The sequence below is a fragment of the Clostridium coskatii genome (assembly GCF_001675205.1).
Classification (GTDB): domain Bacteria; phylum Bacillota; class Clostridia; order Clostridiales; family Clostridiaceae; genus Clostridium_B; species Clostridium_B ljungdahlii.
Window position 1 is genome coordinate 1 of record NZ_LROR01000057.1, and the last position, 115,343, is coordinate 115,343.

General features: G+C 32.0%; 100 protein-coding genes, 6 tRNA genes, 3 riboswitches and 1 other annotated feature (1 of these 110 running past the window's edge). Of the genes, 85 read left to right on the forward strand and 21 right to left on the reverse strand.

Annotation, left to right across the window (positions count from 1 at the left end; all coding sequences use genetic code 11):
• Nucleotides 1-410 precede the first annotated feature (410 nt).
• From CLCOS_RS14260 to CLCOS_RS14285, 6 genes are all read left to right on the forward strand, one after another.
• Nucleotides 411-1,148 (forward strand): YwmB family TATA-box binding protein, encoded by a 738-nt coding sequence (locus CLCOS_RS14260; RefSeq protein WP_063600990.1) that lies wholly within the window; start codon nt 411-413, stop codon nt 1,146-1,148.
• 94 nt (nt 1,149-1,242) lie between these two features.
• Complete coding sequence (gene murA / locus CLCOS_RS14265; RefSeq protein WP_063600989.1) at nt 1,243-2,502, forward strand: UDP-N-acetylglucosamine 1-carboxyvinyltransferase; 1,260 nt, start codon at nt 1,243-1,245, stop codon at nt 2,500-2,502.
• Between the two features lie 183 nt (nt 2,503-2,685).
• A complete protein-coding gene (spoIID, locus tag CLCOS_RS14270) occupies nt 2,686-3,732 on the forward strand; it encodes a stage II sporulation protein D (RefSeq protein ID WP_063600988.1) in 1,047 nt (348 codons plus the stop codon).
• Between the two features lie 151 nt (nt 3,733-3,883).
• The gene (locus CLCOS_RS14275; protein WP_063600987.1) at nt 3,884-4,600 is read left to right on the forward strand and encodes a M23 family metallopeptidase; all 717 of its coding nucleotides are present in this window, start codon (nt 3,884-3,886) and stop codon (nt 4,598-4,600) included.
• A 220-nt stretch (nt 4,601-4,820) separates the two neighbouring features.
• Nucleotides 4,821-5,075: a sporulation transcriptional regulator SpoIIID gene (spoIIID, locus tag CLCOS_RS14280; RefSeq protein ID WP_013236939.1), complete on the forward strand. Its 255-nt coding sequence runs from the start codon at nt 4,821-4,823 to the stop codon at nt 5,073-5,075.
• A gap of 97 nt (nt 5,076-5,172) precedes the next feature.
• Nucleotides 5,173-6,204, forward strand: a complete 1,032-nt coding sequence (locus CLCOS_RS14285; protein ID WP_013236940.1) for a rod shape-determining protein — start codon at nt 5,173-5,175, stop codon at nt 6,202-6,204.
• 92 nt (nt 6,205-6,296) lie between these two features.
• On the opposite strand, the gene yyaC is transcribed toward CLCOS_RS14285, so the two are convergent.
• Nucleotides 6,297-6,845: a spore protease YyaC gene (gene yyaC, locus CLCOS_RS14290; RefSeq protein ID WP_063600986.1), complete on the reverse strand. Its 549-nt coding sequence runs from the start codon at nt 6,843-6,845 to the stop codon at nt 6,297-6,299.
• Nucleotides 6,846-7,094: 249 nt separating this feature from the next.
• Between yyaC and CLCOS_RS14295 the strand changes: the two genes are divergently transcribed.
• The 14 genes from CLCOS_RS14295 (at nt 7,095) to gdhA (ending at nt 20,685) form a co-directional block, all read left to right on the forward strand.
• Nucleotides 7,095-7,170 (forward strand) — tRNA-Thr (locus CLCOS_RS14295).
• A 5-nt stretch (nt 7,171-7,175) separates the two neighbouring features.
• A tRNA-Tyr gene (locus CLCOS_RS14300) sits at nt 7,176-7,260 on the forward strand.
• Between the two features lie 9 nt (nt 7,261-7,269).
• Nucleotides 7,270-7,345 (forward strand) — tRNA-Val (locus CLCOS_RS14305).
• A gap of 21 nt (nt 7,346-7,366) precedes the next feature.
• Nucleotides 7,367-7,442: transfer RNA gene (locus tag CLCOS_RS14310), tRNA-Thr, on the forward strand.
• Between the two features lie 5 nt (nt 7,443-7,447).
• Nucleotides 7,448-7,532: transfer RNA gene (locus CLCOS_RS14315), tRNA-Tyr, on the forward strand.
• Nucleotides 7,533-7,610: 78 nt separating this feature from the next.
• Nucleotides 7,611-7,710: riboswitch (SAM riboswitch) on the forward strand.
• A gap of 166 nt (nt 7,711-7,876) precedes the next feature.
• Complete coding sequence (gene metK, locus CLCOS_RS14320) at nt 7,877-9,052, forward strand: methionine adenosyltransferase (RefSeq protein WP_063600985.1); 1,176 nt, start codon at nt 7,877-7,879, stop codon at nt 9,050-9,052.
• Between the two features lie 130 nt (nt 9,053-9,182).
• Entirely contained in the window at nt 9,183-11,420 is a 2,238-nt protein-coding gene (gene recD2, locus CLCOS_RS14325; RefSeq protein WP_063600984.1) for an SF1B family DNA helicase RecD2, read from the forward strand.
• Nucleotides 11,404-12,426: a hypothetical protein gene (locus CLCOS_RS14330; RefSeq protein ID WP_063555573.1), complete on the forward strand. Its 1,023-nt coding sequence runs from the start codon at nt 11,404-11,406 to the stop codon at nt 12,424-12,426. Before recD2 ends, CLCOS_RS14330 begins: the two co-directional genes overlap by 17 nt.
• The gene (locus CLCOS_RS14335; RefSeq protein ID WP_063555574.1) at nt 12,399-13,079 is read left to right on the forward strand and encodes a ComF family protein; all 681 of its coding nucleotides are present in this window, start codon (nt 12,399-12,401) and stop codon (nt 13,077-13,079) included. Before CLCOS_RS14330 ends, CLCOS_RS14335 begins: the two co-directional genes overlap by 28 nt.
• Nucleotides 13,080-13,511: 432 nt before the next feature.
• Nucleotides 13,512-14,039 (forward strand): ribosome hibernation-promoting factor, HPF/YfiA family, encoded by a 528-nt coding sequence (hpf, locus tag CLCOS_RS14340; protein WP_013236947.1) that lies wholly within the window; start codon nt 13,512-13,514, stop codon nt 14,037-14,039.
• 180 nt (nt 14,040-14,219) lie between these two features.
• Entirely contained in the window at nt 14,220-16,733 is a 2,514-nt protein-coding gene (gene secA, locus CLCOS_RS14345) for a preprotein translocase subunit SecA (RefSeq protein ID WP_063600983.1), read from the forward strand.
• 20 nt (nt 16,734-16,753) lie between these two features.
• Nucleotides 16,754-17,861, forward strand: a protein-coding gene (gene prfB / locus CLCOS_RS14350; protein ID WP_099047006.1) for a peptide chain release factor 2 whose coding sequence is annotated in 2 segments (ribosomal slippage) — nt 16,754-16,831 and nt 16,833-17,861 — 1,107 coding nt in all. Because the reading frame shifts where the segments join, the coding sequence is not laid out codon by codon here.
• A gap of 79 nt (nt 17,862-17,940) precedes the next feature.
• Entirely contained in the window at nt 17,941-19,179 is a 1,239-nt protein-coding gene (locus tag CLCOS_RS14355) for an MFS transporter (protein ID WP_063600982.1), read from the forward strand.
• Nucleotides 19,180-19,338: 159 nt separating this feature from the next.
• The gene (gene gdhA, locus CLCOS_RS14360) at nt 19,339-20,685 is read left to right on the forward strand and encodes an NADP-specific glutamate dehydrogenase (RefSeq protein ID WP_063600981.1); all 1,347 of its coding nucleotides are present in this window, start codon (nt 19,339-19,341) and stop codon (nt 20,683-20,685) included.
• Between the two features lie 92 nt (nt 20,686-20,777).
• On the opposite strand, the gene CLCOS_RS14365 is transcribed toward gdhA, so the two are convergent.
• The gene (locus CLCOS_RS14365) at nt 20,778-22,118 is read right to left on the reverse strand and encodes a M28 family metallopeptidase (RefSeq protein ID WP_063600980.1); all 1,341 of its coding nucleotides are present in this window, start codon (nt 22,116-22,118) and stop codon (nt 20,778-20,780) included.
• A 161-nt stretch (nt 22,119-22,279) separates the two neighbouring features.
• On the opposite strand from CLCOS_RS14365, the gene CLCOS_RS14370 reads away from it, so the two are divergent.
• From CLCOS_RS14370 to CLCOS_RS14390, 5 genes are all read left to right on the forward strand, one after another.
• Nucleotides 22,280-24,433 (forward strand): Tex family protein, encoded by a 2,154-nt coding sequence (locus tag CLCOS_RS14370; protein ID WP_063600979.1) that lies wholly within the window; start codon nt 22,280-22,282, stop codon nt 24,431-24,433.
• 109 nt (nt 24,434-24,542) lie between these two features.
• Nucleotides 24,543-24,659: riboswitch (FMN riboswitch) on the forward strand.
• A gap of 87 nt (nt 24,660-24,746) precedes the next feature.
• Nucleotides 24,747-25,373, forward strand: a complete 627-nt coding sequence (locus tag CLCOS_RS14375; protein WP_013236954.1) for an ECF transporter S component — start codon at nt 24,747-24,749, stop codon at nt 25,371-25,373.
• 108 nt (nt 25,374-25,481) lie between these two features.
• A complete protein-coding gene (locus CLCOS_RS14380) occupies nt 25,482-27,326 on the forward strand; it encodes a hypothetical protein (protein WP_242866911.1) in 1,845 nt (614 codons plus the stop codon).
• 74 nt (nt 27,327-27,400) lie between these two features.
• The gene (locus CLCOS_RS14385) at nt 27,401-27,667 is read left to right on the forward strand and encodes an EscU/YscU/HrcU family type III secretion system export apparatus switch protein (protein WP_013236956.1); all 267 of its coding nucleotides are present in this window, start codon (nt 27,401-27,403) and stop codon (nt 27,665-27,667) included.
• Between the two features lie 4 nt (nt 27,668-27,671).
• Complete coding sequence (locus CLCOS_RS14390; protein WP_063600977.1) at nt 27,672-28,358, forward strand: metallophosphoesterase; 687 nt, start codon at nt 27,672-27,674, stop codon at nt 28,356-28,358.
• Between the two features lie 43 nt (nt 28,359-28,401).
• Here CLCOS_RS14390 and CLCOS_RS14395 read toward each other — a convergent pair whose 3' ends face one another.
• The gene (locus CLCOS_RS14395) at nt 28,402-29,211 is read right to left on the reverse strand and encodes a DUF2225 domain-containing protein (RefSeq protein ID WP_063600976.1); all 810 of its coding nucleotides are present in this window, start codon (nt 29,209-29,211) and stop codon (nt 28,402-28,404) included.
• A gap of 187 nt (nt 29,212-29,398) precedes the next feature.
• Between CLCOS_RS14395 and CLCOS_RS14400 the strand changes: the two genes are divergently transcribed.
• Complete coding sequence (locus CLCOS_RS14400; protein ID WP_063600975.1) at nt 29,399-30,187, forward strand: GTP pyrophosphokinase; 789 nt, start codon at nt 29,399-29,401, stop codon at nt 30,185-30,187.
• Between the two features lie 78 nt (nt 30,188-30,265).
• On the opposite strand, the gene leuS is transcribed toward CLCOS_RS14400, so the two are convergent.
• From leuS to CLCOS_RS14445, 9 genes are all read right to left on the reverse strand, one after another.
• A complete protein-coding gene (leuS, locus tag CLCOS_RS14405; protein ID WP_063600974.1) occupies nt 30,266-32,698 on the reverse strand; it encodes a leucine--tRNA ligase in 2,433 nt (810 codons plus the stop codon).
• Nucleotides 32,699-32,820: 122 nt separating this feature from the next.
• Nucleotides 32,821-33,027 (reverse strand) — a binding site (T-box leader).
• A 101-nt stretch (nt 33,028-33,128) separates the two neighbouring features.
• Nucleotides 33,129-33,203 (reverse strand) — tRNA-Gln (locus tag CLCOS_RS14410).
• A 76-nt stretch (nt 33,204-33,279) separates the two neighbouring features.
• Nucleotides 33,280-33,798, reverse strand: a complete 519-nt coding sequence (locus tag CLCOS_RS14415) for a hypothetical protein (protein ID WP_063600973.1) — start codon at nt 33,796-33,798, stop codon at nt 33,280-33,282.
• 31 nt (nt 33,799-33,829) lie between these two features.
• Entirely contained in the window at nt 33,830-34,411 is a 582-nt protein-coding gene (locus CLCOS_RS14420; protein WP_013236962.1) for a J domain-containing protein, read from the reverse strand.
• The gene (locus CLCOS_RS14425) at nt 34,395-35,273 is read right to left on the reverse strand and encodes a DUF5685 family protein (protein WP_063600972.1); all 879 of its coding nucleotides are present in this window, start codon (nt 35,271-35,273) and stop codon (nt 34,395-34,397) included. Before CLCOS_RS14425 ends, CLCOS_RS14420 begins: the two co-directional genes overlap by 17 nt.
• 8 nt (nt 35,274-35,281) lie before the next feature.
• Entirely contained in the window at nt 35,282-35,812 is a 531-nt protein-coding gene (locus CLCOS_RS14430; protein ID WP_063600971.1) for a class IV adenylate cyclase, read from the reverse strand.
• 127 nt (nt 35,813-35,939) lie between these two features.
• A complete protein-coding gene (gene fba, locus CLCOS_RS14435; RefSeq protein WP_063600970.1) occupies nt 35,940-36,872 on the reverse strand; it encodes a class II fructose-1,6-bisphosphate aldolase in 933 nt (310 codons plus the stop codon).
• A gap of 339 nt (nt 36,873-37,211) precedes the next feature.
• Nucleotides 37,212-37,592, reverse strand: a complete 381-nt coding sequence (locus CLCOS_RS14440; RefSeq protein ID WP_063600969.1) for a DUF4363 family protein — start codon at nt 37,590-37,592, stop codon at nt 37,212-37,214.
• The gene (locus CLCOS_RS14445; RefSeq protein WP_013236967.1) at nt 37,589-38,284 is read right to left on the reverse strand and encodes a DUF421 domain-containing protein; all 696 of its coding nucleotides are present in this window, start codon (nt 38,282-38,284) and stop codon (nt 37,589-37,591) included. Before CLCOS_RS14445 ends, CLCOS_RS14440 begins: the two co-directional genes overlap by 4 nt.
• Before the next feature lie 173 nt (nt 38,285-38,457).
• Here CLCOS_RS14445 and CLCOS_RS14450 point away from each other — a divergent pair, with 173 nt between their 5' ends.
• The gene (locus CLCOS_RS14450; protein WP_063600968.1) at nt 38,458-40,173 is read left to right on the forward strand and encodes a nucleoside kinase; all 1,716 of its coding nucleotides are present in this window, start codon (nt 38,458-38,460) and stop codon (nt 40,171-40,173) included.
• 175 nt (nt 40,174-40,348) lie between these two features.
• A complete protein-coding gene (larB, locus tag CLCOS_RS14455) occupies nt 40,349-41,095 on the forward strand; it encodes a nickel pincer cofactor biosynthesis protein LarB (protein ID WP_063600967.1) in 747 nt (248 codons plus the stop codon).
• An 81-nt stretch (nt 41,096-41,176) separates the two neighbouring features.
• Here larB and CLCOS_RS14460 read toward each other — a convergent pair whose 3' ends face one another.
• The 4 genes from CLCOS_RS14460 to CLCOS_RS14475 form a co-directional block, all read right to left on the reverse strand.
• Complete coding sequence (locus CLCOS_RS14460; protein ID WP_063600966.1) at nt 41,177-41,461, reverse strand: STAS domain-containing protein; 285 nt, start codon at nt 41,459-41,461, stop codon at nt 41,177-41,179.
• Between the two features lie 11 nt (nt 41,462-41,472).
• Nucleotides 41,473-43,461 (reverse strand): methyl-accepting chemotaxis protein, encoded by a 1,989-nt coding sequence (locus CLCOS_RS14465; protein WP_063600965.1) that lies wholly within the window; start codon nt 43,459-43,461, stop codon nt 41,473-41,475.
• Nucleotides 43,462-43,597: 136 nt separating this feature from the next.
• A complete protein-coding gene (locus tag CLCOS_RS14470) occupies nt 43,598-43,981 on the reverse strand; it encodes an ATP-binding protein (RefSeq protein ID WP_013236972.1) in 384 nt (127 codons plus the stop codon).
• A gap of 16 nt (nt 43,982-43,997) precedes the next feature.
• Nucleotides 43,998-45,506, reverse strand: a complete 1,509-nt coding sequence (locus CLCOS_RS14475; protein ID WP_023162592.1) for a PAS domain S-box protein — start codon at nt 45,504-45,506, stop codon at nt 43,998-44,000.
• 422 nt (nt 45,507-45,928) lie between these two features.
• Between CLCOS_RS14475 and CLCOS_RS14480 the strand changes: the two genes are divergently transcribed.
• Nucleotides 45,929-46,297 carry a hypothetical protein gene (locus CLCOS_RS14480; RefSeq protein WP_013236974.1) on the forward strand — a complete coding sequence of 123 codons (369 nt, stop codon included), beginning with the start codon at nt 45,929-45,931 and terminating at the stop codon, nt 46,295-46,297.
• A gap of 53 nt (nt 46,298-46,350) precedes the next feature.
• Here CLCOS_RS14480 and pssA read toward each other — a convergent pair whose 3' ends face one another.
• A complete protein-coding gene (gene pssA / locus CLCOS_RS14485) occupies nt 46,351-46,872 on the reverse strand; it encodes a CDP-diacylglycerol--serine O-phosphatidyltransferase (RefSeq protein WP_153042940.1) in 522 nt (173 codons plus the stop codon).
• A gap of 487 nt (nt 46,873-47,359) precedes the next feature.
• Between pssA and CLCOS_RS14490 the strand changes: the two genes are divergently transcribed.
• The 4 genes from CLCOS_RS14490 (at nt 47,360) to CLCOS_RS14505 (ending at nt 50,286) form a co-directional block, all read left to right on the forward strand.
• Complete coding sequence (locus CLCOS_RS14490; RefSeq protein ID WP_174377505.1) at nt 47,360-47,920, forward strand: TVP38/TMEM64 family protein; 561 nt, start codon at nt 47,360-47,362, stop codon at nt 47,918-47,920.
• 123 nt (nt 47,921-48,043) lie between these two features.
• On the forward strand, nt 48,044-48,472 hold the full coding sequence (locus tag CLCOS_RS14495; protein ID WP_013236977.1) for a CBS domain-containing protein: 429 nt from the start codon (nt 48,044-48,046) through the stop codon (nt 48,470-48,472).
• 137 nt (nt 48,473-48,609) lie between these two features.
• Complete coding sequence (locus CLCOS_RS14500) at nt 48,610-49,506, forward strand: YegS/Rv2252/BmrU family lipid kinase (protein WP_013236978.1); 897 nt, start codon at nt 48,610-48,612, stop codon at nt 49,504-49,506.
• A gap of 78 nt (nt 49,507-49,584) precedes the next feature.
• On the forward strand, nt 49,585-50,286 hold the full coding sequence (locus CLCOS_RS14505; protein ID WP_063600964.1) for a hypothetical protein: 702 nt from the start codon (nt 49,585-49,587) through the stop codon (nt 50,284-50,286).
• A 512-nt stretch (nt 50,287-50,798) separates the two neighbouring features.
• Here CLCOS_RS14505 and CLCOS_RS14510 read toward each other — a convergent pair.
• Nucleotides 50,799-52,643, reverse strand: coding sequence for a YgiQ family radical SAM protein (locus tag CLCOS_RS14510; RefSeq protein ID WP_063600963.1), 1,845 nt, complete (start codon nt 52,641-52,643; stop codon nt 50,799-50,801).
• A 420-nt stretch (nt 52,644-53,063) separates the two neighbouring features.
• Nucleotides 53,064-53,230: riboswitch (M-box (ykoK) riboswitch) on the forward strand.
• Between the two features lie 238 nt (nt 53,231-53,468).
• Between CLCOS_RS14510 and CLCOS_RS14515 the strand changes: the two genes are divergently transcribed.
• From CLCOS_RS14515 to CLCOS_RS14735, 45 genes are all read left to right on the forward strand, one after another.
• Nucleotides 53,469-54,731 (forward strand): magnesium transporter, encoded by a 1,263-nt coding sequence (locus CLCOS_RS14515; protein WP_013236981.1) that lies wholly within the window; start codon nt 53,469-53,471, stop codon nt 54,729-54,731.
• A 118-nt stretch (nt 54,732-54,849) separates the two neighbouring features.
• Nucleotides 54,850-55,539 (forward strand): spore cortex-lytic enzyme, encoded by a 690-nt coding sequence (gene sleB / locus CLCOS_RS14520; protein ID WP_013236982.1) that lies wholly within the window; start codon nt 54,850-54,852, stop codon nt 55,537-55,539.
• Nucleotides 55,540-55,775: 236 nt separating this feature from the next.
• Nucleotides 55,776-56,126, forward strand: a complete 351-nt coding sequence (locus CLCOS_RS14525; RefSeq protein WP_063600962.1) for a DUF6514 family protein — start codon at nt 55,776-55,778, stop codon at nt 56,124-56,126.
• 126 nt (nt 56,127-56,252) lie between these two features.
• Nucleotides 56,253-56,657, forward strand: a complete 405-nt coding sequence (gene acpS, locus CLCOS_RS14530; protein WP_013236984.1) for a holo-ACP synthase — start codon at nt 56,253-56,255, stop codon at nt 56,655-56,657.
• On the forward strand, nt 56,629-58,128 hold the full coding sequence (locus CLCOS_RS14535) for a bifunctional ADP-dependent NAD(P)H-hydrate dehydratase/NAD(P)H-hydrate epimerase (RefSeq protein WP_063600961.1): 1,500 nt from the start codon (nt 56,629-56,631) through the stop codon (nt 58,126-58,128). Before acpS ends, CLCOS_RS14535 begins: the two co-directional genes overlap by 29 nt.
• A gap of 95 nt (nt 58,129-58,223) precedes the next feature.
• A complete protein-coding gene (locus CLCOS_RS14540) occupies nt 58,224-58,832 on the forward strand; it encodes a germination lipoprotein GerS-related protein (RefSeq protein WP_023162598.1) in 609 nt (202 codons plus the stop codon).
• Between the two features lie 1,010 nt (nt 58,833-59,842).
• Nucleotides 59,843-60,163, forward strand: a complete 321-nt coding sequence (locus tag CLCOS_RS14545) for a CopG family ribbon-helix-helix protein (RefSeq protein WP_029170139.1) — start codon at nt 59,843-59,845, stop codon at nt 60,161-60,163.
• Entirely contained in the window at nt 60,123-60,473 is a 351-nt protein-coding gene (locus CLCOS_RS14550; protein WP_013236988.1) for a type II toxin-antitoxin system PemK/MazF family toxin, read from the forward strand. Before CLCOS_RS14545 ends, CLCOS_RS14550 begins: the two co-directional genes overlap by 41 nt.
• 175 nt (nt 60,474-60,648) lie before the next feature.
• Nucleotides 60,649-61,473 carry a transketolase gene (locus CLCOS_RS14555; RefSeq protein WP_063600960.1) on the forward strand — a complete coding sequence of 275 codons (825 nt, stop codon included), beginning with the start codon at nt 60,649-60,651 and terminating at the stop codon, nt 61,471-61,473.
• Entirely contained in the window at nt 61,473-62,414 is a 942-nt protein-coding gene (locus tag CLCOS_RS14560; protein WP_013236990.1) for a transketolase family protein, read from the forward strand. The genes CLCOS_RS14555 and CLCOS_RS14560 overlap by 1 nt, the downstream gene beginning before the upstream one ends.
• A gap of 186 nt (nt 62,415-62,600) precedes the next feature.
• Complete coding sequence (gene ftsE / locus CLCOS_RS14565) at nt 62,601-63,287, forward strand: cell division ATP-binding protein FtsE (RefSeq protein ID WP_013236991.1); 687 nt, start codon at nt 62,601-62,603, stop codon at nt 63,285-63,287.
• Complete coding sequence (ftsX, locus tag CLCOS_RS14570; protein WP_013236992.1) at nt 63,277-64,167, forward strand: permease-like cell division protein FtsX; 891 nt, start codon at nt 63,277-63,279, stop codon at nt 64,165-64,167. The genes ftsE and ftsX overlap by 11 nt, the downstream gene beginning before the upstream one ends.
• Before the next feature lie 173 nt (nt 64,168-64,340).
• On the forward strand, nt 64,341-65,516 hold the full coding sequence (locus tag CLCOS_RS14575; protein WP_063600959.1) for a S41 family peptidase: 1,176 nt from the start codon (nt 64,341-64,343) through the stop codon (nt 65,514-65,516).
• A 103-nt stretch (nt 65,517-65,619) separates the two neighbouring features.
• Nucleotides 65,620-66,921, forward strand: coding sequence for a PDZ domain-containing protein (locus CLCOS_RS14580; protein WP_063600958.1), 1,302 nt, complete (start codon nt 65,620-65,622; stop codon nt 66,919-66,921).
• A 3-nt stretch (nt 66,922-66,924) separates the two neighbouring features.
• Entirely contained in the window at nt 66,925-68,907 is a 1,983-nt protein-coding gene (gene uvrB, locus CLCOS_RS14585) for an excinuclease ABC subunit UvrB (RefSeq protein WP_063600957.1), read from the forward strand.
• Nucleotides 68,908-68,944: 37 nt separating this feature from the next.
• Nucleotides 68,945-71,767: an excinuclease ABC subunit UvrA gene (uvrA, locus tag CLCOS_RS14590; RefSeq protein WP_063600956.1), complete on the forward strand. Its 2,823-nt coding sequence runs from the start codon at nt 68,945-68,947 to the stop codon at nt 71,765-71,767.
• A 69-nt stretch (nt 71,768-71,836) separates the two neighbouring features.
• Nucleotides 71,837-72,277, forward strand: coding sequence for an FHA domain-containing protein (locus tag CLCOS_RS14595; RefSeq protein ID WP_013236997.1), 441 nt, complete (start codon nt 71,837-71,839; stop codon nt 72,275-72,277).
• Between the two features lie 52 nt (nt 72,278-72,329).
• Nucleotides 72,330-73,532 (forward strand): FtsW/RodA/SpoVE family cell cycle protein, encoded by a 1,203-nt coding sequence (locus CLCOS_RS14600; RefSeq protein ID WP_013236998.1) that lies wholly within the window; start codon nt 72,330-72,332, stop codon nt 73,530-73,532.
• Between the two features lie 4 nt (nt 73,533-73,536).
• The gene (locus CLCOS_RS14605; RefSeq protein WP_013236999.1) at nt 73,537-74,964 is read left to right on the forward strand and encodes a peptidoglycan D,D-transpeptidase FtsI family protein; all 1,428 of its coding nucleotides are present in this window, start codon (nt 73,537-73,539) and stop codon (nt 74,962-74,964) included.
• A 142-nt stretch (nt 74,965-75,106) separates the two neighbouring features.
• Nucleotides 75,107-75,715 carry a metal-dependent hydrolase gene (locus tag CLCOS_RS14610; RefSeq protein WP_013237000.1) on the forward strand — a complete coding sequence of 203 codons (609 nt, stop codon included), beginning with the start codon at nt 75,107-75,109 and terminating at the stop codon, nt 75,713-75,715.
• A 17-nt stretch (nt 75,716-75,732) separates the two neighbouring features.
• Nucleotides 75,733-77,601, forward strand: a complete 1,869-nt coding sequence (uvrC, locus tag CLCOS_RS14615; RefSeq protein WP_063600955.1) for an excinuclease ABC subunit UvrC — start codon at nt 75,733-75,735, stop codon at nt 77,599-77,601.
• A gap of 204 nt (nt 77,602-77,805) precedes the next feature.
• Nucleotides 77,806-78,720, forward strand: coding sequence for a UDP-N-acetylmuramate dehydrogenase (gene murB, locus CLCOS_RS14620; RefSeq protein WP_013237002.1), 915 nt, complete (start codon nt 77,806-77,808; stop codon nt 78,718-78,720).
• A gap of 121 nt (nt 78,721-78,841) precedes the next feature.
• The gene (rapZ, locus tag CLCOS_RS14625) at nt 78,842-79,726 is read left to right on the forward strand and encodes an RNase adapter RapZ (protein ID WP_013237003.1); all 885 of its coding nucleotides are present in this window, start codon (nt 78,842-78,844) and stop codon (nt 79,724-79,726) included.
• Nucleotides 79,723-81,051 carry a gluconeogenesis factor YvcK family protein gene (locus tag CLCOS_RS14630; protein WP_013237004.1) on the forward strand — a complete coding sequence of 443 codons (1,329 nt, stop codon included), beginning with the start codon at nt 79,723-79,725 and terminating at the stop codon, nt 81,049-81,051. Before rapZ ends, CLCOS_RS14630 begins: the two co-directional genes overlap by 4 nt.
• Before the next feature lie 13 nt (nt 81,052-81,064).
• A complete protein-coding gene (whiA, locus tag CLCOS_RS14635) occupies nt 81,065-82,015 on the forward strand; it encodes a DNA-binding protein WhiA (protein ID WP_013237005.1) in 951 nt (316 codons plus the stop codon).
• 11 nt (nt 82,016-82,026) lie between these two features.
• Complete coding sequence (locus tag CLCOS_RS14640; RefSeq protein WP_063600954.1) at nt 82,027-83,331, forward strand: DRTGG domain-containing protein; 1,305 nt, start codon at nt 82,027-82,029, stop codon at nt 83,329-83,331.
• A 6-nt stretch (nt 83,332-83,337) separates the two neighbouring features.
• Entirely contained in the window at nt 83,338-86,814 is a 3,477-nt protein-coding gene (locus tag CLCOS_RS14645; RefSeq protein WP_063600953.1) for a DNA polymerase III subunit alpha, read from the forward strand.
• A 215-nt stretch (nt 86,815-87,029) separates the two neighbouring features.
• Nucleotides 87,030-87,986: a 6-phosphofructokinase gene (pfkA, locus tag CLCOS_RS14650; protein WP_013237007.1), complete on the forward strand. Its 957-nt coding sequence runs from the start codon at nt 87,030-87,032 to the stop codon at nt 87,984-87,986.
• A 30-nt stretch (nt 87,987-88,016) separates the two neighbouring features.
• Nucleotides 88,017-89,774, forward strand: coding sequence for a pyruvate kinase (gene pyk / locus CLCOS_RS14655; protein ID WP_063600952.1), 1,758 nt, complete (start codon nt 88,017-88,019; stop codon nt 89,772-89,774).
• Nucleotides 89,775-90,005: 231 nt separating this feature from the next.
• A complete protein-coding gene (gene rlmD, locus CLCOS_RS14660) occupies nt 90,006-91,436 on the forward strand; it encodes a 23S rRNA (uracil(1939)-C(5))-methyltransferase RlmD (RefSeq protein ID WP_063600951.1) in 1,431 nt (476 codons plus the stop codon).
• 597 nt (nt 91,437-92,033) lie between these two features.
• Nucleotides 92,034-92,177, forward strand: coding sequence for a DUF961 family protein (locus CLCOS_RS23185; RefSeq protein WP_430392616.1), 144 nt, complete (start codon nt 92,034-92,036; stop codon nt 92,175-92,177).
• 117 nt (nt 92,178-92,294) lie between these two features.
• The gene (locus CLCOS_RS14670; protein WP_063600950.1) at nt 92,295-93,056 is read left to right on the forward strand and encodes an ABC-three component system protein; all 762 of its coding nucleotides are present in this window, start codon (nt 92,295-92,297) and stop codon (nt 93,054-93,056) included.
• Entirely contained in the window at nt 93,053-93,292 is a 240-nt protein-coding gene (locus CLCOS_RS14675) for an ABC-three component system middle component 7 (protein WP_063600949.1), read from the forward strand. The genes CLCOS_RS14670 and CLCOS_RS14675 overlap by 4 nt, the downstream gene beginning before the upstream one ends.
• Nucleotides 93,293-93,299: 7 nt before the next feature.
• The gene (locus CLCOS_RS14680) at nt 93,300-94,886 is read left to right on the forward strand and encodes a DUF2326 domain-containing protein (protein ID WP_242866910.1); all 1,587 of its coding nucleotides are present in this window, start codon (nt 93,300-93,302) and stop codon (nt 94,884-94,886) included.
• A 386-nt stretch (nt 94,887-95,272) separates the two neighbouring features.
• Nucleotides 95,273-95,587, forward strand: a complete 315-nt coding sequence (locus CLCOS_RS14685; protein ID WP_063600947.1) for a YdcP family protein — start codon at nt 95,273-95,275, stop codon at nt 95,585-95,587.
• Between the two features lie 19 nt (nt 95,588-95,606).
• The gene (locus CLCOS_RS14690; protein WP_063600946.1) at nt 95,607-95,990 is read left to right on the forward strand and encodes a YdcP family protein; all 384 of its coding nucleotides are present in this window, start codon (nt 95,607-95,609) and stop codon (nt 95,988-95,990) included.
• A gap of 30 nt (nt 95,991-96,020) precedes the next feature.
• A complete protein-coding gene (locus tag CLCOS_RS14695; RefSeq protein ID WP_063600945.1) occupies nt 96,021-97,421 on the forward strand; it encodes a hypothetical protein in 1,401 nt (466 codons plus the stop codon).
• Between the two features lie 188 nt (nt 97,422-97,609).
• A complete protein-coding gene (gene mobT, locus CLCOS_RS14700; RefSeq protein ID WP_063600944.1) occupies nt 97,610-98,803 on the forward strand; it encodes a MobT family relaxase in 1,194 nt (397 codons plus the stop codon).
• A 55-nt stretch (nt 98,804-98,858) separates the two neighbouring features.
• Complete coding sequence (locus CLCOS_RS14705; RefSeq protein ID WP_063600943.1) at nt 98,859-99,080, forward strand: hypothetical protein; 222 nt, start codon at nt 98,859-98,861, stop codon at nt 99,078-99,080.
• A 13-nt stretch (nt 99,081-99,093) separates the two neighbouring features.
• Complete coding sequence (locus CLCOS_RS14710) at nt 99,094-99,594, forward strand: antirestriction protein ArdA (RefSeq protein ID WP_063600942.1); 501 nt, start codon at nt 99,094-99,096, stop codon at nt 99,592-99,594.
• Between the two features lie 105 nt (nt 99,595-99,699).
• Nucleotides 99,700-100,092 (forward strand): conjugal transfer protein, encoded by a 393-nt coding sequence (locus CLCOS_RS14715; protein WP_063600992.1) that lies wholly within the window; start codon nt 99,700-99,702, stop codon nt 100,090-100,092.
• Nucleotides 100,076-102,526, forward strand: coding sequence for an ATP-binding protein (locus CLCOS_RS14720; RefSeq protein WP_063600941.1), 2,451 nt, complete (start codon nt 100,076-100,078; stop codon nt 102,524-102,526). The genes CLCOS_RS14715 and CLCOS_RS14720 overlap by 17 nt, the downstream gene beginning before the upstream one ends.
• A complete protein-coding gene (locus tag CLCOS_RS14725) occupies nt 102,527-104,752 on the forward strand; it encodes a CD3337/EF1877 family mobilome membrane protein (RefSeq protein WP_082853532.1) in 2,226 nt (741 codons plus the stop codon).
• The gene (locus CLCOS_RS14730; protein ID WP_063600940.1) at nt 104,749-105,750 is read left to right on the forward strand and encodes a lysozyme family protein; all 1,002 of its coding nucleotides are present in this window, start codon (nt 104,749-104,751) and stop codon (nt 105,748-105,750) included. The genes CLCOS_RS14725 and CLCOS_RS14730 overlap by 4 nt, the downstream gene beginning before the upstream one ends.
• 104 nt (nt 105,751-105,854) lie before the next feature.
• The gene (locus CLCOS_RS14735) at nt 105,855-106,664 is read left to right on the forward strand and encodes a conjugal transfer protein (RefSeq protein WP_430392617.1); all 810 of its coding nucleotides are present in this window, start codon (nt 105,855-105,857) and stop codon (nt 106,662-106,664) included.
• Between the two features lie 152 nt (nt 106,665-106,816).
• Here CLCOS_RS14735 and CLCOS_RS14740 read toward each other — a convergent pair whose 3' ends face one another.
• On the reverse strand, nt 106,817-107,062 hold the full coding sequence (locus CLCOS_RS14740) for a helix-turn-helix domain-containing protein (RefSeq protein ID WP_063600938.1): 246 nt from the start codon (nt 107,060-107,062) through the stop codon (nt 106,817-106,819).
• A gap of 105 nt (nt 107,063-107,167) precedes the next feature.
• Between CLCOS_RS14740 and CLCOS_RS21545 the strand changes: the two genes are divergently transcribed.
• Nucleotides 107,168-107,344: a Spo0E family sporulation regulatory protein-aspartic acid phosphatase gene (locus tag CLCOS_RS21545; RefSeq protein ID WP_082853531.1), complete on the forward strand. Its 177-nt coding sequence runs from the start codon at nt 107,168-107,170 to the stop codon at nt 107,342-107,344.
• A gap of 1,268 nt (nt 107,345-108,612) precedes the next feature.
• Here the strand turns inward: CLCOS_RS21545 and CLCOS_RS14745 are convergent.
• On the reverse strand, nt 108,613-110,748 hold the full coding sequence (locus CLCOS_RS14745; RefSeq protein WP_063600937.1) for a heavy metal translocating P-type ATPase: 2,136 nt from the start codon (nt 110,746-110,748) through the stop codon (nt 108,613-108,615).
• A gap of 29 nt (nt 110,749-110,777) precedes the next feature.
• Nucleotides 110,778-111,146, reverse strand: a complete 369-nt coding sequence (locus CLCOS_RS14750) for an ArsR/SmtB family transcription factor (RefSeq protein ID WP_242866909.1) — start codon at nt 111,144-111,146, stop codon at nt 110,778-110,780.
• 344 nt (nt 111,147-111,490) lie between these two features.
• Between CLCOS_RS14750 and CLCOS_RS23095 the strand changes: the two genes are divergently transcribed.
• The 6 genes from CLCOS_RS23095 to CLCOS_RS14780 all read left to right on the forward strand — a co-directional run.
• Nucleotides 111,491-111,700: a GNAT family N-acetyltransferase gene (locus tag CLCOS_RS23095; protein WP_337955828.1), complete on the forward strand. Its 210-nt coding sequence runs from the start codon at nt 111,491-111,493 to the stop codon at nt 111,698-111,700.
• A 590-nt stretch (nt 111,701-112,290) separates the two neighbouring features.
• Nucleotides 112,291-112,764, forward strand: coding sequence for an arsenate reductase ArsC (locus CLCOS_RS14760; protein ID WP_063600935.1), 474 nt, complete (start codon nt 112,291-112,293; stop codon nt 112,762-112,764).
• Between the two features lie 489 nt (nt 112,765-113,253).
• Entirely contained in the window at nt 113,254-113,712 is a 459-nt protein-coding gene (locus CLCOS_RS14765) for a MarR family winged helix-turn-helix transcriptional regulator (protein ID WP_063600934.1), read from the forward strand.
• Between the two features lie 13 nt (nt 113,713-113,725).
• Complete coding sequence (locus CLCOS_RS14770) at nt 113,726-114,619, forward strand: permease (protein ID WP_063600933.1); 894 nt, start codon at nt 113,726-113,728, stop codon at nt 114,617-114,619.
• Nucleotides 114,620-114,669: 50 nt separating this feature from the next.
• Complete coding sequence (locus tag CLCOS_RS14775) at nt 114,670-114,852, forward strand: hypothetical protein (RefSeq protein WP_063600932.1); 183 nt, start codon at nt 114,670-114,672, stop codon at nt 114,850-114,852.
• Between the two features lie 260 nt (nt 114,853-115,112).
• On the forward strand, nt 115,113-115,343 hold the 5' portion of the coding sequence (locus CLCOS_RS14780) for an ArsR/SmtB family transcription factor (RefSeq protein ID WP_063600931.1). It continues 108 nt past the right edge of the window; 231 of the gene's 339 nt are visible here — the first part of the coding sequence; its start codon is at nt 115,113-115,115; its stop codon lies beyond the right edge, outside the window.

Below are 115,343 nucleotides of genomic sequence, written 5' to 3' on the forward strand. Positions count from 1 at the left end.
GAATAACCACCTTCACCACGCTGATAAGCTTCAATTACTTTCTTTTTAAATTCAAAACTATATTTTGCCAATAAAAAACCAACCTCCAATCGTTAGATTTTAGGTCTAACTTTTGGGGGTCGGTTCAAAATAATGATTTTGGATAGTGCTTTTTTTTATATCTAAAAATATTCACATTTTGTTATTTAAATTTATATACTAATATAGGTCCCTCCTATGGAATCTTTATTTTTTGAAATACTAATAGTCAGTTTTCTAGTACAAAGAAAAAAGACTATCAAATAAAATTTAGCAGCTTAAACTAAGTAGGAATTTATTGAATATTAAAAGGGAAAGTTGTCCATAATTTTTAAAGAGAAATAGAAGGGGGTGAAAATGTCCTGCTTAATTTTGTGCAGAACTAAATATATATGAAAAAACTAAAAATGTTAAGCTGTTTATTGGTTCTTGTATTTTCTTTTCAATATTATGTTTGTGCTTCAGGAGATAATTTGGGTGTAAGATCTACCTTATTCCAAAAATCTGTTTCTAATGTAAAGGAAACAGATATGTTTAAAAACATATTAGAAAAGACTAACAGTACCCCAGTGGAGTGTGGAATTATGGCTACTTTTAATACTTTTACTGATAAGGAAAAGGTTGTAGATGAAATATTTAAGGTATTAATGAGATATAGTGAGTGTAACAAAAAAGTGTGGAGAAATAATAAAATTTATTGTATAGAATTTAATGGATATTATGAAGAGGGCTATGTAGAAGGTGTAGAAAATGAAAATTATAATATCATTACAGTTAACATTACAAGAAAATCCAGTCAGTATAAATTACAGGATTTGAAAAGTATGATAGATAGGTCTCTAGGTGATAGAAAAGAAAAGTGTAAGTATTTTGAATATGTAAAGGCAAAAACTCAGAAACAAGACGTAAGTAGTGTGAATAGTAAAGTTAAAAATATTTTAAAATGCTATGGTACATCTGACATTAAAACTATAGCTTTAGAGGAAGGATACAGTTCTACTGCTTATACCCATAAGTATGAGCCAATACAAAGTGTCACAGGTTTAATAGATTTTAACTATGCTGTTGTAAAATATGATACGGGCACTTATATAATTATGGGAACTCCAGAAATAATGGTGACATATTAGGAATCATATAATATGGATGTTTTTGTTAAATGTAACTTATAAGGCGGTACAAAAATTAAGTAACATATTAGCAATTATAGAATGGAGGAACATTATGAGTAAAATAGTAGTTAAGGGAGGAAATAAACTGCATGGGGAAGTAAATATTAGTACTGCTAAAAATTCTGTATTGCCTATTATAGCAGCTTGCATTTTAAGTGGAGATAAATGCGTAATAGAAAAAGTACCAATGCTTGAAGATGTTTTTGTAATAAGTGACATATTGAGGAGCATATCTGCAGATATAAATATAGACAAAGATACAAATAAAGTCATAATAGATTCATCTAATATAAAAGATTGCAATCCATGCAGCGAATTGGTAAAAAAAATGAGGGCGTCATTTTTAATAATGGGTCCTATGATAGCTAGGTTTGGAAAGTTCAGATTATGTCTTCCAGGGGGATGTAATATTGGAACTAGACCTATAGATCTTCACTTGAAGGGCTTAAGTGCCTTGGGAGCAGAGGTGAATGTAGGTCATGGATATGTAGAAGCAAGTGCTAAGAAATTGATAGGAGATAAAATATATCTAGATTTTCCTTCAGTGGGGGCTACAGAAAATATAATGATGGCATCAGTAATGGCAGAAGGAGAAACTATAATAGAGAATGCAGCAGAAGAACCCGAAATAAGGGATCTGGCAAAATTTTTAAATAGCATGGGGGCAAATATTATTGGTGCAGGGTCAGGTACTATTAGAATATTAGGAGTAAAAAGCTTAAAGGGAAGTACTCATAGACCAATATTTGATAGGATAGAATCTGGTACTTTTATGGTGGCAGCTGCTATAACTAGAAGCAAGATTAAAATAAATGGTGCTAATGAAGAATACTTAAAACCTATAATCGCCAAGTTAACTGAAGTTGGAGTTCATATAAGCTCACAAGGAAGTAGCTTGATTGTAGATGGAAGAGATGAATTAAGACCTGTAGATATTAAAACTATGCCTTATCCTGGATTCCCAACTGATATGCAGTCACAGATGACAGGACTTTTATGTACCGTTATGGGTACAAGTATAATAACAGAAACTATTTTTGAAAATAGATTTATGCACGTAGCAGAAATGAAAAGAATGGGGGCAAACATAAAGATAGATGGAAGAAGTGCCGTTATAGAAGGTGTAAAAAAACTTACTGGAGCAGAAGTTAAAGCAACGGACTTAAGAGCTGGTGCAAGCCTTATACTTTGTGGGCTAGTAGCAGAAGGTGAAACAGAAATTGCAGATATATACCATGTAGATAGGGGTTATGTAGATATTGAAAAAAAATTAAAAGCACTAGGAGCTGATATTGAGAGGATAAATGAATAATACTCCTATTATATATATTATTAGACAAAGAGAAGATTAGAACAAAATTTTTTCTTTGTTTTTTTATTGGAATATTTTATAAGATACGGCAATAAAAATATAATATTGTAGTTCAAAATATATATAAGGCATTTCAAAGAAATCACTTGTTACTTTCTTTGAAACGCCTAACAGGAGAAAAATATGAAGGGTGATATATTAGACTTTTTAAAAAAATTTATTATTTTAGTGTTTATGGGTACATTATTTGTAATTGTACTCTCTTTATTTATGGTGGGAATGGGAAACCAAAAATATGATAACTTACCTCAATTCCTAATAAAGTCAAAAAATATAATACTAAAAAAACAGGATACCAAGTCAGAAAAAATAAAGGTGTACATAACTAAAGAAAATACAGTAAAAGAAATGGATTTAGAGCAATATGTAACAGGAGTAGTAGCTGCTGAAATGCCTGCCGAATTTTCAGAAGAAGCGCTTAAAGCACAGGCTGTGGCGTCTAGAACTTTTGCAACTGCACACATGGAAGTGTATGGAGGCAAAAAATACAATAGCAATACAGGTGCAGATGTATGTGATACAGTCAAGTGCCAGGTGTTTGTTAATAAAGAAGATAGAATGAAAAACTGGCCTAAGAGAGATGGGGATAAGTATTGGAGCAAAATTGTAGATGCAGTACAAGCTACTTCAGGACAGGTACTGACTTACAAAAATAAATTGGTGATGGAGCCCTACTATTTTGCAGTAAGTGCAGGAAAAACTGAAAATTCAGAAGATGTATTTGGAGAAGCAGAGGGATATTTAAAGAGCGTAGAAAGTCCAGGAGAAGAAAGTGCACGAAAATATAAAACTTCAGTGAAAATGTCATATGTAGAGTTCATAAATAAGGTAAACTCAAGTTATGCTAATTCAGGGTTATCTTCTGAAAACTTACCCAACCAGATAGTTATAAAAAGTAAAAATGAAAGTGGCTCTGTAAAAGAAATTAAACTTGGTGCTGTTACTATATCTGGTACGAAATTTAGAACTATTATGGGATTGAATTCGGCAAACTTTAGTATAGATTTTAAAGATGGTGTGTATATTCAATGCACTGGATATGGACATGGAGTTGGAATGAGCCAGTGGGGAGCTAATTATATGGGCAAAAGTGGCAAAAGCTATAAGAATATATTGTCTCATTATTATGAGGGAACTAGTCTAGAAAATGTAAACTTATTTAAAAAATAATAATTATATCAGCTAATTGTATGTTACTAGAATACATTAAATAGATATTAAGTAAAAAAGAGGGAAAATTCCTCTTTTTTTTGTAAAAAAATTTCATAAAATATGTATTTTTTTCTATTCTCTGGACAAACTACAAAAAGGAGGTGTTATTATGAACAAAAAATCTTTTAACAAAGCATTCAACTTTTTAAAAAAGGAGAGCTTTTATGTAATACTGTTTATATGTTTATGCATTGCAGTAACAGCGGCAGTAATAACAGCAAGAAATAATAAAAATCAAAGTGCACAGCTTCAAAAAAGTCAGGCTGTAGAGCAGAAAAAAATTAGGGAAACAGCAAAGGCAAATGAAAAGCCTTCTTCCAATTATAACAATGCTCTTCAAGTAAAAAAGGATAATAAGGCAAAATCCAATGTATCTAATAATGAAGCATCGAAGGGAGTATCTAACTCAGTAAGCACTTCCTTTCAAAAGCCAGTAGAGGGTAATATTGCAAGAGGTTATTCAGAGAATCCAGTATATTGGGATTCTACAGCAACTTATAGGCCAAACTTAGGATATGATATACAAACTCCACTTGGCAAACCCGTGTTCGCAGCTATGGATGGAAAGGTAGAATCAGTAAATACAGCAACACAGGATGGAGTAGAAGTCATTATAGATCATCAAAATGGATTAAAAACAGTTTATTCTAACTTAGATCCAAGTGTGAAAGTTAGTAAAGGTCAAACTATAAAAAAAGGAGCCGTTATTGGAGTAGTTGGGAAAAGCACATTGAGATCAGCTTATGAAAAATATGGAGATCACTTACACTTTGCTGTTTTGAAAGGAAAAGAATTTGTTGACCCAGGTAAATATATAAAATACTAATATTTGGCCATTTCTTAGAATTTTATGGAGAAATGGCCCATACACAATGAATTTTAAAATATTAACCAGCATATTTATAAATATATAGGAACAAGTAATTAGCAGAGATTATTTAGTTTAATGATAAATACGAGTAAATACGTTTATGGATATATAATGTAAAGTTTCATCATCAATTGTTGATTGTAAAACGGTAACTGTAAAAAGGAGTTGAATAAAATTGAAAGATTATATTGAAGAAAGGGTTTTGGAAGTTGCCAAATATATAATAGGATCTAAGGCCACAATAAGGAAAACGGCTAAGGTTTTTGGAGTAAGTAAAAGTACTATACACAAGGATATGACAGAAAGGTTACCTAAGATAAATCCTCAAATTGCTCAGGAAGCTAAGAGCATATTAGATTATAATAAGGCAGAGCGACATATAAGAGGTGGTAAGGCTACCAAAATGAAATATAAAGCTATTGAAGGCTAAAAACATTCCTATTATAATTAGAATATGATATGATAATAAAGGTAAATAAATTTACCTTTTAGTTTGAAAAGCAGAGGAGATTAGGAGTGAAAAGGGAATGTTTTTTAGTATAGGAACTGATATGGGAATAGATCTAGGTACAGCAACCGTACTTGTTTATATTAAAGGCAGGGGGGTAATTTTAAAGGAACCTTCAGTTGTTGCCATAGATAAGATAAAAAATAGAGTACTAGCTGTAGGAGAAGAAGCATGGCAGATGATAGGTAGAACGCCTGGTAATATCGTTGCCATTCGTCCATTAAAAGATGGAGTTATATCTGATTATGATGTAACGGAAAAAATGTTGAAGTATTTTATAAGCAAGGCTTGTGGTAAAAATAGAATATCTTCACCAAGAATAGTTGTTTGCGTTCCATGTGAAGCTACTGAAGTTGAAAAAAGAGCTGTAATTGATGCGGCTAAAAATGCAGGTGCAAAAAAGGTGTTTTTAATTGAAGAACCACTAGCAGCAGCTATAGGAGCTGGTATTGATATAACTAAGGCAAGTGGAAATATGGTAATAGATATAGGTGGAGGCACAACTGATGTAGCAGTAATTTCACTTGGAGGAATAGTTGTAAGGTCTTCCATTAAAGTTGCAGGTGATAAGTTCGATGAAGCCATAATGAAATATGTAAGAAAAGAACATAAGTTGATGATTGGTGAAAGAACTTCGGAAGATTTAAAAATAAAAATAGGATCTGCTTTTGATAGAGATGAAGAAGTAAGTATGGAAATAAGAGGTCGTGATTTAATTACAGGGCTTCCTAAAAATATAACGGTATCTTCTGCGGAAATGAGAATAGCACTAAAAGAAACTGTAAATTCTATAGCAGATACAACTCGTGCAGTACTGGAAAAAACACCACCAGAATTATCAGCTGATATAGCTGATAAAGGTATTTTTATGACTGGTGGAGGTGCACTTTTAAATGGATTGAGTAATTTAATACAAAAAGTAACTAATGTACCCGTTTATGTTGCAGAAGAACCAGTATCATGTGTAGCACTAGGTACAGGCAAAGTACTTGAATATTTAGACAAAATGGAAGTAGTTTTTAGTGGCGATGATATAACATTAATAGATTAAAACAAAGAACAAAATCTAACTTATTTAGTATTATGTATTTTTTAATAAGTTAGATTTTAATTTTCTTGTAGACACTAAAATGTTAGATATAGTTAAATATCAATAAAAATATTGTTGTAATATAGGTAATATGAATGAATTAATGAATAAAGTATTACTTCAGCCATACTTAAAACTAAATTAAGACGTATATTACTGCTAGTATTATTAAATAAGTCTTCATTGCTATTTGAATCAACTATACCTATTATTGATGAATTTCCTACATCTGGGAGAGATTTCCCTACACCTTTGCCAGGATGAACGGGAAAGTCTCTTACTTGAATATCGCCTATAGTTTCTAGATCACCTAAACAAGCATCTATTCCTATAATATTTTTATGCGGGTGAAGTAAATTTATTTTATTCAGTTTGCTTTCAATGTTTAAAGCATGTATAGGATCTGAAATTGTACCGTAGACAGGTAGAGGAAAATGCTTGCATTTTAAAAGTGTACCTACTAGGGGACCCAGGCAATCCCCTATATATCTATCGGTACCAATACATACAATTATGGTATCGTTATTAATGTAATTTTTTAAAAAATAGGCAAGTTTGTAATATGCTAAGGGATCTTTATAATTAGTTTTTGCTTTATTCAATATATTCACCTTCTTTTATGTATGTACTTGCGAAGAACACTATATATAATTTATATGATGAGTTTATATAAATTATTAAAGCTAAATTAAGTGAATATGATTTTGAAAGAAATATAGAGAAATATGGAGAAAGAGATATGTAATATTAAAATTTAATCATATATTAAATTTGATAATAAGTGAATAAAACTGTATACTAATTTACGTTGAGTGCGTTCTTGTTTTAAGGAACGTAGGATAATAAAATAAGCTGGCATGGCTCAGCAGGTAGAGCAACTGACTTGTAATCAGTAGGTCGTGGGTTCGATTCCTACTGCCAGCACCAAACATGGAGGAATTCCCGAGTGGCCAAAGGGGGCAGACTGTAAATCTGTTGTCAGTGACTTCGATGGTTCGAATCCATCTTCCTCCACCATAAATATAAGGGCGCATAGCTCAGCTGGGAGAGCATCTGCCTTACAAGCAGAGGGTCATAGGTTCGAGCCCTATTGTGCCCACCATTTAGAATAATAATAGAATAAGCTGGCATGGCTCAGCAGGTAGAGCAACTGACTTGTAATCAGTAGGTCGTGGGTTCGATTCCTACTGCCAGCACCAAATGCGGAGGAATTCCCGAGTGGCCAAAGGGGGCAGACTGTAAATCTGTTGTCAGTGACTTCGATGGTTCGAATCCATCTTCCTCCACCATAAATATAAAGACACTTTTAGGTGTTTTTTGTTTTATAAAGATTGTATAATCTTAACAAATGAAAAATTATATTATAGCTCTTATCAAGAGAGGCGGAGGGAACAAGGCCCTATGAAACCCGGCAACCAGTGAAAGTCACCAAGGTGCCAATTCCTGCAGGTTTCTGCAAGATAAGAGAGTAGTTAAGTTATTTAACCTCTTCTTATCGAAGAGGTTTTTTTATTGAAATGCCACTTTTGGCATTTCAGTTTTGTATTGTGAATATAGGATTTGAATTCGAATTTAATGTAAGAGTAATTCATTTACTGTAAGAAAAATATTTTTTACATGGGAGGTATAGAAAATGAGAAAACTATTTACATCTGAATCGGTTACAGAAGGTCATCCAGATAAAATGTGTGATCAGATTTCAGATGCTATCTTAGATGCCATACTAGAACAAGATCCTTATGGAAGAGTAGCGTGTGAAACTGCAACTACTACAGGTATGGTTTTGGTTATGGGTGAGATATCAACCAATTGTTATATTGACATTTCAAAAATAGTTAGAAATACTGTAAGAGAAATAGGATATACTAGAGCTAAATATGGATTTGACTGCGATACTTGTTCAGTAATAAGTTCAATTGATGAACAATCATCGGATATAGCTATGGGGGTTGATAAAGCCTTAGAAGCCAAGGAAGGTGCAATGGAAGCCATAGAAGCTATAGGTGCTGGAGATCAGGGTATGATGTTCGGATTTGCTACAAATGAAACTCCAGAATATATGCCTATGCCAATAAGTCTTGCTCACAAACTTGCAAAGAGATTAGCACAAGTTAGAAAAGATAAAGTTTTAGATTATCTAAGACCAGATGGAAAAACTCAAGTTACTATAGAATATGAAGACAATAAACCAGTTAGAGTTGATACCATAGTAGTATCTACTCAGCATGACGAAATGGTAACTAGAAAACAAATTGAAACAGACATAATAAACAATGTAATAAGACCTGTTGTACCACGAGAGTTTTTAGATTATAAAACTAAGTATTTCATAAATCCAACAGGAAGGTTTGTTGTTGGAGGTCCTCAGGGAGATTCTGGACTTACAGGAAGAAAGATAATAGTAGATACCTACGGTGGTTATGGAAGACATGGCGGTGGTGCTTTTTCTGGTAAAGACCCAACCAAGGTTGATAGATCTGCTGCTTATGCTGCAAGATGGGTAGCAAAAAATTTAGTGGCTGCAGGTATTGCAGATAAGTTGGAAATACAACTTGCTTATGCTATTGGTGTAGCAAAGCCTGTATCTATAACTGTAGATACTTTTGGTACAGGAAATATACCAGAAGAAAAAATAGTAGATATAGTAAATAAGGTATTTGATTTGAGACCAGCTGCTATAATAAAAGATTTAAATCTTAGAAGACCTATATACAGGCAAGTTGCGGCCTATGGACATTTTGGAAGAACTGATATTGATGTACCTTGGGAAAGATTAGATAAAGTTGAAGAAATAAAAAAATATATGTAAATAATGAAAAGCTCTATATTGTAACATGATATAGAGCTTTTTTAGTATGTTGGATTAAGACAAAGTTTAATGTGGTATAATTATTTATAAATATATGATTTTGTTTGCAAATAAGGGTAGGAGAGATTCTATGCAAGAATTACAAGGAATTGTAGAGAGCATAATATTTCAAAATAAAGATAATGGGTATGTAGTTGCTAAAATAAGAGAAAATAAAGATGTAGTAACTATAGTAGGATGTATACCTAATATAATTGAAGGACAAAATTTGAAGGCTGTAGGGGAATGGGTTCTTCATCCTCAGTTTGGAAATCAATTTAAGGTTCAGACTTTTGAAGAGATAATACCTAATACTACTATTGGCATAGAGAGATATTTGGCCTCTGGAATAATATCGGGAATAGGTCCTGTAACAGCAAAGAAAATAGTAGAGAAGTTTGGTGAAAGTACCCTTCAAATATTGGATAATAATATAGGAAGACTAAAAGAAATAGAAGGTATAGGAGCAAAAAAAATAGCTTTAATAGAGGAGTCCTATTCTAAACAAAATGAAGTGAGAAATATAATGATATTTCTGCAAACTTATGGAATAACTCCTAGTCAGTGTGTTAAAATACATAAAAAATTTGGAGCAGATTCTATAAGTATTGTGAAAGAAAATCCATATACCCTTACAGAAGAAATAAGTGGTATAGGTTTTAAAACGGCAGATAAGATAGCAAGAAGCCTTGGAATAGAGAATAATTCTCCATTTAGGATACAAAGTGGAATAAGGTATTTGGTGAATAAGTTTTGCAGCTTGGGAAATACGTATATGCCTATAGATAACCTTATAAAAGAAGGTGTTGACATACTCCATATAACTCAAAAAGAACTGGAAGAAAACATATATGAAAGTTCTGTAAATGGAAAAATAAAATTGGAGAAGTGGGAAGATAAAGTATGTGTATTTTCTATGACCTATTATTATTGCGAATTGAGTGTAACTAGAAAAATATTGATGTTAGCTTTTACTAAATATAAGGATATGGATTTTAATATAGATAAAGAGATAGAAGATTTTGAGAAGGAAAATAATATGAATTTTGCTGTTTCTCAAAAAGAAGCTATTAGAGGGGCAATTGAAAATGGAGTGGAGATAATAACAGGAGGTCCTGGAACAGGTAAAACTACAATAATTAATTGCATAATTAGATTATTTGAAAAGGCAAAGCTTAAAGTTTTAATGGGTGCTCCCACGGGAAGAGCAGCAAAGAGAATGTCAGAATCTACAAAACGAGAATCAAAGACCATACATAGGCTTCTTGAAATGGGAGTGGGAAGCGATGAAGAAGCTTTATTTTTTTCAAGAGGAGAGCAATCACCACTACAATGCGATGTGGTTATTATAGATGAGGCTTCTATGATAGATATAGTGCTCATGAATAACTTATTGAAGGCTGTCTCTATGGGAACTAGGTTAATAATAGTAGGGGATGCAGAGCAGCTTCCATCTGTAGGACCTGGAAATGTGCTAAGAGACTTTATAGACAGCAAATGTATTAAAGTAGTTAGATTAAAAGAGATATTTAGGCAATCAAAAGAGAGTATGATTATAGTTAATGCTCATAAGATAAATTCTGGAGAGATGCCTATTTTAAATAAAAAGAATAAAGATTTTTATTTTATAAAGTGTCAGGATCCTTCGGATATATTAGATACATTGGTAGGATTAATAGATAAAAGGTTGCCAAGTTTTAATAGTAGTTGGAATAAAATAGAGGATATTCAAATACTATCTCCTATGAGAAAGGGAGTTTTAGGAGTATCAAATTTAAATAGAAAACTTCAGCAAGTTCTAAATCCTAAAAGTCCCAATAAGAGAGAAAAAAAGTTTAGAGACATGACTTTTAGGGTAGGAGATAAAGTGATGCAGATTAAAAATAATTATACTTTAAAATGGCAAGGCATTTCAGAAGAAAACAAGGAAAGCGGTATGGGTGTTTTTAATGGCGATTTTGGATATATAGAAGACATAGATGAAGAAAAAAATAGAGTGGTAGTTGTGTTTGATGAAGAAAAAAGAGTTGTATATGATAGTATGTACTTAGATGAGCTGGATTTATCTTATGCAATAACCATACATAAAAGTCAAGGTAGTGAATTCCCAGTAATTATTATACCTATGTTTATGGGTCCGCCGCTGCTTATGAATAGAAATTTATTGTATACAGCTATAACTAGAGCAAAACAGATGGTAATACTTGTTGGGAGTTTGAAAGCTTTGAACTTTATGATAAATAATAATAAAAGCTTTGAAAGGTATTCGTTATTAAAATATAGAATAATGGATATAATGGAGAGTGAAACAAATGCTACTGTGGAATGAATCATGTCTTATTAATGAGAGAAAAAAAATAAGTGAGAATATAGTAAAATGGAGCGGTACTAAAGATATTTTTTTAAACTGTATCTCAGTTCCTTATAATTCTACTGAGATTTTCCTGGAGATTATTGAAAAATACATAAGACAAAATGAAAATATTATTTATATTACTAATGAAAAAATGGGTAATGTGGATATAATAAAAAATATAAAAAAGTATACGCATTTTACGGATTATTGCTATGTGAAAGGATGTAAAAGTAATTCAAATTGTAAATTACAGATATGTAATTTTGAAAATGCATCAAAGTTGGAAGATAAGTTTGAATTAGTCATATATGATGATATAAGTAGTTTTTCATTATACAATAAGTACGAGATATGCAAATTAATTAGCAAATTAACTCATGAGGATAGTAAAGTTATAATATATTCTATAGAAAGTATAGTTGAAAATAGTAAAAAGGTATTTTTGCCTGCTAAAAATGAAGGATTAATAATTGAACCGAGGAGTATACTTACTAGACTGAATATGAATAAAGAAATGCCTTTTTTGGTATACGATTATTTAAAATGGTCAATAAGTATAGGCAAGAAGACAATAATATATGTACCTAGCAAATATAAAATAGATAAGGTAGCTTTATATATGCATAAATATTGTAAAAGTTTAGCACAGGATGTGGTATGTTTTGCTAAAGGGGAATCGAATAAGAAATTGATCTATAAGTTTTTACAGACAAAAAACTCAATATTAATAACTAACTGTTTTGAAGAAACTGCATTAAATGCAAAAAATTCAGAATTAATAGTATATTTTGCAGATGATGTTAACTTTACTTATAAAGAATTTGTTTACTTGTGTGGAAGTGTTGGAAGAGGTGAAAAAGATTTAAAAGAGGAGGTTATACTGGTTTCCAATATAGAGACAGAAGAGATTGAGAAAGCAAAGAGTATAACTAGCAATTTTAATAGGGAAGCATGGAACATGGGATTACTAAAAATTTAAAATTTTTATTAGATTGTGTACTAGGGCTTATATATTGTGGAGATGAAAGATGTATACTATGTAAAAAAGATATATATAATGATAGAAACATATGTGAAGCTTGTGAAAGCAATATAAAAGTTTGTAAAGACAGTTTTGAGATTGGATATGATGATAAAAAAATTCAATGCTATAGTAGTGCTTATTATTCTGGAGCGATGATGGAACTTATAATAAAATTAAAGTATAAGAGTTCTTTTAAAGCTGGAGATGTTATAGCAAAGTGTATGAGAAATATTATAGCTAATAATCACATTGATTTCGATGTTTTTACATACGTACCTATGACTAAGAAAGCATTGAAAAAGAGAGGATATAATCAAGCTGAATATTTGGCGAACAGTTTGGGGAATTATACTAATAAGCCTGTTATATGCTGTCTAGACAAAATAAAGGAAACAAAGGATCAAATAGGATTGGATAAAACAGAGAGATGGAGTAATATGTCAGAAAGCTTTCAGGTATGCAATAAAAAAATTATAAAAAATAAAAAAATTTTGTTAATAGACGACGTTTTAACTACTGGTGCTACAGCTTTTGGATGCTGTTCAGAACTTTTGAAAAATGGAGCAAAAAAAATTAACGTATTGACTGGAGCAAAAAGTAGAGTATAATTTTATTAGTCAAGTTAGGTTTGTGGTTGAAAGTCGATGCCAGTCGCAGGCAAAACGATCCACGTAAGTTAGATAAAATATTTAATGAGCATGGTGCGGCTTAGAAGTAAGTCCTGCCGTAAAATACGAGAGGATTAGTAGTGAGAGGTTAATTCCCGGTAGCGAAAGTTCCAGCAGGCGAGTGTGGGGGCAAAGACCAGGTCAGCTAACTTGCAAATGCACTAACAGTGCAATATAGCAGCCTTTTTTAAGGCTGCTATATTAATTTTAAAAGATTATTTATTATTAGTTTTTGGTATTAATAAAAAAGTAGTATAAATGTGTCATTAATAGCTATTGTAATTTATGATAAACAGTATTAAAATATAACTAACAAAACATAGATTAATCCTTTACATATGTTTAGGATTACAATAGGAAGGGGCTGGAAATATGAAAATAACTGTAAAAGGGAAAAATATCGTGGTAACTGATGCATTGAAAAATGCGGTGGAGAAGAAGCTATGTAAGCTAGAAAAATATTTCAACCCTGATGTAGTAGCGCATGCTACATTAAGCGTACAAAAAACTAGACAAATAATTGAAGTCACTATTCCTTTTGGAGGAGTTATACTAAGAGGAGAAGAAGGAAATTCAGATATGTATGCTTCAATTGATTTAGTTGTGGATAAATTAGAGAGACAGATAAGAAAGCAAAAGACAAAGTTGTTAAGAAGAAACAATTCGGAATCTTTGAGATTTCAATGCATACCAGATGAGTCAGAAAAAGACGAACAAGAACAAAAAATAGTTAGAACCAAGAAATTTGCAATAAAACCAATGTCATCTGAAGAAGCAGTTCTTCAAATGGAACTTTTAGGTCATAGTTTCTTTGTATATCAGGATGCTGAAAATGGAGAAGTAAATGTAGTATATAAGAGGCGGGATGGAAATTACGGATTAATAGAGCCTGAATTTTAAAAGTTAGATGCAATAAAGGGGGAGCATAAAGCTTCCTCTTTTTATACTTTAAAAATAGACAGCATATTATTAAACTAAAGTAAACTATTATTTAATAAGTTGAACACCTAATAATTAGATGATATAATTTATAAGGTGTATACTTTTGTAAACAAATTTAACATGGTGAGGATGAAAATAATGAAACTTTTTCAGAAAATATTCGGTTCATATAGTGAACGGGAAGTAAAAAGAGTTATCCCTATAGTAGATAAAATAGATAGTTTAGATTCAAAAATGCAGGGATTGACGAGTGGAGAACTTAGAGCAAAGACAGATGAATTTAAAGATAGACTTTCTAAGGGTGAATCTTTAGATGAAATATTACCTGAAGCTTTTGCTGTTGTTAGAGAGGTAGGATATAGAACTATAGGCTTAAAGCAATATAGGGAGCAGTTAATAGGTGGAGTAGTGCTCCATCAAGGAAGAATATCAGAGATGAAAACTGGTGAAGGTAAAACACTTGTTGCTACCGCACCTGCATATTTAAATGCACTTACAGGAAAAGGAGTTCATATAGTTACAGTAAATGACTATCTGGCAAAAAGAGATAGAGATACCATGGCACCTATATATGAAGCTCTAGGACTTAAAGTAGGTGTAATACTACATGATTTAGATCAAACCCAGAGACAAGAAGCGTACAATTGTGATATAACTTACGGTACTAATAGTGAATTTGGATTTGACTATTTGAGAGATAATATGGTTATTTACAAAGAAGAAAGAGTACAAAGAGGGCTTAACTTTGTTATAGTGGATGAGGTTGACTCTATTTTAATCGATGAAGCAAGAACACCTCTTATTATTTCAGGTGAAGGAGAAAAATCAACTGAATTTTATAATATTGCGGATAGCTTTGCAAAATCCTTACAAAAAGAGGATTATGATGTAGATGAAAAGGCAAATTCGGTAATACTTACAGATACAGGTGTAAAAAAGGCTGAAAACTTCTTTCAATTGGCAAACTATGCGGATCCAGAGAATATGGAGATACAGCATTATGTAGTTCAATCTTTGAAGGCTAACTATATAATGAGAAGAGATAAAGATTATATGGTGAAAAATGGAGAAGTGCTCATTGTAGATGAATTTACAGGAAGAATGATGGAAGGCAGAAGATACAGCGATGGGTTACATCAAGCTATAGAAGCTAAGGAAAATGTAAAAGTAGAGAGAGAATCAAAGACACTTGCAACTATTACTTATCAAAATTATTTTAGGATGTTTAATAAATTATCAGGTATGACAGGTACTGCACTGACAGAGGAAAATGAATTTAGAGAAATATACGGACTTGATGTAATAGTAATACCTACCCATAAGCCTATAGCAAGAACAGATTACCCTGATGTAGTTTATAAAAGTGCAAAAGGAAAATTTAAAGCTATAGCAGATGAAATATATGAAACCTATAAAAAAGGTCAGCCTGTACTTGTAGGTACAGTAAGTATAGAAAAATCTGAGTTACTTTCAGATATGTTAAAGAAAAGAGGAGTACCTCATCAAGTTTTAAATGCTAAGTTTCATGAAATGGAAGCAGAAATAATTTCTCATGCAGGAGAAAAGGGAACAATTACTATAGCAACTAATATGGCAGGTCGTGGTACTGATATAAAGCTAGGAAAGGATGTAGTTGCTCTTGGCGGACTTAAAATAATAGGAACTGAAAGACATGAGTCAAGGAGAATTGATAACCAACTTAGAGGGCGTTCAGGACGTCAAGGAGATCCTGGTACGTCAAGATTTTATGTATCACTAGAAGATGATCTGATGAGAATATTTGGTTCAGATAGACTTCAGGGAATAGTTGAAAAATTAGGTCTCAAAGAAGATGAGGCCATAGAAAGTAGAATGGTTACAAATGCTATAGAAGGTGCGCAGAAGAAAGTAGAAGGAAATAACTTTGATATAAGAAAAACTTTACTTCAATATGACGATGTAATAAATAAACAGAGGGAAATTATATACAAACAGAGATCACAAGTGCTTGAAGGTGAAGATCTTAGAGAATACATGGTTGATATGATAAAGAGTTTAGTATCTTCTATTGTAGATTCTCATATATCCGGTATAGAAGAAGATTTTGAAGATGAAGTAGAAAAGCTAATAAAATATATGGAAGAAGTTTATGTACAAAAAGATTCCATAAAGAAAGAGGATATTATAAATCTTTCCAATGAGGAAATTAAGCAGAAATATATAGATATAGGTCAAAAAATTTATGAAGAAAAAGAAGAAGAGTGTACTCCAGAGCAGATGAGAGAAATTGAGAGAGTTATCTTACTTAGAGTTGTTGATACAAAATGGATGGATCATATAGATGATATGGAGCACTTAAAGAGAGCTATTGGACTTAGAGCCTACAGGCAGCAGGAACCAGCGCAAGCATATCAGTTTGAAGGCAGCGAAATGTTTGAGGAAATGATATATAATATTAAATTGGATACTGTTAAATATCTTCTTCATGTACAAATCGAAAAAGCACCTGAGAGAGAAAGGGTAGCTAAGAATGTAGTTACTAATCAAGGTGAAGAAACTGCAATGAAGAAAAAGCCTATAAAGAAAGAAAAAACTGTAGGAAGAAATGATCCTTGTCCTTGTGGCAGCGGTAAAAAGTATAAAAATTGTTGTGGAAGACTTGCAAATAACTAAGATGACATTGAGGTGGTTATATGATAATTGATTTGGAAGAATCCCTATCAAAATTGAGCATATTAAAAAAAACATTAAATAAAATAAAGGAGTCTCTTTGACCTAGGTAACTATAAGAATAGGATAGAAGAATTGCAGATGAAAATGCAGGAGCCTAATTTCTGGGATCACTTGGAAAGGGCACAGGAAGTAACTTCTGAGGAAAAGTTTTTAAATGAAAAGCTGGATATGTATAATAAGTTGGAGAGTAGAATAAATGATGCAGAAATTCTAGCTCATATTGCGGAAGAAGAGGAAGACGTTTCTGACTGCAAAGATATATTATCTGAAGTGGAAGATATCGAAAATATAATTGATAAACTTAAAATAGAAATACTTTTATCAGGAGAATATGATAAAAACAATGCCATATTGAATTTACATGTGGGAGTAGGTGGCACAGATGCCCAGGACTGGACGGAGATGCTTTTGAGGATGTATACCAGATGGGCAGAAAAGTCTGGGTATAAAGTTGAGACTTTAGATATTCTTCCTGCAGATGATGCTGGAATAAAAAGTGTATCATTAAGGATAATAGGGGAATTTGCTTATGGATATTTGAAAGCCGAAAAGGGTATTCATAGATTGGTTAGAATATCACCTTTTAATGCTAATGGGAAAAGGCAGACTTCTTTTGCATCTGTAGAGGTTTTGCCGGAACTTACCAAAGACCAAGACATAGATATAAGGCCAGAAGATTTAAGGGTAGATACCTATAGGTCTTCTGGTGCAGGCGGACAGCACGTAAATAAAACGGAATCTGCAGTCAGGATAACTCATATACCTACGGGTATAGTTGTACAGTGCCAGAATGAAAGAAGTCAGCATTATAATAGAGAGACTGCAATGCTCATGTTAAAATCAAAACTTGTGGAACTTAAAGAAAGAGCACATAAGGAAAAGATAGAAGATCTTGCAGGAGAACTTAAGGACATGGGATGGGGAAGCCAGATAAGATCCTATGTATTCCATCCATATACTCTTGTAAAAGATCATAGAACTGGAGTAGAGAATGGGAATGTGTCTTCAGTAATGGATGGAGAAATTGATAATTTTATATTAGCTTATTTAAGACAGCAGGCAAAGTAAATAAAGTGCTATCAGGCGTATAATCTGATAGCATTTATTTGCATGTATTTTTAACGTATAATTGAAAGAAGGATTTAGCTTGAGTTTTAAAAGTACAGTAGGGGATGTCTTTTCATCCCTAAAACATAGAGATTTTAGATATTTTTTGTCAGGACAGCTTTTGTCACTAATGGGAACTATGATTCAAAATACCGCACTCAGTTGGTATGTGTATAAGATAACTAATTCTCCTTTTCTTCTTGGACTTATATCAGTATTTCAATATGCACCAGTACTTTTGATTACACTTATTGCAGGTGTTATAGCAGAAAGATATCCCAAAAGAAAGATTATTTTAATGACTCAGTTTTCTTATATGATACAGTCCTTTATATTGACTTTCGTTATTTATATTGGATATAGTAAGTATTGGATATTAGCTACATTAGCTGTTATTAATGGGATTATAACAAGTTTGGACATGCCTACAAGGCAGTCCTTCTTTATTGAACTTGTAGGAAAAAAGGATCTTCCAAATGCTATATCTTTAAACTCAACTGTTTTTAATATATCACGTATAGTTGGACCTGCATTTGCAGGAATAATAATGAACAAATTAGGAGTATTTCAATGCTTTCTTGTCAATACAATTAGTTTTATACCTGTTATCTATGGTGTGTTTCAAATAAAGGCCAAAGGTAATCCAACATTAAGAACCAAAAATTTCAATCTAATTCAGGATTTAAAAGGTGGGATTATGTATACTATAAATAAGAAAATACTTCTATCTGTAATGTTTATGATGGCTATAGTATGTACTTTTGCATTTAATAGCAATGTAATTATACCTGTATTTGCAAAGCAAGTCATGAATGGAGGAGCGAAAGAGTATAGTATTTTTTTAAGTCTTTCAGGTGCGGGGTCATTTTTAGGAGCTATTTTTATGGCAGGGATAGGCAGGGGACTTAGAAGTAAGCATTTCCTCATTATAAATTCATTTATATTGGCTATTTTACAAATAGTAACTTTATTTACAAGTAGTTATTTATTGGTAGGGATGCTATTTGTATGTATAGGATTCTTTGGGCTTACTTTTTTAAATAAAGCAAATGCTACACTGCAGTTTAATACAGAAGATGAATATAGGGGGAGGGTAATGAGTATATATGCCCTTTTAAATATTGGAAGCACCCCTTTCGGTAGTGCTTTCGTGGGTGCAGTTATGGAAAAATTCGGTGGTAAATTTGGATTCTTTAGCTGTGGATTAATGATGTTTCTATTTACGATTATCACTGTATTTTTTGTTGAATTAAAAAACAGGAAACCTAGATATAATTGATTATGTTACATATATTAGATAATATGGATGAATAGTGATTCAAGCTCGTACAGGATTTCTAGAAGATAATAGAATATGTTTTTGAATTATGTTAATTTTGGTATAATTATAAGTAAAGTAGTAAAGATAACTACAATTATTTTATGAAGGAGTAATAATATGGATGGCAAAGAGTATGTTCAAAAAGTTTTAAGTACTGTACAAAAAAGAAATTCAGGCGAAGAAGAATTTCTTGATGCGGTAAAAGAAGTTTTAGCTTCTTTAGTACCTGTATTTGATAGAAGACCTGATTTTATTAAAGCAGGATTACTTGAAAGATTAACTGAACCAGAAAGAGCTATAAGTTTTAGAGTCCCATGGGTTGATGATAATGGAGAGGTTCAAGTAAACAGAGGTTTTAGAATTCAATTTAATTCGGCTATAGGACCGTATAAGGGTGGGTTAAGATTTCATCCATCTGTAAATCAAAGTATCGTAAAATTTCTAGGATTTGAGCAAATATTTAAGAACTCCTTAACAGGGTTACCTATCGGAGGAGCAAAAGGTGGTTCAGATTTTGATCCAAAAGGCAAATCTGATAACGAAGTTATGAGATTTTGTCAAGCTTTTATGTCTGAGCTGTACAAGTACATAGGTTCTAATAGAGATGTACCTGCAGGAGATATAGGTGTCGGTGGAAGAGAAATTGGATATCTATATGGCTATTATAATAAACTTAAAGGTGTAAGTGAACAGGGTACTTTGACAGGCAAGGGACTGACTTATGGAGGAAGTCTTGCCAGAACAGAAGCAACAGGATATGGATTAGTTTATTTTACTGAAGAAATGCTAAAGGATCATAATTTGAGTTTCAAAGATAAAAAAGTAGTAGTCTCAGGTTCGGGAAATGTGGCTATTTATGCTATTGAAAAAGCAACTGAACTTGGAGCTAAAGTTATTACTTGTTCTGATTCTAATGGATATATTTTAGATGAAAATGGAATTAATCTAGATGTAGTAAAAGAAATTAAAGAAGTTAGAAGGGGAAGAATAAAAGAATATCTAAAAAGTGTGCCTACTGCTAAGTATGTACCAGATTTTAGAGAGATTTGGAATGTTAAGTGTGACATAGCTCTTCCTTGTGCAACTCAAGGTGAAATAAATGAGAAATCTGCTAAGGCTCTTGTAGAAAATGGTGTTATAGCTGTATCAGAAGGAGCAAATATGCCTTCAACTTTAGATGCAATAAATGTATTTTTAAGTAATAAAATTCTTTTTGGACCTTCTAAGGCAGCTAATGCAGGAGGAGTTGCATGTTCTGCTATTGAAATGTCTCAGAATAGTATAAGGTATTCATGGACATTTGAAGAGGTAAATAATAAGATCAAAAATATAATGATTAATATTTATAATAATTCTAAAAACGCAGCAAAAGAATATGGAAATGAAGGAAATATAGTTGTAGGAGCCAATATTGCTGGATTTTTAAAAGTTGCTGAGGCTATGATGGCCCAAGGCATAATTTAAGTTTACAAAGAAACTTGGAAGTTATGGAGGATTTTTTTAAGGAAAAATCCTCCTTCAACTGTCTATTGTCAATTATCAACTTTTAAGCAGATTTATTTATAAAATTGATGCAAATATAAATTAACCATTATAAGTATTCCACAAAACGATATGGCTAATAAATATTTAGAGTATAAAATAAAAGGATTATTATTAAAGGCATAGCTGTCAATTTCTTTTGAAACTACATTGAAACACCTATCTATGGATTTTGTATTTATATATTGAGATTTGTCCATAGGTGTGTGTATTTTTGATGTATCTGCATCTGATAAAGTTAAGGCATCTATGTTATAAGCTCTAAAATATTGATGATCACTGGAATTTTCAAAAGTATACTTAAAGTTTACTTTGCTATTAGTACATAATTGTGCTATTTCTTTTACAAAAGGTGAATTTTTTGAATCCCATTTTCCAGCCATTATAGAAAGAGGAACGTTTTTATCACTGCCTAACATGTCAAAATTTATAACTTTTCCCCCTCTTAGGGTGTCTTTATATTGCTGTGCAAAATTTTTTGACCCTAGGCACCCAAATTCTTCTGCATTAAAAGCTGCAATTACTATATTTCTTTCCGGTTTCCCAATAGAATTTATGTATTTTATAAGACCAAGTAAAAAAGATGTACCAGAAGCATTGTCTAAGGCACCGCTATACACTGTGTCAGAAAGGTCAGAGCCAAGGTGATCAAAATGGGCAGATAGAACAAGTGGAGGTAGAGCAGGGTTTTTACCTTTTATGTATCCTATTACGTTGTAAGCAGACGTTAATTTGTTATGAAAAGGTATAAAACAGCTTATTTCACAACCTAAATTTAAATAATTTTTTATTTCTTTGGCAGTTTGTTCTTTTATCATAATGTACATACTTCCCCGAGAATTTGAAATAAAGGAACTTCTAAAGTCTAAGTTATCATTTTTGGGAGTGTAAAATAAAAAATATTGGTTTGATGTCTGCACTTGAAAGCTGTTTTTTGATAGTGAAATAACATCATCTTTTTTAAAAGATACACTGCTATTTTTAAAGTTTAGCATATCTTCCTTATAATCTGCAGCATACTTATACTGTTTTACTATAAAGCCGTTTTTATCCTTTACTATGAGATATGGAGCAGCATCTATTTTTTCAGGGTAAATTACATTAAAAGATTGAAAATAATCCTTATTGTAAGAACTTAAATTTTCTAATTTAAAATAATGTTTTATAAAAGCTGCTGTTTCATAATTTTCCAAGGTCCCAGTAAGCCTTCCTTTAAAATTATCTGAAGATAAATAGGAAATAGTATTTTTAACTTTTGAAGAATTTAGTGGATGTATAAAATAGTAATATTGAAAGCTCAATGAACAAATAATACAAAATATAGTTAATGGTAATATAAGCATAAATTTTCTCATTAATAATAACCTCTAAAATAATGTGTTTCTAAATATATATTAATTTGCCAAAGTGTATATAACTGTTGTAATATATTTTTAGCTGATTTACTTTTTCAATATGTTTAATCCTGCTTTTAACTTAGAGATTTATCATAAATAAAATTAACCAGGAGGTAAAAATGAATAATATAATAGATACATTAGCTGAAGAGCTTAGTGTAAATAAAAAATATATAAATAGTGTAATCGAACTTTTAGATTCAGGTAATACAGTGCCTTTTATAGCCAGATATAGAAAAGAACTTACAGGAAGCATGAGTGATGTAACTTTAAGAAAACTGGCAGAAAGACTTACATATCTTAGAAATCTTAAATCTAGAAAAGAAGATGTAATAAGAATAATAGAAGAACAGGGAAAACTTACGGAAGAATTAAAGAATTCTATAGAACACAGCAGTACTTTAACAGAAGTAGAAGACATATATAGACCATATAAACCAAAGAAAAGAACCAGAGCAACTATTGCACAGGAAAAGGGACTTAAGCCTATCTCAGAAGCTATTTTAGCTGGGAAGTTCCAAGATGATATAGAAAAGTATGCAGAAAAATTTATAAATGAAGAAAAGGGCGTTGAGTCTGTAGAAGATGCACTAGCAGGTGCAGTTGACATAATAAGTGAAGTTATTTCTGATGAAGCAAAGTATAGAAAATGGATAAGAAAATTTGTTTGGGAAAATGGAATAATTCAAACGAAGGGTGAAAGCAAAGAACCAACTCCTTATGAAATGTACTATGATTATAGAGAAGCAGTTAAGTCTATTCCACCTCATAGAATACTAGCTATAAATAGAGGGGAAAAAGAAAAAGTTTTATCTGTAAAGATAGATTGTGATATGGAGAATATAGAAATTTACTTAAAAAATCAATCTCTTAAAGGAAATAATATAACAGATACTTATATAGAAAAAAGTGTAGAAGATTCGCTAAAGAGACTAATTTATCCATCTATTGAAAGAGAAATAAGGTCACAACTTACAGATATGGGAGAAGAAGGTGCTATAAAAATATTTAAAGCCAATTTGAAGGCACTTTTGATGCAATCACCTATAAAGGGAAAAAATGTACTTGGCTATGACCCTGGTTTTAGAAATGGGTGCAAAATTGCAGTATTGGACGATACAGGAAAATTGTTAGATACCGCAATAGTATATGCTACTGCACCTCAAAATGATGTGGAAGGATCTATAAAGAAACTAAAAGAGCTAGTATATAAATACGATGTAAATGTTGTATCCCTTGGAAATGGAACTGCTAGCAGAGAATCTGAAGAACTCATTGGAAAACTTATAAAAGAAGTTAAGGAAGAGAAAGGAAAGGATCTGTACTATGTAATTGTATCTGAAGCAGGGGCTTCAATTTATTCTGCATCGGAACTTGCAGCAAAGGAATATCCAGACATAAATGTATCTTTAAGGGGAGCTATATCTATAGGCAGAAGGCTTCAAGATCCTTTAGCAGAGCTTGTTAAAATAGATCCTAAATCCATAGGTGTAGGGCAGTACCAGCATGATGTTGCACCAAAGAAATTGGATGAATCTTTAAAGGGAATTGTAGAAGATTGTGTAAATAGTGTAGGTGTAGACCTAAATATAGCAACGCCTTCTCTTCTATCCTATATATCTGGAATAAATACTGCTATAGCGTCAAACATTGTAGCTTATAGAGAGGAAAATGGTAAATTTAAAAACAGAAAAGAGCTTTTAAAGGTCAAAAGATTGGGAGCCAAAGCTTTTGAACAGTGTGCAGGATTTTTAAGGGTAATGGAAAGCGGTGAGCCCCTTGACAATACTTCTGTCCATCCTGAATCTTATGATGCAGCAAAAGGACTTTTGGAGATTATTGGATATAATATGGAAGATTTAAAAAATGGAGAACTTTCAGATATAGATAATAGAGTTGATAAAATAGGCATAGATGTTCTTTCAGAAAAGCTTAATGTAGGTGAGCCAACTTTAAAAGATATAATAAAAGAGATAAAAAAGCCGGGAAGAGATCCAAGAGAAGAACTTCCTAAACCTATACTTAAGACTGGAATAATAGACATTAATCAATTAAAACCAGGTATGGTGCTTACAGGCACGGTTAGAAATGTAGCAGATTTTGGAGCTTTTGTAGATATTGGAGTTCATCAAGATGGACTTGTTCATATAAGTCAGTTGTCAGATAAATTTGTCAAGCATCCACTTGATGTAGTCCAAGTAGGAGATATAGTTCAAGTAACTGTACTTGAAGTAGATGAAAAGAGAAAGAGAATATCACTTAGCATGAAATAAACAGAGTGCTATAGGACTATTAGAGAAGGTAATCATTGGATAAAAGTTATTTTAAGAATATGTTGAAATATGCTGGTAAAAGTATTATAATAAATTTGAAAATTTAAAATATAATCTTCAGGGCGGGGTGTGATTCCCCACCGGCGGTATAGCCCGCGAGCCATAATTGGTATGATTCGGTGAGATTCCGAGGCCGACAGTAGAGTCTGGATGAAAGAAGGTAAAATGTAGCGTTTATTAGCCCTGATATTTTATCAGGGCTTTTTTGCTTACCTTAGAAGGTTATACACAATATTTTAGGGGGATGTTAGATATGAGAAGCAATAAGTTAAACAGGCTAGTAAAGATATCATTGTTAGGTGTAATTGGATTTTTACTTATGTTCATAGAAGTTGCAATTCCTGTGTTCCCATCGTTTTTACAGATTGATATAAGTGACTTACCGGCTTTAATAGGCACTTTTGCACTTGGACCTGGAGCTGGAGTTGCCATAGAGCTTTTAAAGAATATACTTCATGGAATATTTGATGGAAAAACAGCATTTATAGGAGAGTTTGCAAATTTTGCAGTGGGTTCAGTTTTAGTGTTTACAGCAGGATATTTATATAATAGACATAAAACTAAAAAGACAGCAGCAGTTAGTCTTGGGGCGGCAACTATTGCTATGTCAGTATTTGCTGCAGTGTTAAATTACTTTGTATTACTTCCGCTTTATGAAAAAGTACTTAATTTCCCTATAAGTGCAATGGTAGCAGCAGCAGGAAAAGTAAATGGAAGTATAACAGATATAAATACCTTGATATTATTTGCTATTGTACCTTTTAATTTATTAAAAGGATTATTACTTACAGCACTTACACTAGTTTTGTATAAGAGTGTATCACCGGTACTGAAACAAGAGCAGAGTAAAAGCAGAGGTTTGGCAGAACATAATAATTAAAGGAAAATCTGGGTTTATCCCAGATTTTTTTATTTTTATCTTTATGAAAAAACATTTTTGTACGATAATTTATACATAACTTAAAAAGAGAATAAATTATAAAGGGTGATGAATTTGCCAGGTATATGGAATGTAAACAGTAGTTATAATGTAGATAACAAGCGTATATCTACTAAATTATCTTTTGAAGTAGGTGAAAAATTTTCCGCTAGAATTTTAGATTTAAAAAAATCTACGGGAGAGATACTTTTAAAACTTTTAGATGGATGGCAATTTTCTGCGGAAATAGAAAACCCAGTAGATTTTTTGCCAAATAAGCTTGTAAGACTAGAAGTACAAGGATTCGAAAATGGAAAGCTTAAGTTAAAAATTGTGAACTCCCAAGATGGAGAACAAGTCGGAGGCAAAGATTCTATAGATAGTTTTATTAGAGAATCCGGTGACCTTAATTTAAGTAGTGATGACTACCAGCTTGTAAAAAGCATGCTTAAGCACGAAATACCACTTACCAAAAGCAATATTTCTAATATAAAAACTACCCTGGATTTTATAGACAAAATAAAAAGTGAGCCTAATGAAGAAAATGAGTTTATAGATAAATATTTGGATAGTAGAGGCATATCCCCTGAAAGCACAGAAGGTAAATTTACCACTAGTACATTAAAAAATTTTTTTAGTCAACTAAAACAGATAAGTGGTGATGATTTGCTTACTTTCCTAGAAAACAATATGGAACTAAGTGAAGATAATATAAAAAGTTTTAACAATGTATTTAAAAAAGACGGAACCATATATAATGAAATAAAATTCTTGGGAGAAACTCTATCTGGACAGAAATCCACTAATGTACAGCCACAAAGCCAAGTTGAAGGTACAAAAGACAATCTAAAAGTTATTTCCGAAAAAGCCCAAACTGAAGTATATAGAAGTGAAAATAGTGACAGCAAAGCAGAAAACATAGCTACTAAGGACAATATTGCTTCTACACAGAGTGAAAAGGACACTGTTAGTAGGACAGGTACAGAAAGGGCTGGCGTAGAAAATGAAACTGTTTTAAATAGTGAGGGATTGGATGCAAATAAGTTAAATGAGATTTTAAATAAAATCAAAAATTCAGTAGGTGAAGAAAAAACTCAATCTCCAAATGTAGAACAATCATCTAATGTAAAGGAGGATATTTCCTCTAAAGGCATAGAACAGCAGACAAGTATAGATAAAGATATGTCTTCTAAAAATATAGAACAAAAAACAGGTACAGATAAGGGCATTTCTTCTAAGGATATAGAGAATTTAGAACAAAAGGATACCTCAAATACAGTTTCAAAGTTTTCTGAAAAGGAAGGAAGTAAAGTTGAAAGTCCTCACCATAATAATTTTATAAAGCAAAATGGTATGGATGACATTGTAAGCCAGATAAAAGAACAGATAAACATAAAGACTAGTGAGATGAAGGATATTATAAGAACAGTTTTAGATCAAAAAGGAGATGGCAAAAATCAACTTAGTGGAAATATTGTACAGGTGCTTAACAATAACATGAACGATTTCAAAGTATTCAATACTGTATCTAATTCATACTATTATATGGATGTTCCTATAAATTTAAATCAACAAGATTATCAATGTAAACTGATGATTAAGGATGATAGGCAAAAAGGGAAAAAAATAGATTCTACTAATGTAAAAATAGTAACTTCTGTAAGTACTGAAAATATGGGGACAGTAGATGCATATTTAAGCGTTAAAAACCGTAGCATGGATATAGATATCAAATGTAGTAAGGAATGGCTTAATTTATTCAAGAAAACTGAAAAAAGGGTACTGGAGAGCTTATCTGATATAGGGTATAATGTATATGTTAGATTTGATGAAAAGAAAGAAGAGATGAACATATCAACTTGTAGAGAATTTTTTCAGGATAGTGATATAGGTGTTATAAATACAAAGGCGTAACTTTAGGCATTTTTTTCAGATACCTTACTGATTATTATGAACTCATTACTGAACTCTTATTGAAGGGGAATATTATGGATAAGAAAAAGAAAGCAGCAGCTTTAAAATATGAATATAATTATGAAGCACCTATAGTTACTGCAGCAGGCATAGGTCAAATAGCAGATAATATACTGAATAAGGCAAAAGAGAGCGGTGTTCCTATAGTTTATGATAAAGAGCTTGCCAATCTTTTGAGTAATGTGGACATAGGGGATAATGTGCCTTTTGAGTTATACGATGCGGTAGCTAAAGTAATAGCTTATGTGATAGATATAGATAAAAATATAAGTAGAAGGTGATTATTTGGCTTTATTTGCAATATCAGATTTGCATTTGGACTTAACGGGCAGTAAGCCTATGGATGTTTTTGGAAACAACTGGGCTAATCATGATGAAAAAATTAAAAAAAATTGGAACAGTAAAATAACTAGTGAAGACAAGGTATTGATATCAGGAGATATATCTTGGTCCATGAATATGGAAGGAGGAGCTTGTGATTTAGAGTGGGTGCACCAACTTTCGGGAACAAAATTAATGATAAAGGGAAATCATGACTATTGGTGGAACAGTATTACTAAACTAAATAATATGTATGAAGACATGGGCTTTATACAGAATAATTTTTTTACCTATAAGGATTATGGAATATGCGGAACAAGGGGATGGAATTGTCCAGAAAGTGATAATTTTTCTGCTCATGATGAAAAAATATATAAAAGAGAACTTTTAAGAATGAAAAATTCTTTGGATTGTGCAGTAAAGTCAGGATATAAAAAATTTATAGTAATGATACATTATCCGCCTATAAGTGAGAAGTTCATGTCCTCGGGATTTACAGATATATTTAGGGAATATGGTGTAGAGAAAGTTATATATGGACATCTTCATGGAGAATCTTTGTCCAAGGCTATAACGGGAAATTTAAATGGAGTAGAGTACATACTAGCTTCTGCAGACTATATAAAATTTAATCCTATAAGAATAATGTAGAGTAAACTTAAAAATAAGCTTACTCTAAAAATGTATGGACAGGTTATTTGTGAAATTTAGAAAAAAGTCCATGTTTTTTGTTATCACTTGAGTCATCCGTAGGATTATTATCTTCAGTTTCAGTTATTACATCCTTTATAAGATCTTTCTGATCTCTAGCTAGATTTTTAATTTTTTGTGATGCTATATTAGAGGTCGTTACTTCACTAAACCAGGTTAAGGAGTCTTCTTCTCTACCTGTACGCCTCATAAGTTCTCCTATAAGATACATTGTAGTAAACTTGTCCATACCGTATATAGGAGAAGGCTCATTGTAATATGCATTTTGAAAATTTTCTAATGCCTGGTTTAGAAATTCCATTTCTTTTATTTCATCTTCCTTAAGTCTGTACATCCAGGCGATTTTTAAAGAATTCATTGCCTTTTTACTAGATCTAGCATTTATAATGTAATAATTTAAAAGAGATAACTTGTACCTTGTTATAGCTAAATCTATATCATATACCTCAGGATAATTCTTACTCTTCCACTTAGGAGAAATTTTTTCCCTAATTATGTTTGCATCATAATCACTCAGGTGTTCAAAGTCACTTTTCATAGCAGAATAACCACATTCATCACATACCCATACGTCATAAAAATAGGGATTTATAATAGAATATCTTATAAAAAAGTCAGAATCTTTTTTTAGTATTCTATAAGAAGATTTCTTAATAGCTCTAGCATTAAAATTATTATCACAAACAGGACATACTACTTTTTTGTTGTAAAGTAATAGTTTTTGCCTTTCTTCTTCACTTAAGCCATCATCTTCATTTAAATTTTCTAGACCCAAAGAGGTTTTTTTAGACATATCTGTAGCCACCTTCATTATGAATAATATATTTCTTATATTAATTATTAAGTTATAATATTATTATATCAAAAAAATTATTAAAATTATACTATTAAGTGTATAGGGAACATATATACTATATTGAATAATTTAAATTTTTGATATAATAATAATGTACCTATATAATTTGTTGGGGGTGATTTATGTGGCAATAGGGGAATGGAAAACATTCTTAATACCATATAGTCAAGCTGTTGAAGAGTTGAAAGTAAAATTTAAAAGTATAAGAAAAGAATATAGAAAAAGGAATGAATACTCACCAATAGAATTTGTTACTGGAAGAGTAAAAGAGATATCTAGCATATTAGAGAAAGCAAATAAGTTCAATATACCTCTTGACAGAATAGGTTATGAGATGGAAGATATAGCTGGTATTAGAGTTATGTGTCAGTTTGTAGATGATATAGAAAAGGTAGTTGAAATAATAAGAAATAGGAAAGACATGAGTATAATGTATGAAAAAGATTATGTATCTAATGTGAAGGAAAGTGGATATAGGAGCTACCATGTAATAATTAAATACCCTGTTAATATGGCAGAGGGTGAGAAAGAAATACTAGCTGAGTTTCAGATAAGGACTCTTGCCATGAATTTTTGGGCTACTATAGAGCACTCGCTGAACTACAAATATAAGCAGGATATACCTGGTGGAATAAAATTAAAACTTAAGAGTGCGGCAGATGCAGCTTTCCAGCTTGATCAACAGATGCTTGAGATCAAGGATGAAATAAAAGATGCTCAAAAGTTATTTGAAGTAAAGTCAAGCTTGGTTTCTGATATAATGAACAATATACTTACGATGTCTTCTATGGGAAAGTTAAGCGAATCAACTAGATATCAAGTGCAATTAAATAATTTAATTGAAGAGGGGGAAGTGTCTGAGCTTGTAAGCTTACTCCGTTCTACAGAAAAGTTACTTCAAATGTACAAATAGCTGTCATGTTACAATTCAGTTGCAGGTTTTAACTAAAACTAGCAACTGAAATTAGTAATGACAGCTATTTACATATTGTTATTTTGCTACTATATTTACAAGCCTGCCTTTTACCACTATAACTTTCTTTATATCTTTACCGTCTAAAAGAGATTTGATATGTTCATTAGAAAGAGATAACTCTTTTATCTGGTCTTCTTTCAAGTTCGTGGATACATTTATTTTAGCTTTGATTTTACCATTTATCTGAATGGCTATTTCTGCCTCGGCTCTTATAAGTGCATTGGGTTCGAAATCAGGCCATTTTTCATTAAATATGGAATAGCTTTTTCCTAGAGATTCCCATTGCTCTTCTGCAAAGTGAGGTGCAAAAGGTGCTATAATTTTTACAAAATCAATTACAGTATCTTTCAGCAGCGATATATTTTTATCTTTTTGCTGAATGTACTTCGAAAGTGCATTCGTAAATTCCATAATTCTAGCTACGGATGTATTAAATTGGAACTTATTAGCATCTTCTGATACAGATTTTATTGAATAGTTTCTTGTATAGTTCAATTCCTTTTCGGCATCATCCATAGAAGTTTTTCCGGTATCTTCATTTTCTATAATTTCCTTTATGGAAGCTATAGTTCTGTCAATTCTATCTACGAATCTGCTTATAGATTTGATTCCATCATCGCTCCAGGCCCCACCTTCACTATAGTCAAATCCAAACATCAAATACAGTCTAAATACATCAGAACCGTATTCTTCTATGCAGTCATCTGGGGATATAGTATTTCCTTTTGATTTACTCATTTTTTGACCATCAGGACCAAGTATTATACCCTGATGTCTAAGAGATAGGAAAGGTTCATCAAAGTCTAAGAATCCCATATCTCTGAGAGCTTTAGTAATAAATCGGGCATACAGAAGATGCATGCAAGCATGTTCAGGGCCGCCTACGTACATGTCTACTGGAAGCATTTTATCTATTTTAACTTTATCAAAAGGTTTTTTACTGTTTTTATTATCAACATATCTTAAGTAATACCAGGAAGAACATACAAATGTGTCTAAAGTATCAGCTTCTCTTTTTGCTGGACCTCCGCAGCAAGGGCATGTAGTATTCATGAATTCTTCTGATTTTAAAAGAGGAGACTTACCATCAGGAGAAAATTCTACATTATAAGGGAGTTCAACTGGCAGTTGATCTTCTGGTACAGGAACTATTCCACATTTTTCGCAATATACTACAGGAATAGGAGTTCCCCAATATCTTTGTCTTGAAATTAACCAGTCTCTTAGTCTGTAATTTACTTTTCCAGAGCCTAACCCCATACTTTCAAGTTTTTTAGTTACAGCTTCTTTGCCTTCTTTTGTAGTTAGACCATTGAATTCACCGCTATTTATCATTTTGCCATGTTCTACATAAGGTAAGGAATCTCCACCTTCTATAACTCTTTCAATAGGTAACTTATATTTTGTTGCAAATGCAAAGTCTCTTTCATCGTGGGCAGGAACTGCCATTACGGCACCAGTACCATAAGTATTTAGTACATAATCTCCTATCCATATAGGAACCTTTCTGCCATTTATAGGATTTATAGCATAAGAACCACTGAATACACCAGTTTTTTCTCTTGTAATTGATTGTCTCTCGATTTCACTTTGCTTCTTAGCTGATTCTTTATATTTTTCTACTTCATCTTTGTATTCTTCTTTGGTCAATTTATCAACTAAGGTATTTTCAGGTGATAAAACTACATAAGTAACACCAAATAAGGTATCAACTCTTGTAGTAAATACACTGAACTCAATATCGGAATCTGCTACCTTAAAAGTTACATTTGTACCGGTGGATTTACCTATCCAATGTCTTTGCATAGCCTTTGTTTTTTCTGGCCAATCCAGCTTATCTAAGCACTGAAGAAGTTCTTCTGAATAATCTGTAATCTTGAAGAACCATTGAGTTAAATCCTTTTTAGTTGCCTCGGTGCCACATCTTTCACAAAATCCATCTTGTACCTGCTCATTTGCAAGTACTGTTTTACAGCTAGGGCACCAGTTTACAGGGGCATTTTTTCTATAAGCTAAACCATGTTTATATAATTGTAAAAATAACCACTGATTCCATTTATAATATTCAGGATGACAGGTAATTACTTCATTTTCCCAATTGAACATTGCACCCATAGATTTAAGTTGTTTTTCCATAGTAGCTATATTTTTTTCGGTTGAGTCACTTGGGTGTATTCCAGTTTTAATAGCATAGTTTTCTGCAGGAAGACCAAAAGAATCAAAACCCATAGGTTGGAACACATTATATCCTTGCATTTTTTTAAGTCTTGCCCAGGAATCTACAGGAGCATAGTTAAACCAGTGTCCTGCATGAAGTTTACTACCTGAAGGGTAGGAGAACATCTCCAGTACATATAATTTTTTATCTAAATTGTTATCGTCAAATTTATAAAGTGATGTTTCTTCCCATTTTGTTTGCCATTTTTTATCAGTTTCGATACTGTACATAATATCTTCTCCTTTATTTGTAATTTAATATAGCTTTTACGCTTTTGTAAGCTAAAGAAGTCTAGTAAAATTGTGGTGTTTATTTGTTGCTAGAATATAAAAAAATCTCTCATCTCTTAAAATCAAGAGACGAAAGATTTAACTTCCGCGGTACCACTCTAATTAAACCTATAAACTGGTTTCACTCAAAAAATAACGGTTCGTGCCGTATCTGATTTTCTTCAGATAAGCTCCTAAGGTGAGTTCGCATTCTGTTCACACTGTTTTTCACCTAACAACAGCTCTCTTTAGTGATATAAATACTACTGTTCCTTTTTCAAAGCTAAATATTAGTTTATTTCTCATTTTATAATATTAAACAGTTTTCTGTCAAGAATTTATTCTTAAATTTTATTTTAAAAAAGAACTCCTAAAATAAAGAGTTCTCTTTTGGCTGCCCATGCTGGACTCGAACCAACACATACCTGTTCCAGAGACAGGTGCCTTACCATTTGGCGAATGGGCACTGTTATGTAAATCTCAACAATAAACATTATATCACCATAAATTCATATGTCAATAGTTTATTATTAAATACAATACTATTTTATTATTTTTAAGATATATCTGTTAACATAATTTATAAATAAGGTTAATAAATAGTCATATATTAGAAAAGCTATTTGTGCACCTAATACAATTAAATAAGGACTTATTTTTATTTTTAAAAGACCGGGGAAAAATAGACTGTAAAGTAGAAATAGCACTAATAAACATATATTAAAAAAAGCAAGTTTTAGTATAATTTCAAGAGGTAATTTCCTGAGCTTCTCAACAAAATATTTTATTAATCCATAGAGACCAAAAAATACTATGTAGGAAAGCACTGTAATTTTAAAACCACATATTAAAAGCGATAGTAAGGAAGTAGCTGTATAAATAGTAATGGCATTTTTGTAACTTGTAACGAGCACGGATAATGGTATGATAAAAGAAGCCAAAGCCAGAAGAAAAGCCTTATTTACTGGCACTATGCCACTTAAGTATATTAAAATGACTCCTAAGGTAGTTAAAAAACCTCCTTTAGTTATATTGGAGGTTTTATTTTGAGCTTTTGTCATTGATATCCACCTCTTTTTTAGATTGATAGTTTTAGCAATTTCCACCTCCACATAAGCAGTCTAAACAATATAATGTAGCACAGATGTTGCATATGTCAGGATCCCTTCTCCTGTTGTCGTAATAAGGTTGTCTATAGGAATTATTCATACCTCTTAACTTGTTTAATGCCTCTTGATATTTAAAATTATTTGGATCAAGACTGCAGGCGGTGCTTAAATTAGTACTAGCCTGGTCATACCAGCCCTTTCTAGTATTTAAAATCCCCATGAGGTAGTGCCATTCTGCATCTCTTGTGTTTATTCCCATAAGTTTTGATTCTGCACTGCTTAAATTCCCATTATAAATATCATTTTCTATAGACTGATATGTGCTAGAATTGCTGCCAGTATAGGTATTACCACTTCCATTATTATATGTATTTGTCCCTTCATTTTTCATCAAATAGTCGTAGGCTTCATTTATGTCTCTCATTTTATCCTCGGCTAAATCCTTAAGTGGATTGTTACCATACTGATCAGGATGATATTTCTTAGCTAAGGTTCTATAAGCCTTTTTTATTTCATCTTTTGAAGCATTTTCATTTATTTCAAGTACTTCATATGGATTTTTCATCTTTGTAAACACCCCTTTTAAAAACTTTATCCATCTTATCTAAAAGTCCATATTGTAATATATTGTGTAGTAATTCTTTATTCTTTTTTATAGGAAGTTTTTCAAAAGTATTCATGCACTGTGCAGCACAAGTACCTAAAATGAAATCAATTCTACCTTCTATTTCTTTAGAAAATCTTTCATAGCTTAAATTTTCCACATTAAAACATTTATTTAAAACATTAAATTTTCCCTTCAACATATCATCATGTAAGTCATCTAAAGCATCTATAATATATATCCATTTACCAAGGTTATATCCAAGAAAATACAGTTCCTCTTTAAATTCTTCATACTTAAAAGAACTTAATATAAATCCAGTAAGGTGTGCAAAAGGATGAGATATCATATCTATGGATTTATTATTAGTTTTCTTTTCAAGTTCATAAAGATTACTCAAATTTTCTTTTATATGTATGAAAACTTTTTTATAATTTTCATCTGTTTTGTTAAAGTATGTTTTGAGACAAATCGAAAATATCTTGCTTTTCAAAGAATGGTCGTCGACTGTGTCATCTAAAAGTTTGAAATAACTTAGGTATATATTGCAAAAAGCTGCATATTTCAGAGAATCATTGTCCTTTAAAAAAATTTTTTCTTGCAGAGGATGAAGGATACATCTTTTTTTTATATAAGTTTGTTCACCAGTTCCTAAAGAGTCTAAAAGCAACGCAAGAAAAGTCATGTCATAATTTAGAGAGATCCTGGGAACATTCCCAATGTTATATTTTATAGACCTGCATAATCCGCAATAATAAGCTTTAAATTTTTCATAATCTTTTATTTTAAGCTCCATTTTGTATGGAGTTACATAACCAAACATAGATTCTCCTATTTTTCATTTAATATTTCATATATGGTTTTGGAGGTAGTATCTTTTATGGAATATCCAAGCAACTCTACCAGTTCATTTAATTCACCATCACTTTTAGTTTCTATTTCTATATAAGGGAAAGGACAGAAGGATGTATCATTTATGTCTATTTCAATTAAGCTGTTTTTATATCTGTAACTTTCCCGGTACTTTTTTATGGCTTGAAGTAAGTTTAGTCCAAGTGATCTAAATATTTTTTTACCTGCTTCTGCATCAAGTATTTCAGTTTCATTTTCTTCCATTACTTTATATTTTTCTTGACTTAAAAGTTTTTTAGTAGTCATGTAAAAATGATTTGAATTGTGGAGTAGATCTTCTACAACTCTTATTCTAGCATAACCTTTATTTTTTATGAGACGTCCATCTTTAAAGTCATATATATAATTTGTTTGATTTTCCATTTTAACATTTATAGCTTTCATCTGTTTTAGTTTTAATCTTATATGATCAGGATCTATTTTTATTATTCTTGTTTCGCATTCTTCCAAAGAATTCACTCCCTATGAAAAACTATTGTTATTTTGAATTATACCATAAAAGTTAATATCTAAAGGTTAAATTAATAAAAATTTAATAAGAGGCTTCCTTAAACCTAATAAGGAAGCCTCTTATTTTTTATTTTAAGGAATTTGCAGAACCAAGAACATTATCTATTTTGTATTCTACTACTTTTTGTATTTCATCTCTTCCTGCACCTAAGTATTTTCTTGGATCGAAAACTTCTGGTTTATCTCCAAAAGTTTTTCTCACAGCAGCAGTCATAGCTAATCTCAAGTCAGTATCCATGTTTATTTTACATACAGCCATTGAAGAAGCTTTTCTAAGCATATCTATTGGTATTCCTTTAGCACCAGCTAAATTTCCTCCATACTTATTGCAAGTTGCTACTGCTTCTTGATCTACAGCTGAAGCACCATGAAGTACTATAGGAAAGTTTGGAAGTTTTTCCTGAACTTTTTCAAGTATGTCAAATCTTAATTTAGGTTTGAAGTTTGGTGGAAATTTGAATGCACCATGAGAAGTACCTATAGCTATAGCTAAGGAATCTATACCAGTTCTGTTTACAAAGTCTTCTGCTTGATCCGGATCCGTATATATATGTTCTGCCGCAGATACATCATCTTCTACTCCAGCAAGTACACCAAGCTCTGCTTCCACTACTACTCCGTGGTCATGAGCATATTTTGCAACTTCCTGAGTTTTTGCTACATTTTCTTCATAATCAAAATGTGAGCCATCAAACATTACTGAAGTAAAACCATTTTCTACACACAGCTTTACAGTTTCAAAATCAGGACCATGATCTAAGTGAAGTGCAAGGTCAATACCTGTTTCTTCTATTGCAGCATCTACCATGGCTTTTAAATATTTAGGACCTGCATACTTTATTGCACCTGCTGAACATTGTAAAATAACAGCAGAATTTTTAGCCTTTGCTCCATTAACTACACCTTGAATTATCTCCATATTATTAATATTAAAAGCGCCTATTGAATATTTTCCTTCATAAGCTTTTTTGAACATGTTTTTAGTAGTAACTAATGCCATTATTATTCCACCTTCCAATATAATATTTTATAGCTATAATATAGGGTTTCTAAGTGAAAGCTAGATATATACACATGGGTATATTATAAGCAATTCAATTTATTCTTATGTTTTATTAATATAAGAATAAAAAATTTTTACATATAAATCTATAGGTTTAAATTATGAACCCTATATAAAGTTTTTAAAGTTATGGACAAACTTATTTTTCGAACATTTTTACAATATTCGCTAGTTAAGCCTAAAGGTACTAAACGTACAATTACAGTATATCAGAAGTAAATAGTTTTTACCATAAATACAATATCGAATATATGGAATTTAAATAGAAAATTGCATTTAAAATAGATTTTGGATGTTTAGTTGCTCCATTTTCAGTATGTGATGCAGCAAATTTTTTATCACATTTATAGAGGCTAGGGATTCTTCCCCATTTCTATATGTTATATGCTGTGCTAGTTTCCATAGCTCTCCATTTATATTGTCTATTTCGTTATGATTTGAAAAAATTGATACCTTTGGTGAATATTTTTCCCACTGAATCATGAAATTCTCATAATTTTTACGGGCTTCATTCCAGGAATCTGATTCAATGGATTTTTCTATTTTTATGTTCGAACTTTCTAATTTACTACATATTGTATTTAAATATTGTATTGAAAATAGTATAGATAACATCATCAATATGAATATGGTAAAAGATGTTATAGAACTTTTCATTTAATCACATCCTGTGTATTTTTTTCTTTTAGTTGGTAATAAAATTTTCCTTTTGAATCTAGTAAAGCTACTAATATGTTTTTTGTAGAAACTATGCTGTTTTTCTTCATCATTTGTTTGAGCCAAGCTTCATCTTTTTTTGCTATAATCAAGTTTTTGAAGTTTATTTTACCATCCATTATGAGTGTTATGGGCAGTACATCTTGAGAAGGTTTTATTTTTAAATCTGTTTTAGTTACAGGGGTGAGTTCGGTTTTAGGTATAACAGAAAGTTGGCCACTAGTCTCAAGTATGGCATATTCTACGTCGGATAAATTGTAATATCCCTGCATTCTCAGTTCTTCCATTAAATCATTTATATTGAACTTTTCATCTTTTAATTTTTTTAAGTCCAGCTTTCCCTTATCAATTAATATGGTTGGTTTTCCACTAAAAAACAATCTTATTTTTTCACTCTTAAGCTGGAGCAGCGCTAAAAGAGTTTGCAAAGTCAAAAGAGTTATTATTGGAATTATACCGTGAATTATAGAAATTCTGGTATCTTGCATTGGAAGAGAAGCCAATTCAGATATCATTATTGCTACAGCTAATTCAAAAGGTTCCATTTCACCTATCTGCTTTTTTCCCATAAGCCTCATGGATATTACAACTAGCAAATATAAGATAATAGTTCTAAAAAGTACTATGAACATAAAATACCACCCTTCAAGTCACAAATTATATATTGAAAATATATATCTATTTATATATTTACATTAATACAAAAAAATATAAGTAAAAACGAGAACATTTTAGAGTAAATATGAAGTATAATGATAGTAACACTTAATTTAGTAAGATATTTAAGTCAAAGGGGATGAATTATATGGGGAAGGTAAGTACTAAATTGACGTATAAAGATATTTGTGAAATACAAGAGAAAGATAGAAAAGATATATTAAATCTTAAAGTTGGTCAGAAAGATATATTGGTTAAAAAGGGAACCAGTTTGTATAAAATATTTAAGGACAATTATCCTGTACAGGATATACCTGTGGTACTTGCAAAAGTCAACGAAGAGTATTTTGAACTTACTAATTCATTGGAAAAATCCGGGACTTTTAAGATAGTAGATATAAGGGACAAGTTAGGAAACAAAACCTATGCAAGAACACTTCAATTTGTTCTTATTAAAGCTGTATATGATTTATTTAAGGGGGCAAAAGTTACTATAGAGCATTCTCTAAGTAAAGGTATATTTGGAGAAATTCATAAAGATACTCCCCTTTGTGAAGAAGATATAAAAAAGATAAAAAAGAAAATGGAAGAGATAATAAAACAGGATATACCTATAAAAAAAGTAGGGATGACTAAGGAACGTGCAATAGAAATTTTTAGAAACTATGGTATGGAAGACAAAGTAAGACTTCTAAATTATGTAAATACAGATGAAGTAAAATTATATGAATTAGATGGTAGATACGACTATTTTTATGGCTCTATGGCATTTTCTACTGGAGTATTGAAAGTGTTTGATTTAATGTATTATGAGCCAGGATTTATACTAAGGCATCCTGTGGAATCTGATCCTTATAATCTGCCTAAATTTGTAGAATATAAAAAATTAAGTAAGATATTTTATGAAACTGAAAAATGGGGAAATATACTTGAAGTAGGAGATGTAGGATCCTTAAATCATAAAGTTGAAAATAAAGAAATTGCATACATGATAAGGGTAGCTGAGGCACTTCATGAAAAGAAAATTGCCTATATATCTGATATGATAAGCGAAAGAAAAAATGTAAAAGTTGTGTTGATTGCTGGACCAAGTTCTTCTGGAAAAACTACTTTTTCAAAAAGACTTTCAATACAGTTAAGAGTCAATGGAATAATACCGATTCCAATTTCACTGGATGATTACTTTGTGGATAGGGATCATACTCCCAAAGATGAAAATGGAAATTATGATTTTGAATCTATATATGCCCTTGATTTAAAACTTTTTAATGATGATCTAGAAGCACTTATGAGGGGAGAAGAAATTGAAGTACCTACCTTTGATTTTAAAACAGGATGTAGAAAATGGGTTGGTAATAAGTTGAGACTGCCAGAAAAAGGGGTAATTGTAATTGAAGGAATACATGGATTGAACGAACTTCTTACTTCTGCTATTTCAAAAGAAAATAAATTTAAAATATATATAAGTGCTCTTACTCAATTAAACTTGGATAATCACAATAGAATAGCTACTACTGATGTTAGAATTATAAGGAGAATAGTTAGAGATTCTCTTTTTAGAGGCTATAGTGCGGAAGATACTTTAAAGATGTGGCCTTCTATAAAAAATGGGGAAGAAAAAAATATATTTGTATTTCAGGAAAATGCAGATGTTATGTTTAATTCTACGTTAGTGTACGAGCTATGTGTGCTAAAGGATTATGCACTTAAAGAATTGGACGATATAAATAACTCTAGTCCTGTATATTATGAAGCATTGAGGCTTAAAAGTTTCCTCCATTTCTTTAAATCAGTGGATGTTAATTTTGTCCCTGATAACTCCATTTTGAGAGAATTTATAGGGGGAAGTTGTTTCTATAGTTGATAATTGTTGTGGCATAAACAGAGTTCTTGGCATCAGGTTGAGTTTTTTGACTCAATCTGATGCTTAGAAATCGTTATCCAGGCGCGTAGCAGTGCTTATGCCCCACTTCGATAGAAGATGGGGTGTTAGCAATGGTAGCGATCGGATAAATAACTTTACTTTATGAGGTGAAAAAATGGATGAATCAGAACTTAGAAATCTGTTAGAAAATATTAAAAACAACAAAATAGGGGTTGAAGAAGGAATTGAAAAACTGAAGGATCTTCCATTTAAGGATTTAGGATATGCTGTGGTAGACAACCATAGGGAGATACGGGTTGGGTACCCTGAAGTAATATATTGTGAAGGTAAAACTGTAGATCAGGTAAAGGGAATTGTTGAGTTTATGCTTACCAAGGATAATAATATATTGGGAACTAGGGCTAGCAAAGAAATGTATAAAGCTGTAAAAGAAATTTGTCCTTATGCAAAGTATAATGAATCAGGGAGAACTATAACTATAGTAAAAAACTCTAAAGAGAAGACAGAATCATATATAGCTATAGTTACAGCAGGAACATCAGATATACCTGTAGCAGAAGAGGCTTTTGAAACTGCTAATATTTTTGGAAATAAAGTAGAAAAGATTTTTGATGTAGGTGTAGCGGGAATACACAGGATGTTTAATAAATTAGATATTATAAGAAAAGCTAAAGTAATCATAGTAATTGCAGGTATGGAAGGTGCACTTGCTAGCGTCATAGGAGGTCTTGTTGATAAACCTGTTATTGCAGTACCTACAAGTGTAGGATATGGAGCAAGTTTTGGAGGAATAGCTGCTCTTCTTTCAATGCTTAACAGTTGTGCCAGCGGAGTAAGTGTAGTAAATATTGATAATGGATTTGGGGCAGGGTATATGGCTAGTATTATAAACAAGCTTTAGGGATTGTTTTGTTATATTTTGTGGATGTAAGTTAAAAATGGTATGTTGTACTAAGAAGATAGTATAACATACCATTTTTAGTTAACTATTTATTTCAAATACCTTATCTAATCGTGTCATATTAAAAATTTTCATAACATCTGCATTTCTAACTGAATAAAGCTTAAAGCTCCCGTTCATGTTCTTACACTTTTTATAAATTGAGACTAAAACTCCAAGTCCAGTACTATCAATAAAGGTACATTTACTAAAATCTAATGAAAAGTTTTTTTCACCTTTATCTATTAGAGAATTAAGTTTTTGTCTAAGATCATCTGCTTCATCAACAGCAAAGTTTTCTGGTATTTCAATATTTAAATCCTTCATTTTAAATCACCTCAGATTGTAAATTTTTCTACAAGATTGTTTAAGGATACGGCTAATGCACTAGACTCCTCAGCACTAGCTGCCACATTTTCAATTGCTGAATTTTGTTCTTCGGCAGATGCGGCAACTTCTTCACTGCTAGCTGCAGTGTTTTCAGTAATAGTGGCAACTGTATTAATAAGATTTACTATTTTATCAGAAGTAGCAACTTCATCTTTTGTAACATCTACTATTTCATTTACGTTGTTTGATATTTGATTTACGGCGTCTATGATACTTACAAAAGATTTATCGGCATCTTTTGCTATTACTACACCAGATTCAACTGCGTCTTTGCTGGAATTCATGTTTTTTACAGCTTTGGATATTTCATTTACCATTTCGCTTACCAATGAAGATATTTCATTTGCGCCAGTGTTAGTTTCTTCTGAAAGTTTACGAACTTCTTCTGCCACCACGGTAAAGCCTTTACCGTGTTCTCCAGCTCTTGCTGCTTCAATAGCTGCGTTTAGCGCTAGCAAGTTAGTTTGAGATGAAATACTGTTTATAGTATCAATAATTCCACTTACTTTTTTAGAAAGCTCCTGTAGGACTTTTAAAGTAGTTTCTGTTGCAGTTGATGATTTACGGATATTTTCAATAGCATCAACTGTATTTTCAATTTTATTTCTTCCTTCTTCTGCAGTGTCCATGGTATGTTTGGAATTCTTTTTAGCTGTGAGTGCTCTATTTTGGGATATTTGAACCAAGCTTGACAGTTGAACCAAAACTTCTGATACTTCTACAATAGAGCTATTCTGAGTTTCAGCATCTTGTGCAACTTTTTCTATAGTGCCAGTCATTTGTTCTGTTGTAGAACTTATTTCCTCATTAGAAGAGGCTAGTTCTTCTGAAGAAGCAGCCAAATTTTCTGATGCATCTCTGACATTATGTATTGTATTATGCTGATGTTCAATCATTTTATTAAAGTATTCACCTAATGTCTGCAATTCGTCTTCTGTGCTTATTTTAGACCTTACAGTTAAGTTACCCTCACCAGCTTTGGTCATTAAACTTTCCAATTCCTTAATTGGATTTATTATATCTCTCATAGAAAATCTATAGGATAAAAATATTGTAATAAGTAAAGCTAATATAGCTATTATAATTGTAAAGTTTCTAATACTTGAAGCAGGAGACATATATGTACTGCAGTCAGCTTCTACTGCTATAATCCAATTATTATTGCAAATAAATTTTCCAAACTTACGTGATCCATTATAGCTATAGTATCCTTCGGAAGTTCCACTTGATTTAGCTTCATTTATCAAAGATTTTAATTGGTTGTTAGTGCTATTTAAAATATTCTCTTTAAATACCTTATCTGTTTTAGGATGGGAGATAATAAGTCCATCTTTATTAATCATATATGCATATCCAAAGTTACCTAATTTGATGTTAGATACTCCTTTAAAAGGTATTATTCCGATTAATGTACCTACAATTTTATTGTCAATTTTTAAAGGGTGTGCAATTCCTATTACAGGTTTACCTGTAACTTTTGATATTAAAACAGTTTTTTTATTAGTGTTTTTAGAGCCTTCTAAGGCGTCTTTGACGTAGTCTCTGTCACTATAGTCAACGTTATAATTTTCACTTGAGTCGCTAATAATTCCTTTAGCTGATGTATTTGTGATAACTAGACTTTCTATTACACTACTGTTTTCTTTTTGTATTTTTTGTAGATAAGTATAGACTTCATTATTGTAAGTGGTATCGCCTGAAGCAATTTTTGCCATACGCTCATCAGAACTTAAAATTTTAATATACTCGTCTACTGAATCTATTTTTTCATTTATAGATTGTACTGTTTGATTTGAAGTACTTTCTAATTGGTTTTTAACTGTATTTTGTAATAAACTAGAAGTCCTAATATAAGAGAAAGTTCCTAAAATAATAAGAGGAACAGTTATAAATACAAAGAACATTAAACCTAATTTATTTTTTAAACTTTTTTTCATTAAAATACCTCCAAACTTTTATACTCTTGTTTAGTCGCCAAAACTCCCATCTTCGATAAAAATGGGAGATAAGTAAATTTTGTACTTGGATAAGTTTTTTCAAATAATTATTAATGATAAATATTATTGTTATTTCCTAGCTAGCCAAGGATTTTTCTATAATTAGGGTATTTTGTTTTAATTCTATATGATCTGAAAGATTTTTAATGAGAAATAATCCTCTTCCTTCATCTTCTAGTATATTTTCATTATCTAATTGTTTGTTAATTATTGTATCTTTAAATCCAGTACCACAATCCTTAATTTCAAATTGAACATTTGAATCATCATATACATATTTTAAATAAATAGGTTTGTCCATGCTCATATTATTACCATGCTTAAAGGCATTGGTTAAAGCTTCTGTAAGTATTAGCTTAATATCAAAATTATACTTTGAAGCATTTAACTCAGCAGTGATTTTATCGATAATCTGTTTGTGCTTGGACAAACCATATAGAATAAATTCATTACTTTTCATATCTAATCCCCCAAAATCATTTTATTTCCAAAGCTATTATTGTGCTGTCATCTTTTAATGCTCCGGTTTCATTGATTATGTTATTTAATTTAGCTTTCAAGTAAGTTATAAATTCAGTTAATGTGTGTGATTTAAGATAATTTTTTCTAATTTCATTATCATTAAATATGAAGTCCAACCCATCCGTAGGAAAATAAAATCTATCACCTTCTTTAAAGAAAATCACATTTTCATCAAATACTGCATTTTGAAACATACCTAGAAAAGGACCCCTAACTATGAATTCTTGTGGATTACAGTTGCTTTTTTGAAACATAAACTGGCTTATCCCAGCACCTGCTACTCTTGCTTCATTTTTCTTAAAATCTAAACTAAAACAGCAAGCAGCGATGCAGTGGTTATCACTTAAATAGTCAGCAATTTTTTTATTTAAAATTTTAACTATTTCAAGTGGATCACGGCTTATTAAAATTGCTTCACGAAATAAAACAAAAAATGCTAGTACATTAAGAGCTGCTGTAATTCCTTTGCCACTAACATCTCCAATTATTCCAAGAACTAAATCTTCATTTACTTTGTACAGCCTAAAAAAGTCTCCACTTACTGTTTTAGCAGGCATGTACAGGCTTTCTAATTTAAGTTTTTCAGGTATAGGAGATGTGTCTTCGATGTATTTTCTTTGAAGCTTAGAGGCTTCGTTTAGTCTCCTTTTCATATCAGAAATATTTCTAATTATTGCTTGAATCGCAGGACTGCCTTTATACATTAAATAACTTGCTGATATTTCTACATCTATTAGGGTATTACTATAGCGAATAATTTTATAGTCATATATGGATTTAGATTTTTTACCTTCTAATATCTGTTTCGCTCTTTTATGGGCGATTTTTATAAATTCCTTTGATATATATTTATAAATATTTTCTCCAATGATTTTATCATAGTCTGTACCTACTAAATTACAGGCCTTGTGATTCGCCAGTACAATTTTACTATCTACTGTTATAATGATTGCTTCTGGTGAAAGATTAATAATTTTGCGGTATCTTTCTTCACTTTCTCTAATTGTATTTGCTAATATTTTTTTCTTGGTAATATCTTTTTGCTGTTCTACAACAAATGCCACTTTTCCCAAATTGTCCATAACAGGATTATAAGTGCAATCCATAAATTTGTTATGCTCTGGAAAATACTTTTCTATTCTTATTAGTTTTTTAGTTCTAAGGGCTTCTTCTACACCGCAGTTTTTGCAGTTTTCTTTCATATTTAAAATTTCAAAACACTTTTTACCTTTAACTTCATCTTTAGTTTTTTTATAAAACTTACACCCAGCTTCATTAAAAAATAGAATCCTACCATTGGAGTCAAACACCTTTATAATATCAGTAATACCTTTTAAGACTCCTTCTAGAATCCATAAGTTATAATTTTCTTTATTTGCTTTATGTTTAGTAAAGCATTTTAAACTATCTAGGTAAAGTGTTTCTTTGTGATAAAGTTCACTTTCTCCTGATTTATAGTTCAAAGTATACCACCTCTGTACACACTAAATAATAAAAATAATTTTTCAAAATTATGGTACTGAATACTACCAATATAAATAATATACTCTAATGATACAATAATTATATGTTTTTTTAAAGCCATATTGTATTTAATTTCACTAATAAGAATTAAATGAATATGTTTACATTAAATTCAATACCATTAAATTTATATATGTAAGAGTAAAATTAATGCACTAATTATAAATTTTTATAATTAGTGCATTAATTTTATTAAATAATAATATAGTATACTATAGGCTTTCTAAGTGGAGGTTGGATTTCATATAGATCCAATTATTTTTAAACTGCGAAGGTTGAGTTAATAGTTAAAGACCAAAATGAATGAGGTTTTTCTTCACCATGTTGCGAAAATCTTAAATTTGAGGCAGGGTGATAAATATTGTCCCATAGAAAAATAATTGAAGATTATTATTGTGATGTAAATAATTTAGCAGAGCTATTATCTAAATTAACTAATTCCTATAGACTACTAATAGGTGGAGCTGGAGAATTAAATTCTATAGCAGGAGTGCATAAAGGTGAAGTTAAAGATTCCTTAAAGAGAGTATATAAGCTTGGAAATGTAATTGATAAAGTTGTGGATACATTAAAAGATTCTACTGAAGTATACTCAGAATACTGTAAAATTACTACTGAAGTTATAAAAGCAAAAATGCAAATTAAATACGTGGAAACAGAAATAGATGAAGAATTGTTTCTAAATAATTTAGACGATATGGATGAGGATGATGATACAAAAGGAGATTAAGTAAAACACATTTTTACTTAATCTCTTTTATAAAATGTAGTTATTTACTAAAATTAGAACTTCTTAAACCTATATTTACAAATCATAAGGTAAGAAAGTATTACGATAAGTAAAATGGTAAGTTCTGCAGGAACAGGATGTCTAAATGTAATTAAACAATATAAAGCCATAAACATACCTGCAAAAGTTATTGGAATACCAAAAAATTGTCCATCAAAATCAGTAATATTAAATCTTGCCAGTCTATATGCTCCACATATTGGTAACAATAATACTAACATATAACCTAATAATCCAAAAGTAGAAAAATTATATATATTAAATGTAAGAACTGATGGGGCAACTCCAAAAGAAACTAAATCTGCAAGAGAATCCAGTTGTTTACCTAATTCACTGGACACTTTTAAAAACCTAGCAACTCTTCCATCATATCTATCAGCTAAACATGCAAGTAGTATAAATATACCGGCCCATAAATAATTTTCCTGAAAGGACATCATTAGAGACATTATACCACAACTAAGATTAGCAAACGTAAACGCATTAGGCACTGAACTTCTAGCTATTTTAGCCACTGTGACCACTCCTTAAAAATAACAAAATTAAATTATATTCCCTCAACTTATTAAAAAGTATATAATTGCGTAAGTTAATTATACCTCATTTTATGAAAATAGTTAAGTACATAGTCTGTGTCTTTTCTATGACAAACTTGTAAATTTTTTGTTAAAAACATACAAGAAACTTCAATTCACAACTAAAATCATTTTGGAAAAGCCTTTAATGTAATAAATAGGTCATATATTTTCTATTGAATATTTATCAAAAATATGTAAATATTACATGTATAAGTTATAATACTAAAAACTATATACAGAATTTACTCTTTATTTTATTATATATTTAGTAATTTAATTTGTATTTTAAAATTAAAAAAAGGATAGTTGTGGATTTATGAGAAATAGTAAAGAAAGTATTTTTAAGTGTTTGATAGTATTTTTTTTGGTTTTTACTATCATATTTATTCTATACAAATATAAAGGAAGTTTATATAGGATAAGTATGGATAGTATCAGAAGCTATATACAAAGCTATGGGAAATTTTCAGATATTATTTTTATTTTAATTTATACTATAAGACCTGTAGTGATTATATTGCCTGCATCTCTTATGTCAATAATTGCGGGGAGCATATTTAATTCATATATGGCTCTTTTGCTCAGTATGATTGGCTGCTTTGGATCAGCTACACTAGCTTTCTTTTTATCTAGATTTTTAGGTAGATCTTTTGTAAATAAGATTCTTAAAGGGAAGGCTTTAACATTAAATGACAATATAGAAAAGTATGGATTTAGGATTATGACTGCAATGAGATTAAGTTTTGTATTCCCCTATGATCCACTTAGTTATGCTGCAGGACTTACAAAAATTAAATATAGAGATTTTATTTTTGGAACTTTAGTAGGAATTTTACCTGAAATGGTGACTTATTCCTTAATAGGAGGAAATTTGACAAAGCCGTTTTCATTTAAGTTCATATTGCCCATAATAGTTTTATTTATTATAGCATGTATTTCTATATACATGCATAAAAAAAAGTCTAAAGATACCAATAATTTATAAGTAACATAATCTTTAGATTAGGACATAATAAATATGAAATTAAATTTAAGGCATTTGAAAGAAAATAGGCTAGCATACTGACTAGTAGATATTTCTTTGAAAATGACTAAAGGGGTGTTTGAAATGAAAGTTAAAGATATAATGACTAAATCTGTAATAAGTTTAAATGATGACGATACTGTGGAAAAAGCAGCACAAATTATGCAGCAAAATAATATAGGAGCTGTTCCAGTTTGTAAAAATGGAAAAGTTATAGGAATTGTGACAGATAGGGATATAGCTATAAGATCAGCATCCCAGAGTGGAGGTACTGAATCCAAATTTGTAAGAGATATTATGTCGGCAAATCCTGTAACTGGATCACCTGATATGAATTTGGAGGATGCATCCAGAATAATGAGTGATAAGCAAATAAGAAGATTACCTATTGTTGAAAATAAAAATGTAGTTGGAATGGTATCTTTAGGAGATTTAGCAGTAAATCCTAAATCAAATACTCAGGCAGGAGATGCTTTGAGTAGTATATCGGAAAATAACTACTCAGCATTTTAGAATTTAATAATTTGTAAATAAATCCACAAGATTTACAAGTAATCTTGTGGATTTATTACTTTAGGTGATATAATATCAGGTGACATATTTAAATAAAGAATCTAGGTTTGTAATTTATATAATTAGAGGAGTTTAACATGAATAAAGTGAAATTTATTTATAATCCATATTCAGGAGAAAATACAATAATATCAAATATAGATAAAGTTATTATGATACATCAAAAATATGGTTATGAAATAGTTCCTTTTAGAATAAGTTTTGAATTTGACATAAAAAAGGCATTTGAAGATATAGATGAAACTTACAAATACATACTGATAGCTGGAGGGGATGGAACAGTAGACAATGTTGTAAACTGTATGAAGAGGTTAAATATAGATATGCCTATAGCCATACTTCCGGTAGGAACTGCCAATGATTTTGCTAAATTTATAGGAATGCCGCAAAATATTAAAAAGGCCTGCCAACAGATAGTAAACAGTGTTCCTAAAAAATTAGATTTAGGAAAGGTAAATGACAAATATTTCATAAATGTTGCTAGTACGGGACTGTTTACGGATGTATCTCAAAAAACAGATGTAAATTTAAAAAATACTATGGGAAAGTTAGCATATTATGTTAAAGGATTAGAGCAACTTCCAAATTTAAGAAAAATTAAGGTAAAAGTTAAGTCTGAGAATGCAATTTTTGATGGGGACATGTACCTTATGCTCATATTTAATGGACAGATGGCAGGAAACTTTAAGTTTGCATATAAAGCTCAAATTCAAGATGGACTTTTAGATGTAATTATAATAAAAGCAGGAATGATAAAGGATATTATATCACTATTTATAAAAATGCTAAGAGGAGATCACTTGGAAGATACTTCTGGACTTATATACTTTAAATCAAATAAAATAGAAGTGTATTGTGATGAAGATATAGTCACTGATATAGATGGTGAAAGGGGACCGGATTTTCCACTTGTTATAGAGTGTATTAAAGGTGGAATAGAAGTTTTAGGATTAAAAGATGAGATAAAGTTATAAATTTATTTAAAATAGTAATATAAGATAAGCGATATTAATAAATATAATTAGAATACTATTAATAAAGAAGGAGAATATATGGCATTCTACGTTTATGTTTTTTTATTGCTTATCATGCTTATAATGCTCTTCAGAGGAGCTATTTTAATTAGATTTTTATCGGATAAAATAAAAGTTGTAGCTTTTATTATTATAGGGGCTATGTTGTTAAGGTACACTTCTATTTTTATTATGTACTTTTCCAGCAGTATGAAATATTTATATTTGCTGAAAGTGCCTTTTTTCTTGAATTTACTCTCAGTCCCAATTATAGTTATTACAGTGCTTTATATTTTTGTAAGAAAAGATAATGTTAAATTTTATTACATATTTATAATAACTGCAGTACTTTGTGCTGCATATGCTATTGTGATGTATAAGTGCGAAGCTGTACTGCAGAACTTAGAGGAGTACAAGTTTATTTTAGGATATACTCTTGTTTTATCAAATCAATATATATACTGGGGATACTTGGTATTTAATACTTTAGTAATATTTTTTGTTTTGGGATTTGTTAATAAAACCAATGCCAATAAACTTGGTATATACATGGTATTGTTGGCAGCTTGCATAACTATATCAGAGCTCATAGCGTGGCTTATGGGTATTAGAGTTTTAGCAGAAAATATACTTGGAGATGTAGGCTGGATTGTTGTTTTCATATATGCTTTGAATAAAGTGAAAAAAACAGCTGACAGGCTTAATTACAAAGTCCCTAACAAAGTTTCATGTAAAAAATAACTTATGCTCCGAACATTTTTACAACATTTAACATGGTAAAAAGTTTAAAGTCCAAATATCAAAGTTCAAATAATGATGACTTCTCTCGTACCTCAGGAAATCTATAATTTTAATGTTTCATGACGTTGGGAGGAAAGTTATCATATAATGTTCTAATTTAAGAAATTCTTTTATATGTAAAGATATTTTTACAATAATGAAGTACTTTTAAATATTTTGTATATAAGTCTTAGTGAAAAATTCCTTAAAAAATCTTAGAACTTTCGAATTGTTTGAGGCACGAGTTTTGAAAAGTTCTTAGATTTTTGGAATTTTTTGCTTAGACTTATCAAAATATTTAACGTACTTAAGGTTGTAAAAATATCCGGAATATAAACAGAGTTCTTGGCATCAGATGGAGTTTTGACTCCACCTGATGCTTAGAAATCGTTATCCAGGGACATAGCTGCTCTTTACTCCCACTTGGAGAAGTGGAAGTATTAGAGCAGGTAGTCATCGGATAAAGCCATTTCTTACTTAGAGCTCTTATGACTACTTTTATGATGACGTCTTCTTGGAGAATTTTTTGGTATTAAGCAATGAGGACCAGATCCAATTAGATCTTCACGACCACATTTGATTAAAGCCTCTTTTACTAAATTGTAATTTTTCGGAACAGAAAATTGTAAAAGTGCTCTTTGTTCATTTTTCTCTTTTTGTGATTTAGGTACATATACTTTCTCACCACTTAAAGGATTAATGCCTGTATAGTACATAGTTGTAGATAAACTACCAGGTGTAGGATAAAAATCCTGAACTTGTTCAGGAGTATATCCCATGCTTTTTATATACTCAGCTAGTTCTATAGCTGCATTTAAATCACTTCCCGGGTGACTGGACATGAGGTAAGGAACTAGATATTGTTTTTTATTTATTTTTTTGTTTATTTCAAAATATTTTTTTACAAATTTATTGTATACGTCCATTTTAGGTTTTCCCATTTGATTTAGAACCCTGTCGCTTATATGTTCTGGAGCTACCTTTAATTGACCACTTATGTGATATTTACATAAGTCTTCAAAAAAATCCGTATTTTTATCATTTATTAAATAGTCATATCTTATTCCTGAACGTATAAATACCTTTTTTATACCAGGAATTTTTCTTATTTTCCTCAATAGATTTAAGTATTCACTATGATCTATAATTAAGTTTTTGCAGGGAGAAGGGAAGAGACATTGTCTATTTTTACACACCCCAGCCTTTTCTTGTATTTTGCACGCCTTATGCCTAAAATTTGCAGTAGGACCTCCTACATCATGTATGTATCCTTTAAAGTCGTCTAAAGTAGTTAATAATTTGGCCTCGTCAATTATAGACTTTTGGCTCCTATTTTGGATGGTTCTACCTTGGTGAAAAGTAAGAGCGCAAAAAGAGCAGCCTCCATAACAACCCCTATGACTTGTAATGGAGAAACTTACTTCTTTTATAGCAGGTATTCCACCAAATTTTTCATATATAGGGTGGTATGTTCTCATGTAGGGTAAATCATATACTATATCCATTTCCTCTTCTGTTAATGGAAACTGTGGTGGGTTTTGAACAATATAATGATCTCCATGTTTTTGTATTAAGGTTTTTCCTCTTAATGCGTCTTGTTCGTAATATTCTAGTTTATAGCTTTCGGCATAAGCGTTTTTTTCTTGCGTTACTTTTTCAAAAGAAGGTACTTCTACATAATCCTTTATGAGCGATTTATCTTTACAAGGGTACACTGTACCTCTTACATCTGTAATTTTATGGATGCTCATTCCATATTTCAATAGGTTTGCCACTTGTACTATGGTTTTTTCTCCCATACCATATATGAGTAGATCTGCTTTTGAATCTAAAAGGATACTTCTTCTTACATTATCACTCCAGTAATCATAGTGGGCAAATCTCCTTAAACTAGCTTCTATTCCACCAATTACTATTGGAACATCCTTATAGGCTTCTCTTGCCCTGTTACAGTATACTATTACAGCTCTGTCGGGCCTATAACCAGATTTACCTCCTGGGGAGTAAAGATCATCATGCCTTTTTTTCTTTGACGCAGTATAATGATTTACCATAGAATCTATATTTCCGGAATTTATTAAAAAGGCCAATTTAGGTTTTCCAAGTTTCATAAAGTCATTTACATTTTTCCAGTTAGGCTGAGCTATTATTCCTACTTTAAAACCCTCCTTTTCCAGGACTCTTGATATTATAGCTGAGCCGAAAGAAGGATGATCTACGTAAGCATCTCCTGTTATAAGGACAAAATCTAACTGATTTATATTTTTTGCGTTCATGTCGTTTTTACATATAGGTAAAAAACTAGTATTTAAATTCAATTTACATTCTCCGTTCTTATATTTCAGATTTAGTTTCACTTATTTTTAGTATAACATATTATATTATGAGATAAATATTTAGGAATATGTAGATTTTGAATAGTGATAAGGAAAAGAGAACACACACTAAATAATATAAACATGCAAAGATAAATTATGATATTTTACATTAAAATGAGCAAAATGAAATTAAAGTATCATAACAGGTAAATATAAATAAATTTAATATTTACTAGTTGCATTATAGTGAATTTGTAATATAATTATAATATAAACAGAGTTCTTGGTTTCAGGTGGAGTTTTTTCTCCATCTGAAACTTAGAAATCGTTATCCAGGGGTGTAGCAGCCGTTATCCCCCACTTTATAAGAAGATGGGGGGTATTACGGCTGGTAGCCATCGGATAAAAGTAAATGTTTATGTTTAATTATGTTAGGTGAGGCTCCTATATAGACATATGCTGCTGCCCCGAAACATCGAGAGATGCCAATGGGTGAACAGGTATTACCGTAGTAAGGTTTTACTTAATGCAGCTGGATGAAAATCTAAAGCTATATAGTGCTAAAACTCGTACGATTAAAAAAGTTTTAGTTTAAGAGCCCTATGGGCTTTTTTTAGTTGTTTGCATATGTTTAAATTTTTTAATTTAGGTGGTGTGTTAAATGGAAAACGGACCTTATGGAGGTCGGTGCATCTTAGAAGAAAATTTAATAGAAGGAGTGCAGGGAAGTATTAGGTCTAATTGGTGATGGCAATGCTATTGATAACTTTTAAAACGTTGATGTAGATTCTATAAATATTTCTCTGCATATAAGGAGGAATATTTATGAAAAAGTTATCTAGTTTCTTGTTGAGTAAGGTTCTTTATAAAAAGGTTTATAATGAATTTGACGAATATGTAGGGAAACTTTGGGACGTTTATGTATCTTCTGATCATGGAATGCCAAGAGCCATAGGATATAAGATAAAAAAGGGCAAAGAAATACTTAATTGTGAGTGTAGGAACATAAACTTTTATGATGATAACGACAAGGTTATAATTAAAGGAGAAGGTATAAGGGAAATAATACTTCAAAGTTATTCCTATCTTTTATCAAAACATCTTTTAGATAGACAGATAGTGGATATAAACGGGAAAAAACTTGTAAGAGTTAATGATCTCAGAATTGCAGAAATGGCAGGAGAGTATAGGGTTGTAGCAGTAGATACAGGAGTTCTTGCTTTAGGAAGAAGGCTTGGTATAGAAAAAATCATAAAAAAGTTTTATGATTTATTTAATAAAAAACCTGAAGATAGCCTTATAATTTGGGATAATGTAGAATCACTAGAAATGATAAATAACAATTTAAAACTTTCCGTACCATATAAAAAGTTATCTAAACTCCATCCTGCTGATTTAGCAGATATATTAGAAGATATGGATGTAAACTACAGAAAGAAGGTTTTTGAAAGTTTAGATGAGGATCTAGCAGCGGATACATTAGAGGAAATAGATCCAGAAGTACAACTGGATATTCTGGAAAATTTGAGTCAATCTAAAAGGGATGAGGTATTATACAATATGCCTAATGATGAAATAGCGGATATTTTAGATGAAGTAGATAAAGATACTGCAGAAAAAATACTTATAAATATGGAAAAAAATGATGCAGATGAAGTAAGATCACTTATGGAATATAAGGAAGAAACTGTAGGAAGTATAATGAATAAGGATTTTATCTGCTTTAATATAAACATAACCGTTAAAGATACTATTGAGTTTTTAAAAGAAATTAATCCGGAAGATGAGGTATCACATTATATATATATTATCAATGATCAAAAGCAGCTTGAAGGTGTGGTGTCTCTGAAAGACTTGATATTGTCAGATTTTGAAGATACATTAAAGGCGATAATGATCAAGGATGTAGTAAGTATAAATCATAAGGAAAATATAGATGAAGCCATAGAGATGTGTTCAAAATATAATCTTATTTCATTACCTGTAATAGATGATGAAGAAAAGCTGTGTGGCATAGTTATAATGAATGACTTAGTAGAAGACATATTAATACCAAATTGGAGAAAAAGGCTAAGAAAAGTAGGATAGAAAATACTATCAATTCCACTTATTTAAAGTGAAATTGATAGTATTTTTTTATGTATTTTTTACTTCGTTTGTGTACAGACTACATTTAGGAGAACCAACATTAAAAGGAGATGGTCATATGGGTAAGAAAATTATGAGATTTAAAAGAGAATTAGTACTAATACTTGCTATAGTGTTTACATATGCATCAACTTCTCTATTCTTGCTCCCCTATAATAATGCAGTGAAAGCTGTGGCCTACTACTATGGCTCAAGAGGAAATATGGTAATACAAATACAGCAAAAACTCAGAAGTTGGGGGTATTATAATGGCAGCGTAGATGGAGTATACGGTTATCAAACTTACACTGCAGTAAAATATTTTCAGTCGAAAAATGGACTAAAATCTGATGGTATAGTTGGAGATGCAACTTTAGCAGCCCTTGCAATAAATACTGGAAGCAATACTGGTGGAAACAGCCAAAATGTAACATTAATAGCTAGATTGATAAATGGAGAGGCTAGAGGAGAACCTTATGAAGGACAGGTAGCAGTAGGAGCTGTAATACTAAATAGAACTAGGGATCCTAGGTTTCCATCTACTGTAGCAGGAGTTATATATCAACCAGGAGCTTTTACTGCTGTGGTGGATGGACAAATACATTCAAATATGCAACAGAGCTCTATAAATGCAGCAAGGGATGCTTTAAATGGATGGGATCCTTCAGGAGGAGCAATATACTATTTTAATCCCTCTACAGCAACAAGTTCATGGATATGGTCGAGACCTCTTATTAAAATTATAGGTAAACATAGATTTTGCAGGTAGTTTAAAAATATATAGCCAAAATAGATGAGCTTTCGACAGCATCATTTAATAAAAATTGTTATTAAATAGGATAAAAATATATATGCTTTTAAGATAAGTGAGCAATAGATTTTTATTGTCATATATAAGGGATAATTTCTAAGAAAAGCTAATCAGGAAGTGACACATTTTTTTTTATATATATGCTAATATATTTTTAAGACAATAATGAGCTAGGTTATGGGGGGAGAAAATTTATGATAATAGAGAATCTTATTAGTAAGGAGAAAGTAGATCAAATTAAGTATGTATACTTTTATAGATTACTTAAAGGCAAAATAGCTATTTCATATTCCCATAAGGATGTTGAAGAGGTGCAGGCTTATGGAATTGAAATTGAGAGACAGGATATATTAGATGGAAAATTGATAAATGTGCAAAGAGATAGTGTTCAAAATATAAGTCCCGAAAGGTATAAAGTACATAATTTATTGAAATTACTATATGACAATAAAGTTTCACCTATCCACTTGGTTGATGTAATAGGTGATTATGTAGACGAATACAGTATGGACTTTGACAACCAAAAAAATTATGCAGCATATTAATTTAATAGAAAAGGGGAGAAATCCTCTTTTTTTTATATAAAAAGTTAATATATCTATTATACCTATATTAAAAAATTAATATAATAGGTATATAATTAAAGGTATTAAAATTGGAGGTGTTATATTTTGATATTTGGGGTTGGGGTTGATATAGTTGAAATCAGGAGAATAGAACAGGCTGTTAGTAAACACTCAAATTTTATAGATAGAATTTTTAGTAAGAATGAAGTAGAATATCTTAAAAATAAAAATTTAAGACCTGAATTTATAGCAGGAAGGTTTGCTGCTAAGGAAGCTATAGTAAAGGCACTAGGAACTGGATTTAGTGGTTTTGATTTTAGAGATATAGAAGTAGATAGAACTGCTTTAGGTAAACCTATTGTAGTATTAAAGGGAAAGGCAAAGTTAATAGCTAATAAATGTGGGAATTACAAGATTCATCTCAGTATATCTCATGGAGTGGATAACGCTATAGCCTATGCCGTAATGGAGGTAGATGGAGTTGAAGATAGCGACTGTAAAAATAGCTAGAGCTGTAGATGGGTACAGTATAAATGAATTAAAAATACCAGGAATTGTACTTATGGAAAATGCAGCACTAAAGGTAGTCAAAAACATAGATCTAAAAAAATGTGAATCTTTTTGTGTAATTTGTACAAAGGGAAATAATGGTGGAGATGGCTTTGCGGTAGCAAGACATCTTTATAATTTAAACAAAAAGGTTCATGTATTTTTAGTTGGAAAAGAAAGTGGAATGAGTGAAGATTGCAGCGTAAATTACAACATTTTGAAAAATTTAAAGATTAATTTAGATATAGTAGATTCAGAAAAAAGTCTTGTAAAACTTAAAAAGTGTATAAAAGAAAGTGATGTTACTATAGATGCTTTGTTTGGAACAGGAATTTCTAGAAATATACTAGGAATACAAGATTCTGTAATAACCCTTATTAATGAGTATGGCAGTTATATTATTTCTGTAGATATTCCCTCTGGGCTTAATGGTGATACAGGAAATGTTATGGGTAACTGTGTGAGAGCTAATAAAACTATTACTTTTCAGCTATATAAAATGGGATTTCTAAAATACGGAAGTGATAAATTTACAGGTGAAGTGATAGTAGAGGACATAGGAATTCCAAGTTTAGCTGTTGAAAAATTTTCTGGATCTGAATTTATAATGGATCAAGATTTTATAAAAGGAAAACTAAAAATTAGAGATAAGTATAGTCATAAAGGAGACTATGGAAGGGTACTTATTATAGCTGGATCTAAGGGATTTACAGGAGCAGCTTATATATGTACTCAGGGAGCAGTAAGAAGTGGTGCAGGACTTGTCACTTTAGGATGTTATAAAGATATACAACCTATACTTAGTGAAAAGCTTGTTGAAGGTATGACTATAGATTTGGAAGAAAATTTTAAATTAGAAAAAACTATAGAAAAAAGCGATGCTATTGCTATAGGCCCAGGTATGGGAGCTAATGATAGTACTTTAAACTTGGTGAAAAAAGTTATTACTACTTTCAAAAAAACGGTAGTAATAGATGCAGATGGAATCAATGTCCTAAGTAGGAATCTTAACATTTTAAAACAGAAAAAATGTAATGTGATTTTAACCCCCCATTTGGGAGAAATGGCTAGAATTACCGGTTTAGGAATTGAATATATAAGCGAAAATAGAATTAAAGTAGCCAAAGACTTTGCGAAGGAGTATAATATAATTGTACTTTTAAAAGGATATAATACGGTTATTACAGATGGAAACTCAGTTGCCATAAACTCTACAGGAAATTCAGCTATGGCTTCAGGTGGCATGGGAGATTGTCTAACGGGAATTATAGCTTCTTTTTCTGCACAAAAACAAGGTCCTTTTGAAGCAGCTTCTATTGCTGCATTTATACATGGATATGTAGGAGAAGAATTATCGAAAGATATGTATTCTGTAAATGCCAGTCATGTTTTACATCAATTGCCTTTTTCAATAAAAAAATTAACAGAATAGTTTTATTTTCATATAATTATTTCATAAAAAAGTAATATAGAAAAACATAATAGAATAGATTAGTAGTAAAAAGTTGTGAAAACTGGAGGAACGAAGTGAGAAAAAGACTACTGATATTAGGAATTATGTTTTTTATTTTAAGTGTAATTTTTTCATCTTGTGGTAAAGACCCTCAAAATACAGAGAAAATAATTTATTATTTAAAGAATTTGAACAGCTACAGCTGCAATGTAAATATTTTAATAAAAAATGACAAACAGCAGATAAATTATAATGGAAGGCAATTTTATGACAGTAGATATGGAGAGAGATTTGATTTAGACAACAATAGAATAATTATCTATAAAGATAACAAAATATATGTTAAGGATATTAAAAGAGGAAATTCCTATAATATAGATAAAAATTTTCAAAGTTTATTTAAGTTTAGTTTTATAAAAGAATATATCTCTCTCCTTTATACGAATGAAAAGATTGAAAATTCATTTAAAAAGGTTGGAAATGAAGAATATCAAGTTATAAATTTAGACATACCTGGCAATAATAAAAATATGTATAAAGCCCAGTTGTATGTAAATATAAAAGATAATGTTCCTGCATACGTCATAATATACGATTCTAAATATAAAAAACGGATAGAAATTAAATATACTGATTTTAAAGCCAATGTGGAATTAAAAGAGGATATGTTTAAGATAAATTAGTTTTAATATAAGAATATGTAAGTAATATTTTTAATCAATAATCTCATAATTTTACTGAGAAATGTATTCAAGTACTTAATTGATTTTGGGGGGTGATATTTTTATAGTCAAACATTAGGCATGTATAGTAAAAATTAATTTAAGGTGATATTGTATATAATAATAGGTACCTTCAATCATATGATGTGGACAAGAGCTAATTAATTATAAGAGTTGAAATAATTATAAAGGTAATGTAGATGATGGCATCATGCTCATGGTTGAAAAAATTGATTGAAGTTTAATACAAAAGATAGTAAAGTGGTTAAAATTACAGAAGATAACAAGTTCATATATATTTTTTTTAACTGTCATATGTACTCTACTTTTTAAGTTAGGATAATTGCTGTATGCAGCAGTTATATCTTAATTGTAAATAAATTTTAATAAATAAAATCATAGAATTAAATTAATTACATATTTAGAAAGGAATACTTGCATATGGCTTTTAACAAACTGCGTTTTCAATAATTATTATATAAGTAATTATGTATATGAAAAAACTGAAACATTTCTTAAAACATATTTTCCAATCTGATATATAGACATATACACACCAGAAAATTATGAATATAAGCTTAGAAATTGGTATAGGATAATAATAAGGTTAATGAATGAAAATTTTATTCATAAAGTTGATTTGCATTACAAATGATTAACATGAGATTAACATAAAATTAGTAATTGAGTGTAAAAAGTAAATTATACAATATGCAAATAACTACAATGAATTATTACATATATATTTAATTAATATCTGAAATTGTTACATATAAAATTATAATAGACTTAAATAGAAACATGGCAAAAGTTATATTAAATCAATATAGATATGAAAAGCCCTATGTAAAAAATACAAGTAGAAAAATGTTGAAATTAAAGATAATTTCTTTGACACACTTGTGGATTTGGTAATATAATTACGTTGTATATATCTTTCGCTTAGGGTAATAGGAGGTATTAATTTGTATATGTCAAATTCTAAAAGATTGGTGGTAAACCTCTCAGAAACACTATACAATGAATTTAACAAAGCACTTAAAGAAGATTGCAAAAAAAGAAGTGAATTTATTAGGGAAGTTATCATATTATATATTAATGAGAAAAAAAGGTTAAATAGAATATCAGAAATGGAAAAAGGATATAGGGAAATGGCGCAGCTTAATCTTGAATTCGCAGAAATGGGCTTTGCAAGTGACATAAAGGAATTAAAAGAATATGAAGCGAAGCTTTCGGAGAGTGATTTGTCAGATGACAACAGTAGTGAAAAGAGGAGATATATTTTATGCTGATTTGAGCCCTGTAGTTGGGTCTGAACAAGGAGGGGTAAGGCCGGTTATTATTCTGCAAAATGATGTAGGTAATAAGTACAGTCCCACTGTAATTGTTGCGGCTATTACTTCTCAGATAAATAAAGCAAAACTACCTACTCATGTTGAAATTTCTTCAGAAGCCTATGGGCTAAACAAAGATTCGGTAGTGCTGCTTGAACAAATAAGAACTTTAGATAAAAGAAGGTTAAAGGAAAAAATTGGCCATATGACAGATGTAGATATGAAAAAGGTAGATGGTGCACTTCTAGTGAGTGTAGGACTACAGTAAGTATTCCAATTTCATCTAATATTTTATGAATTTTATAGTTAATATTGTGAACTATAGGCCCCTGCATCTTAAATGTAGGGGTGAAATTTTATGGCTAGGATTATATATAAAAATAAAATTTTGTGTTAAAATAATAAGTATAGTTTTTGCTTATATAGCTTAGGAGGTTAAGGGTGTGAAAAAAGACATAGAAGAACTTAAGAAGATTGCTGTAACTATAAGAAAAGACATAATAAAAATGTTAACCGAATCTAGTTCAGGTCATCCAGGTGGTTCATTATCTGCAGTGGAGGTTTTAACCACTTTATATTTTTATGAAATGAATATTAATCCGGAGCAACCTAGAGATTTAAATAGGGATAGATTTGTATTATCAAAAGGACACGCAGCACCTGCATTATATAGTACCCTTGCAAGAAAAGGATATTTTGATGTAGATGAGTTAAAATCACTTAGAAAGATTGGATCAATGCTTCAAGGACATCCTAATATGAATGAAGTGCCAGGAATAGATATGTCTACAGGTTCTTTAGGACAGGGGGTATCTGCGGCTGTAGGAATGGCATTAGCTGGAAAAATGGATAAAAAGGATTACAGAGTTTATACTTTATTAGGTGATGGAGAACTTGAAGAAGGAGAAGTTTGGGAGGCAGCTATGGCTGCAGGACATTATAAACTAGATAATCTTACAGCTTTTGTAGATGCTAATGGACTTCAAATAGATGGACCTTGCGAAGAAGTAATGTCAGCATATCCAATTGGGGATAAGTTTAAGGCATTTAAGTGGAATGTTATAGAAGTAAATGGACATAGTTTTGAAGAACTAATAGATGCTATTGAAAAAGCAAAAACAGTTAAAAACAAACCAACTATGATAGTATGTAAGACTATTAAAGGTAAGGGAGTTTCTTTCATGGAAAATGAAGTTGGCTGGCATGGTTCAGCGCCAAATATAGAACAATGTGAGAAAGCATTAGCTGAACTTGGAGGTGAGGAGTAATGTCAAATAAAATAGCAACTAGAGAAGCTTACGGAAAAGCATTAGTGGAATTAGGAGCTGAAAATAAAAAAGTAGTAGTCCTTGATGCGGATCTTTCAAAGTCTACTAAGACTGCTAAGTTTAAGGATGCATATCCAGATAGATTTATGGATATGGGAATAGCTGAAGGTAATATGATGGCAGTAGCAGCAGGTTTGTCTACTTGTGATAAGATACCTTTTGTAAGTACTTTTGCCATGTTTGCAACGGGAAGAGCATTTGAGCAGGTAAGAAATTCTATATGCTATCCTAAATTAAATGTTAAAATATGTGCTACTCATGCTGGTATTACAGTAGGGGAAGATGGAGCATCTCATCAGTCGGTAGAAGATATATCGCTTATGAGAAGTATACCTAATATGACAGTTATATGTCCAAGTGATGCAGTAGAAGCAGAAGCTGCCGTTAAAGCTGTAGCTGAAATGGATGGACCTTGTTATGTAAGACTTGGCAGGTCAGGAGTATCTGTTATAAATGACAATGCAGATTATAAATTTGAAATAGGAAAAGCAGTACAGCTTAGAGAAGGAAAAGATGCAGTTATTATTGCAACTGGTATAATGGTTGACGCAGCACTAGAAGCATATAATAATCTAGCAGAAGAAGGCATTAAAGTATCAGTCTTAAACATACATACAATAAAACCTATAGACAAGGAAGCAGTAATAAATGCAGCAAGACAAACTGGTGCGGTCATAACTGCAGAAGAGCACAGTGTTATTGGGGGACTTGGATCAGCTGTATGCGAAGTTTTAAGTGAAAATTTACCTACTCCAGTAGTAAGGGTAGGCATAAAAGATACTTTTGGTCAAAGTGGAAAGCCTGCAGAACTCTTAAAAGCCTATAAACTTACAGCAGAGGATATAGTGAAAGCTGTTAAAAAATGTATGGCTTTAAAATAGCAATTTAGTAGAAGACGATGTTATGATTTCATATAACATCGTCTTTTTAATAAAAGTAAACTTTAAGCTTTAGTTTGTTAATAATAATTTCATATATTTAATTTTTAGTTTCATCCTTCCGTATGATATAATGAACTTTGTAATGTAGCAAGCTGAAAAACTTGTTAAATATAAGGAGAGATTTAAATGATACAGTTCAAAAACGTAAGCAAGGTTTACAATAATAACATATTCGCACTGTCAAATATAAATTTGAAAATTGAAAAAGGGGAATTTGTTTTTTTAGTTGGACCTAGCGGAGCGGGAAAAACTACTTTTGTAAAGGCACTTTTGAAAGAAGTTCAACCTACATCAGGAGACATTATAGTTAATAATCTCAATATCACAAAATTAAAAAGAAGCAAGATACCTTTATATAGAAGAAAATTAGGAGTAGTTTTTCAAGATTTTAGGCTGATACCTACTTTAAATGTTTATGAAAATGTAGCATTTGCAATGAGGGTTATTGAAGCTCATCCAAAAGAAATAAGAAAAAAAGTACCTGTTGTACTTTCTTTAGTTGGGTTGGCAAATAAATACAAGTCGTTTCCACATGAACTTTCTGGAGGAGAACAGCAGAGAATTTCACTGGCAAGGGCTATAGTAAACAACCCATCCATATTAATAGCTGATGAACCTACAGGAAACTTAGACCCAGATACTTCTATGGACATAATGGAAACAATAAACGATATAAACGAGGCTGGAACAACAGTACTAATGGCAACTCATGCAAGCGATATAGTTGATTCTATGAGAAAGAGAGTTATAGCACTGGAAAAAGGTATTATAGTAAGAGATGAGCAAAGGGGTGCATACGGATATGAGGATTAGTACTGTAAGTTTTTCTATTAAGGATGCATTTAGAAATTTAAATAGAAATAAAACTATAAGTATAGCATCTGCAGCTACGGTAGCAGCTACGCTTTTTATTTTCGGTATATACCTGCTTGCTATGATGAATATCAAACAGGGTATATTGGAAGTGCAATCTAAAGTAGAGGTAAAGATATATCTTCAGGATAATATAACTAGAATTCAGAAGAGAAATATCGAGGACAAAATAAATACTACAGATGGAGTAGTCGATGTAAGTTACGAAACAAAATCTCAGGCATTAGATAAGTTTAGAAATCAGTTGGGACAGGAAAATAAATCTTTAGTAGAGGGACTTGAAAAGGACAATCCAATTCCAAGTGCATACATAGTGAAGGTTTCAGATCCCCAAGTCGTGTCCCGGGTAGTTAAAAATGTACAGGGAATGCCAGGAATATATAGTGTGCAAGATGCCAGGGAAATTGTGGATAAAATTATAGCTATAACTAGAACTATAAAATGGGTAGGAACTATTATATTTATAATATTAATAGGAGTTTCACTATTTTTAATAGGAAATACAATAAAGATAACTGTTTATTCTAGAAGAAAAGAAATAGGAATAATGAAATACATTGGAGCTACAGACTGGTTTATAAGATGGCCTTTTATTATAGAAGGTATTATAATAGGTATTGCAGGGGGAATAGTGTCGGATATAATACTTTATTATCTATATAAGATAGTATATGTTAAAGCAGCATCTACCCTTGTAATAATGCAGTTAATTAGTCCTACTTATGTAATCACTAGTATTTTGGGAATATTTATTTTGGTGGGTATTATTATAGGCGCTGCAGGAAGTGCACTATCTATTAGAAAATTCTTGGAAGTTTAAATTAGTATAGGATAATTAATTAAATTTTAGAGCTATATAGGGCATGCAGAAGTTTTATTTTTGCATGCCAATTTTATAATAGTTTTACAAATTTATTTTTTTTAGTGTTATAATTATTTAAGATTTACATAAATACTATAATAGTGAATGTTTCAAAAAATGAGGTGAGCAAATTGAATAGCAAGAGAAAATGGATAGGATGGACTATAGCAATTGTACTTATAACAAATATCCTTACAATGTTTGGAACTACAAGTTTTATAACAAGCGCTCAGGGAAATAATGTAGGAAATTTTGGAAAACTATTTGAAATTAGAAGTCAATTATATAAATATTATGATGGACCTATAAACGATGCAACTTTAGTTGAAGGTGCCATTAAAGGAATGACTTCATCGCTGAATGATCCTTATACTGTATTTATGAATAAAAAAGAATTTGAAGATTTTAATGTTCAAACTCAGGGAAATTATAGTGGTGTTGGAATTCAGGTTGCAGCAAAAGACAGTAATATTGTTGTAATGGATGTATTTGATAATTCCCCTTCAAAAAAAGCGGGAATAATGAAAAATGATGTAATTGAGAAAGTAAATGGTACTAGTGTTAGTGGAAAAGATCTAGATAAAGCTGTATCTTTAATGAAGGGTCAGGAGAATACGGAAGTTACGCTGACATTATATAGAGAGAGCAAAGGAAATTTTGATGTAAAAGTTAAAAGACAGAAAATAGACATTGCCACTGTAAAAGGTGAAATGCTGCAGGATAATGTAGGATATATTCAAGTAAGTATGTTTGACGAAAATACTGCAAAAAACTTTAAAGATCAATTGAACAAATTGAGGAGTCAGGGTATGAAATCATTGATTATAGATTTAAGAGATAATCCAGGTGGACTTTTAGATCAATGTGTTGATATGGTGTCTAATTTTGTACCTAGCGGTAAAGTTATAGTTTCTACAGTTGATAAATACAACAATAAAAAAGAGTATAAATCAAAAGGTGGAGATTTTACTAATTTGCCTTTGACAGTATTGACTAATGGAAATAGTGCCAGCGCATCGGAAATATTTTCAGGAGCCATTAGAGATTATAAAATTGGAACTTTAGTTGGAGAAAAAACCTATGGGAAAGGAGTAGTTCAGACTATACTTGATACAGGAAGCGGCACTGCACTCAAAGTTACTATATCAAAGTATTATACTCCAAATGGGGAAAACATACACAAGAAAGGGATAAAACCTAATATAGAAGTGGTATATCCTGAAGAACTCAAGAAAGCTGCTTATGATAGGAACAAAGATCCTCAATTTAGCAAAGCACTTGAAATAGCAAAAAGCAAAATAAAATAGATTTAAATTCTGACGAACTAGGAAAATATAATTGTATTTGAAGTTTTAAGTTAGACAGATTGGTTCTGTCTAACTTAATTTATGGAGAGGGGAACTAATTTTAATGATATTATTGTATACATTGAAGTCCATAGCTTTTGCATTGACAGAACCTTATTTAATAATTATTTTAGCTGTTCTTGCACTTGTGTTATACAGAAAAAATAAACAGATAACTGTAATGCAAAAGATGATAATTGGAGAAAGAGTTAACTCTCCTTTTGAACTTACAATGTCACAAATTGTAATAGGAATTTTTGCAGGGGTTGTCATTACTACTATTATGTCGTATTTAGGAATAGTTTTTGATGAAAGTTCCTCTGTAGATTTAGTATTTTTAGCATCTATAATATTTATGTTTTTTAATCCAAGATTCATATGTTTTTCTTACTCTGGTGCAGTACTTGGATTTTTAAGTCTTACGATGGCTATATTATCTTCAAAGTTTAACCTTCCAAATTTGAATTTCTTAAAAATAGATGTAGTTGCACTTATGAGTATGGTAGCTGTAATACATTTTGTAGAGGGAATTTTAATTATATTGGACGGAAAGACGGGATCTATTCCGGTTTTTACAAGTAAAGGTGGCAGTATAATAGGTGGATTTGCCCTGCGAAGGTATTGGATAGTTCCAGTGGCTATATTTTTTATGATTCATGATAAATCTGCAATAGCAAGTTCATGGCAGGTGTCTCTTCCTGGATGGTGGCCTATAGTAAAAACTTCTATACCGTTTAATATTTTGAAGAATGCAGTTCTTACATTAATGCCATTTTATGCTGTAGTAGGATACAATAGTGTGACTTTTACTAAAAGTGTAAAGGAAAAGAGTCGAATATCTGGTGTTATTGTAATGCTATACGGTATTATTTTATTTGGGATAGCACAATTGGCAGTTTTAAATATTGTGTTGAAATTCTTTGTAGTTATATTTGCACCTTTAGCTCATGAAGGAATTATTATCCTGCAAAGGTATTTGGAAAATAGAGGGGCACCTAAATACATAAGCAGCAGTGAAGGGATTATGGTACTTGCTGTGGCACCTAATTCACCTGCAAGTGAAATGGGAATAAAAACTGGAGATTTGTTGGTGGAAGTAAATGGCGAAAAAATTGAAAGTGAAGATAGAATAACTGAAATAGTAAAGGAATATTCAAATTTTATTTGGTTTAAAGTAAAAAATGTATCTGGGGCTTTAGAACAGGTTAGCTATAACAAGATGAACAAAGATAAGAGGCTTGGAATAGTTTTTGTACCCAGAAAGGTACCTAAGGACAGTATGGTTGTAAAGTTTGATAAAAGCCGATTTTCTCAAATGCTAAACGATATGAAAAATAAGGATAAAGATAAGGATAAGGATGATTAGAAAATGGGAGTTTTTAAAATACATTCTAAGTTTAAACCTACTGGAGATCAACCCAAAGCTATAGATAGTATAGCAGATGGTGTTTTAAAAGGAAATAAATTTCAAACATTACTTGGAGTAACTGGATCTGGTAAGACTTTTACTATGGCAAACATAATAGAAAAAGTACAAAAACCTACACTAGTGCTTGCACATAATAAAACTTTGGCAGCACAGTTATGTTCGGAATTCAGAGATTTCTTTCCAGATAATTCTGTAGAATATTTTGTATCATATTATGATTATTATCAACCAGAAGCATATATACCTCAGACAGATACTTATATAGAAAAAGATGCATCTATAAATGATGAAATTGATAAATTAAGACATTCTGCTACTTCTGCACTCCTGGAAAGAAAAGATGTGATTGTAGTAGCGTCAGTATCTTGTATTTATGGACTTGGAAATCCTGAAGAATATAAAAAATTAACTTTGTCTCTAAGGCCGGGAATGATAAAAAATAGAGATGAAGTCCTAAAAAAATTAGTAGAAATACAGTATGAAAGAAATGATATAAATTTTGTAAGAGGGACCTTTAGGGTAAAAGGGGATATAGTGGACATATTTCCAGCAGCATCTACAGATCACGCTATAAGGGTAGAGTTTTTTGGAGATGAAATTGATAAGATAAGGGAGTTTGATGTGCTCACAGGAGATACCATTGGATTTAGAAAACATGCAAATATATTTCCAGCATCCCATTTTGCCACTTCAAGAGAAAAAATGGAATTAGCCATAGAAAAGATAGAAGAAGAATTAGAACACAGACTTAAAGAACTTACATCTCAGGATAAATTGCTTGAAGCACAAAGATTAAAACAGAGAACTAATTTTGACATAGAAATGATGAGAGAAGTAGGATATTGCAGTGGAATTGAAAATTATTCTAGAATAATGGATGGAAGAGCTAAGGGAAGTCCTCCACAAACCCTTATTGATTATTTTCCAGATGATTTTTTGCTTTTTATAGATGAAAGTCATGTTACTCTTCCTCAGGTAAAAGCCATGTATGCGGGAGATAGATCCAGGAAAGATTCATTAGTGGAATATGGTTTTAGGCTTCCTTCTGCCTACGATAACAGACCTTTAAAATTTCAAGAATTTGAAAAGAAGATAAATCAGGTTGTGTTTGTGAGTGCTACACCTGCAGACTATGAGTTAGAACATTCCGAAAATGTGGCAGAACAAATATTAAGACCTACAGGACTTTTAGATCCTGAAATTATAGTGAAACCAATTAAAGGACAAATAGATGATTTGTATAATAGTATACAAAAAACTATATCAAGAGGATATAGGATACTTGTCACTACACTTACTAAAAAGATGGCAGAAGATTTAACAGATTATTTTAAAGACATGAATGTCAAGGCAAGATATCTTCATTCCAGTATAGCTACTATAGATAGGATGAAGATAATAAGGGATTTGAGAAAAGGAGAATTTGACGTCTTAGTGGGAATTAATCTTCTAAGAGAGGGACTTGATATACCTGAAGTTGCATTAGTTGCAATTTTAGATGCAGATAAGGAAGGATTTTTAAGATCAGAGAGATCTCTTATTCAAACTATAGGAAGGGCTGCAAGAAACTCTGAAAGCAAAGTTATAATGTATGCCGATGTTATTACAAAATCTATGGATAAAGCTATAAGTGAAACTAAAAGAAGAAGAAAAATACAAATTGAGTATAATAAGAAGAATGGAATAGTTCCAAAAACAATTAATAAGGCAATTAGAGAAGTTATAGAGTCAACTATGGTTTTGGAAGAAAAAGAAGAATATAATAGTTTAGAAGAAGCAGTAAAGGCGGACAATGAAAAAATAGATGAACTCATTGAAGCTCGTGAAAGACAAATGAAAACGGCAGCAAAAGAACTTAGATTTGAAGAAGCTGCTAAACTCAGAGATGCAATACTTAAGTTAAAAAAACAGAAAAATAAATAATATTGATAAAAGATTAGATAACTAAGGAGTTAAGTTTATGAAAGATAGCATAGTAATAAAAGGTGCTAAAGTTCACAATTTAAAAAATATAAGTTTGACTATACCAAGAGATAAGCTAATAGTTTTTACTGGGCTTTCAGGTTCGGGAAAATCTTCACTAGCATTTGATACTCTTTATGCAGAAGGTCAGAGAAGATACGTTGAATCATTATCTGCATATGCAAGACAATTCTTGGGCCAGATGGATAAACCAGATGTAGAATACATTGAAGGCTTATCACCTGCTATATCTATAGATCAGAAAACTACAAGTAGAAATCCACGTTCTACAGTAGGAACAGTTACAGAAATATATGATTATTTGAGGTTATTGTATGCACGTATAGGAGTGCCCCATTGTCCAAAGTGCGGCAAGGAAATAACCCAGCAGACAGTGGATCAAATGGTAGATAAAATTATGGAAATGCCAGAGAGAACTAAGATACAGATACTTTCACCTGTAATAAAGGGAAAAAAAGGAGAACACATAAAGGTACTGGAAAGCATAGTTAAAAATGGGTTTGTAAGAGCTAGAATTGATGGAGAAATAGTAGATCTTCAAGATGAAGAGATAAAATTAGAGAAAAATAAAAAGCATACTATTGAAATAGTAGTAGATAGGTTGATAATTAAAAGTGAAATAAGGAGCAGACTTGCGGATTCTATAGAAACCTCCTTAAAATTGTCCGATGGGATACTTATTGTAAATATATTGGGTGGAGAGGACATACTTTTCAGTGAGAAATTTGCATGTCCGGAATGTGGTATAAGTATAGGAGAGATTACTCCTAGAACTTTTTCTTTTAATTCACCTTTTGGAAAATGTGATACTTGTGATGGGCTTGGTACCTTGCTTGAGATAGATGAGAATCTAGTAATACCTGATAGAAAAAAGAGTATATTAGAAGGTGCTATTACAGCCTGGGGAGAAGGAAGTTTAAAGGAAGGTTCCTGGACTTTTAGTATACTGAAGGCTCTTTCGAGTACATTTAAATTTAAATTGGATACACCTATAGAAAAATTAGATCCTAAAGTAGTAGACATATTACTTTATGGATTAAGAGGCGGAAAAATAAGAGTTAAATACAGAAAAGAAAACAGAATGATGGAATTTAATCATTCTTATGAAGGAATAGTAAATACTTTGAAGAGAAGGTATATGGAGACAAATTCCGACTATATAAAAAAAGAAATAGAAAATTATATGAGTGATAATCCATGTCCAAAATGTAAGGGCGCCAGATTAAAACCTGAAGTATTAGCAATTACAGTAGGAGAAAAAAGCATATTTGAGCTGTGTAACATGTCTATAAAAGATGAATTGAAATTTTTTAAGGAGATACAGCTTTCGGAAAAAGATAAGATTATAAGTGACCAAGTATTGAAAGAAATAAGTGGTAGGTTACAATTTTTAATAGATGTAGGATTGGACTATTTGACATTGTCCAGAACTGCCGGAACTTTATCCGGAGGAGAGTCCCAAAGAATAAGACTTGCAACTCAAATAGGTTCAAGTTTGGTTGGAGTGCTTTATATATTGGATGAGCCAAGTATAGGGCTTCACCAAAGAGATAATGACAGACTTATATCTACTTTGAAGCATTTAAGAGATATTGGAAATACATTGATAGTAGTAGAACATGATGAGGATACAATGAGACAGTCGGATTTTATAGTAGATATAGGACCAGGAGCAGGAGAACATGGTGGAGAAGTAGTAGCTGCAGGGCCTATTTCGGATATTATAAAATGTGATAGATCAATAACAGGACAGTATTTAAGCGGAAAGAAAAAAATAGAAATACCTGAACATAGAAGGGAATGTAGCGGAAAATATATAAAAGTAATAGGTGCTTCAGAGAATAATTTGAAAAATATAGATGTTTCTTTTCCCTTAGGAATATTTACTTGTGTTACCGGTGTATCTGGATCTGGAAAAAGTACTTTAGTAAATGAAATATTATACAAAGCACTACATAAGGAATTAAACAATTCAAAAGATAGGCCGGGACATTATAAAAATATTTTGGGAACAGAAAATGTAGATAAAATTATAAATATAGACCAAAGTCCTATAGGAAGGACTCCAAGATCCAATCCTGCAACTTATACAGGAGTATTTGATATAATAAGGGAAGTGTTTGCAAGTACTTCTGAATCCAAGATGAGAGGATATAAACCTGGACGATTCAGCTTTAATGTAAAAGGAGGAAGATGCGAGGCTTGCAGCGGAGATGGAATAATAAAAATAGAAATGCAATTTTTATCAGACGTATACGTGCCTTGTGAAGTTTGTAAGGGAAAAAGATATAATAGAGAAACACTTCAAGTAAAGTATAAAAATAGAAATATTGATGATGTATTAAATATGACTGTAGAAGAAGCATTAAAATTCTTTGAAAATATACCAAGAATAAAAAATAAGCTGCAAACTCTTATGGATGTAGGACTAGGATATATCAAATTAGGTCAACCTTCCACACAATTGTCTGGTGGAGAGGCACAGAGAATAAAGCTTGCCCATGAATTATCTAAAAGAAGTACTGGGAAGACAATGTATATACTTGATGAACCTACTACAGGACTTCACATAGATGATGTAAGTAAACTTATAAATATACTTCAGAGAATTGTAGATGTAGGTAATACAATTGTGGTTATAGAACATAACTTAGATGTTATAAAGTGTGCGGATTATATCATTGATCTTGGACCTGAAGGTGGAGAAAAGGGAGGAAACATTCTCTGCATGGGTACTCCAGAACAAATATCTGAAAATAAGGGTTCTTACACAGGACAATACTTAAAAAAGATGTTATAATTTACATAAAGACTAGCATAAGCACACCTATAATGCTAGTCTTTCCATGTATTAAGGGAGGATATTTAAATGGATCTTAGTAAATTGAGTATAGTTTTTAAAATTGTTATCATAGGTATAGTATATATTATAATATTTTGGGCACTGAGAATAATGTACAAGGATGTTAAAAATGGAAGCAAGAGAGGTAGAAATGTCAATAGGAAATCCTTTGGACTTGAAGTAGTTAATCCAGGTGAAAATGCGAATCTTAGAAAAGGTGCTGTGATTCCAGTGCGAAGGGAAATAACCATAGGAAGAAAAGGCGATAATCAACTTATGCTAGAGGATCCATATACCTCAGGACATCATGCAAGAATTTATATAAAAAATGGGAAAGAGTGTATATTAGAGGACATGGGAAGTACTAATGGTACTCTTTTAAATGGTAAAAAGTTAAGGGGCAAGCACTATTTGGCTTCTGGTGATGAAATTAAAATTGGAAATACATCCTTTAAAGTTATAGGGTGATTAAATATAAGCAGTTTTTAAAAACTATCATAAATAAGTGGGTGGTGGAATATTGGATACTACTAGAGATGAAAAAAAGTTATTAAGATATACATATTTGTTGTGTTTTGTGTGTTTCCTTAATTTAGCAATTATAAAGCAGCCTTTTGATAAAGGTGCTATGATAATGGCACTAGTAACTTGTCTTCTTATAGGATATTCTTACTTTGTAATAAGAAAATTTTTCTCTGACGGAGATAAATATATATTTATTTTTTCCAGTATACTGTCAGTTATAGGTATGGTAATGATATATAGAATAGATACTGCAGCCTCTATTAAACAAATAATTTGGTTTGCAGTCGGAGTTACTGGATTTATACTCATTGTTGTATTAATGCCGGATACTAGCGGATTCAGCAAGTATAAATATATATATTTGGTAGTTACATTAATATTTATGGCAATGGGTACTTTTTCAGGTACTGAAATCAATGGTTCAAAAAACTGGGTTAGTCTAGGTGGAATTCAGTTTCAGCCATCGGAATTTGGAAAACTATTTTTGGTAGCCTATCTGGCGGCGGAATTAAAGGATTATAAAAATTTTAAAAATTTAATAATACCTTGTGCAGTAGTAATGCTATCCTTAGTGTTTATGGTAATTCAAAGGGACCTTGGATCTGCTCTTATATTTTTTGGGATATCTGTAACCATGCTGTATATAGCTACTTCTAAATTTAGGTATGTAGCTATATGTTTTCTCCTTTCAGCTGCAGGGTCAATAGTAAGTTATAGGTTGTTTAATCATGTTAGAATAAGGGTTATGATATGGAAAAATCCTTGGCCTTATGCTAATAATCAGAGTTATCAAATTGTTCAATCTATGTTTTCTATAGCATCTGGGGGACTTACTGGAACGGGGCTTGGACTAGGACATCCGGAATACGTCCCTATTAATACTACAGATTTTATATTTGCGGTGTTGTGTGAAGAACTTGGGATACTTATAGGATTTGCCATAATAATATTATACTTTTTATTGTTTTACAGATGTATGAGAGCTGCTGTCTATGGGAATGATAAATTTTCAAGGCTTTTGGCAGTAGGTTATAGTGCAATGATTGCATCTCAGGTTTTAGTTATAGTTGGTGGTGTTATGAATGCTATCCCACTTACAGGTATAACATTACCTCTTGTAAGTAGGGGGGGAAGTTCTATGCTAATAACGTTTTTTTCGCTGGGTATAATTCAGAAGATATCAGAAGAGGGTAGGTAGCATTATGAATAACATAGTGAACAATATAAAGAAAGTGATGATGGTCTTCTTAATATGTTTTATAGCACTTATTTCTTATATGACTTATTTTGAAATGATAGTGGGACCTAAGATAGAGAATAGTCCTTATAATAGAAGGTTATGGATAAAAAGAAATGAGGTGCTTAGAGGAACCATATATGATAGAAATGGTAATGCACTTACTAAGAGCGATCCTATAAATTCTGAAACTCAGAAAAGGGAATACACAGGGGGGGCAATGTTTGCCCATGTACTTGGTTATGTGGATCAAAAATATGGAATTACAGGACTTGAGAAAAAATATGATGAACAGTTAATGTCCAGTAATATTCAGGATAGTATAAAGAGCCTTATTCAAAATAAGGGGAAATCCCAAAAGAAAGTGGGAAATAGTTTAAAAACAACTTTGGATTTGGAAACTCAAAAAATGGCTTATGACCTGCTTGATGGAAATAAGGGGGCAGTTGTGGCGTTAAACCCAAAGACTGGTGAAGTAATAGCACTTGTTTCAAGACCTTCTTTTGATCCGAATGACCTTGCAAATACATGGCAGCAGTTAAATCAGGATAAAACTAAACCTCTTTTAAATAGAGCTACGGCAGGACTTTATCCACCTGGATCTACTTTTAAAACTGTAACTGCTGTAAGTGGATTAGAAAATATATCAGGAATTCAAAATAGATATTTTCAGGATAATGGTGAACTTCCTTTAGGTGGAGGATATTCTCTGCACAATTTTGAAGGAGAGGTTCTTGGAAGTATTAATTTTAAACAAGCATATACTCATTCTAGCAACGCTTATTTTGGATCACTTGGAATTGAGCTCGGAAATGACAGGTTAAAACAAACTGCTGAAAAGTTCTTCTTTAATAAGGAAATACCTACAGATGGAATACCTGTAGAACCTAGTAAATTTCCAATGTTAAAATCCTATGAAAAGGGAAGTATAGCTCAGAGTGCTATAGGGCAGAGCAGCGATTTGGCAAGTCCACTTCAAATGGCAGTAGTTACAAGCACTATAGCTAATGGTGGTGTTATGATGAAGCCTCATTTGGTAAGCGATGTGCTTACAAGTACGGGTGAAGAAGTAAAGAGCATACAAGCAGAACAAGTAGGCCAAATAATTTCTTCAAATACAGCAAATACTATGAAAGATCTTATGAGATCTGTTGTAGAATCTGGAACAGGAACTAATGCTTCTGTGGAAGGTGTAGAAGTAGCAGGAAAGACTGGAACAGCAGATAATCAGACAGAAGGACCTGGTTCACCACCTCATTCTTGGTTTATAGGTTTTGCACCTTATGATGATCCACAGATAGCTGTGGCGGTAATTGTAGAAAATGGAGGACAGGGAGGAAAGTTAGCGGCTTCTATAGCTTCGCAAGTTATAAGAACAGCATTACGAAAATAATTGAAATTTTAAAATTCCCCGGGAAATTTTGTTGTAAAAAGTAAATTTGTTGTAAATTTAATGTTATAATATAGGCAATAAGCGGATTATCGAATTATATGCAAAAATATTTAACATTATGACAGGATAAAAAGGAGAAAATATGAAGGGGAAAACTCATGCGGAAATGGGAATAGTTACTTTTTTGTCCGTTTACAACGTACTTCCGGGGAAATTTAATTATATAGGCCTTTTAATAGTGGCATTTTCATCAATACTTCCAGATGTGGATCACCCTAAAAGTATAATAAACAAATATATACTTCCATTTAGAAATAAGACAAGTAAGATTATGGTGTATAGCTCTTTAGGGATAGGACTACTTTGGTACGATTATCTTTATACTAATGCACCTATTATTAAAGCTATTGGCATATCGTTTATAATAATAGCTGTGTCTTCTCATAGAAATGGATTGACTCACAGCTTGATGGGTATGATATTGTTTTCTTTTATTATAGGATATTTAGGAAACATGTATAATGTACACTATCTGGTGTACTATTTTATGATAGGATATGGAATGCATCTCCTTTGTGATATGGTTACCAATAGAGGGGTACCCCTTTTTTACCCTTTTAAGAATAAAAAATTTAAACTGCCGTTAACTTATAATACTAATTCTAAAATTGGTTGTGTAATAGAGGATTTTTTAATGATATTTGGACTTTTATTTACAATATACAAGCTTCCAATCATATTTTGTAAGTAGTTTTAGGAGTGGATGTAGTGTTTGATTTTGAATATCAGTTAAAGGTATTACCGGATAAACCAGGAGTATATTTAATGAAAAACTCTTTAGGTGAGGTAATATATGTTGGAAAGGCAAAAATTTTAAAGAATAGAGTTAGGCAGTACTTTCAAAATTCTAAGAATCATTCTGAAAAGGTAAAGGCTATGGTGAAGCATATTGCTGAGTTTGAATATATAGTTACAGATTCAGAAATGGAAGCTCTTATTTTAGAATGTAATTTAATTAAAAAATATAGACCTAGGTATAATATACTTTTAAAGGATGACAAAGGATATCCTCTCATAAAAATAACAGTAAATGAGGATTTCCCAAGAATAATATCCGCTAGAAATATGGTAAAGGATGGCTGTAAATATTTTGGACCTTATATTAGTCCTTCTGCTGTATATGAAACTATGGAAATTATAAAAAAGATATTTCCAATTAGAACTTGCAGACTATCAATAAAAGAAGGAGAAATGAAGGGAAGGCCTTGTTTAAACTACTATATAGGGTTGTGTAAGGCTCCTTGTACTGGATATATTACTAAAGAGGAATACGGAAAAATCGTGAGTGGAGTTATGGATTTCTTATCAGGAAAAAATAGAGACATAAGTAAAAAGCTTAAAGAAGATATGGAAATTGCCTCAGAAAAACTCGAATTTGAAAAAGCTGCAGAGCTGAGAGATAAAATCCTAGCAGTGCAAAAGATAATTGAAAAACAAAAGATAACCACTGGAGGATTTGAAGATGAAGATTTTATAAATATGTATTCAGATAATGTGGACAGCTGTATTCAAGTATTTTTCTCTAGATCCGGAAAAATAATAGGAAGAGAGCATTTTATTTTAGAAAATACTCAGGATTTGCCTAAGGGTGAAATAGTATCAAATTTTATAGAGGGGTTTTATGGGGGAACTGCATATATAGCAAAAACAATATATGTGCCTGAAGCTGATGAAATTGAACTTCTCCAGAATTGGCTTAGTATGAAAAAAGATGCCCGGGTATATATTAAAATACCTCAAAAAGGAGAAAAAAGGGCTACTTTAAATATGGTGGAGGAAAATGCTAAGACAACTTTGAAAAATTTTAAATTGAAATTAATTCAAGATAAAAAGATGTACAATACTTCTCTTGAAGAACTTACAGAAGCATTAGACATGGAAGATATACCCCACAGAATAGAAGCGTATGATATATCTAATATTCAGGGCGTGGATTCAGTAGGTACTATGGTAGTGTTTGAAAATGGAAGAGCTAAAAACAGTGATTATAGAAGATTCAAAATAAATTCCGTAAAAGGAGCCAATGATTACGATAGTATGAGGGAAATACTGACTAGAAGATTTAAGCATGGCTTTGATGAAATAGAAAGAATAAAGAAAAAAAATTTAAAGTTTAGTGCAGGAAAGTTTTGTGCCTTCCCAGATTTAATTCTTATGGATGGTGGAAAGGGTCAGGTAAATGCAGCCTTGGAGGTGTTAAAAAAATTTAATATAGACATACCTGTGTGTGGAATGGTAAAAGATGATAGACATAGGACTAGGGGACTTATATATAAAAATGAAGAAGTTTTGATATCTCCGCATTCTAATGTAATTAAACTCATTGCTAGAATACAGGACGAAGTTCATAGGTTTGCAATAACCTATCATAGGAGTTTGAGAAATAAAAGAGTACTTCATTCTGTATTAGAAGACATACCTAATGTAGGTAACAAGAGAAGAAAAGAATTGTTAAAAAAATTTGAGAGTATAGAGAATATAAAAAAAGCTACCATGAATGAACTTATGGATACACCTTCAATAGATAGACGTACGGCGGAAAGCATAATTTCATACTTTAAAAAAAATGAAAATTAAATATAGGATTTCTAAGCATTAGATGGAGTTAAAACTTCATCTAATGTCAATAACTGTGTTTATAAATCCTATATTTTTAACTTTATTTTGGGAAAAAATTTAGTTTGATAGATAAAAGAAAATATGATACAATTTGTAATTGCATTGTATATTATAATTACATAGTGTAACGCTTAATTTTAATTTTCAAGGAGAATATTTATAATGAATAAGTTTAAAGATTTTGCTACAAATTTAGAGAAAATATTAGATAAAGAAGACATAAAAATAGACGAACCTATGAAGGAACATACTTCTTTTAGAGTAGGAGGTCCTGTAGATATATTAGTTACTCCTAAAAAATTTCAGGAAGTAGTAGATGTTATAACGTTATGTAAAGAACATAATATACCTTATTATATAATGGGAAATGGTTCTAATTTACTTGTTAAAGATGGCGGAATAAGAGGCATAATGATTAAACTTATAAAACTAAATGAAGTTAAAGTTGAGGACAATAAGATTATTACAGAAAGCGGTGTATCGCTAAAGGATATTTCAACTACTGCCCTTAATAACAAGCTATCAGGTTTTGAATTTGCCTGTGGCATACCTGGAAGCGTAGGTGGGGCAGTTACAATGAATGCAGGTGCTTATAATGGCGAAATTTCACATGTTGTAGAAAGTGCAAAAGTCATAGATAATGAAGGAAAAATCAAAGTATTAGATAGAAAACAATTAGAGTTAGAATATAGAAGCAGTTCCATTTTGAAATACAAATATACTGTCCTAGAAGTAACTTTTAATTTGGAGCATGGGGATTATGAGAAGATAAAAAACCGTGTAGAAGATTTGAATAGAAGGAGAAATGAAAAACAACCTCTAGAATATCCATCTGCAGGAAGTACCTTTAAAAGACCAGAAGGGTATTTTGCTGCAAAACTTATAGAAGACAGTGGATTAAAGGGAAAGAGTGTAGGTGGCGCCCAAGTATCTGAAAAGCATTCAGGATTTATAATAAATAAGGGAAGTGCAACAGCAAAAGATATCTTAGATTTAATAGCTATTGTACAGCATAAAGTTAAGGAAAAATTTAATGTAGACTTGTATACTGAAGTTAGAGTTATAGGGGAAGAGTAGAGAGCGGAGAATTGGTGCTGTGTATTGCACTGGTTCCCCTTTTTAGGTTGTATTTATTGTTGTAGTTTGTTGTGATATAATTAGAAAAAGTAAAAATATTTTTAAATGGAGGGATGTGACTATGAGATTTGTTATAGTGACAGGATTATCTGGAGCGGGAAAAACTCAGGCTATAAGAAGTTTAGAAGATTTAGGGTACTTTTGTGTAGATAATCTTCCTCCTACACTAATACCGAAATTTGCGGAAGCATGCTATAAAACTGATGGGAAAATAGATAAAATAGCCCTGGTAATAGATATAAGAGGAGGTCAATTTTTTAATGACATATTTGAAAGCTTGAATTATCTAAAGGAGCAGGGTTATAAATATGAAATATTGTTTTTAGATGCTTCAGAGGAAGTACTTATTAAAAGATTCAAAGAATCCAGGAGAAAACATCCTCTAGCACCTGACGGAAGAATTTTAAATGGTATAATTATGGAAAGAAACAAACTTAGAGAATTGAAAGACAGGGCAGACAACATAATAGATACATCTAATTTAGTAACTAGGGAACTTAGAGAAGAGATAACTAAGATATATTCAGAAGAAGGACAGATGGAAACAGAGCTTATGATTACCGTACTTTCTTTTGGATTTAAATATGGCATACCTGTTGATTCAGATCTAGTATTTGATGTGAGATTTTTACCAAATCCTTTCTATATACCTGAGTTAAAAGAATATTCAGGTAAGGATACCTCTGTAATGAAATATATAATGAGTTTTAAGGAGACTAATGAATTTATAAATAAACTGGAAAGTATGTTAGAATTTTTAATTCCAAATTATCTAAAAGAAGGAAAGAGACAACTGATTATCTCCATAGGATGTACCGGGGGAAGGCATCGTTCTGTATTTATTGCAAATGCCATTTATAATAGACTAAAAAACAATGGGCATAAGGTTAATATTGATCATAGAGATATAGAAGAAGATGTTAATAAAGGTGGTAAAAAATTATGAAGATTGTAGATTGGCTTAGACCTGGCATAAAAGTTAAAAGGTGGGTTATGCTTGGAGCCATGGGAGTACTCTTTATAATATTTGGAGTAATAGAATTTGTAAACAGAAGATTTTACAGCCTTTACTATATATCATTTTATGTATTTTTAATTATATCCGGGATATTTGTAGTATATATTTCCATAACTCAAGGTATGAGATCTATAATAGCACTTATAAATAAAGGATATTTAAGTGTATCGTTAGATTCCAGAAAGTTAGAAAATTTAATATATGAAAAACGTCTTTTGGTAAAAGGTCCTAAAATTGTTGCTATTGGAGGAGGAACAGGCCTTTCCACTATGCTAAGAGGACTTAAATACTATACGTCTAATATAACTGCTATAGTAACTGTAGCAGATGATGGAGGAGGTTCCGGGGATTTAAGGGAAGATCTTGGAATGCTCCCACCAGGAGACATAAGAAACTGTATAATGGCACTTGCTGATACTGAGCCACTTATGGAAGATTTACTCCAGTATAGATTCAAGGATGGAAGATTGAAAAATCAGAGCTTTGGAAATTTATTTTTGGCAGCTATGGATGGAATATCCGGAAATTTTGAAGAAGCCGTCCATAAAATGAGTTCTGTACTTGCGGTAACAGGTAAGGTAATGCCTGTTACCCTTGACAATTTAACTTTAAAGGCCAGATTGAAAGACGGATCTATTGTAGAGGGAGAATCAAATATTCCCCAAAAAGCAATAGAAAGAAATAGTCCAATAGATAAAATTTTTATAGAACCTAGAGGTGCTAGGGCATTAAAAGAAGCCGTAGAAGCCATAAAAGAAGCCGATGCAGTAATACTTGGACCAGGTAGCTTGTATACGAGTGTAATACCAAATCTTTTAGTTGGTGATATAGCTAGTGCACTGCAAAATACAAATGCTGTAAAGCTTTATGTTTCAAATATAATGACCCAGCCGGGAGAAACGGATGGATTTTCTGTAGAAGACCATATTAGTGCTATATTTAATCATGTGGGTGCTCCCATAATAGATTATGTAATTATAAATGTAGGTAAAATAAATACAGAGTTAGAAGGGAAATATAAAGAAGAAGAATCTCATTTAGTTAAAATAAATGAAGATTTAGTAGCTTCTATGGGGGTAAAAGTAATTGAAGGAGATTTTATAAGTATTAAGAATGGACTTATAAGACATAATTCTGAAAAATTGGCTTCCATACTTATAGAAACTATTATGGATAAAAAGCTGTTATTTGATAGAAAGAAGATAATAGAATATTTTTATTTATCAGAAAGATTAAAGGAAAATAGGAGATAAGTGGGAGATATATATGTCATTTTCATTGAAAGTAAAAAATGAAGTTTGTAGGTACTCAAATATAGATGAGGAAGAAGCTATAGCAGAATTGTCTGCCATAATGAAGGTTAGTGGAACTTTGATGCTTGGAGGAAAGAGGCAGTTTAGCTTTAAGATAATTACTGAAAATGCTGCAATTGCCAGATTCATATTTAAGATATTGAAGGATATTTTTCATATACATACTAGAATCCTGGTTAAAAAGAGTAATTCTTTAAAAAAAAATAATGTGTATGTAATAATGATAACAGAAGATGCTGATGTAAGATCCATACTTAAAAAAGTAGGACTTTTAAAGGAGGAAGAAGATGTTTTTTCACTGGATTATAGTATAACAGAAGATATTAAGGAAAATGAAAAGCTAAAAAAGGCATATATAAGGGGAGCTTTTTTAGGTGGTGGGAGTATAAGTAATCCAGAAAAGACGTATCACCTTGAATTTGTGACTCATGACAGTGATTATGCATTGGATTTAAGTAAACTTATAAATGGATATGGATTGAATTCTAAAGTAATACAGAGAAAGAGTAGTTTTATAGTGTATATTAAAGAAGGAGAGCAAATAGTGGATCTTTTGAATATAATAGGAGCACACTCTTCTCTTTTGGAATTAGAGAACATAAGGATAATGAAGGAAATGAGGAATAATGTAAATAGGCTGGTGAATTGTGAGACTGCAAATTTGAGTAAAACTGTTAATGCGGCAGTAAGACAAATGGAGAGTATAAAGCTTATACAAAAAGAGATAGGGTTAAACAGGCTGCCTGAAAACTTAAGGGATATTGCAGAACTTCGGTTAAATTATCCGGATGAATCTTTAAAAGAATTAGGTGAAATGTTGAATCCTAAAGTAGGTAAATCTGGAGTAAATCACAGACTTAGGAGAATTGAGAAAATAGCAGATGAACTGAGAAAAGAAAGGTAGGCACAGATTATATGTCAAAACATGAGGATATAATCAAGTACATACTTTCACTAGAAACTGGTACTAAAATTTCAGTGAGAAGTATAGCAAGTGAGTTAGGGGTTAGTGATGGAACGGCATATAGAGCTATAAAAGATTCAGATAGCCTTGGAATAGTTACTACAATCCCAAGAGTAGGAACTGTGAGAATTGAAAAAGTTGAAAAGAAAAATATGGAGTCTCTAACTTATGGTGAAGTAATAAATATAGTAGATGGAAGTTTGCTTGGGGGAAAAAATGGAGTACATAAAATACTACATCGATTTATAATAGGAGCTATGACCATAGAGGCCATGAAGCAATATATAAAAAAAGATTGTTTAGTCATAATAGGAAACAGAGAAGAAGCCCAAAGACTTGCCCTTTTAAACGATGCAGGAGTCCTTATAACTGGCGGCTTTGGATGCAGTAATCAGATAAAGAACCTAGCTAACGAAAAGTGCCTTCCTATAATATCTACTAGCTATGATACTTTTACTGTAGCTAGTATGATAAATAAAGCTATTTCAGAAAATTTAATAAAAAAAGAAATAGTGCTTGTAGAAGATATAATGCAAATTAATCCATCTTATCTTAACGTTAAGGATACGGTACTTAAATGGAAGCAAATGATGAAAGAATTTAAGCATGACAGATATCCTGTAGTAGATGATGAAAATAAACTAGTAGGAATTGTTGCACCAAAGGATTTACCAAGTCATGGTTCTGATGATGAAGTTATAGGCAGGGTGATGTCTAAGGAACCAATTACAGTAACGCCTAAAACTACAGTAGCTTATGCAGCTCATATAATGGGGTGGGATGGTATAGAATTATTTCCTGTAGTAAAAGGTAAAAAACTAATAGGAGTTATAACTAGGAAAGATGTGATAAAGGCACTTCAGTACATGGCAAGGCAGCCTCAACTAGCAGAAACTCTTGAAGACTCCATACTAAAGAAATTTGAATTTCAGGTTAAGGATGGTAGAAATTGCTTTACAGGAAGAATAACTGCAGAAATGCTAGATTCTATGGGGACAGGTTCCTGGGGTACCTTAAATATGCTTTTGTCCACTATGGCAATTGTAATCTTGAGACAGAAAAACAATGCAAATATACTTGTAGATAATATAAATACATATTTTATGAAGCCCGTACAAATTGATAATGAAATTACAATATATGTAGATGTAATAGGCAAAGGTATAAATTACTGCAAAGTAGAAGTTAGTATGCTTAATGATAAAAAGGATATAGTTGGAAAAAGCATTTTATCTGCAAAAATGATAAGAAGGTAATGTTTAATGGACAAAGGAAAACATAGATGGGTTAGCTTACACCAACATACGGAATATTCCCTCCTGGATTCTTCAGCTAAAATTCCAGAACTTATAGCCAGAGCAAAAGAACTGGGAATGGATAGTATGGCAATAACAGACCATGGTGTTATGTACGGATGTGTGGAATTTTATAAAGAAGCAAGGGCACAGGGAATCAAGCCTATAATAGGCTGCGAAATATATGTATCTCAGGGAGATATGACTATAAAGCAAAATAACGGAAAAAATGAAAACTATCATCTGGTACTTTTGGTGAAAAATGAAGAAGGATATCATAATTTAATGAAAATAGTATCCACAGCTTCTATAAAAGGATTTTATTATAAACCAAGGGTGGACCATAATTATTTGAAAAATCACAGTGAAGGGTTAATAGCACTAAGCGCTTGTATGAGTGGTGAAGTTCAATCCAATATATTAAAGGAAAATATAGATAAAGCTGAAGAGACAGCTTTATTTTATAAAAATACTTTTAAAGATGGTTTTTATTTGGAAATTCAATATCATGGAATAGCGGCTCAGCTCAAGATAAATGAACAGTTGATTTCTATGTCTAAAAAATTAAATATACCCCTGGTTGCTACAAATGATGTGCATTATATAAAAAAGGAAGATTATAGGACTCATGACATTTTACTTTGCATACAAACCGGCAAAACTGTAGATGAAGAAGATAGAATGAAATATCCTTCAGATGAATTTTATCTAAAATCTCCAGATGAAATGTATGATATGTTTTCAAATGTACCGGAGTCTCTAGAGAACACTATTAAAATAGCAGATCAGTGTAACTTTGACTATGATTTTCATAAATCAAAGCTTCCTAAGTTTCCCCTACCAGAAGATACAGATCCTTATGAGTACATGAAGGATTTATGCTATAAGGGACTTTATAAGAGATATAAGGATATAACAGACGAATTGAAAGATAGGTTGGAATATGAGCTAGGCATAATAAAGAAAATGGGGTATGTTGACTATTTTCTTATAGTGTGGGATTTTATACGATTTGCAAGAAAAAATGGCATAATGACAGGGCCAGGTCGTGGAAGTGGGGCAGGTTCTATAGTTGCCTACACTCTTGGAATAACTAAAATAGATCCTATAAAATATAACCTTATATTTGAACGTTTTTTAAATCCTGAAAGAGTATCCATGCCTGATATTGACAGCGATTTCTGTTATGAAAGGCGTGGAGAAGTAATAGATTATGTGGTAGAAAAGTATGGAAAAGATAGCGTATCTCAGATTATAACTTTCGGTACTATGGCGGCTAGAGGGTGTATAAGAGATGTAGGTAGGGTAATGAATTATGCTTATGGTGAAGTTGATAGAATAGCTAAGATGATTCCTACAGTTCCAAATATAACTATAGATAAAGCTCTTGATATGAATCCTGAATTTAAAGATGCCTATGATAGTGAGGAAAGAACTAAGGAGCTTATAGATGTGGCTAAGGCTTTGGAAGGATTACCAAGGCATACTTCTACTCACGCAGCAGGAGTTGTTATAGCCTCAGAACCTCTTGTAACCTATGTACCACTTCAAAGAAACGAAGATAATATAGTTACCCAGTTTACCATGAATACCTTGGAGGAACTTGGACTTCTCAAAATGGATTTTTTAGGCTTGCGTACTCTAACTGTATTGAGGGATACAATCATTATGGTTAAGCAAGATAAAGGGGAGAATGTCGATTTAGACAATATAGATTATGACGATAAAGCTGTTTACAATATGATAGGTGAAGGAAAGACTGTGGGAGTATTTCAACTTGAATCTCCTGGAATGACTACATTTATGAAAGAATTAAATCCAGATTCCTTGGAGGATATAATAGCAGGTATCAGTCTTTATAGGCCAGGACCTATGGCGGAAATACCTAAGTATATTAAAAATAAAAATAATCCTGAGGAAATACAATATACAACTCCACAGCTTGAACACATTCTTTCTGTTACTTATGGGTGCATGGTATACCAGGAACAAGTAATGCAAATTGTAAGGGATTTAGCAGGGTACTCTATGGGAAGAAGTGACCTCGTAAGACGTGCTATGTCAAAAAAGAAGCACCATGTTATGGAAGAAGAGCGGCATAATTTTGTATATGGAATTGTAGATGAAAATGGAGAAATTCAGGTACCGGGCTGCGTGCGAAATGGTATATCTGAAAAAATAGCCAATGATATATTTGATTCTATGATGGATTTCGCATCCTATGCATTTAATAAGTCACATGCTGCAGCCTATGCTGTAGTGGCATTTCAAACTGCCTATTTGATGTACTATTATCCTACTGAGTATACAGCAGCTATGTTAAATAGCGTAAAAGGAGACAGTGAAAAAGTAGCCTATTATATAAGGTTTGCTAAAAGTATTGGAATAGAAATAATGCCTCCAAGTATTAATGAAAGCTGCACGAAGTTTACAGTAGAAAATGGAAATATAAGATTTGGGTTATCTGCTATAAAAAATGTAGGTGAAAATGTAATAGATAGCATAGTCAGATCAAGATCAAAACATGGCAAGTTTAAAGACCTGGTGGATTTTTGCAATAGTATAGACTTAAATTCCATAAACAAGAGGGTAGTAGAGAGCTTAATTAAAGCAGGTGCCTTTGACTGTTTTGGGGTGAAGAGGTCTCAACTTATAGCAGTACATGAAAAAGTAATTGACAGCGTTACAAATTCTAGAAAAAAGAATATAGAGGGACAGGTGAGCTTGTTTTCTCAGATAGAAGAAAGCAGTGTAAGAATAAAGTATCCTTCTATAGAAGAATTTAAGAAAATGGATATGCTAGCTATGGAGAAGGAGATGACTGGACTATACCTTTCAGGACACCCATTAGAGGAATATGCAAGGACGTTAGAATTACAAACAGATACTAAAATATCTGACATAGTAAGTGGGGAGACTCTTGAAGAGAATATTATAGGGGAAGCTAAAGTAAAAGATGGAGATAGAGTTATAGTTGGTGGTATACTTTCCGAAGTATCTAAAAAGATTACTAAAAATAATGATATGATGGCTTTTGCAAAGTTAGAAGATCTCTATGGACTTATGGAGATAATAGTATTTCCCAAAGTGTTTCAGAGAGTTAAGAGCCTAATTGAAGATGATTATATGATTATAGTAAAGGGCAGAGTAAGTGTAAGGGAAGATGAACAGCCTAAGCTTCTATGTGAAGTCATAGAGCCTCTGGTGAGAATAGATACGGAAAAACTTTATATTTTGATTGAGGATCAAGATATTTTAAAGGAAGCTTTAGAGAGAATTAGACCTGTATTTGTAAACTTTAAAGGAAATATTCCCGTATATTTGTGTACAAAAAAGGAAAGAAAAAAGTTTAGGTTGGATAGGGAATTATGGATAAAATCTGATTTGGAACTTATGTCTTTTCTAAGAAAAAGCTTTGGAGATAATAATGTGAAAATTATATAGATAAGAAGTATATTTTTGTGACAAAACAACCAAAATACTATAAGAAAGAAATTTTTATAATGTTTTGGTTGTTAGAATTTTATTTGAATAAAGTTCATAATGTGGTGAAAAGTACATAATTGTATGTTATAATTATGATTGTAATTATAGTAAATTAAGTTGGTTTTAACTAAAGCGGGACATAAATAGTCCCTGCGGTCATAGGGGGTGTGCATATGAAAACAATAGCTGTGTTAACAAGTGGAGGAGATGCTCCTGGAATGAATGCTGCTATAAGGGCAGTAGTGAGGACAGCTCTAGATAAAAACTTAAATGTAATGGGAATTAAAAGAGGATATAGTGGATTAATGAATGGCGAAATAGTACCCATGCAGAGGAGTAGTGTTGCAGACATTATACAAAGAGGAGGAACTATATTAAAAACTGCTAGATCTAAGGAATTTAAAACAGAAGAGGGAAGAGAAAGAGCAGTAAATATATTAAAAACATTTAGAATAGATGGATTAGTAGTTATAGGTGGAGATGGATCTTTCAGGGGAGCACATGAATTATCTAAATTAGGGATAGCTACTATAGGATTACCTGGAACTATAGATAATGATTTGGCATATACAGATTTTACCATAGGATTTGATACAGCAGTAAATACCGTTTTAGATGCTATAAATAAGTTAAGAGATACTTCTACTTCTCATGAAAGAGTAAGCATTGTAGAGGTTATGGGAAGAAATTGTGGAGATATAGCTCTTTATTCTGGACTTGCAGGTGGAGCTGAAAATATAATTTTACCTGAAAAAGGATATGATGAACAAGAATTGTGTAGAAGTATATTAGAAGCAAAGATGAAAGGAAAAATGCACAATTTAATATTACTTGCAGAAGGTATTGGTGGAGCTGAAGCTTTAGCTGAGAAGGTTGAGAATATTACCGGTATAGAAACTAGAGCTACAAAACTTGGACATATTCAAAGAGGAGGAAGTCCTACTTGTTCAGATAGAATTTTAGCTTCAAGATTTGGATATAGAGCTGTCGAATTGTTAGAACAAGGCAAATCTTCTAGAGTTGTTGGAATTAGAAACGGAAAGGTTGTTGATTTGGATATAGACGAGGCACTAAGTGAGCCAAGAAGGTTTGACGAAAAGCTTTATGAGATAGCTTATGCGCTAGCGTAAATAATATTTTCTATTAAGGAGTGTGTTACTATGCAAAAAACAAAGATGATTTTCACCATTGGCCCTGCAAGTGGTTCAGAAGAGGTTTTGTCAGAGCTTATTGAGGCTGGAATGAACGTATCAAGACATAATTTTTCTCACGGAGATCATGAAGAACATGAGAAGAGAATAAATATGGTAAAAAAACTTAGAGAAAAATACAATAAGCCAATAGCAATAATGCTTGATACAAAGGGACCTGAGATAAGAACGGGTAATTTTAAGGAAGATAAGGCAGAATTGAAAGAAGGGCAGCAGTTTACTGTTTATTGCGGAGAAGATATTTTAGGCGATGAGACTAAATGTTCCATAACTTATGCTGAATTGAGCAATGATGTAAAAAAGGGCGACAGCATACTTATTGATGATGGTCTAGTTGGACTTGAAGTTGAGAGTGTTGAAGCAAATAAAATAAATTGCACAGTTAAAAATAGCGGGGCAGTTGGCAATCATAAAGGTGTAAATGTACCTGGAGTTTCTATATCTATTCCTGCCATAACTGAAAAAGATAAAGATGATTTGAAATTTGGATGTTATATGGAAGTAGATATGGTAGCTGCATCCTTTATAAGAAAAGCAGCTGATGTTATGGCTATAAGAAAAGTACTTGAAGCAAATGGAGGACAAGATATACAGATATTTTCTAAAATAGAAAGTCAAGAAGGCGTTGACAACATAGATGAAATAATAAAATTTTCTGATGGGATAATGGTAGCAAGAGGAGATATGGGAGTAGAAATTCCTATAGAAAAAGTACCAATGATTCAGAAATTTATAATAGAAAAATGTAATAAGGCAGGAAAGCCTGTTATAACTGCTACACAGATGCTTGATTCCATGATAAGAAATCCTAGACCTACACGAGCAGAAGCTTCTGATATAGCTAATGCTATATTTGATGGTACAGATGCTATAATGCTAAGTGGAGAATCTGCTAATGGAAAATATCCTGTGGAAGCTGCTAAAACTATGGCAAGGATAGCTAAGAGAGCAGAGGAGCAAATTAACTATGATTCTTTGCTTGAGAAAAAGAGAGAAACACATATACAAAATGTACCAAATGCTATAAGCCTTGCTGCATGTACTACAGCTTCGGAATTAAAAGCTTCTGCTATAATAACAGCTACTCAAAGCGGTAATACTGCTAGAATGGTTTCAAAATATAGGCCAGGATGTCATGTTATAGCTGTAACTCCAAGTGGTAAAGTAGCTAGGGGACTTGCTTTAAATTGGGGTGTATTCCCAATACTTGCCAAAAAGGTGGAGTCTACAGATGAAATGATAGACAATTCTGTTGAAATATCTTTGAAAAGTGGATATGTAAAAAAAGGAGACCTGGTAATCATAGCAGCAGGTATACCTGTAAGCTATTCTGGAACTACAAATATGCTTAAAGTTCATATAGTAGGAGATATACTAGCTCAGGGAAGAGGATCAGGGACTAGACCGGGTTATGGAACTGCAAAGATAGTAAGTAGTCCGAAAGAAGCAGATGAAGTAGTTGAAAAGGACGACATTTTAGTAGTTAAAGATTTGGATAAAGGATATATTAATATTTTGGATAGAGTTGCAGGAATCATATCAGAAAAAGGTGGCTTAACCTCTCACCTTGCTATTGAATGTCTTACAAGAGAAATACCTATTATTTGCAATGCAGGAGGTGCCACTGAAATATTAAAGACAGGCACATTTATTACTATGGACGTCATAAGAGGAATAGTATATAACGGCAGAGTAAATATAATGTAGTTATATTTTTAAATATTTATTGAAATTTAACATAACTTTAATGTATAATATAACAATATATGGCTAAAATTATATAACAGAGAAAGTAAGACAACTGATTCTATTTTTTGCACCTTTGCGGGTGCAATTTTTTTGTTTGTACAAAGTGTTCCTTTAATTGTATACTGTACTTATGGAAATTTTGAATTACAAATTGGATTAGTTTTAGATTTTGTTTAAGTAGGTGAATATATGAGTGAAAAGATAGAAAAAAATAAAGAATATATAATTGAAATAGATGGCATGGGATACCAGGGAGAGGGAGTTGGAAAGGTAGACGGGTTTACAATTTTTATACAGGGAGCTATTCAGGGAGAAAAGGTAAAGGTAAAAGTCATAAAGGTAAATAAAAATTTTGCTTTTGGAAAATTGCTGGAGGTACTTGAACCGTCTCCTTATAGGGCAAATCCTCTCTGCAGTATATATAAAAGATGCGGTGGATGTCAGCTTCAGCATATGTCCTATGAAGGGCAACTTGATTTCAAAAAAAAGAGGGTAAAAGATTGCTTAGAGAGAATAGGAAAATTTGAAGTAGAGGAACAGGATAAAATATTTAAAGATAATGTTTTAGAGAAAAGCAGTGAAGATACTTCAGTAAAATTGTATAACACTCTAGGTATGACAAATCCCTATAGATATAGAAATAAAGTACAATTGCCAGTAGGTAAATGTAATCAAAAAATAAATATAGGATTTTATGCAAAGGCAAGTCATGAAATAATAGATATGGAAAGCTGCCTCATTCAAGACGAAACTTCAGATAAAATAGTAAAATTTATGAGAGATTGGATTGAAAAGTATAATATAGAACCCTATGATGAAAAAACAGGCAGAGGTACTATAAAACATATAATGACTAGAAAAGGATTTGCTACAGGTGAAATTATGCTGGTAATTGTAACTTTTACTGAAAACTTGCCTCATAAAAAAGAACTTGTAGAACTTATGTGTAAGAACATATCTGGAGTAAAGAGTATAGTACATAATATAAATAATAATAAAACTAATGTGATATTGGGTAAAAAATGTGTAAATCTATGGGGACAGGATACTATAAGGGATGCTATAGGTAATTTTAAATTTAATATATCCCCTCTTTCATTTTTTCAGGTAAATCCTATTCAAACGGAAGTGCTTTACAGTAAAGCATTGGAATATGCAGGCTTAAGTGGGAATGAAGTTGTATTTGATGCTTATTGTGGTACGGGAACTATATCTTTATTTTTATCCCAAAAGGCAAAGAAAGTATATGGTGTGGAAATAATCGATGAAGCTATAAAGAATGCCAGAATAAATGCGGAGCAAAATGGGGTAAATAACGTAGAGTTTATAACAGGAAAGTCTGAAGTAGTGATACCAGAGCTCATAAGCAAAGGAATAAAGGCTGATGTGGTAGTGGTTGATCCACCAAGAAAGGGATGTGATATGGGGCTCCTTAAGGCAATTGCAGATATGACACCAAGAAATGTAGTTTATGTGTCCTGTGATCCTGCAACTCTTGCAAGGGATTTAGCAGTCTTTAGGAAACTTGGATACATGACTAAGGAGGTGCAGCCTGTGGATATGTTTGCACAGACTGCCCATGTGGAGACTATAGTTTCGCTACAAAGGAAAGATATGTAGAAATCCTTGATTTTAAGCACTTTCTCAAACATATCGTGTTTATAGAAAATAGTGATAAAAGCCGAAATAAAGAGATAAAAAATTATATTAATGTTTCAGTAGTAGTTGATATAGAGTGTGGAGATACAATAAAATAAGGTTTATAAGGGATGGGATATTGAGTAAAAATGGTATCTCCCTTATTTATTTTTAGGCGTTTAGAAATGAACGTCTATTTTTATACCCAGATTAAAAAGGAAGTGATAATGATGCCTATATTACTGTATTCAAATCACAAAAAGAAGCCAGGTTCTCCATCACTTAAGTTGTAGATAACATTTAGCATAATAGTTCCTTGTTCTGTCTAACTACTATTTACCTTTATGACCGGGCTTTGTCAAGGGTGTGAAGCACGTAAGCTTGCCCTTGATAAAGAATGGACAGAAAGGTATGCTTTATTCAACAGAATAAGAAAATAATTGTAAATTAAACATTATAAATAAAAAAGAGGTAAAGTATATGGAATTAAAGCACGTAATCCCAAACATGGAAAAGGTATTTGGAAATCTGGAGTATGCAGGAGAAGGCAAGGTTGAATAGCGTAGTTAAAATGGTCGTATGTCTATCCTTTCTCGCAGTTATAATCTTTATTCTGACATTCAGAGAGCAAATGATATTGTAGTGATATTTGGTGAAAATCACTTTGAAGTTGAAGAAAAAGTGGAAGCGATAAAGGATACATTGAGATATAGAGAAAGATAATATTGATATTCTATTAGTCCATAATTATAAAGCTAAACATAGCATACAAAGAGACATTTACAATTCCATGTGGTAAAATTAAATAAAGTTGTAATTTTATGAGTGCAGGTGATAAATATGGGAGATAATCGAAGGATTTTTTCTGATAATGAAAAGATGCTCTTATTTAATGAGGTGGATGGCCGGTGTCCAATTTGCGGAAAAGCTTTAACTAATAAGAAAAGTGGACAAATTATTAAAATGTTTGAAGTGGCACATATATATCCTGCAAATCCACATCCAGAGGAAGAAAAATTATTGGAAAATGAGGAACGCCTAAGTGAGGATATTAATAGTTTAGACAATGTTATAGCAGTATGTAGAATATGTCATAAAAAATTTGATACACCTCGAACTATAGAAGAATATCGTTCATGGGTAAGACTTAAAAAGAAGTTGTTGCAGGATGCAAAATTAAAAAATACATATGCACTTTTTAATATAGAGGAAGAAATAAAGGAGATATTGAAAAATTTAAATGATGAATCTTTGGAGGAGGAATTAGTTCGTTTAAGTTATGAATCTTTAAGAATAGAGCAAAAAGCTAATAATACATTACCTTTTGCAATAAAGCGTACTATCAAAAATGATGTGGTAGACTATTTTGATTATATCCATAAGATATTTGTTGAAATGGATGAAGTAACTCCATATAAATTTGATACCTTAGCAGCTCAAATAAAAAGTTTTTATTGTAAAACCATGCAAATCAATCCTAATCAAGAATTTGTATATTCTTCTTTAGTTGACTGGTTAAACGAAAAAACAGGTTCATATTCAAGGAGAGCCTGCGAAATTGTGATTGCATATTTTGTACAAGATTGTGAGGTGTTTTCATGATATTGCCTAATAAGTTAATAAGTTTCCAAGATTGCATTCTTGCAAAAACAGTGTATATTTTAGAAAAGATATGTGATACTAACTATTCAGTAAGTGAGTTATATGAAGTTGTAAAAAAGTATTTCAAGGATTTGAACGAATATATGTTAGCGTTAGATGTTTTATATGTTCTTGAAAAGGTAGAATATAATGAGGAGTTACAGGTGATACAGTATGTTAAAAAAAATAATTTGTGATATATTTTTGGAAAAAGAAGTTATATTTCATGAAGGATTAAATGCGATTGTAGGAGATGACGTTGCTTCTAATTCAATAGGAAAATCAACCATGCTTATGATTATTGATTTTATATTTGGTGGCAATGATTATATAAATAAAAACCACGATGTAGTAGAACAGTTAGGACATCATAATTTTAGATTTATTTTTAATTTCGATAACCATAATTATTACTTTATTAGGAGTACAAATGAATATACATCTGTTTCAATTTGCAATGAAAAATTTGAAGTTTTAGAAAGTATATCAACAGAAGAATATACTGCATGGTTACAGAAAAATTATAAGTGTCAATTAGAATCGTTATCATTTAGAAATATTGTTGGAAGGTATTTTAGAGTTTATGGTAAAGAGAACCTAATTGAAAAAAAGCCAATTCAATATTTTGAGAAAGAAAGTGCTCCAAAATCAATATTAGCTTTGCTAAAATTATTTGATAAATATAAATCGTTAAAAGCATATGAGGAACAAATTGAAAAGTTAAAAAAAGATAAATTGACATTAACAAATGCTGCCAAAAAGAATTTTTTACCTAATGTAAGTACAAAAAGTTTATTTAGTAAAAATGAAAAAAAAATTGCTGAACTAAATATACGATTAGAAAAAATAAAGAAAGAAATCGTAATGACTTCTCTTGATTTAGAGTCAATGGTCTCACAAGAAGTATTAAAGCTTAAGCGTGAAAAAAGCTTGCTCACTACTAAAGTAAACACACATCGTAGTAGATTACTCCGAACTCAGAATAATATAAAAAACAAACCAGTTAAAATTAATGCCGAGTTAGAACAATTTGTATATTATTTTCCGAATTTTAATGTAGAGCAGATTAATAAGGTCGAAGAATTTCATAAAAATATAACTAAAATTTTAAAAAGCGAACTTGTGACAGTAGAGAAGGAATTAAAAGCAAAAATAAAAAAATTTGACAATCAGATAAAAGAAATAGATAAGCAAATAGAACAGAAGCTGTCAATTAAAGATGCTCCTAAATTAGCAGTGGATGAAGTGGTTGATTTGGTTGCACAAATCAAACAGCTTAGTGATGAAAATGGTTATTATACGAAGAAGAAGCAGTTGGAAGCATCTATATCTCAAGCTAATCTTGATTTAAGTGAATTAAAAGAAAAGGCATTGGATGAAATATGTAATAAAATAAATGTTAGAATGTATGAATTAAATAAACAAATTTATGTTGATGGAAGAAGATCACCAACGTTAAATATTCATGGAAATAAATATTCGTTTAATACTGCTGGAGATACAGGAACAGGGACAGCTTTTGCCAATTTAATTTCATTTGACCTTGCATTATTGGAATTAACGTGTTTACCAGCCATAGCACATGATTTACCTTTATTAAAGAATATTGAAAATGCAGCTTTAGAAAATATCATATCAATTTACAGTCAAAGTAAAAAACAAATATTCATTGCTATTGACAAATTGAGTTCTTATGATGAAAAAGCAACTCGCATCATAAATAAGCATAAGGTATTACAGCTTTCAAAAGATAAGTTACTTTTTATAAAAAATTGGAAAAATAATAAGTAGAATTTAATAGCAACAGCCTATCGAAAGGCGAATGGTCAATATGTGAGAAAAAATCAATGGAAAGATACTATGTTTAGGCGTTCAGAAATGAACGTCTATTTTTATACCTAAATTAAAAAGGAAATGGTAATAATGTTTATATTGTTGTATTTAAATTACAAAAAGAAATCACGCTCTCCACCATTGAATTGAGAGAACAGTTAGTATAATGTTTCCTTATTCTGCTTACCTGCTATTTACCTTTTTGACCGGGCTTTGTCAAGGGTGTGAAGCACGTAAGCTTGCCCTTGATAAAGAACGGGTAGAAAGGTATGCTTCATGCAGCAGAATAAGGAAACAATTACAATTTAATTATTATAAATAAAAATGAAAAGAGGTTAAAATATATGGAACTAAAATATGTTATTCCTAACATGGAAAAAACATTTGGAAACTTGGAGTATGCAGGAGAAGGAAAAGTTGAACAGCGCAGAATGAACGGTCGTATGTCAATTCTTTCTCGTAGTTATAATTTATATTCCGACATTCAGAGAGCTGATGATATTGTAGTTATATTGCCACTGGAAGCTGGTGAAAAACATTTTGAAGTAGAAGAAAAAGTAAAACTTATCAATCCTCGTATCACCGCAGAAGGATATAAAATTGGAAATCGTGGTTTTACAAATTATATTCTGAACGCAGATGATATGGTGAAAGCATAAAGAAAGAGAGGTGGAAAAAATGAGATTAGCTGAAGGAATTGTAATTGACAAGGAAAAGACATTTGGAGTGTTGAAGTTTTCTGCACTTCGCCGTGAGGTGCATATCAACAATGAAGATGGTACGGTAAGTGATGAAATTAAGGAACGTACCTATGACCTTAAATCCCGTGGACAGGGTTGTATGATACAGGTGAGTATTCCAGCTGCTGTTCCTTTAAAAGAGTTTGACTATAACGCCGAAGTGGAACTTGTAAATCCTGTAGCAGATACGGTGGCAACTGCCACTTTTAGAGGAGCAGACGTGGACTGGTATATAAAAGCCGATGATATTGTACTAAAAAACAAACAGGCAATCTCTCATGTTAAAAACCAACAGCCACAGCCTCAAAATAAAGGGAAATAGAGCATTTATATTTCTCGGAAAGGATGATTTATGAAACATTTCATCTATAAAGGAAGACGAATTAGAGCAAGTGATAAAAATTTGGTCTTACGGTTTGCTGTTATTTCACTTACTATAGTTTTCATACTGGTGTTATTGGTTTTTCATGGGAAACGTCTCATGACAATGGACTGGCAAAAGGTTAGTCTCACACATGATGGCAGTTTTCAATTTTCTATCACGTCCTATCTGATATTTAGTATAATTATTGCTACAGCAGTAAGTCTGGTTGGGGCTTGTTCTTATTATCATTTTCGGCGTGACTATGTGAAACAGCTAATGCACCGTCAAAAGCTGGCAAGAATGATACTTGAAAATAAATGGTATGAATCTGAACAGATACAAAGTGATGGACTCTTTAAAGACCTGCCATCTGGCAGATCAAAAGAGAAAATCAGTCATTTCCCGAAGATGTATTATCTGCTAAAAAATGGCTTGATTCATATACACGTGGAAATTACTCTTGGAAAGTATCAAGATCAGCTTCTGCACCTGGAAAAGAAACTGGAAAGTGGCTTGTACTGTGAATTGGTGGACAAAGAGTTAAAGGATTCTTATGTGGAATACACCCTGCTCTATGATATGATTGCCAACCGAATTACTATTGATGAGGTAAAGGCAGAACACGGAAGGCTAAGGCTCATGAAGAATATCTGGTGGGAATATGACAAACTCCCTCATATGCTTATAACCGGAGGCACAGGTGGAGGGAAGACGTACTTCATCTTCTCCATTATTGAAGCATTACTGCATACAAATGCCGTCCTTTATGTTCTTGATCCCAAAAATGCTGACCTTGCCGATCTTTCTTCTGTTATGCTAAATGTATATTACAAACAGCAGGATATGATTGACTGTTTGTATCAGTTTTATGATAATATGATGAAACAAAATGAAGAAATGAAGTTGATGGCGAATTACAAAACAGGTGAAAACTATGCCTATTTAGGACTGCCGGCTCATTTCCTCATTTTTGATGAGTACCCTTCATTTATGGAGATGATAGGTAAAAAAAGTACGCAGGTTATGAGCAAGCTAAAACAAATTGTCATGTTAGGGCGCCAAAGTGGTTTCTTCTTAGTCTTAGCTTGTCAGAGACCAGATGCAAAATATTTAGGAGATGGAATTAGGGATCAGTTTAATTTTCGTGTAGCACTTGGCCGTATGTCAGAAATGGGATACGGTATGATGTTTGGCGAGACTGACAAAGATTTTTTCCTAAAACAGATAAAAGGACGTGGTTATGTGGATACAGGTACAAGTGTAATATCGGAGTTTTATACTCCACTTGTACCAAAAGGACATGATTTTATAAAAGAGATAGAAAAACTAGAGAAAAGCAGGCAGAACGGCCAGGCGGCGTGCGAAGCGAAAGCCGCAGGGACGGACTGACCTGCTTTTGGTGTGGCGTTAGCCACACCAGCGATTAGCCCCCCGTATCTAACAGGGGGGCACAAATACAATAAAAAACAGTTTTAAAATCCTGTAGATACCTTAGTATATAAAGGTTTCCGGGATTTTTTAAGGATGTCAACTACAACCCTTTCAGTTGACATCCTTTTTTTATTGGAGGGATGTAATTGAGTGAAAACAGTTTATGGTTGCAGGAACTAAAGGAAAAGAGAACTTACTATGGTATCTCACAAAACCGCCTTGCAGTTACAGCAGGAATCACAAGACAGTATCTAAGCGACATTGAAAATGGCAGAGCTTCACCGTCGGAAGACATCAAAGAGACTATTTTAAAATCACTGGAACGCTTTAATCCTGACTCACCTCTTGAAATGTTGTTTGACTATGTGAGGATACGCTTCCCTACTGTAAATGTAAAGCATGTTATTGAAGATATACTGCTTCTCAAAATAAAGTATATGCTTCATGAGGACTATGGTTTCTATTCCTATGCAGAGCATTATGCTTTGGGAGATATTTTTGTAATGGTATCACATGATGAAAAGAAAGGTGTACTTCTGGAACTTAAAGGACGGGGCTGCAGGCAATTTGAGGGATTCCTTCTGGCGCAGCACAGAAGCTGGTACGATTTTTTCATGTGTGCAATCAGTGAAGGCGGTGTATTCAAGCGGCTGGATCTAGCTATAAATGACAAGGCAGGTATACTTGATATCCCCAAGCTCACTGAAAAATGTCGAAATGAAGAATGTATTTCAGTGTTTCGTAGCTTCAAGAGCTATCGAAGTGGTGAGCTTATACACCGTGAGGAAAAAGAAGCTATGGGAAATACACTTTATATCGGTTCACTGAAAAGTGAAATTTACTTTTGTATATATGAAAAGGACTACGAACAGTACGTAAAAAACGGCGTTCCCATAGAGGAATCAGAGGTTAAGAATCGTTTTGAAATTAGGCTCAAAAATGATAGAGCCTATCATGCAATCATTGACCTACTGTCATATAGGGATGCAGATCGTACAGCCTTTTCCATTATAAACCGTTACCTGCGTTTTGTTGACAAAGTAGAAAATAAGAGGCGCAGTGAATGGAAAATAAATAAAAACTGGGCCTGGTTTATAGGCAAGGATCGTGAAAAGTTGAAACTTACCACCAAACCGGAGCCCTATTCTTTTGTACGTACCTTAAATTGGCTGCAAAGACAAGTTGCCCCGACATTAAAGGTGGCACTTTTAATCGATCAGATACGTAACACAAACGTCATTTATGACATTATACAAAATGCCAGACTCACAAAAAGGCATGAGAAAATACTACAGCAGCAGGTAGATACTGCCGAACAGATGGTAACTAACTGCAGGTGATAAATAGAATTTTATTTGATTATATAATGAAAGATTATGGAAGGAGAAATGTGCAATGAATTTCGGACAGAATCTATACAACTGGTTTTTAAGCAATGCCCAGTCACTTGTGCTCATGGCAATTGTAGTAATCGGACTTTACCTTGGTTTCAAGAGAGAGTTTTCCAAGCTCATCGGTTTTCTTATAATTGCACTTATTGCCGTAGGACTGGTATTCAATGCTTCTGGTGTCAAGGATGTACTCTTGAATCTGTTTAACAGAGTTGTTGGTGCATAGGGAGGTGAAAGCTATGGAAATGCAAGTCTATATTGCCAATCTTGGTAAATACAACGAAGGTGAATCAGTGGGTGCATGGTTCACTCCACCTATAGATATGGAAGATGTCAAGGAGCGCATCGGCTTAAATGGTGAGTATGAAGAATATGCCATACATGATTATGAGCTTCCCTTTGACATTGACGAATACACATCCATTGATGAAATCAACCGCCTGTGCTCTATGGCAGAAGAATTGGAAGGAACTCCCATCGAGGATGAAATGAGGGAAATCCAAAGAACTTTCTTTGGCAGTTTTGAGGAAATGGTTGAGCATAAGGATGATATCATCTGTTATCCTGATTGTGACGACATGGAGGATGTTGCCTACTATATTCTTGAGGAATCCGGAAGGCTTGGTGAGATCCCCTCCGATTTACAAAACTATATTGACTATAAAGCCTATGGACGAGACCTGGAGATTGAAGGAAATTTTCTTGTCACTCCACACGGTATTTTTGAATATGCAGGTTAGTTAAAAAGTTTTCAGAAAAGGTGCCAGTGCTCTAATTGTCCCCTGTCAATTTATGCACTGGCCACCTTTCCTATTGAAAATTAAAAAGAGAAAGGATTGTTACATGTGAAGAAAATCAAAAGCTATACAAGTATTTGGAATGTGGAGAAAGTTATATATGCCATCAATGATTTTCAGCTGCCTTTTCCAGTTACATTCACGCAGATGGCATGGCTTGTCTGCTCCCTGCTTCTGGTGGTTATGTTTGCAAATGTTCCGCCTCTTTCAATGATTCACGGAGAACTTCTTAAATATGTGGGAATTCCGGCTGTGCTTACATGGTTTATGTCACAAAAGACTTTTGACGGTAAAAAGCCCTTTGGCTTTTTAAAATCCGTGCTTTCATATATCATCAGACCAAAAGTCACTTATGCAGGAAAACCAGTGAGACTTAAAAAAGAAATTGTAGACGAAGTTATTACCTCAGTTAGGAGTGAAATTTATGACGTATCCCATTAAGTATATAGAAAACAACCTTGTATTTAATCATGATGGAGAATGCTATGCTTATTATGAGATGATACCTTATAATTACTCATTTCTCAGTCCAGAAGAAAAATATCAGGTCCATGACAGTTTTCGTCAGCTTATAGCTCAGAGCCGTGATGGGAAAATACATGCCCTGCAGATTGCAACAGAATCAAGTATAAGGGTAACACAGGAAAACAGCAAGAGAGAAGTTAGCGGAAAATTAAGGAAAGTTGCCTATCAAAAAATAGACCAGCAGACAGAAGCTTTAGTTGATATGATTGGTGAAAACCAGATTGACTATCGCTTTTTTATTGGCTTCAAGCTTCTTTTAAACGAGCAGGAAGTTAGCATTAAAACTATAAGTGAGTCCATAGTTATGACTTTTTCTGATTTTATACATGAGGTCAATCACAAGCTCATGGGTGATTTCGTCAGCATGAGCAATAAGGAAATTGACAGGTTTATGAAGATGGAACGCTTATTAAAAAGCAAAATTTCCCGCAGATTCAAATTTAGAAGGCTAGATAAGAATGATTTTGGGTACTTAATTGAACATCTCTATGGAAAGACAGGTACGCCTTATGAGGAGTACAAATACCATTTGTCTATAGAAAAATTAAAGCAGGAAACTCTGGTAAAAAGATATGACATTATAAAACCTACTCGCTGCCTGGTTGAAGAAAAACAGAGATACTTGAAAATCGAACATGAAGATCAGACGACCTATGTTTCCTATTTTACTATCAATTCTATTGTAAGAGAGCTTGATTTTCCATCCTCGGAAATTTTCTACTATCAACAGCAGCAATTCACCTTCCCTATAGACACATCTATGAATGTAGAAATTGTTACTAATAAAAAAGCTTTGGCTACCGTTAGAAACAAGAAAAAAGAGCTTAAAGATTTGGACAATCATGCCTGGGAGTCCAACAATGATACAGGAAATGACGTTTTAGAGGCCCTTGATAATGTAAATGAGCTGGAAACCAGTCTTGATAAGACAAAGGAAGCCATGTATAAGTTGAGCTATGTTATAAGGGTATCAGCTCCAAGTCTTGATGAATTGAAACGACGTTGTAATGAAGTCATGGACTTTTACGATGATTTAAGCATTAAGCTGGTGCGGCCCTTTGGAGATATGCTGGGGCTGCATGGTGAATTTCTCCCTGCCAGCAAGCGCTATATGAATGATTATATCCAGTATGTTACCAGTGATTTTCTGGCCGGTTTGGGTTTTGGTGCTACACAGATGCTTGGAGAAACAGAAGGTATCTATATTGGATACAATCTTGACACCGGGCGCAATGTGTACTTGAAGCCTAGTCTTGCAGCCCAGGGCGTGAAAGGTTCTGTCACTAATGCTCTTGCAGCAGCTTTTCTTGGTTCACTTGGTGGTGGTAAATCATTTTCAAACAATCTGCTTGTTTATTATGCTGTTCTCTATGGAGGTCAGGCAGTAATTGTTGATCCAAAGTCCGAGCGTGGCAGGTGGAAAGAAAACCTTCTGGAAATTGCCGATGAAATCAATATTATTAACCTTACAAGAGAAGAAAGTGACAAGGGATTGCTTGACCCTTATGTGATTATGAAAAAAACAAAGGATGCAGAAAGTCTTGCAATTGACATTCTTACTTTTCTAACCGGAATTTCAAGTCGTGACGGTGAAAAGTTTCCAGTTCTTCGTAAAGCCATCCGAAGAGTAACACAAAGTGAAAGTCGAGGCCTTTTACGCGTCATTGATGAGCTGCATAAAGAAGACACGCAAGTTGCCAGCAGCATTGCCGATCATATAGACAGCATTAAGGACAGCAATCTTGGCCAGCTTCTATTTTCGGATGGTACTACTATTCAGTCAATAAGTCTTGACAAACAGCTAAACATCATACAAGTGGCGGATTTGGTACTGCCGGATGCAGAAACAGATTTTAAGGAATATACCACCGTAGAGCTTTTGAGTGTAGGCATTTTAATTGTAATAAGCACCTTTGCCCTTGATTTCATTCACTCCGACCGAAGTGTATTTAAAATTGTAGACTTGGACGAAGCATGGAGCTTTTTGCAGGTGTCACAGGGTAAGACGCTTTCCAATAAGCTTGTAAGGGCCGGCCGTGCTATGAATGCAGGTGTTTATTTTGTAACGCAGAATGCGGACGACCTGCTTGATGAAAAAATGAAAAATAATATAGGCCTCAAATTTGCATTTCGCTCTACAGATATAAATGAGATAAAAAAGACATTGGAGTTCTTTGGAGTGGACAAGGAAGATGAGAATAACCAGAAACGGTTGCGAGACCTTGAAAATGGTCAATGTTTAATTTCCGATCTTTATGGCCGTGTAGGTGTTATTCAGATTCATCCGGTATTTGAAGAATTGCTCCATGCTTTTGACACCCGACCACCTGTTAAGAAAGAGGTGACCTAAATGCATTTTAAAAAGATACAGATAAAAAAGATATGGAAAATCTTCATAGCTATCTTGCTGGTCACTGTAATATCCTTTCTTTTTTTAGCCCTTGTTGGAACTATAGCACATGCGGCAGGTCTTGTAGATGATACAGTAAGCTCCAAGAATATTTACTCCAAATATCCTCTTGGCAATTACCAACTTGATTTCTACGTGGATAATTCCTGGGACTGGTTGCCCTGGAATTGGACAGATGGCATAGGAAAACAGGTGATGTATGGACTATATGCAATCACCAATTTTATATGGACAATTTCACTCTACTTGTCCAATGCCACAGGGTATCTGGTGCAGGAAGCCTACTCGCTGGACTTTATTTCTAAGACTTCGGATGCCATTGGTAAGAACATGCAGACTTTGGCAGGTATTTCACCAAATGGCTTTCAAAGCTCCGGCTTTTATGTGGGATTTCTTCTGATTTTCATCTTGATAGTTGGTATATATGTTGCCTATGTAGGGCTTATCAAGAAAGAAACTACTAAAGCTGTTCATGCAGTAATTAATCTAGTAGTGGTTTTTATACTGTCTGCTTCCTTTATTGCCTATGCTCCGGACTATATTGGTAAAATCAATGGTTTTTCATCTGATGTAAGCAGTGCCAGTCTGTCTATTGGTGGAAAAATTGTCATGCCAAATTCGGAAAGTAAAGGTAAAGACAGTGTGGATATGATAAGGGACAACCTATTTTCCATACAGGTGCAACAGCCCTGGTTTCTACTACAGTATGGCAATTCCGATATGGATAAAATCGGACAAAAACGAGTTGAAAAGCTGCTTTCTGCGGACCCGGATAAAAACAACGGCAAAGATAGAGAAACGGTTGTAAAGGAGGAAATTGAGGACAAGAACAACATGAATCTTACTATAACAAAGACCATTACACGACTTGGTATGGTGTTCTTTTTGTTTATCTTCAATATAGGAATTTCCATTTTCGTATTTTTTCTGACAGGTATAATGATATTCTCACAGATACTTTTTATAATCTATGCAATGTTTTTGCCTATGAGTTTTCTACTATCCATGATACCTGGTTTTGATAATATGGGAAAGCGCGCCATAATGAAGCTCTTTAATGTAATCATGACACGGGCGGGTATTACACTTATTGTAACTACTGCCTTTTCCATCTCCACAATGCTCTATACCCTGTCGGAAGGTTTCCCATTTTTCCTGATTGCATTTTTGCAGATAGTTACATTTGCTGGTATCTATATGAAGCTTGGAGATCTAATGGGAATGTTCAATTTACAGGCAAATGATTCCAAGCAAATGGAACATAGAATCTTTCAAAAACCTTATATGCTGTTAAACCGTGGGACACGAAGACTCAAAAGGAAAATTGGCCGCATCATCGTTGCCGGAACAACTGGTGCAGCAGCTGGAGCTATGGCCGGTGCAGTAGCTTCCAAGAAATCAAAAACTTCCCGAAGGACACAGACAAACCACAAGCGTCCGGTTAGTAGCTCTACTGCACAATCTGAAGGTAAGCCAAGTTTTGGAGAGCGTGTCGGTGAGAGAGTTGGAGCAGTTATGGATACGAAAGATCACATTGCAGATAAAGCAGGACAAATAAAAGAGCAGGCAAAGGATTTACCAGTCAATGCACGTTACGCTCTCTATCATGGCAAAAAGCAAGTATTAGGCAAGGTAGCAAAAAATGTGGATGGCTTCAAAAGTGGCATAGCAAGAACACTAGAAGATAAAAAGCAGGAACGTGCGGAGAACAGAAATAGGCAGCGAGAAACAATTGCAAAGCGTCGAATTGAGCTTGACAGGTCACACCAGCAAAGAGCAACAAAGCAGCCTATAACAGAACGGCTAGAGAGACAGAAAACATCAACTTTTGCTCCGGTACGTACTAGACCTGTAACATCTAGTGATATTGCCACTACAAACAGGACAAACATGAATCAAACAAACTCATCTACTGATCGGATAGCAACAAATAGTATTGAAAAGCCTGCTATGAACCGTCCTTTAGCCAATGCACCAAAGCTTACAGCAAATCAAGATCCAGAAAATTGTGTTTCTAGCAGAGAGCGTTTCTATGAAAAAAGGAAAGAACCGGAAAATGTTTCTCAAAAGCCAGCTGTAAAGCCTACTACTTTAAGACATACCACACAGCTGCGTCAAGAAGTAAAAGAGCAAGTGGGCAAAAGGCAGAAAGGACGTGAGAAATGAAACTAAAGCATTTGATTGTCCTTGGTGTTGTATTTGCTGTACTGCTTTCTCTGCTCATCTTTGTTGCTGTCTTTATTTCAGATGAAGACAGTGAAAATGGCAGTGAAATTGATCTTGCAGGTTCCAATCTATCACAGGAAGTGCTGGCACACAAACTTATGGTTGAGAAGTATGCCAGGGAATATGGGATTGAAGAATATGTAGGTTATCTACTTGCAATCATGCAGGTAGAAAGTGGCGGACAAGGCGTAGATGTAATGCAGTCAATTGAATCCGCAGGAGTGTTACAGAATTCCTTTTCTGTAGAGGAATCCATAAAGCAAGGCTGCAAATATTTTGCCTCCTTGCTTGAGTATTCCAAGAAAAAAGGCTGTGATATAAATACTGTTCTCCAATCCTACAACTATGGAGAAGGTTTTATAGACTATGTCGCCGGCCATGGCAAAAAATACACCTTTGAACTTGCAGAGAGCTTTGCAAGAGAAAAATCAGGTGGAAATAAAGTCACTTATACAAACCCTATTGCTGTAAGAAAAAACGGCGGTTGGATGTATAGCTATGGGAATATGTTTTATGTACCTCTAGTATCACAATGTCTGACTGCTCATCGTTTTGATAATGCCACAGTTCAGATAATTATGACAGAGGCCCTTAAATATCAAGGCTGGAAGTATGTTTTTGGTGGTAGCAACCCAAACACTTCATTTGATTGCAGTGGACTTGTTCAATGGTGCTTTGGAAAGGCTGGAATTAAACTTTCCAGGACAGCTCAGGAGCAATATGATATGATGCAGCACATTTCCCTATCAGAAGCAAAACCAGGTGATCTGGTATTTTTTCATGGTACCTATAATGCAGGAACTTATATCACGCATGTAGGAATTTTTGTTGGAAACAATCGTATGTACAATGCAGGTAACCCTATTGGATATGCTGATCTCACTACTTCATACTGGCGTGAGCATCTAGTAAGTGCAGGCAGAATCAAAAATAAATAGAAAGGAAAATTTAAGATATGAAAATATGGAAAAAGGGGAAACAGTATAGAACTAAAAAGATACATGTTATGAAAGTTGGTACCCACAGGAAATCTATCATTTTTTTGTGGGTACTCCTGATTGGCAGTGTTATCTTTGGTATTTACAAAAATTTTACTGCCATAGATATAAAAACTGTTCATGAAACAAAGGTCATGGAAAAACAGGTTGTAGATACCAATCAGATAGAAAATTTCGTGAAAAACTTCGCTAAAGTATATTACTCATGGCAAAATAATCAGAATTCTATAGATACGCGAACAGAAAATCTCAAAGGGTATATGACCAAAGAATTGCAGGATTTAAACACCGATGCAATTCGCAGGGATATACCAACATCTTCCACAGTTAATGACGTGGAAATTTGGAAAGTAAAAAAGGTAGATAATAATAAATATGGAGTTACTTTTTCTATTGACCAGTTGATAACTGAAAGTAATACAAAAAAGATGGTTGATTCCTCTTATGAAGTGGCAGCTTATGTAGATAAGTCTGGGAATATGGTTATCATCAAGAACCCTACTATTTGTGGAATTCCAGCAAAATCAAGTTATGAACCAAAAACATTAGAAAGTGATGGTAGGGTGAATGAAGCTACTACGGAGGAAATCAATGAATTTTTAAAGACTTTCTTTAAACTCTATCCTACTGCAAGTGGAAAAGAACTATCCTACTATGTCAAAGATGATGTGATTAAACCGATTGGCAAGAAATATGTATTTTCAGAGCTTATTAATCCGGTATATCAAAAAGCTGGTGATAAAGTGCAGGTATTGGTATCCGTTAAGTATCTGGATCAACAGACGAAAGCGATGCAGATTTCACAGTTTGATTTGACTTTGGAGAAGGATAGAAATTGGATGATTGTTAAATGAAAAATAGCAGGCACATACTAACATTAAGTTTTTGTGTGCCTGCTATAATATATCAAATATTTGGAGAAATAATATAATATTAAAATAAAGGATTGGTATATTTTAATACTTATTAATGACTTAAATTAATTATTAAAATAGGAAAAACATTCTTATTCTCTCCCAAGTAGCCATAATATGCTTACACCTAAAGCATCAGCTATGGCAACAAGTTCCTTGTCTGTAACTGGTCTTGTTTTGGATTCAATTTTGGATATTGCTGTTTTTTCAAGGGTGATCCCTCTTACTGCGAGTCTGGCAAGTAAATCGTTTTGAGTTATTTTGGGCTTATTTTTAAGCCTTGCATATTTGACTTTATCACCAATTAAATTTTTGTTTTTATTTTTAGTATATACCATCCAAGCTAATCCTCCAAAATAATCCTTTATCTATATTGATTATATGTGAGAAATAATGTTATAATTTGCTTGTAGAGCAAGTTTACTAATTATGTGGAGGATTATATGGATAAGAAAATGGGGATAAGGTATCAAATAGAAGAAACTAGGCAGATTTTAAATAATAAATTATTACAGAATACATTAAATAAGGATACGATAGATACAGATATATTAAATATAAGCTGGAAATTGGATAAATTAATTGCTCAATTTATGAAAGAGGAAATTTTACACAAATAGAAATTATTAGTTTATATTCAATTTTCATTAGTAGCTAATAAATGTGAACGCCCTCTAGAAAGTTTAAAGTACTTAACAATATACAATTATTTGCTATGTAATTCATCCAATATTTATTCTCGTTATCTTATCAATTATTAAAATCAAAATTAACTTAGCCTTAAGTTCTTTTTTATTGAAGCTTCATTTGAAGAAAACTTTATAGATTATTATGTATTTTATTTGCAATTAATTTTTTGTAAAAATTATCAACATTATAAACAAAACATATAATAAAATATTACAGGCTAATCTTTTATCAGATAAATGTTTCTTTTTCAAAGTCATCCATAAAGAAAAAATAGCTATAAATGTTATAATCGCTGATATTATTAAATATTTATCAAAGAGCCATGGTGTAAACATTATACCAAGAGCACTTGGAACAGTAGCCTGTATCCATCATAGAACCGCTAATGTTAGAAAGAGCTAAACTCTCTTTTCACTGTTTCACCCATATAAGCGCATTTAATATCTCAGGCAATTCTGTTGCTACAGGGCTTAATAACAATTTAAAATGTTTTTTATAATTTTTACATAACGAACCTCCTTATCAAATAATTTTTAAGTTAAGATTGAGTCCTATATGTAAAATTAAATAAGTTTTCATATAAACAAAAAAACTTTTGACACAGTGATTTTCCATCTTAAAAGTCTTTTTTAACGTAATAATTACACTAAAAAAGACTTTTAGCACAACGATAGAATCATTGTGTTAAAAGTCTCGCTTGGCCAGAATCAGCCATGACAAAGCCAGATCAAAGATCAGTATGTTGACTTTATCACCAATATATTAGGTAGCTATTCCCTTTTAACCTTAAAAATTTCCTTTTCAATCACATTTTGTTATTATCATTTCTTATACTCTCAAAGTATAAGAAAATCATTTATCTCTAAGATAATTACTAATAGTATAGTTATACCTCAGATAAAGCTAAACATATATGGCATATGCCTCATCTAATTATTGTGATTGATAGTGCTTTTAATAATAGGATAACATAAAGCCGAGATTACTGTAAATTTCCGTCTGGTAACGGCTTTAATTTAAGAATGACTTTTCCACTAGGTGATCTAATCTATTATTTTTATTCTGCTACATTTGATCCTTCCGTTAGGTATGATATTGGGATTAATCAATTAACTGATTCAGACTAGCCGAAGACATTAATCTCCTATCTCAAATGAGATATCTTAATGGATAATTTTCATAGATTGCAGGTAAACTTTTATAGGGATTTTGTATTCATTGCCCGCATTGCGTTTAAAATTGCAATTATGGCAACCCCCATGTCTGCAAACACTGCCTCCCACATTGATGCCATTCCAAGTGCACCTAATACAAGAAATACTGCTTTTACACCTAATGCAAATACAATATTCTGATACACTATAATACGTGTCCTTTTTGCTATTTTTATTGCAGATGATATTTTTGATGGCTCATCAGTCATTATTACGATGTTTGCAGCTTCAATTGCTGCATCCGAGCCCAGCCCACCCATAGCTATACCGATATCGGCTCTTGCAAGTACCGGTGCATCGTTGATACCATCACCAACAAATACAAGCTTTCCTTTGGTGGATTTTTTACTATTCAGCAGTTCAAGTTTTTCTACCTTGTCAGCGGGAAGTAACTCTGAATAAACCTCATCCAGCCCCAATTGTCCTCCAATTTTGTCAGCTACAGTTTTCAAATCTCCAGTGAGCATTACCGTTTTCTTGACACCAAGGGATTTAAGTTCTCTAACTGCACCTGCTGAGTCTTTTTTGATTTCATCCGATATAACAATATTACCTGCATATCTCTTGTCTATTGCAACATGTACTACAGTTCCTGAAGTTTCAGTATTATTATATTCAATATTTTTGCCGGTCATCAATCTTGTATTGCCGGCAAGAACCTCTTTGTTGTTTACATTTGCTCTAATACCCTGTCCTGCAATTTCTTCATAGTTTTCAATTCTGTTCTTGTCTATTTCGGAATTATAAGTATTTGTAATTGAAAGTGCAATGGGATGGCTTGAATAGCTTTCTGCATAAGCTGCATATTCTAGCAGTTCTTTATCTGTATAACCGTTTCGAGAATTTATTTCTGTAACTTTAAATACACCTTTGGTCAATGTACCTGTCTTATCAAAAGTAACTATTTCAACGTTGTTTAAAGCTTCAAGGTAGTTGCCGCCTTTTACCAGTATTCCCCTCTTTGAAGCTCCCCCAATTCCCCCGAAGAAACCCAGAGGTATTGATATCACCAATGCACAGGGGCAAGAAACTACTAAGAATACTAAAGCTCTGTAAATCCAATCGGAGTAAGCCGCTCCTTCAATTACCAGAGGCGGTATTACTGCAAGTGCCAGAGCACCAAACACTACTACCGGAGTATAGTATCTTGCAAATTTTGTTATAAAGTTCTCAGTAGGTGCTTTTCTGCTGCCTGCGTTTTGAACCAAATCCAGAATTTTAGATACAGTTGATTCACTATAATCTTTTGTTACTTCGACTGTCAGCAAACCATTTTTATTAATGAATCCGCTTAAGGCATCTTCTCCTGGCTCCAATTTGCGTGGAACGGATTCACCTGTTAATGCAGACGTATCAGCCATTGATGTTCCTTCTATTATTTTACCATCCAGTGGAACTTTTTCTCCAGGTTTTACAACGATGATATCACCTGCACTTACGTTTTCGGGAGATACTCTTTTCAGTTCTTTACCAACTTTTAAATTTGCATAGTCAGGCCTTATATCCATTAAGGAGCTTATGGACTTTCTGGAATGATCTACAGCAGTATCCTGAAATAATTCACCAACAAGATAGAACAGCATGACAGCCACACCTTCCGGATATTCTCCAACAAAGAAAGCACCGATTGTAGCAACACTCATGAGGAAGTGCTCGCTAAATACCTGACCACGCGCAATACCTTTTAGTGCCAGTAGAACCACATTTCCTCCAACTATGATATAGCTTATCAAAAAGATAGTAAGCTCCAGCCAGCTCTTAAAATTAAAAATTATGCCTATTGCAAATATAACTCCCCCAATTGCAAGTTTTGCTATTTCTTTTTTGTGATTTTCTTCGTCTTCATCGTTATCATTTTCTTTTGCTTTAGCCGTCGAAGTATTTTCCTCAAAAATAACTTTGACATCCGGTTCTATTTTTTTTACTATACCTTTTATCTTTTCATCTAACTCGGAAGTACTGACATTTTGATTGGTTTCCAAAGTAAGTTTTTTTGAAACAAAATCTATAGAAGCAAACCTAACTACTTCTAAATTTTTGACCTCATTTTCGATTTTTCCTGCACAATTAGCACAATCTAAACCTTGAAGTATAAATCTCCTTTTGATTGTAGAATTCATGAAATTTCATCTCCTTAAAATCTTTTTGATTATTTTTCATCAACATGAGCTAAACATTGATTGAATATTGGCTTGATATGTTCATCATCCAATGAGTAGTATACAATTTTACCATCCCGTCTATATTTAATTAATTTTGACTGCCTGAGTATTTTTAGATGATGTGATATTGCAGGCTGGCTCATATTGAGTAAAGCAGAAATGTCACATACACACATTTCAGACAGCATTAGTGCATTAATTATTTTTAATCTTGTAGGATCATTTAACACTTTGAAAAATTCTGCCATATTGCATATTGAAGTATTGTCGGTTATAGTTTCTTTAACTTTGCTGACAATATTCTCATGTATTATATGGCAGCTGCAAATTTCGATATTTTCTTTATCATAGTTCATGATCATCTTACCTCCATTCATTAAACATATAAACATATAAGCATACGTTTATATGTTTATATAAAGTATACCTTAACTGTTTTAATTAGTCAATGCCATTAGAAGTAAAGATCGAAAAGCATTAATACAGGTAAAAGTAAATTTCAGATAAAAGTATTTATGTAATAGATAGGATTGGAATAACAGCTACATTGATTTATGTAGATTAGTAGCACGTTTAGATAATAAAGTATTGGATTGGGCAGCTTTAAGCCCAATTTCAAGTAGATGTGTTTATGAAGGTGTAGCGGAAGTCGGCATATATAGAAGAAAAATACAGGTGTAGAGGCGTAGGAACTGTTCTTTTGACAAATTTAATTGAATTATCCGAAAAAAATGGATTTTGGACTTTACAATCTGTAATTATAAAAGAGAATGCTGAAAGTATAAATTTTCATAATAAGTACGGCTTTAGAAAAGTAGGTATAAGAGAAAAAATAGGAAAAATGAAAAATGGCATATGGCATGATGTGGTTTTGATGGAACTTAGAAGTAAGTTAGTAGGAGTAAATTAGATTCATATAATAAAAATTATTTTGATATTTATACTAGCTAAGTAACAAATACAATTTCAGTACATAGACTATTATAGATACAATAGCCTATTATTTTTAATTATTTCAATAATTTTATTGACAATACATAGATAATAGTCTATATTCATGAATATAGACTATTATCTATGTAAAAATATTTTATGGATTTGGGATTGAAAGTTAAACACAAAAAATTTTTAATTTTTAAGATTCTTAAAATAAAAGTAGAAAACTTTTTTAAATTAATATGAATTTTACTAAATTACAATTGATAAAGTATAGGATTAACTTTTTGGTTTCATTCTCCCTAACTGGTGAAATTATTTAGTTAGTCCTATAAAATTTTAAGACTATTTAAGATGATAAAGAATTAACCGTATAATTATTCCACACTCTACCTGTGATTGTTTATGGAGTAAAGAATTCGTTTAATACTATTTATTATGAAATGATATATTAAATGTTAAATGTATGCTAAATAGTTACTATAATTATTGATAACTAATATAATCTATCATATGATTATGAGTAAGTAATTACATAAAAGAATTAGGGAGTGATATTATATTATGCAAAAGAAAGTATTATTTTTATGTACTCAAAATTCTGCAAGAAGCCAAATGGCGGAGGCCATACTAAATGATAAGGGTAAAGGTAAATTTATTGGTTTTAGTGCAGGAAGTCAGCCGGCTGATGATATTAATGTTTATGCCAAAATTGTCATGAAAGAAATGGGTATAGATATTAGTAATTACAAACCTAAATCAATAAAACAATTTTTAAATGAGAAGTTTGATTTTGTTATTACATTATGTGATAAGGCTAAAAATGAATGCCCTACTTTACCGAATGATGCAATTTATGTACACTGGGGAATAACTGACCCAAGAGACTTTAAGGGAAATGAGGAAGAGACAGTTAATCACTTTAAAAAAATTAGAAATGAGTTAACTAGAAGAATTAATTTATTTATTGATCTACCAGTAGATAAATTAGACAAAGTAATATTGAGAAAAAGATTAGATGAAATAATTTCAAAATAATATTTTATTTTTTAATATATGGCTATAGTGAGAGATTAAAAAATATAAAGATAATGTCTTAAGGAATAATATACATGGTGCCTAATATAGAAGGTACATAAAAGAGCAATGTATTTCATTTAAGAAGTATTTAATAAATATCAGAAAATTTAAAAAGCTTTAAAATTAGCTTATCCCTAAATTTGATTGGATAAGCTTTATGTTTGAAGAAATATCTAAAAAGTAAAATTGTTAATATGATTTTAGGTAATTGTATATCAGAATTAAAGAAAGGAATTTGTTAGTTACTGATATGTAGATGTGATGGGCTTACAGAAAATAGAAAATATCATGACGATAGATGTCAGAGTAAATAAATAATATTAAGAAGCTGATGTAGAAAGTGTATTAAATATACTAGTACATAATGAAATATATAGTTGACAGCAGAAACTAAATATAATATAATAATTGACAGTGGAAACTAATTTACGAGAAAGAAGGTAGCAAATGAATAAGAATATACCGGATATTTATAATTTGATCCAAGAACTAGCTTGGCACTTTGGAAATCACGGATTTAATGGTGAATGCTGTAAAGATTTATCTTTAGTTGAATTTATGGCACTCAAAAAGATACAAGAAAGTGATACTATTACGATTCAAGAAATAGGAAATGCTTTAAACTTTACAAAGAGTGGTGCAAGTAAAATTATTAATCGATTAGAGGACAAAGGATATGTTATACGAGAAATTTCTTCAATAGATGGACGTGTGTGCTGTGTCAATGTAACCACAAAAGGGATAGAAATAATAAAAAATATAATTGAAGAGTATTCAATTTATGTTGATGAAATGTTAAAAGAATTTGATTCTGACACCATTGAAAATATTAAATCTGTTTTGAAAATTTTGACGATCGCCGCACAAAAAAAAGAAATGCATAAAAACTTTAATTACAAACAATAAAAGGAGGGATTTAATGAATAGTTTTGTGGTCACAATCCAGTATTTTATAACGATAATGGCAGAGCTTATTGTACTGTTTATTGGAATTAGTACCATTATTGCATTTTTATTAATGTATATACCACAGAATAAAATAAAAGATTGGTTATCAGGTAAAGGTATATTAGGTAATATAATGGCGGTACTTTTTGGGGCTGTCACGCCTTTTTGTGCATGTTCTACGGTTCCGATGACTCTTGGATTACTTGAAGCTGGAGTATCATTTGGAACAGTTATGTCTTTTGTAATTTCATCTCCTTTAATGGACCCTTTGGTATTTATATTACTTGGAACATTTATGGGCTGGAAGGTTGCTATTGGATTTTTAGTCTTGACATCTATCTTTGCCGTTATTTTCGGATTACTCTTTGACAAATTTGGATGGGCAGATCAAGTCAAACGTGTTCGTATTAAAGGTGGTAAACATGAACATAATGGAGGATTGCCAATCGGATTTAAAAACAGACTGAAAGCATCATTATTAAAAGCATGGACAGACTTCAAGGGTGTTTTTATATACATGGTAATTGGTGTTGCAATTGGTGCAGCTATTTATGGATATATGCCTACTGAGCTTCTGGCAAAAGTTGCAGGACCTGATAATCCGTTTGCTGTTATTGTTTTAGCATTGATTGGTATGCCATTATATATTCGTGTAGAATCAGCTATTCCAATTGGACTTTCATTAATAAATAAAGGTGCAAGTATTGGAGCTGTAATAGCATTTATAATTAGTGGTGCCGGTATAGCTATTCCGGAGTTGACAATGCTTTCCAGCATATTTAAGAAAAAAATAATTATTGCATTTGTAGTAATAGTATTTGTTACATCTGTAATATCGGGATTTGTTTTCAATATGCTTATATAAGTATATTTTTATAATAAATTAAAATAAAAATTGAAAGGGGAAATATGATTATGAAAAAAGAGAATGAAAAAAAAGAAAATGAGAAAAAAGGATTATTTGAACGCTTAGCACAAAATAAAAAAGCCAAGAAAAACTCAAGCTGCTGCAATTTTGAAGTTGAGGAGATACCAGAAAAAAATAATAAAGGTGAAAAAAAATCTCCAAAGGATAAAGGTAGTTCATGTTGTAAATAAATTTAATAGAGTTTCTAGAAAAGCTTAATGTGTATTATTGTATTTTAGTTGATATCCGAAAGCTACTACAATATATATTTACTTTGAAATTACATTTATTAAAAATTAATAAATGCAAGTAACAAATAAATGCTCATAACATAGACTATTATATATATAATAGTCTATTGTTTTTAATTATTTAAATAATTATATTGACAATACATAGATGATAGTCTATATTATAAATATAGATGATTATCTATATAGGGGGTGACTTTATGAATTTAGATTATGAACTAAACGCAAAAATATTCAAGGCACTGTCAGATCAAAATAGATTAAAAATTATTGACATACTCTCTTGTGGTGAAAAATGCGCCTGTGATTTACTGGAACATTTTGATTTTACACAACCTACTCTATCCCATCACATGAAAGTGCTTATAGACTGTAAACTTGTTAAATGTAGAAAAGAAGGAGTATGGAGTCACTATTCGTTGGATAATACT

Coding starts and splice junctions, on each gene's coding strand:
- CLCOS_RS14260 (WP_063600990.1), top strand. CDS start 411: ATGAAAAAACTAAAAATGTTAAGCTGTTTATTGGTTCTTGTATTTTCT.
- murA (WP_063600989.1), top strand. CDS start 1,243: ATGAGTAAAATAGTAGTTAAGGGAGGAAATAAACTGCATGGGGAAGTA.
- spoIID (WP_063600988.1), top strand. CDS start 2,686: ATGAAGGGTGATATATTAGACTTTTTAAAAAAATTTATTATTTTAGTG.
- CLCOS_RS14275 (WP_063600987.1), top strand. CDS start 3,884: ATGAACAAAAAATCTTTTAACAAAGCATTCAACTTTTTAAAAAAGGAG.
- CLCOS_RS14285 (WP_013236940.1), top strand. CDS start 5,173: ATGTTTTTTAGTATAGGAACTGATATGGGAATAGATCTAGGTACAGCA.
- metK (WP_063600985.1), top strand. CDS start 7,877: ATGAGAAAACTATTTACATCTGAATCGGTTACAGAAGGTCATCCAGAT.
- recD2 (WP_063600984.1), top strand. CDS start 9,183: ATGCAAGAATTACAAGGAATTGTAGAGAGCATAATATTTCAAAATAAA.
- CLCOS_RS14330 (WP_063555573.1), top strand. CDS start 11,404: ATGCTACTGTGGAATGAATCATGTCTTATTAATGAGAGAAAAAAAATA.
- CLCOS_RS14335 (WP_063555574.1), top strand. CDS start 12,399: ATGGAACATGGGATTACTAAAAATTTAAAATTTTTATTAGATTGTGTA.
- hpf (WP_013236947.1), top strand. CDS start 13,512: ATGAAAATAACTGTAAAAGGGAAAAATATCGTGGTAACTGATGCATTG.
- secA (WP_063600983.1), top strand. CDS start 14,220: ATGAAACTTTTTCAGAAAATATTCGGTTCATATAGTGAACGGGAAGTA.
- gdhA (WP_063600981.1), top strand. CDS start 19,339: ATGGATGGCAAAGAGTATGTTCAAAAAGTTTTAAGTACTGTACAAAAA.
- CLCOS_RS14365 (WP_063600980.1), bottom strand. CDS start 22,118: ATGAGAAAATTTATGCTTATATTACCATTAACTATATTTTGTATTATT.
- CLCOS_RS14370 (WP_063600979.1), top strand. CDS start 22,280: ATGAATAATATAATAGATACATTAGCTGAAGAGCTTAGTGTAAATAAA.
- CLCOS_RS14375 (WP_013236954.1), top strand. CDS start 24,747: ATGAGAAGCAATAAGTTAAACAGGCTAGTAAAGATATCATTGTTAGGT.
- CLCOS_RS14380 (WP_242866911.1), top strand. CDS start 25,482: ATGAATTTGCCAGGTATATGGAATGTAAACAGTAGTTATAATGTAGAT.
- CLCOS_RS14385 (WP_013236956.1), top strand. CDS start 27,401: ATGGATAAGAAAAAGAAAGCAGCAGCTTTAAAATATGAATATAATTAT.
- CLCOS_RS14395 (WP_063600976.1), bottom strand. CDS start 29,211: ATGTCTAAAAAAACCTCTTTGGGTCTAGAAAATTTAAATGAAGATGAT.
- leuS (WP_063600974.1), bottom strand. CDS start 32,698: ATGTACAGTATCGAAACTGATAAAAAATGGCAAACAAAATGGGAAGAA.
- CLCOS_RS14415 (WP_063600973.1), bottom strand. CDS start 33,798: ATGACAAAAGCTCAAAATAAAACCTCCAATATAACTAAAGGAGGTTTT.
- CLCOS_RS14420 (WP_013236962.1), bottom strand. CDS start 34,411: ATGAAAAATCCATATGAAGTACTTGAAATAAATGAAAATGCTTCAAAA.
- CLCOS_RS14425 (WP_063600972.1), bottom strand. CDS start 35,273: ATGTTTGGTTATGTAACTCCATACAAAATGGAGCTTAAAATAAAAGAT.
- fba (WP_063600970.1), bottom strand. CDS start 36,872: ATGGCATTAGTTACTACTAAAAACATGTTCAAAAAAGCTTATGAAGGA.
- CLCOS_RS14440 (WP_063600969.1), bottom strand. CDS start 37,592: ATGAAAAGTTCTATAACATCTTTTACCATATTCATATTGATGATGTTA.
- CLCOS_RS14445 (WP_013236967.1), bottom strand. CDS start 38,284: ATGTTCATAGTACTTTTTAGAACTATTATCTTATATTTGCTAGTTGTA.
- CLCOS_RS14450 (WP_063600968.1), top strand. CDS start 38,458: ATGGGGAAGGTAAGTACTAAATTGACGTATAAAGATATTTGTGAAATA.
- larB (WP_063600967.1), top strand. CDS start 40,349: ATGGATGAATCAGAACTTAGAAATCTGTTAGAAAATATTAAAAACAAC.
- CLCOS_RS14460 (WP_063600966.1), bottom strand. CDS start 41,461: ATGAAGGATTTAAATATTGAAATACCAGAAAACTTTGCTGTTGATGAA.
- CLCOS_RS14465 (WP_063600965.1), bottom strand. CDS start 43,461: ATGAAAAAAAGTTTAAAAAATAAATTAGGTTTAATGTTCTTTGTATTT.
- CLCOS_RS14470 (WP_013236972.1), bottom strand. CDS start 43,981: ATGAAAAGTAATGAATTTATTCTATATGGTTTGTCCAAGCACAAACAG.
- CLCOS_RS14490 (WP_174377505.1), top strand. CDS start 47,360: ATGGATAGTATCAGAAGCTATATACAAAGCTATGGGAAATTTTCAGAT.
- CLCOS_RS14495 (WP_013236977.1), top strand. CDS start 48,044: ATGAAAGTTAAAGATATAATGACTAAATCTGTAATAAGTTTAAATGAT.
- CLCOS_RS14500 (WP_013236978.1), top strand. CDS start 48,610: ATGAATAAAGTGAAATTTATTTATAATCCATATTCAGGAGAAAATACA.
- CLCOS_RS14505 (WP_063600964.1), top strand. CDS start 49,585: ATGGCATTCTACGTTTATGTTTTTTTATTGCTTATCATGCTTATAATG.
- CLCOS_RS14515 (WP_013236981.1), top strand. CDS start 53,469: ATGAAAAAGTTATCTAGTTTCTTGTTGAGTAAGGTTCTTTATAAAAAG.
- sleB (WP_013236982.1), top strand. CDS start 54,850: ATGGGTAAGAAAATTATGAGATTTAAAAGAGAATTAGTACTAATACTT.
- CLCOS_RS14525 (WP_063600962.1), top strand. CDS start 55,776: ATGATAATAGAGAATCTTATTAGTAAGGAGAAAGTAGATCAAATTAAG.
- CLCOS_RS14545 (WP_029170139.1), top strand. CDS start 59,843: ATGTCAAATTCTAAAAGATTGGTGGTAAACCTCTCAGAAACACTATAC.
- CLCOS_RS14550 (WP_013236988.1), top strand. CDS start 60,123: ATGACAACAGTAGTGAAAAGAGGAGATATATTTTATGCTGATTTGAGC.
- CLCOS_RS14560 (WP_013236990.1), top strand. CDS start 61,473: ATGTCAAATAAAATAGCAACTAGAGAAGCTTACGGAAAAGCATTAGTG.
- ftsE (WP_013236991.1), top strand. CDS start 62,601: ATGATACAGTTCAAAAACGTAAGCAAGGTTTACAATAATAACATATTC.
- ftsX (WP_013236992.1), top strand. CDS start 63,277: ATGAGGATTAGTACTGTAAGTTTTTCTATTAAGGATGCATTTAGAAAT.
- CLCOS_RS14580 (WP_063600958.1), top strand. CDS start 65,620: ATGATATTATTGTATACATTGAAGTCCATAGCTTTTGCATTGACAGAA.
- uvrB (WP_063600957.1), top strand. CDS start 66,925: ATGGGAGTTTTTAAAATACATTCTAAGTTTAAACCTACTGGAGATCAA.
- uvrA (WP_063600956.1), top strand. CDS start 68,945: ATGAAAGATAGCATAGTAATAAAAGGTGCTAAAGTTCACAATTTAAAA.
- CLCOS_RS14595 (WP_013236997.1), top strand. CDS start 71,837: ATGGATCTTAGTAAATTGAGTATAGTTTTTAAAATTGTTATCATAGGT.
- CLCOS_RS14605 (WP_013236999.1), top strand. CDS start 73,537: ATGAATAACATAGTGAACAATATAAAGAAAGTGATGATGGTCTTCTTA.
- CLCOS_RS14610 (WP_013237000.1), top strand. CDS start 75,107: ATGAAGGGGAAAACTCATGCGGAAATGGGAATAGTTACTTTTTTGTCC.
- murB (WP_013237002.1), top strand. CDS start 77,806: ATGAATAAGTTTAAAGATTTTGCTACAAATTTAGAGAAAATATTAGAT.
- rapZ (WP_013237003.1), top strand. CDS start 78,842: ATGAGATTTGTTATAGTGACAGGATTATCTGGAGCGGGAAAAACTCAG.
- CLCOS_RS14630 (WP_013237004.1), top strand. CDS start 79,723: ATGAAGATTGTAGATTGGCTTAGACCTGGCATAAAAGTTAAAAGGTGG.
- whiA (WP_013237005.1), top strand. CDS start 81,065: ATGTCATTTTCATTGAAAGTAAAAAATGAAGTTTGTAGGTACTCAAAT.
- CLCOS_RS14640 (WP_063600954.1), top strand. CDS start 82,027: ATGTCAAAACATGAGGATATAATCAAGTACATACTTTCACTAGAAACT.
- CLCOS_RS14645 (WP_063600953.1), top strand. CDS start 83,338: ATGGACAAAGGAAAACATAGATGGGTTAGCTTACACCAACATACGGAA.
- pfkA (WP_013237007.1), top strand. CDS start 87,030: ATGAAAACAATAGCTGTGTTAACAAGTGGAGGAGATGCTCCTGGAATG.
- pyk (WP_063600952.1), top strand. CDS start 88,017: ATGCAAAAAACAAAGATGATTTTCACCATTGGCCCTGCAAGTGGTTCA.
- rlmD (WP_063600951.1), top strand. CDS start 90,006: ATGAGTGAAAAGATAGAAAAAAATAAAGAATATATAATTGAAATAGAT.
- CLCOS_RS23185 (WP_430392616.1), top strand. CDS start 92,034: ATGTCTATCCTTTCTCGCAGTTATAATCTTTATTCTGACATTCAGAGA.
- CLCOS_RS14670 (WP_063600950.1), top strand. CDS start 92,295: ATGGGAGATAATCGAAGGATTTTTTCTGATAATGAAAAGATGCTCTTA.
- CLCOS_RS14675 (WP_063600949.1), top strand. CDS start 93,053: ATGATATTGCCTAATAAGTTAATAAGTTTCCAAGATTGCATTCTTGCA.
- CLCOS_RS14685 (WP_063600947.1), top strand. CDS start 95,273: ATGGAACTAAAATATGTTATTCCTAACATGGAAAAAACATTTGGAAAC.
- CLCOS_RS14690 (WP_063600946.1), top strand. CDS start 95,607: ATGAGATTAGCTGAAGGAATTGTAATTGACAAGGAAAAGACATTTGGA.
- CLCOS_RS14695 (WP_063600945.1), top strand. CDS start 96,021: ATGAAACATTTCATCTATAAAGGAAGACGAATTAGAGCAAGTGATAAA.
- CLCOS_RS14705 (WP_063600943.1), top strand. CDS start 98,859: ATGAATTTCGGACAGAATCTATACAACTGGTTTTTAAGCAATGCCCAG.
- CLCOS_RS14710 (WP_063600942.1), top strand. CDS start 99,094: ATGGAAATGCAAGTCTATATTGCCAATCTTGGTAAATACAACGAAGGT.
- CLCOS_RS14720 (WP_063600941.1), top strand. CDS start 100,076: ATGACGTATCCCATTAAGTATATAGAAAACAACCTTGTATTTAATCAT.
- CLCOS_RS14725 (WP_082853532.1), top strand. CDS start 102,527: ATGCATTTTAAAAAGATACAGATAAAAAAGATATGGAAAATCTTCATA.
- CLCOS_RS14730 (WP_063600940.1), top strand. CDS start 104,749: ATGAAACTAAAGCATTTGATTGTCCTTGGTGTTGTATTTGCTGTACTG.
- CLCOS_RS14740 (WP_063600938.1), bottom strand. CDS start 107,062: ATGGTATATACTAAAAATAAAAACAAAAATTTAATTGGTGATAAAGTC.
- CLCOS_RS21545 (WP_082853531.1), top strand. CDS start 107,168: ATGGATAAGAAAATGGGGATAAGGTATCAAATAGAAGAAACTAGGCAG.
- CLCOS_RS14745 (WP_063600937.1), bottom strand. CDS start 110,748: ATGAATTCTACAATCAAAAGGAGATTTATACTTCAAGGTTTAGATTGT.
- CLCOS_RS14750 (WP_242866909.1), bottom strand. CDS start 111,146: ATGAACTATGATAAAGAAAATATCGAAATTTGCAGCTGCCATATAATA.
- CLCOS_RS14760 (WP_063600935.1), top strand. CDS start 112,291: ATGCAAAAGAAAGTATTATTTTTATGTACTCAAAATTCTGCAAGAAGC.
- CLCOS_RS14765 (WP_063600934.1), top strand. CDS start 113,254: ATGAATAAGAATATACCGGATATTTATAATTTGATCCAAGAACTAGCT.
- CLCOS_RS14770 (WP_063600933.1), top strand. CDS start 113,726: ATGAATAGTTTTGTGGTCACAATCCAGTATTTTATAACGATAATGGCA.
- CLCOS_RS14775 (WP_063600932.1), top strand. CDS start 114,670: ATGAAAAAAGAGAATGAAAAAAAAGAAAATGAGAAAAAAGGATTATTT.